The 115343-nt window shown below is 44.4% G+C and carries 116 protein-coding genes and 3 pseudogenes (2 of these 119 only partly in view); 81 read left to right on the top strand and 38 right to left on the bottom strand.

Annotation, left to right across the window (positions count from 1 at the left end):
• The 7 genes and pseudogenes from walK to NSU05_RS20515 form a co-directional block, all read left to right on the top strand.
• Positions 1-650, top strand: the 3' end of a protein-coding gene (gene walK, locus NSU05_RS20545; RefSeq protein ID WP_024572714.1) for a cell wall metabolism sensor histidine kinase WalK. Its footprint begins 1186 nt before the window's first position; the window shows 650 of its 1836 coding nt (coding positions 1187-1836); its start codon lies beyond the left edge, outside the window; it ends in the stop codon at positions 648-650.
• The gene (gene walH / locus NSU05_RS20540) at positions 640-2007 is read left to right on the top strand and encodes a WalRK two-component regulatory system regulator WalH (RefSeq protein WP_003226936.1); all 1368 of its coding nucleotides are present in this window, start codon (positions 640-642) and stop codon (positions 2005-2007) included. The genes walK and walH overlap by 11 nt, the downstream gene beginning before the upstream one ends.
• Positions 1994-2836, top strand: coding sequence for a WalRK two-component regulatory system regulator WalI (gene walI / locus NSU05_RS20535; RefSeq protein ID WP_038429943.1), 843 nt, complete (start codon positions 1994-1996; stop codon positions 2834-2836). Before walH ends, walI begins: the two co-directional genes overlap by 14 nt.
• A 21-nt stretch (positions 2837-2857) precedes the next feature.
• On the top strand, positions 2858-3652 hold the full coding sequence (locus NSU05_RS20530; protein WP_003226939.1) for an MBL fold metallo-hydrolase: 795 nt from the start codon (positions 2858-2860) through the stop codon (positions 3650-3652).
• Between the two features lie 81 nt (positions 3653-3733).
• Positions 3734-4936 (top strand): serine protease HtrC, encoded by a 1203-nt coding sequence (htrC, locus tag NSU05_RS20525; RefSeq protein WP_015250812.1) that lies wholly within the window; start codon positions 3734-3736, stop codon positions 4934-4936.
• Positions 4937-4956: 20 nt separating this feature from the next.
• Positions 4957-5086, top strand: a pseudogene (locus NSU05_RS20520) (hypothetical protein).
• A gap of 27 nt (positions 5087-5113) precedes the next feature.
• Positions 5114-5266: pseudogene (locus tag NSU05_RS20515) on the top strand (ATP-binding protein); the annotation flags it as partial.
• On the opposite strand, the gene rocR reads toward NSU05_RS20515, so the two are convergent.
• Positions 5248-6633 carry an arginine utilization regulatory protein RocR gene (rocR, locus tag NSU05_RS20510; RefSeq protein ID WP_003244510.1) on the bottom strand — a complete coding sequence of 462 codons (1386 nt, stop codon included), beginning with the start codon at positions 6631-6633 and terminating at the stop codon, positions 5248-5250. The pseudogene NSU05_RS20515 and the gene rocR overlap by 19 nt on opposite strands.
• 237 nt (positions 6634-6870) lie before the next feature.
• On the opposite strand from rocR, the gene rocD reads away from it, so the two are divergent.
• The 3 genes from rocD to rocF all read left to right on the top strand — a co-directional run bounded on the left by rocD (position 6871) and on the right by rocF (position 10665).
• The gene (rocD, locus tag NSU05_RS20505) at positions 6871-8076 is read left to right on the top strand and encodes an ornithine aminotransferase (protein ID WP_024571526.1); all 1206 of its coding nucleotides are present in this window, start codon (positions 6871-6873) and stop codon (positions 8074-8076) included.
• A 222-nt stretch (positions 8077-8298) separates the two neighbouring features.
• Positions 8299-9702, top strand: coding sequence for an amino acid permease (locus tag NSU05_RS20500; RefSeq protein WP_003242721.1), 1404 nt, complete (start codon positions 8299-8301; stop codon positions 9700-9702).
• 72 nt (positions 9703-9774) lie between these two features.
• Positions 9775-10665 (top strand): arginase, encoded by an 891-nt coding sequence (rocF, locus tag NSU05_RS20495; protein WP_003226959.1) that lies wholly within the window; start codon positions 9775-9777, stop codon positions 10663-10665.
• A gap of 235 nt (positions 10666-10900) precedes the next feature.
• Here the strand turns inward: rocF and NSU05_RS20490 are convergent, their stop codons facing one another.
• Both NSU05_RS20490 and rapG read right to left on the bottom strand, forming a co-directional pair.
• On the bottom strand, positions 10901-11017 hold the full coding sequence (locus tag NSU05_RS20490) for a Phr family secreted Rap phosphatase inhibitor (RefSeq protein ID WP_003226961.1): 117 nt from the start codon (positions 11015-11017) through the stop codon (positions 10901-10903).
• Positions 11017-12114, bottom strand: a complete 1098-nt coding sequence (rapG, locus tag NSU05_RS20485) for a response regulator aspartate phosphatase RapG (RefSeq protein ID WP_017695778.1) — start codon at positions 12112-12114, stop codon at positions 11017-11019. The genes NSU05_RS20490 and rapG overlap by 1 nt, the downstream gene beginning before the upstream one ends.
• Before the next feature lie 110 nt (positions 12115-12224).
• On the opposite strand from rapG, the gene NSU05_RS20480 reads away from it, so the two are divergent.
• The 6 genes from NSU05_RS20480 (at position 12225) to fdhA (ending at position 16575) form a co-directional block, all read left to right on the top strand.
• Entirely contained in the window at positions 12225-12695 is a 471-nt protein-coding gene (locus NSU05_RS20480; RefSeq protein WP_038429942.1) for a GNAT family N-acetyltransferase, read from the top strand.
• Between the two features lie 141 nt (positions 12696-12836).
• Positions 12837-13574: a YiiX/YebB-like N1pC/P60 family cysteine hydrolase gene (locus NSU05_RS20475; protein WP_038429941.1), complete on the top strand. Its 738-nt coding sequence runs from the start codon at positions 12837-12839 to the stop codon at positions 13572-13574.
• A gap of 10 nt (positions 13575-13584) precedes the next feature.
• Positions 13585-14748: a hypothetical protein gene (locus NSU05_RS20470; RefSeq protein ID WP_038429940.1), complete on the top strand. Its 1164-nt coding sequence runs from the start codon at positions 13585-13587 to the stop codon at positions 14746-14748.
• A gap of 15 nt (positions 14749-14763) precedes the next feature.
• On the top strand, positions 14764-15012 hold the full coding sequence (locus NSU05_RS20465) for a DUF2651 family protein (RefSeq protein WP_014481460.1): 249 nt from the start codon (positions 14764-14766) through the stop codon (positions 15010-15012).
• Positions 15013-15115: 103 nt separating this feature from the next.
• Positions 15116-15286: a hypothetical protein gene (locus tag NSU05_RS20460; RefSeq protein ID WP_014481459.1), complete on the top strand. Its 171-nt coding sequence runs from the start codon at positions 15116-15118 to the stop codon at positions 15284-15286.
• A 62-nt stretch (positions 15287-15348) separates the two neighbouring features.
• Positions 15349-16575 (top strand): formaldehyde dehydrogenase, glutathione-independent, encoded by a 1227-nt coding sequence (fdhA, locus tag NSU05_RS20455; RefSeq protein ID WP_080121227.1) that lies wholly within the window; start codon positions 15349-15351, stop codon positions 16573-16575.
• A gap of 33 nt (positions 16576-16608) precedes the next feature.
• Here fdhA and NSU05_RS20450 read toward each other — a convergent pair whose 3' ends face one another.
• A complete protein-coding gene (locus tag NSU05_RS20450) occupies positions 16609-17022 on the bottom strand; it encodes a hypothetical protein (protein ID WP_038429939.1) in 414 nt (137 codons plus the stop codon).
• A gap of 184 nt (positions 17023-17206) precedes the next feature.
• Here NSU05_RS20450 and NSU05_RS20445 point away from each other — a divergent pair, with 184 nt between their 5' ends.
• From NSU05_RS20445 to NSU05_RS20430, 4 genes are all read left to right on the top strand, one after another.
• The gene (locus NSU05_RS20445; RefSeq protein ID WP_003219122.1) at positions 17207-17377 is read left to right on the top strand and encodes a CxxH/CxxC protein; all 171 of its coding nucleotides are present in this window, start codon (positions 17207-17209) and stop codon (positions 17375-17377) included.
• An 80-nt stretch (positions 17378-17457) separates the two neighbouring features.
• The gene (rlmH, locus tag NSU05_RS20440) at positions 17458-17937 is read left to right on the top strand and encodes a 23S rRNA (pseudouridine(1915)-N(3))-methyltransferase RlmH (RefSeq protein WP_038429938.1); all 480 of its coding nucleotides are present in this window, start codon (positions 17458-17460) and stop codon (positions 17935-17937) included.
• Between the two features lie 66 nt (positions 17938-18003).
• Positions 18004-18840: an FRG domain-containing protein gene (locus NSU05_RS20435; RefSeq protein ID WP_038429937.1), complete on the top strand. Its 837-nt coding sequence runs from the start codon at positions 18004-18006 to the stop codon at positions 18838-18840.
• Positions 18837-20030, top strand: a complete 1194-nt coding sequence (locus NSU05_RS20430) for a DUF262 domain-containing protein (protein ID WP_038429936.1) — start codon at positions 18837-18839, stop codon at positions 20028-20030. Before NSU05_RS20435 ends, NSU05_RS20430 begins: the two co-directional genes overlap by 4 nt.
• 745 nt (positions 20031-20775) lie before the next feature.
• Here the strand turns inward: NSU05_RS20430 and fbp are convergent.
• Positions 20776-22701, bottom strand: coding sequence for a fructose-1,6-bisphosphatase (gene fbp, locus NSU05_RS20425; protein WP_014478521.1), 1926 nt, complete (start codon positions 22699-22701; stop codon positions 20776-20778).
• Between the two features lie 471 nt (positions 22702-23172).
• Here fbp and NSU05_RS20420 point away from each other — a divergent pair, with 471 nt between their 5' ends.
• The 5 genes from NSU05_RS20420 (at position 23173) to NSU05_RS20400 (ending at position 26600) form a co-directional block, all read left to right on the top strand.
• A complete protein-coding gene (locus tag NSU05_RS20420; RefSeq protein ID WP_014478520.1) occupies positions 23173-23322 on the top strand; it encodes an epipeptide YydF family RiPP in 150 nt (49 codons plus the stop codon).
• A gap of 57 nt (positions 23323-23379) precedes the next feature.
• Positions 23380-24339, top strand: a complete 960-nt coding sequence (locus NSU05_RS20415) for a YydG family radical SAM peptide epimerase (protein WP_003242609.1) — start codon at positions 23380-23382, stop codon at positions 24337-24339.
• Positions 24320-25078, top strand: a complete 759-nt coding sequence (gene liaK / locus NSU05_RS20410; protein ID WP_038429934.1) for a zinc metalloprotease LiaK — start codon at positions 24320-24322, stop codon at positions 25076-25078. The genes NSU05_RS20415 and liaK overlap by 20 nt, the downstream gene beginning before the upstream one ends.
• 149 nt (positions 25079-25227) lie before the next feature.
• On the top strand, positions 25228-25857 hold the full coding sequence (locus tag NSU05_RS20405; protein ID WP_038429933.1) for an ATP-binding cassette domain-containing protein: 630 nt from the start codon (positions 25228-25230) through the stop codon (positions 25855-25857).
• 20 nt (positions 25858-25877) lie between these two features.
• Complete coding sequence (locus NSU05_RS20400) at positions 25878-26600, top strand: peptide ABC transporter permease (RefSeq protein ID WP_003226987.1); 723 nt, start codon at positions 25878-25880, stop codon at positions 26598-26600.
• 130 nt (positions 26601-26730) lie between these two features.
• Here NSU05_RS20400 and NSU05_RS20395 read toward each other — a convergent pair whose 3' ends face one another.
• Together NSU05_RS20395 and NSU05_RS20390 are read right to left on the bottom strand one after the other, a co-directional pair.
• The gene (locus NSU05_RS20395) at positions 26731-26889 is read right to left on the bottom strand and encodes a hypothetical protein (protein ID WP_009968424.1); all 159 of its coding nucleotides are present in this window, start codon (positions 26887-26889) and stop codon (positions 26731-26733) included.
• Between the two features lie 28 nt (positions 26890-26917).
• Positions 26918-27628, bottom strand: a complete 711-nt coding sequence (locus tag NSU05_RS20390; protein ID WP_038429932.1) for a GntR family transcriptional regulator — start codon at positions 27626-27628, stop codon at positions 26918-26920.
• A 333-nt stretch (positions 27629-27961) separates the two neighbouring features.
• Here NSU05_RS20390 and NSU05_RS20385 point away from each other — a divergent pair.
• Together NSU05_RS20385 and bglA are read left to right on the top strand one after the other, a co-directional pair.
• Positions 27962-28201, top strand: a pseudogene (locus NSU05_RS20385) (PTS glucose transporter subunit IIA); the annotation flags it as partial.
• Between the two features lie 13 nt (positions 28202-28214).
• Positions 28215-29654 (top strand): 6-phospho-beta-glucosidase BglA, encoded by a 1440-nt coding sequence (gene bglA / locus NSU05_RS20380; protein ID WP_038429930.1) that lies wholly within the window; start codon positions 28215-28217, stop codon positions 29652-29654.
• 102 nt (positions 29655-29756) lie between these two features.
• Here bglA and ahpF read toward each other — a convergent pair whose 3' ends face one another.
• The 6 genes from ahpF to gntR all read right to left on the bottom strand — a co-directional run bounded on the left by ahpF (position 29757) and on the right by gntR (position 37411).
• Positions 29757-31286 (bottom strand): alkyl hydroperoxide reductase subunit F, encoded by a 1530-nt coding sequence (gene ahpF, locus NSU05_RS20375; protein ID WP_003226996.1) that lies wholly within the window; start codon positions 31284-31286, stop codon positions 29757-29759.
• A 13-nt stretch (positions 31287-31299) separates the two neighbouring features.
• The gene (gene ahpC / locus NSU05_RS20370) at positions 31300-31863 is read right to left on the bottom strand and encodes an alkyl hydroperoxide reductase subunit C (RefSeq protein WP_003243686.1); all 564 of its coding nucleotides are present in this window, start codon (positions 31861-31863) and stop codon (positions 31300-31302) included.
• Between the two features lie 478 nt (positions 31864-32341).
• Positions 32342-33748, bottom strand: coding sequence for a decarboxylating NADP(+)-dependent phosphogluconate dehydrogenase (gene gnd, locus NSU05_RS20365; RefSeq protein WP_003243876.1), 1407 nt, complete (start codon positions 33746-33748; stop codon positions 32342-32344).
• A gap of 22 nt (positions 33749-33770) precedes the next feature.
• A complete protein-coding gene (gene gntP, locus NSU05_RS20360) occupies positions 33771-35117 on the bottom strand; it encodes a gluconate permease GntP (protein ID WP_003243139.1) in 1347 nt (448 codons plus the stop codon).
• A gap of 28 nt (positions 35118-35145) precedes the next feature.
• Positions 35146-36687, bottom strand: a complete 1542-nt coding sequence (gene gntK, locus NSU05_RS20355; protein WP_038429929.1) for a gluconokinase — start codon at positions 36685-36687, stop codon at positions 35146-35148.
• Complete coding sequence (gene gntR / locus NSU05_RS20350; RefSeq protein ID WP_003243132.1) at positions 36680-37411, bottom strand: gluconate operon transcriptional repressor GntR; 732 nt, start codon at positions 37409-37411, stop codon at positions 36680-36682. Before gntR ends, gntK begins: the two co-directional genes overlap by 8 nt.
• Before the next feature lie 195 nt (positions 37412-37606).
• Between gntR and NSU05_RS20345 the strand changes: the two genes are divergently transcribed.
• Positions 37607-38755: a glycerate kinase gene (locus NSU05_RS20345; RefSeq protein WP_038429928.1), complete on the top strand. Its 1149-nt coding sequence runs from the start codon at positions 37607-37609 to the stop codon at positions 38753-38755.
• 92 nt (positions 38756-38847) lie between these two features.
• Positions 38848-39879 (top strand): polysaccharide pyruvyl transferase family protein, encoded by a 1032-nt coding sequence (locus tag NSU05_RS20340; protein WP_014481442.1) that lies wholly within the window; start codon positions 38848-38850, stop codon positions 39877-39879.
• A gap of 39 nt (positions 39880-39918) precedes the next feature.
• Here NSU05_RS20340 and NSU05_RS20335 read toward each other — a convergent pair whose 3' ends face one another.
• Both NSU05_RS20335 and NSU05_RS20330 read right to left on the bottom strand, forming a co-directional pair.
• Positions 39919-40611, bottom strand: a complete 693-nt coding sequence (locus NSU05_RS20335) for an LrgB family protein (protein WP_339204314.1) — start codon at positions 40609-40611, stop codon at positions 39919-39921.
• Positions 40581-40985 carry a CidA/LrgA family holin-like protein gene (locus NSU05_RS20330; RefSeq protein WP_009968420.1) on the bottom strand — a complete coding sequence of 135 codons (405 nt, stop codon included), beginning with the start codon at positions 40983-40985 and terminating at the stop codon, positions 40581-40583. The genes NSU05_RS20335 and NSU05_RS20330 overlap by 31 nt, the downstream gene beginning before the upstream one ends.
• 225 nt (positions 40986-41210) lie before the next feature.
• Here NSU05_RS20330 and NSU05_RS20325 point away from each other — a divergent pair, with 225 nt between their 5' ends.
• On the top strand, positions 41211-41642 hold the full coding sequence (locus NSU05_RS20325; protein WP_003243994.1) for a MarR family transcriptional regulator: 432 nt from the start codon (positions 41211-41213) through the stop codon (positions 41640-41642).
• 58 nt (positions 41643-41700) lie between these two features.
• Here NSU05_RS20325 and NSU05_RS20320 read toward each other — a convergent pair whose 3' ends face one another.
• Positions 41701-42771: an SDR family oxidoreductase gene (locus NSU05_RS20320; RefSeq protein WP_038429926.1), complete on the bottom strand. Its 1071-nt coding sequence runs from the start codon at positions 42769-42771 to the stop codon at positions 41701-41703.
• 131 nt (positions 42772-42902) lie between these two features.
• Between NSU05_RS20320 and yxaF the strand changes: the two genes are divergently transcribed.
• The 3 genes from yxaF to NSU05_RS20305 all read left to right on the top strand — a co-directional run bounded on the left by yxaF (position 42903) and on the right by NSU05_RS20305 (position 45901).
• Entirely contained in the window at positions 42903-43478 is a 576-nt protein-coding gene (yxaF, locus tag NSU05_RS20315) for a transcriptional regulator YxaF (RefSeq protein ID WP_029726137.1), read from the top strand.
• A 93-nt stretch (positions 43479-43571) separates the two neighbouring features.
• Positions 43572-44585 (top strand): quercetin 2,3-dioxygenase, encoded by a 1014-nt coding sequence (gene qdoI, locus NSU05_RS20310; protein WP_003227025.1) that lies wholly within the window; start codon positions 43572-43574, stop codon positions 44583-44585.
• A gap of 107 nt (positions 44586-44692) precedes the next feature.
• On the top strand, positions 44693-45901 hold the full coding sequence (locus NSU05_RS20305; protein ID WP_038429924.1) for a DUF418 domain-containing protein: 1209 nt from the start codon (positions 44693-44695) through the stop codon (positions 45899-45901).
• A 29-nt stretch (positions 45902-45930) separates the two neighbouring features.
• On the opposite strand, the gene NSU05_RS20300 is transcribed toward NSU05_RS20305, so the two are convergent.
• Positions 45931-46386 (bottom strand): RDD family protein, encoded by a 456-nt coding sequence (locus NSU05_RS20300; protein WP_015250840.1) that lies wholly within the window; start codon positions 46384-46386, stop codon positions 45931-45933.
• A 255-nt stretch (positions 46387-46641) separates the two neighbouring features.
• On the opposite strand from NSU05_RS20300, the gene NSU05_RS20295 reads away from it, so the two are divergent.
• Together NSU05_RS20295 and NSU05_RS20290 are read left to right on the top strand one after the other, a co-directional pair.
• On the top strand, positions 46642-47067 hold the full coding sequence (locus NSU05_RS20295) for a DUF5391 family protein (RefSeq protein WP_038429923.1): 426 nt from the start codon (positions 46642-46644) through the stop codon (positions 47065-47067).
• 100 nt (positions 47068-47167) lie between these two features.
• Entirely contained in the window at positions 47168-48400 is a 1233-nt protein-coding gene (locus tag NSU05_RS20290; protein ID WP_038429922.1) for a PQQ-binding-like beta-propeller repeat protein, read from the top strand.
• 63 nt (positions 48401-48463) lie between these two features.
• On the opposite strand, the gene NSU05_RS20285 is transcribed toward NSU05_RS20290, so the two are convergent.
• From NSU05_RS20285 to NSU05_RS20265, 5 genes are read right to left on the bottom strand one after another with little or no spacing between them, the layout of a single operon-like run.
• Entirely contained in the window at positions 48464-49663 is a 1200-nt protein-coding gene (locus tag NSU05_RS20285; protein WP_003244232.1) for an MFS transporter, read from the bottom strand.
• A complete protein-coding gene (gene asnB, locus NSU05_RS20280; RefSeq protein WP_029318573.1) occupies positions 49660-51903 on the bottom strand; it encodes an asparagine synthase (glutamine-hydrolyzing) in 2244 nt (747 codons plus the stop codon). The genes NSU05_RS20285 and asnB overlap by 4 nt, the downstream gene beginning before the upstream one ends.
• 20 nt (positions 51904-51923) lie before the next feature.
• Entirely contained in the window at positions 51924-52406 is a 483-nt protein-coding gene (locus tag NSU05_RS20275; protein WP_003243073.1) for a hypothetical protein, read from the bottom strand.
• A gap of 3 nt (positions 52407-52409) precedes the next feature.
• The gene (locus NSU05_RS20270) at positions 52410-52679 is read right to left on the bottom strand and encodes a PqqD family protein (RefSeq protein WP_033882790.1); all 270 of its coding nucleotides are present in this window, start codon (positions 52677-52679) and stop codon (positions 52410-52412) included.
• On the bottom strand, positions 52676-53413 hold the full coding sequence (locus tag NSU05_RS20265) for a class I SAM-dependent methyltransferase (protein WP_038429921.1): 738 nt from the start codon (positions 53411-53413) through the stop codon (positions 52676-52678). Before NSU05_RS20265 ends, NSU05_RS20270 begins: the two co-directional genes overlap by 4 nt.
• A 508-nt stretch (positions 53414-53921) precedes the next feature.
• On the opposite strand from NSU05_RS20265, the gene NSU05_RS20260 reads away from it, so the two are divergent.
• Together NSU05_RS20260 and NSU05_RS20255 are read left to right on the top strand one after the other, a co-directional pair.
• A complete protein-coding gene (locus NSU05_RS20260) occupies positions 53922-54914 on the top strand; it encodes a cupin domain-containing protein (protein ID WP_003243554.1) in 993 nt (330 codons plus the stop codon).
• A 79-nt stretch (positions 54915-54993) separates the two neighbouring features.
• A complete protein-coding gene (locus tag NSU05_RS20255) occupies positions 54994-55473 on the top strand; it encodes a GNAT family N-acetyltransferase (RefSeq protein ID WP_038429920.1) in 480 nt (159 codons plus the stop codon).
• A 38-nt stretch (positions 55474-55511) separates the two neighbouring features.
• Here the strand turns inward: NSU05_RS20255 and NSU05_RS20250 are convergent, their stop codons facing one another.
• Entirely contained in the window at positions 55512-56849 is a 1338-nt protein-coding gene (locus NSU05_RS20250) for an aldehyde dehydrogenase family protein (protein WP_038429919.1), read from the bottom strand.
• Between the two features lie 141 nt (positions 56850-56990).
• Between NSU05_RS20250 and NSU05_RS20245 the strand changes: the two genes are divergently transcribed.
• Positions 56991-58133: a TetR/AcrR family transcriptional regulator gene (locus NSU05_RS20245; RefSeq protein ID WP_173614387.1), complete on the top strand. Its 1143-nt coding sequence runs from the start codon at positions 56991-56993 to the stop codon at positions 58131-58133.
• A 29-nt stretch (positions 58134-58162) separates the two neighbouring features.
• Here NSU05_RS20245 and NSU05_RS20240 read toward each other — a convergent pair whose 3' ends face one another.
• The gene (locus NSU05_RS20240) at positions 58163-58984 is read right to left on the bottom strand and encodes an SDR family oxidoreductase (protein ID WP_015385126.1); all 822 of its coding nucleotides are present in this window, start codon (positions 58982-58984) and stop codon (positions 58163-58165) included.
• Between the two features lie 116 nt (positions 58985-59100).
• On the opposite strand from NSU05_RS20240, the gene NSU05_RS20235 reads away from it, so the two are divergent.
• Entirely contained in the window at positions 59101-59352 is a 252-nt protein-coding gene (locus NSU05_RS20235) for a hypothetical protein (protein WP_014481429.1), read from the top strand.
• A gap of 167 nt (positions 59353-59519) precedes the next feature.
• Positions 59520-61400 (top strand): molecular chaperone HtpG, encoded by a 1881-nt coding sequence (gene htpG, locus NSU05_RS20230; protein ID WP_003243561.1) that lies wholly within the window; start codon positions 59520-59522, stop codon positions 61398-61400.
• Between the two features lie 41 nt (positions 61401-61441).
• On the opposite strand, the gene NSU05_RS20225 is transcribed toward htpG, so the two are convergent.
• The 5 genes from NSU05_RS20225 to iolR all read right to left on the bottom strand — a co-directional run bounded on the left by NSU05_RS20225 (position 61442) and on the right by iolR (position 66030).
• Entirely contained in the window at positions 61442-62827 is a 1386-nt protein-coding gene (locus NSU05_RS20225) for a sugar porter family MFS transporter (RefSeq protein WP_015715023.1), read from the bottom strand.
• A gap of 237 nt (positions 62828-63064) precedes the next feature.
• Positions 63065-63373, bottom strand: coding sequence for a YxcD family protein (locus NSU05_RS20220; RefSeq protein ID WP_003227046.1), 309 nt, complete (start codon positions 63371-63373; stop codon positions 63065-63067).
• 3 nt (positions 63374-63376) lie between these two features.
• The gene (locus NSU05_RS20215) at positions 63377-64027 is read right to left on the bottom strand and encodes a hypothetical protein (RefSeq protein WP_029726144.1); all 651 of its coding nucleotides are present in this window, start codon (positions 64025-64027) and stop codon (positions 63377-63379) included.
• Positions 64028-64288: 261 nt separating this feature from the next.
• Complete coding sequence (locus tag NSU05_RS20210) at positions 64289-65221, bottom strand: aldo/keto reductase (RefSeq protein ID WP_038429917.1); 933 nt, start codon at positions 65219-65221, stop codon at positions 64289-64291.
• 53 nt (positions 65222-65274) lie between these two features.
• Positions 65275-66030 carry a myo-inositol utilization transcriptional regulator IolR gene (iolR, locus tag NSU05_RS20205; RefSeq protein WP_003227050.1) on the bottom strand — a complete coding sequence of 252 codons (756 nt, stop codon included), beginning with the start codon at positions 66028-66030 and terminating at the stop codon, positions 65275-65277.
• Positions 66031-66446: 416 nt separating this feature from the next.
• Here iolR and iolA point away from each other — a divergent pair, with 416 nt between their 5' ends.
• The 15 genes from iolA to NSU05_RS20130 all read left to right on the top strand — a co-directional run bounded on the left by iolA (position 66447) and on the right by NSU05_RS20130 (position 82641).
• Positions 66447-67910: a methylmalonate-semialdehyde dehydrogenase gene (gene iolA / locus NSU05_RS20200; RefSeq protein WP_003243682.1), complete on the top strand. Its 1464-nt coding sequence runs from the start codon at positions 66447-66449 to the stop codon at positions 67908-67910.
• A 74-nt stretch (positions 67911-67984) separates the two neighbouring features.
• Entirely contained in the window at positions 67985-68800 is an 816-nt protein-coding gene (iolB, locus tag NSU05_RS20195; protein ID WP_038429916.1) for a 5-deoxy-glucuronate isomerase, read from the top strand.
• Between the two features lie 23 nt (positions 68801-68823).
• Positions 68824-69801, top strand: coding sequence for a 5-dehydro-2-deoxygluconokinase (gene iolC, locus NSU05_RS20190; protein WP_038429915.1), 978 nt, complete (start codon positions 68824-68826; stop codon positions 69799-69801).
• Positions 69802-69833: 32 nt separating this feature from the next.
• A complete protein-coding gene (gene iolD / locus NSU05_RS20185; RefSeq protein ID WP_003242642.1) occupies positions 69834-71747 on the top strand; it encodes a 3D-(3,5/4)-trihydroxycyclohexane-1,2-dione acylhydrolase (decyclizing) in 1914 nt (637 codons plus the stop codon).
• 16 nt (positions 71748-71763) lie between these two features.
• Positions 71764-72657: a myo-inosose-2 dehydratase gene (iolE, locus tag NSU05_RS20180; protein ID WP_014481416.1), complete on the top strand. Its 894-nt coding sequence runs from the start codon at positions 71764-71766 to the stop codon at positions 72655-72657.
• A gap of 14 nt (positions 72658-72671) precedes the next feature.
• Positions 72672-73988 carry a myo-inositol transporter IolF gene (gene iolF / locus NSU05_RS20175; protein ID WP_032725035.1) on the top strand — a complete coding sequence of 439 codons (1317 nt, stop codon included), beginning with the start codon at positions 72672-72674 and terminating at the stop codon, positions 73986-73988.
• Positions 73989-74010: 22 nt separating this feature from the next.
• On the top strand, positions 74011-75045 hold the full coding sequence (iolG, locus tag NSU05_RS20170; RefSeq protein WP_029726147.1) for a bifunctional inositol 2-dehydrogenase/D-chiro-inositol 1-dehydrogenase: 1035 nt from the start codon (positions 74011-74013) through the stop codon (positions 75043-75045).
• A 19-nt stretch (positions 75046-75064) separates the two neighbouring features.
• Positions 75065-75934: a sugar phosphate isomerase/epimerase gene (locus NSU05_RS20165; RefSeq protein ID WP_015250852.1), complete on the top strand. Its 870-nt coding sequence runs from the start codon at positions 75065-75067 to the stop codon at positions 75932-75934.
• Between the two features lie 85 nt (positions 75935-76019).
• The gene (gene iolI / locus NSU05_RS20160; RefSeq protein WP_015250853.1) at positions 76020-76856 is read left to right on the top strand and encodes a 2-keto-myo-inositol isomerase; all 837 of its coding nucleotides are present in this window, start codon (positions 76020-76022) and stop codon (positions 76854-76856) included.
• Between the two features lie 20 nt (positions 76857-76876).
• Positions 76877-77749: a 6-phospho-5-dehydro-2-deoxy-D-gluconate aldolase gene (gene iolJ, locus NSU05_RS20155; protein WP_038429913.1), complete on the top strand. Its 873-nt coding sequence runs from the start codon at positions 76877-76879 to the stop codon at positions 77747-77749.
• 107 nt (positions 77750-77856) lie between these two features.
• A complete protein-coding gene (gene yxdJ / locus NSU05_RS20150) occupies positions 77857-78546 on the top strand; it encodes a two-component system response regulator YxdJ (protein ID WP_003243527.1) in 690 nt (229 codons plus the stop codon).
• On the top strand, positions 78543-79520 hold the full coding sequence (yxdK, locus tag NSU05_RS20145) for a two-component system sensor histidine kinase YxdK (RefSeq protein WP_029726148.1): 978 nt from the start codon (positions 78543-78545) through the stop codon (positions 79518-79520). The genes yxdJ and yxdK overlap by 4 nt, the downstream gene beginning before the upstream one ends.
• Positions 79521-79663: 143 nt before the next feature.
• Positions 79664-80437 (top strand): ABC transporter ATP-binding protein YxdL, encoded by a 774-nt coding sequence (gene yxdL / locus NSU05_RS20140; protein ID WP_003243557.1) that lies wholly within the window; start codon positions 79664-79666, stop codon positions 80435-80437.
• Complete coding sequence (yxdM, locus tag NSU05_RS20135) at positions 80412-82280, top strand: ABC transporter permease YxdM (protein ID WP_038429911.1); 1869 nt, start codon at positions 80412-80414, stop codon at positions 82278-82280. The genes yxdL and yxdM overlap by 26 nt, the downstream gene beginning before the upstream one ends.
• Before the next feature lie 13 nt (positions 82281-82293).
• Positions 82294-82641, top strand: a complete 348-nt coding sequence (locus tag NSU05_RS20130) for a YxeA family protein (protein ID WP_003227084.1) — start codon at positions 82294-82296, stop codon at positions 82639-82641.
• 40 nt (positions 82642-82681) lie between these two features.
• Here the strand turns inward: NSU05_RS20130 and NSU05_RS20125 are convergent, their stop codons facing one another.
• Positions 82682-83647, bottom strand: a complete 966-nt coding sequence (locus NSU05_RS20125; RefSeq protein WP_015715010.1) for an iron-hydroxamate ABC transporter substrate-binding protein — start codon at positions 83645-83647, stop codon at positions 82682-82684.
• Between the two features lie 177 nt (positions 83648-83824).
• Here NSU05_RS20125 and NSU05_RS20120 point away from each other — a divergent pair, with 177 nt between their 5' ends.
• Complete coding sequence (locus NSU05_RS20120) at positions 83825-84223, top strand: hypothetical protein (RefSeq protein ID WP_003243293.1); 399 nt, start codon at positions 83825-83827, stop codon at positions 84221-84223.
• A 43-nt stretch (positions 84224-84266) separates the two neighbouring features.
• On the opposite strand, the gene NSU05_RS20115 is transcribed toward NSU05_RS20120, so the two are convergent.
• Positions 84267-84620 carry a hypothetical protein gene (locus NSU05_RS20115; RefSeq protein ID WP_003236356.1) on the bottom strand — a complete coding sequence of 118 codons (354 nt, stop codon included), beginning with the start codon at positions 84618-84620 and terminating at the stop codon, positions 84267-84269.
• Between the two features lie 248 nt (positions 84621-84868).
• Positions 84869-85234 (bottom strand): inner spore coat protein CotNE, encoded by a 366-nt coding sequence (gene cotNE / locus NSU05_RS20110; protein ID WP_003227093.1) that lies wholly within the window; start codon positions 85232-85234, stop codon positions 84869-84871.
• A 90-nt stretch (positions 85235-85324) separates the two neighbouring features.
• Between cotNE and NSU05_RS20105 the strand changes: the two genes are divergently transcribed.
• From NSU05_RS20105 to NSU05_RS20025, 17 genes are all read left to right on the top strand, one after another.
• On the top strand, positions 85325-85759 hold the full coding sequence (locus NSU05_RS20105) for a DUF3255 family protein (RefSeq protein ID WP_015715009.1): 435 nt from the start codon (positions 85325-85327) through the stop codon (positions 85757-85759).
• On the top strand, positions 85740-86297 hold the full coding sequence (locus tag NSU05_RS20100) for a hypothetical protein (RefSeq protein ID WP_038429908.1): 558 nt from the start codon (positions 85740-85742) through the stop codon (positions 86295-86297). The genes NSU05_RS20105 and NSU05_RS20100 overlap by 20 nt, the downstream gene beginning before the upstream one ends.
• 39 nt (positions 86298-86336) lie before the next feature.
• Positions 86337-87149, top strand: a complete 813-nt coding sequence (gene yidA / locus NSU05_RS20095; protein ID WP_003243315.1) for a sugar-phosphatase — start codon at positions 86337-86339, stop codon at positions 87147-87149.
• A 154-nt stretch (positions 87150-87303) separates the two neighbouring features.
• Positions 87304-88290 carry a penicillin V amidase gene (gene yxeI / locus NSU05_RS20090; RefSeq protein ID WP_038429907.1) on the top strand — a complete coding sequence of 329 codons (987 nt, stop codon included), beginning with the start codon at positions 87304-87306 and terminating at the stop codon, positions 88288-88290.
• 428 nt (positions 88291-88718) lie between these two features.
• Positions 88719-90044, top strand: a complete 1326-nt coding sequence (locus tag NSU05_RS20085; protein WP_038429906.1) for an LLM class flavin-dependent oxidoreductase — start codon at positions 88719-88721, stop codon at positions 90042-90044.
• A 13-nt stretch (positions 90045-90057) separates the two neighbouring features.
• Positions 90058-90555 carry a sulfur-containing aminoacid acetyltransferase SnaB gene (snaB, locus tag NSU05_RS20080; protein ID WP_014478464.1) on the top strand — a complete coding sequence of 166 codons (498 nt, stop codon included), beginning with the start codon at positions 90058-90060 and terminating at the stop codon, positions 90553-90555.
• Between the two features lie 24 nt (positions 90556-90579).
• Entirely contained in the window at positions 90580-91374 is a 795-nt protein-coding gene (locus NSU05_RS20075) for an amino acid ABC transporter substrate-binding protein (protein ID WP_003227109.1), read from the top strand.
• Between the two features lie 22 nt (positions 91375-91396).
• Positions 91397-92071 (top strand): amino acid ABC transporter permease, encoded by a 675-nt coding sequence (locus tag NSU05_RS20070; RefSeq protein WP_003227111.1) that lies wholly within the window; start codon positions 91397-91399, stop codon positions 92069-92071.
• A 12-nt stretch (positions 92072-92083) separates the two neighbouring features.
• Positions 92084-92833, top strand: coding sequence for an amino acid ABC transporter ATP-binding protein (locus tag NSU05_RS20065; protein ID WP_003243284.1), 750 nt, complete (start codon positions 92084-92086; stop codon positions 92831-92833).
• A gap of 16 nt (positions 92834-92849) precedes the next feature.
• The gene (gene sndB, locus NSU05_RS20060) at positions 92850-93992 is read left to right on the top strand and encodes an N-acetyl-sulfur-metabolite deacetylase SndB (protein WP_003227116.1); all 1143 of its coding nucleotides are present in this window, start codon (positions 92850-92852) and stop codon (positions 93990-93992) included.
• Positions 93989-95326 (top strand): MmgE/PrpD family protein, encoded by a 1338-nt coding sequence (locus NSU05_RS20055; protein ID WP_038429905.1) that lies wholly within the window; start codon positions 93989-93991, stop codon positions 95324-95326. The genes sndB and NSU05_RS20055 overlap by 4 nt, the downstream gene beginning before the upstream one ends.
• A 69-nt stretch (positions 95327-95395) precedes the next feature.
• On the top strand, positions 95396-96508 hold the full coding sequence (eutH, locus tag NSU05_RS20050; RefSeq protein ID WP_038429904.1) for an ethanolamine utilization protein EutH: 1113 nt from the start codon (positions 95396-95398) through the stop codon (positions 96506-96508).
• Between the two features lie 72 nt (positions 96509-96580).
• Complete coding sequence (locus NSU05_RS20045; protein ID WP_038429902.1) at positions 96581-97408, top strand: DUF1206 domain-containing protein; 828 nt, start codon at positions 96581-96583, stop codon at positions 97406-97408.
• 133 nt (positions 97409-97541) lie between these two features.
• Positions 97542-98483: a DNA-binding transcriptional repressor DeoR gene (deoR, locus tag NSU05_RS20040; protein WP_015250869.1), complete on the top strand. Its 942-nt coding sequence runs from the start codon at positions 97542-97544 to the stop codon at positions 98481-98483.
• Between the two features lie 105 nt (positions 98484-98588).
• On the top strand, positions 98589-99260 hold the full coding sequence (gene deoC / locus NSU05_RS20035; RefSeq protein WP_038428061.1) for a deoxyribose-phosphate aldolase: 672 nt from the start codon (positions 98589-98591) through the stop codon (positions 99258-99260).
• 80 nt (positions 99261-99340) lie between these two features.
• A complete protein-coding gene (gene nupC, locus NSU05_RS20030) occupies positions 99341-100522 on the top strand; it encodes a nucleoside permease NupC (RefSeq protein ID WP_038429901.1) in 1182 nt (393 codons plus the stop codon).
• 29 nt (positions 100523-100551) lie between these two features.
• Positions 100552-101853, top strand: coding sequence for a pyrimidine-nucleoside phosphorylase (locus NSU05_RS20025; RefSeq protein ID WP_038429900.1), 1302 nt, complete (start codon positions 100552-100554; stop codon positions 101851-101853).
• 43 nt (positions 101854-101896) lie between these two features.
• On the opposite strand, the gene NSU05_RS20020 is transcribed toward NSU05_RS20025, so the two are convergent.
• The 6 genes from NSU05_RS20020 to hutP all read right to left on the bottom strand — a co-directional run bounded on the left by NSU05_RS20020 (position 101897) and on the right by hutP (position 109369).
• Positions 101897-103324 carry an amino acid permease gene (locus tag NSU05_RS20020; protein ID WP_038429899.1) on the bottom strand — a complete coding sequence of 476 codons (1428 nt, stop codon included), beginning with the start codon at positions 103322-103324 and terminating at the stop codon, positions 101897-101899.
• A gap of 74 nt (positions 103325-103398) precedes the next feature.
• A complete protein-coding gene (gene hutG, locus NSU05_RS20015; protein ID WP_003227136.1) occupies positions 103399-104358 on the bottom strand; it encodes a formimidoylglutamase in 960 nt (319 codons plus the stop codon).
• Entirely contained in the window at positions 104351-105616 is a 1266-nt protein-coding gene (gene hutI / locus NSU05_RS20010; protein WP_038429898.1) for an imidazolonepropionase, read from the bottom strand. The genes hutG and hutI overlap by 8 nt, the downstream gene beginning before the upstream one ends.
• Before the next feature lie 12 nt (positions 105617-105628).
• Positions 105629-107287, bottom strand: a complete 1659-nt coding sequence (gene hutU, locus NSU05_RS20005; RefSeq protein WP_038429896.1) for a urocanate hydratase — start codon at positions 107285-107287, stop codon at positions 105629-105631.
• Positions 107284-108810: a histidine ammonia-lyase gene (gene hutH / locus NSU05_RS20000; RefSeq protein WP_038429895.1), complete on the bottom strand. Its 1527-nt coding sequence runs from the start codon at positions 108808-108810 to the stop codon at positions 107284-107286. Before hutH ends, hutU begins: the two co-directional genes overlap by 4 nt.
• 112 nt (positions 108811-108922) lie before the next feature.
• Entirely contained in the window at positions 108923-109369 is a 447-nt protein-coding gene (hutP, locus tag NSU05_RS19995) for a hut operon transcriptional regulator HutP (RefSeq protein ID WP_003243875.1), read from the bottom strand.
• Positions 109370-109512: 143 nt separating this feature from the next.
• Here hutP and NSU05_RS19990 point away from each other — a divergent pair, with 143 nt between their 5' ends.
• The 8 genes from NSU05_RS19990 to bglP form a co-directional block, all read left to right on the top strand.
• Positions 109513-109674 (top strand): hypothetical protein, encoded by a 162-nt coding sequence (locus tag NSU05_RS19990; RefSeq protein WP_021481008.1) that lies wholly within the window; start codon positions 109513-109515, stop codon positions 109672-109674.
• Positions 109675-109896: 222 nt separating this feature from the next.
• The gene (gene abnB / locus NSU05_RS19985; RefSeq protein ID WP_038429894.1) at positions 109897-111306 is read left to right on the top strand and encodes an arabinan endo-1,5-alpha-L-arabinosidase AbnB; all 1410 of its coding nucleotides are present in this window, start codon (positions 109897-109899) and stop codon (positions 111304-111306) included.
• 305 nt (positions 111307-111611) lie between these two features.
• Positions 111612-111977: a DUF5082 family protein gene (locus tag NSU05_RS19980; protein WP_038429892.1), complete on the top strand. Its 366-nt coding sequence runs from the start codon at positions 111612-111614 to the stop codon at positions 111975-111977.
• An 11-nt stretch (positions 111978-111988) separates the two neighbouring features.
• Entirely contained in the window at positions 111989-112258 is a 270-nt protein-coding gene (locus NSU05_RS19975; protein WP_003218942.1) for a YwqI/YxiC family protein, read from the top strand.
• A gap of 19 nt (positions 112259-112277) precedes the next feature.
• Positions 112278-113987 carry an LXG family T7SS effector ribonuclease toxin YxiD gene (gene yxiD / locus NSU05_RS19970; RefSeq protein WP_038429891.1) on the top strand — a complete coding sequence of 570 codons (1710 nt, stop codon included), beginning with the start codon at positions 112278-112280 and terminating at the stop codon, positions 113985-113987.
• Positions 113984-114427 (top strand): type II toxin-antitoxin system antitoxin YxxD, encoded by a 444-nt coding sequence (gene yxxD, locus NSU05_RS19965; RefSeq protein ID WP_003244256.1) that lies wholly within the window; start codon positions 113984-113986, stop codon positions 114425-114427. Before yxiD ends, yxxD begins: the two co-directional genes overlap by 4 nt.
• A gap of 45 nt (positions 114428-114472) precedes the next feature.
• The gene (locus NSU05_RS19960; protein WP_038429890.1) at positions 114473-114799 is read left to right on the top strand and encodes a contact-dependent growth inhibition system immunity protein; all 327 of its coding nucleotides are present in this window, start codon (positions 114473-114475) and stop codon (positions 114797-114799) included.
• 367 nt (positions 114800-115166) lie between these two features.
• On the top strand, positions 115167-115343 hold the start of the coding sequence (gene bglP, locus NSU05_RS19955) for a PTS beta-glucoside transporter subunit IIABC (RefSeq protein WP_038429889.1). Its footprint extends 1641 nt past the window's final position; only the first 177 of its 1818 coding nucleotides appear in the window; it begins with the start codon at positions 115167-115169; the stop codon falls past the right edge of the window.

Below are 115343 nucleotides of genomic sequence, written 5' to 3'. Positions count from 1 at the left end.
GCAGCTATTTAGAAGCGTTAGCCGAAGGCGCGTGGGAAAATAAAGACATTGCTCCGCGCTTCTTAATGGTGACGCAAAATGAAACAGAGCGTATGATCCGGCTTGTCAATGATCTGCTTCAGCTGTCGAAATTTGACAGTAAGGATTATCAATTTAACCGGGAATGGATTCAGATTGTCCGGTTTATGTCGCTTATTATTGACCGTTTTGAAATGACAAAAGAGCAGCATGTGGAGTTTATCCGCAATCTGCCGGACAGAGATCTGTACGTCGAGATTGACCAGGATAAAATAACGCAGGTGCTCGATAATATTATTTCTAACGCTTTAAAATATTCACCGGAAGGCGGACATGTCACGTTCTCGATTGATGTCAATGAAGGGGAAGAACTTCTCTATATCAGCGTGAAGGATGAAGGGATTGGTATTCCGAAAAAAGATGTCGAAAAAGTCTTTGACCGCTTCTACAGGGTGGATAAAGCGAGAACGAGAAAGCTTGGCGGCACCGGTCTGGGATTGGCGATTGCCAAGGAAATGGTACAGGCGCACGGCGGAGATATTTGGGCGGACAGCATAGAAGGAAAAGGCACGACGATTACATTTACTCTTCCATATAAAGAGGAACAAGAGGATGATTGGGATGAAGCGTGAAAATATAAAAACGATATTACTTACGGTACTCGTCGTCATCAGTCTTGTTTTTACATGGGGGATATGGACGTTCCAGCCAAACTTTTCTGAAGGCTCATCCTCAACAGAGTCTACTGTTCGTGTGAAACATAAAATCGAAAAAACCACCCAAAAGCTGTCTGAAACGGTAAGGCCAAGGGACATGTTTATCCATGATGACGGCGCTCATTACAAAGTGGATGACAATGCCCTCTATGAAGAAATTTGGTCTGACTTGCCGCATTGGGATGTGAAAGGAATTAAAGATATTTCGGATCAGTATGACAAGGCTGGATTCAAAAGCTGGTTTTATGGAATAGGCGGTTCTGAAGCCAAGCTTGACTTGCAATTCAGCGATACGATCCCGATTGATATTTTCCAAACGCTGTTTAAATGGTCTAATCAGTCGTTTGAATACAGTTCGTTTGACCATATTCTGATCCCGTTCAATGAAACAAAAGCGAACAAGAAAATCTATTTGGTGTCATACAGCAAGCAGCTCATTCTTGAAGTGACGGTTGAATCAGCAAACTACCGGAACATTATGAACGACTTGAAAAACAGGCAATCAAATATGCCGGCGTTCAGTTTGTTCTCCATTGGCTCAAAGAAAGAGTTCTTGCTGCCGAACAAACCGCTTACGATGGACAAAAAAGAATTTGTCACAGAATCGATTAAAACAAATACCTTTAAGCAGGCTTTGTTTAGTGATCCGAGCATTGTAAGAGAAGATTCGAATTACAACAACAGAAATGTGCTGACAGATGGGATCAGCCGGTTAGATGTGAATCTAAGCCAGAGACAGGTGCAATTTCAGCAGCGCAATTTGGTGCAGAGCACATCCTATCAAACAGGTGAATTAATCAAAAAGAGCCAAAAATACCTTGAGGATACCGGAAGCTGGACGGATCACTATCAATTTTTCAATATCAATGACAGCCAGCAGTTGAGCTTCTATATCTTTATGGATCAGATCCCGGTCATTAACAGCACCGCCAAACCTTTCGGAGCGACATCGGCGATTACGGTGCAATGGGCGAATGATGATATTCTCAGCTATAAGCGGCCGAATTACAGTCTCGGAACGAATCCGATTAAAACAAGTGAAACAGAGCTCATGAGCGGCAGCGAAGTGAAGATGCTGCTTTCGAAACAAACCGCTTATGATACGGACAAAATTGATCAGATCTTCCTTGCTTATCAATTGGTATCAACATCAACCAACGATGATCCTCTCGTTGAACTGGAACCGGTTTGGGCGATGAAAGTAAATGGAAAAATTGTGCCGATTACAAAGGATTTATTGAGGAAGGAGGGGGCTAACAGTGGAGTGGAATAAGACAAAATCAATCTTCATCGTTGCCTTCCTCATTTTAGATATTTTCTTAGGCTATCAGTTTTTTCAAAAATGGCAGGCTACCGGCAAAGAATATGAAGTCATTAAAAATGATGTCGAGCATGACATGAAGGCCGATCATATCACGTATGAAGGTTTGAATAAGGAAGCGACAGAAGGTTATCGGATCACAGCAAATCAAAAATCCTTCACCAAGGAGGAAATTGAGGCGCTGAAGGATCAAAAGCCTTTGATGGACATGCCTAGTGATGATCATAAAGTAACGAGCCTGAAAATGAAGTTTGCAAATCCCACCGCCCTATCTAAGAAGGATATCGAGGACGATGCCCAGGCACTTGTTTCTTCAAAGATTCAAGATGGCGAAAAATATAAGCTTTGGAAGGTTAATAAATCGAAGAAAGAAATTATTTTCTTCCAAACGTACGAGGGCCATTATATTTACCAAAAGACCGATAATCCCGCTAATATGATCGGGCAAGTGGTATTGCACTTAAACGGTAAAAACGAGGTTGTGTCGTACGACCAGACAACGCTTGAGACCTTCAAGCAAATCCAGAAAGAAAGCTTAATTACTGAAATGGATGCGGTTGAGCTATTGTACTATCAAAATCAATTAAAAGAATACAGCACTGTGAAGAGCTGTAAATTCGGCTATGTAGCACAATATCCGCTGACAAGTACGCAGGTGCTGGCGCCGGTATGGAGAATTACGGTCGAGTACGAGAAAAAAGTGAACGGTGAGAAAAAGACAGTACAAGAGTATTTTACTGTGAATGCTTTGGAGAGTACGATTTTAGATACAGATCAATGAAAATAATGGAGTGAGACAAACATGAGCTTGCAATTTAGCGTACTTGCGAGCGGGAGTACGGGAAATGCGTTTTACCTCGAAACAGAGGATCACGCATTTTTAGTGGACGCCGGTTTGAGCGGGAAAGCCATGGATGGGCTGATGGCGCAGATCGGGCGTAAGCTGGATGATGTAGACGGCATTTTTGTGACGCATGAGCATAGTGACCATATTAAGGGCCTTGGTGTCGTCGCCAGAAAGTACAAGCTTCCGATCTATGCGAACGAGAAGACTTGGAAAGCGATGGAGAATCAAATCGGCAAAATTGACACCGATCAAAAGTTTGTATTTCCGATGGAGACGGTGAAGTCGTTTGGCGGACTTGATGTTGAATCGTTTGGCGTCTCCCACGATGCGGCCGAACCGATGTTTTATGTGTTCCATTATAACGGCCGAAAGCTCGCATTAATGACAGATACGGGATATGTCAGCGACCGAATGAAAGGCATTATCCGTTCAGCGAATGTGTTTGTGTTTGAAAGCAATCACGATGTCGGTATGCTGCAAATGGGGAGATACCCATGGAGCATTAAGCGGCGGATTTTAAGTGACGTCGGGCACGTGTCAAATGAAGATGCTGCCTTGGCGATGACGGATGTCATTGGCGATGAGACGTCTCGTATTTACCTGGCGCATTTGAGCCAGGACAACAACATGAAGGAGCTGGCAAGAATGTCCGTGCAGCAGACATTGGCTTCTAAAGGATTTGTGACGGGTGAGACATTTGACTTATACGACACTGATCCGAAGAAGGCCACTCCGCTTTGCGCTGTATAATTTTTCTATGTAAATCATGACTATTCTAGGAGCTTCTAACCCACAATATAACCATATTAACGTTCTTGGAAAGGATGGAATATGGTGGATTACGAACGTGAGGAAGAACATACTACTCCTGAACAGCCAAAGAGAAGCAAAAAAGGATATTTTCTTTCAAGCCTGATTGGTGTGATTGTCGGTGCCGTATTAATGGCGTTTATCATGCCGTACCTTTCAAATGAAGGGCTAGATACGGGCGCTTTAGATCAGCAGCAGAACAATAACGGCCGGGAATCAATCAGGACGGTGAATGTCAGTGTCAACAATACGGTCACCAAGATTGTCAGCAATGTGTCGCCCGCCGTTGTGGGTGTTGTGAACATCCAAAAATCAGATATACGGGGAGAGAGCGGCGAGGCTGGGAGCGGCTCTGGCGTCATCTATAAGAAAAATGACCATTCCGCTTATGTCGTGACCAACCATCATGTCATCGAAGGCGCTTCCCAAATTGAAATCAGCTTGAAAGACGGCTCACGTGTATCAGCTGATCTTGTCGGCAGCGACCAGCTGATGGACCTTGCCGTTTTACGGGTGAAAAGCGATAAGATTAAAGCAGTCGCCGATTTCGGAAATTCAGATAAAGTGAAGTCTGGGGAGCCGGTTATCGCGATCGGGAACCCGTTAGGCCTTGAGTTTGCAGGCTCTGTCACACAAGGCGTCATCTCAGGTACGGAGAGGGCGATCCCAGTGGATTCAAACGGTGATGGACAGCCTGACTGGAACGCAGAAGTCCTGCAAACAGATGCGGCCATTAACCCTGGGAACAGCGGCGGTGCTTTGTTAAATATGGATGGGAAGGTCATTGGCATCAATTCAATGAAAATTGCCGAGTCGGCGGTTGAAGGGATTGGCCTGTCGATTCCATCTAAGCTCGTGATCCCTGTGATAGAGGATTTAGAGAGATACGGAAAGGTCAAACGCCCGTTCCTTGGCATTGAGATGAAATCCCTAAGCGACATCGCAAGCTATCATTGGGATGAAACATTAAAGCTTCCTAAGAACGTCACCAATGGAGCGGTTGTGATGGGTGTAGACGCCTTTTCACCTGCCGGAAAAGCGGGGCTGAAGGAACTGGATGTCATCACGGAATTTGACGGATACAAAGTAAATGATATTGTTGACCTGCGAAAACGGCTTTATCAGAAAAAAGTCGGTGACCGGGTGAAGGTGAAGTTTTACCGCGGCGGAAAAGAAAAATCTGTAGACATCAAGCTGTCCTCCGCAGACCAATTAGGAAGTTAATCAATACAGTCTGGCATCATTTGCCAGGCTGTTTTGATATGCAAAAAAACTGAACGGGGGTCACGCCCGTTCAGTTGAAAAGGATATATCGAATATGAAGAAAAATACAAGATGGATGTTACACGTGAAACAGCAGCAAATGGCTGTTAACTGCAAATACCTCCATTCTCAGCATTCTCCCGAAAATATGGAGGTTCGGGATTAGGCCTTGCCATAACGAAATCGATTATCGACAATCACAATGGGATGATTGAAGTGAAAAGTGAAATCGGCAGAGGCACTGTTTTTCTGATCAGGCTTCCTGCTCCGGATTATTCGTTAGACGAGTGAGAAAATTTCTTCAGCCGATATTGGAGGCTTTGTCTGCTGATGCCAAGCTCCTGAGCAGCTTTCGAGATGTTATGGCCGTGTTTTCTTAACACGTTCTCTATCACATATTTTTCGAAGCTTTCCATTTTTTCTTTTAAGTCTGCGGCCGGCTGGTGTCTTGGTGTTTCAGGCTCTGGGATGTCAGCCGGCTTGATTTTCATTCGGTATTGATAGGGCAGATGGGAAGCCGTAATCGTTTGCTCGTCCGTCATGAAATTCATTGCGCCTTCGATCATATGCTCAAGCTCGCGAATATTTCCCGGCCAGTCATAAGAAAGGAAAAATTGCTTCACGTCATCGCTGATGTGTTCAACATTCATTTGGAACAGATGGTTGTTTTTCTGGATGAACTCCGACGCGAGAAGCAAAATGTCTTCTTTTCGCTCCCGTAGCGGCGGGATGATCAGTGTGACGACACTCAGCCTGTAATACAAGTCCTTCCGCATTCGTTCGCCTGCAATTGCATCAATTGGGTCTTCATTCATCGTGGCAATAATACGTACGTCAATCGGTGTATCCTTTGTCGAACCGATGCGCCTGATTTTCCGTTCTTGAAGGGCGCGCAGCAGCTTCGCCTGAAGGCTGAGATTCAGCGAGTTGATTTCATCTAACAGCAGCGTCCCGCCGTGGGCTTGTTCAAACAGGCCGGGCTGGTCGACAGCGCCGGTAAACGCGCCTTTTTTCGTCCCAAACAAAATGCTTTCCACAAGGCTGTCTGGCAATGCCGCACAGTTTTGCGAAATAAACGGGCCGCCAGAACGATCGCTTCCATTATGGATACTTTGCGCGAACAGTTCTTTTCCTGTGCCGGTTTCGCCTGCGAGAAGGACAGATGATGACGTACGGGTTGCCCGCTTGGCGTTTTCGATGACGTCTTGAATGGCCGGACTGGTGCCGAGAATACTGTCAAACGTATAGGTTGTGCTGCCTTTTTTGTTCATATTCTCCCTGATCAGCCGTTCAAGCTTTGTCACATCCTTGGCAATTTCAACGGCGCCCCTGATTTTGCCGTCTTGGACGATGGGATATGTATGATTGATCGTCGTAATTTCCTGGCCTTTATTATTGAAATAGCTCTGTTTGACGTTTTTAATCGTCTTGCCTTCCTGAAGAGCCTGTACCAGTGTACTGTCCTGCTGCTTTGAAAACATAAACACATCCATCAGGTTTTTATTCAAGACGTCATGCTTCTCCATATCTTCAATCTGCATCATTTTATTGTTATAAACGATTGTGTTTCCATGCTCGTCTACCACGTGCAGGCCAACATCGATTTCATCTAAAATGCTCTGAAAAACCAATGTGAGGAATTCGCTGTCTTTGACCACTGTATGAACCTCCCTCAGTTTTCTTAATATTGCTTCTATTTTATAAAAAAATGGAGAGGATATGCAAAAGAATTTTGCACTTGCTGGAATTTTTGCTCGAAATATCAGAATGTTTTTGCACCTTGTCCTCGAAAATTGTAGAAAACACACGAATTCTTGATTTGGCACAGAACTTGCATTTATATAAAGGGAAAGCAGGATAACATGTTGAAACAGAAAACAAGGGGGAATTCAAATATGCCAGCTTTATCTAAATCCAAAGAAATTATTGATCAGACGTCTCATTACGGAGCCAACAATTATCATCCGCTCCCGATTGTTATTTCTGAAGCGCTGGGTTCTTGGGTAAAGGACCCGGAAGGCAATGAATATATGGATATGCTGAGTGCTTATTCTGCGGTAAACCAGGGGCACAGACACCCGAAAATCATTCAGGCATTAAAGGATCAGGCTGATAAAATCACGCTCACGTCACGCGCGTTTCATAACGATCAGCTTGGGCCGTTTTACGAAAAAACAGCTAAACTGACAGGCAAAGAGATGATTCTGCCGATGAATACAGGAGCCGAAGCGGTTGAATCCGCGGTGAAAGCGGCGAGACGCTGGGCGTATGAAGTGAAGGGCGTAGCTGACAATCAAGCGGAAATTATCGCATGTGTCGGGAACTTCCACGGCCGCACGATGCTGGCGGTATCTCTCTCTTCTGAAGAGGAATATAAACGAGGATTCGGCCCGATGCTTCCGGGAATCAAACTCATTCCTTACGGCGATGTGGAAGCGCTTCGACAGGCCATTACGCCGAATACAGCGGCATTCTTGTTTGAACCGATTCAAGGCGAAGCGGGCATTGTGATTCCGCCTGAAGGATTTTTACAGGAAGCGGCGGCGATTTGTAAGGAAGAGAATGTCTTGTTTATTGCGGATGAAATTCAAACGGGTCTCGGACGTACAGGCAAGACGTTTGCCTGTGACTGGGACGGCATTGTCCCTGATATGTATATTTTGGGCAAAGCGCTTGGCGGCGGTGTGTTCCCGATCTCATGCATTGCGGCGGACCGCGAGATCCTAGGCGTGTTTAACCCTGGCTCACACGGCTCAACATTTGGCGGAAACCCGCTTGCATGTGCAGTGTCTATCGCTTCATTAGAAGTGCTGGAGGATGAAAAGCTGGCGGATCGTTCTCTTGAGCTTGGCGAATACTTTAAAAGCGAGCTTGAGAGCATTGACAACCCGGTTATTAAAGAAGTCCGCGGCAGAGGGCTGTTTATCGGTGTGGAATTGACGGAAGCCGCACGTCCGTATTGTGAGCGTTTGAAGGAAGAAGGGCTTTTATGCAAGGAAACGCATGATACAGTCATTCGTTTTGCACCGCCATTAATCATTTCCAAAGAGGATTTGGATTGGGCAATAGAGAAAATTAAGCACGTGCTGCAAAACGCATAAATCTGCACCATGGCGGGATATTCACTTCGTTTGTATAAATTTACAACAGAAAAATCAGCACTCCCTATTTGCTCAGCTACAGTATTTTAGTATAATGTATCTTTATGAGAAGAAGTGAATTTTATATTAAATAGATAGAGACTCTTTGGACAGCAAACTGGGATAGCACCATGCAGATGTTCCAGCTTAGATCCAATACAAGTTGCTGAAGGGGTGCAGAATGTGAATACAAACCAAGATAACGGAAATCAGCTCCAGCGGACAATGAAATCGCGCCACTTGTTCATGATTTCATTGGGCGGAGTGATCGGAACCGGTTTCTTCCTTGGAACCGGGTTTACCATTAACCAAGCGGGACCGCTCGGCGCGGTTCTGTCCTATTTAGTGGGCGGCTTTATCATGTTTTTGACGATGCTCTGCTTAGGAGAGCTGGCAGTCGCCTTTCCTGTGTCGGGGTCCTTCCAGACCTATGCGACAAAATTTATCAGCCCGGCCTTCGGATTTGCGTTCGGCTGGCTGTACTGGCTCGGCTGGGCGGTTACATGCGCCATTGAATTTTTATCAGCGGGGCAGCTGATGCAACGCTGGTTTCCGCATATAGACGTGTGGATCTGGTGTCTGGTCTTTGCGGCACTGATGTTTATTTTAAATGCGATCACCACAAAAGCCTTTGCGGAATCTGAATTCTGGTTCTCAGGCATTAAAATTTTGATTATCCTTTTATTTATTATTCTCGGCGGAGCTGCCATGTTTGGCCTGATTGATCTGAAGGGTGGAGAGCAGGCGCCGTTTTTGACACATTTTTATGAAGACGGGTTATTTCCGAACGGCATAAAGGCAATGCTGATTACGATGATTACCGTGAACTTTGCGTTTCAGGGGACTGAGCTGATCGGGGTTGCAGCAGGAGAAAGTGAAGACCCTGAAAAAACGATTCCACGGTCAATCAAACAGACAGTATGGAGAACGCTTGTGTTCTTTGTGCTTTCCATCATTGTCATTGCCGGCATGATTCCGTGGAAACAGGCTGGAGTCGTGGAAAGTCCATTTGTTGCCGTATTTGAGCAAATCGGAATCCCATATGCAGCTGATATCATGAACTTTGTTATTTTAATCGCGCTGTTATCTGTTGCGAATTCAGGTTTATACGCATCGACACGTATTCTGTACGCGATGGCGAATGAAGGACAAGCTTTCAAAGCGCTCGGAAAAACAAATCAGCGCGGTGTGCCGATGTACTCGTTAATCGTAACGATGGCTGTGGCCTGCCTATCACTTCTGACAAAGTTTGCGCAGGCTGAAACCGTATATATGGTACTGTTATCTTTGGCGGGCATGAGCGCGCAGGTCGGCTGGATTACAATTTCGCTTTCCCAAATCATGTTCAGACGCAAATATATCCGTGAGGGCGGGAAGATAGAAGATTTGAAATTTAAAACACCGCTGTACCCGGTGCTTCCGCTGATCGGCCTAACGTTAAATACGGTCGTGCTCATCAGTCTTGCATTTGATCCGGAGCAGCGTATCGCGCTGTATTGCGGCGTACCGTTTATGATCATTTGCTACATCATTTATCATGTCGTCATTAAAAAACGCCAGCAGGCGAATCGTCAGCTAGAGCTTTAAAACGTTGTCCGTAAGTCATCTTTGTTAGAACCCGCATAGGACATTATCTTAAATGTTGAGGTGGAATCACAGATGGATAAAACGATTTCGGTTATTGGAATGCCAATGGATTTAGGACAAGCACGACGCGGAGTGGATATGGGCCCGAGTGCCATCCGGTACGCTCATCTGATCGAGAGGCTGTCAGACATGGGGTATACGGTTGAAGATCTCGGTGACATTCCGATCAATCGCGAAAAAATCAAAAATGACGAGGAACTGAAAAACCTGAATTCCGTTTTGGCGGGAAATGAAAAACTCGCGCAAAAGGTCAACAAAGTCATTGAAGAGAAAAAATTCCCGCTTGTCCTGGGCGGTGACCACAGTATTGCGATCGGCACGCTTGCAGGCACAGCGAAGCATTACGATAATCTCGGCGTCATCTGGTATGACGCGCACGGCGATTTGAATACACTTGAAACTTCACCATCGGGCAATATTCACGGCATGCCGCTCGCGGTCAGCCTCGGCATTGGTCACGAGTCACTGGTTAACCTTGAAGGCTACGCGCCTAAAATCAAACCGGAAAACGTCGTCATCATTGGCGCCCGGTCACTTGATGAAGGGGAGCGCAAGTACATTAAGGAAAGCGGCATGAAGGTGTACACAATGCACGAAATCGACCGTCTTGGCATGACAAAGGTCATTGAAGAAACCCTTGATTATTTATCAGCATGTGATGGCGTCCATCTGAGCCTTGATCTGGACGGACTTGATCCGAACGACGCACCGGGTGTCGGAACCCCTGTCGTCGGCGGCATCAGCTACCGGGAGAGCCATTTGGCTATGGAAATGCTGTATGACGCAGGCATCATTACCTCAGCCGAATTCGTTGAGGTTAACCCGATCCTTGATCACAAAAACAAAACGGGCAAAACAGCAGTAGAGCTCGTAGAATCCCTGTTAGGGAAGAAGCTGCTGTAATAAGAAAACCCCCGCATCCCGCGGGGGTTTCAGCGTGTCGACAAACCCTCGCATTCGTTGTCAGGCCTGCGCTTCGGTGCTCACGAATTCCAAACATTCGCTGCGCTCCAATGCTCGTTCTTCCTAGACTTCAAGGGTTTTCAATCACGCTGAAAAGATGAAAGAATCCTAAAACTACAAACCGTTTTAGGATTCTTTCGTTAAATTGAACCCCCGCACCGCGGGGGTTTTTCATTTATCCAATCATTTTCTCAGCGACTTTCATCTCCTGCGAATGGGTTTGATGGTCCGCAATAAACCAACCTGATAAAATCACCGCTGCGACGCCTGCGCCAATCAGAAATCTTTTCATTATATAACCTCCGTCCGTTTAATCAGTTCTTCAATTTGTAATGCTTCATAAAAAAAGTGGGCAGCTTCTTTGTAAAGCTCAAGTTCCCTATACCGTTCGCCAGCCAAAATGGAAAGTTCTCTTACACTGTCATACTCTTTCTCGGACAACAAATCATCCATATGTTGTTTGCATAAGTGAAACGTTTCCGCATGACCCCCTTCTGCATAAATGGCATATAAAATGTCTATTTTTGCCTCACATATTCTATTCGGCTCAGCAGTCAATTTTTCCTTCACGTCTTGGTAATAAGATAAGGCCTGTTCTTTCTTTTTGATCTTAAACAGCTCTCGTATCAGCAAGTAGGCAGAATGATAATAATAGGCGGAGCGGGCATACTCATCGTTCCGTAGAGCCTCCTCTAATTTCGAAACCGCTTCTTCTGATTTGCCGCTTTGCGCATGAAGAAGGCCGAAGTTATGCAAAAGCTGGGCTTCAAAAAAATGATCCTCTAATTCACTCGTGATCCGAATTGCTTCGTCCAAATAAGCCTCAGCTTCTTCAAACTGGCTCATCTCTGTAAAATTGCCTGACATGGTAATCAGGGCTGAAGCCAGCTTCTTTTTATAATCTGTCTCTTCTCTGAATGTTTTGACTGCTTGCCGTGTATGATTGAGGGATACAATATTTTGTCCCAGCTTATAATAGAGCTTTCCGACCTTCAGGTGAAATTCGGCTTTTTCAATCGGATCGGGAATGTTGTCGAGATATTGCTCTGCATCTTTATACAGCCCAATGGCAATGTCATAATTATTTTTATAGGCCTCATACATGCCTTCAAACAGAAAAAAGTAATATTTCAGCATGTCAGACGTAGCATTCATATGAGAAGGCTCCTCATGCTGAAAGCCCTGTCCTCTCGCCTCGTGAAGCAAAACCTTGTGGCGCAGTTCCAATAAGGAGAAGTAGGCAAGCACCTCCTGATCCTCTTCCATGTCATCCAATAAAGGCTTCACTTCTTCAAATAAACGGGAGGATTCTTCAACTTCATGTTTCTTGATGGCAAGGTACCAATCGTTGAGCATGCTAGCGATTTCTGCGGGTGCGATCTTATTCATGTGAAACTCCTTTCTCTAGTGACTTATCAATCTCAGTTGCTTATTCTGATAGTAACACCTCTTTCTATTTTATGTAAAATCCTCTAGTCAATATATGAAGGAGAGATGATATGACAATCATGCTGACCCCTATGCAGACAGAAGAATTTCGGTCTTATTTCACATACACAACAAAGCATTACGCGAAAGAAAAGGTAAAAGCGGGAACATGGCTGCCTGAAGATGCACAGCTTTTGTCTAAGCAGGCGTTTACTGATCTGCTTCCGAGAGGGCTGGAAACACCCCATCACCATTTGTGGAGCCTCAAGCTGAATGAAAAGGATATCGTTGGCTGGCTCTGGATACATGCTGAACCGGAGCATCCGCAGCAGGAAGCGTTTATTTATGATTTCGGGTTATATGAACCGTATCGGGGAAAGGGCTACGCAAAGCAAGCATTGGCGGCATTAGATCAAACGGCACGCAGCATGGGAATCCGCAAGCTGTCCCTTCATGTCTTTGCCCATAATCAGACGGCGCGAAAGCTATATGAGCAAACCGGATTTCAAGAAACAGACGTAGTGATGAGCAAGAAGATTTAACGAAAAGGGCCTGATAAAGGCCTTTTTCTGCAAACGATTTCTAAAAATTCTGTAAATAACCTAGTTACTTTCCTTATTTTCCTAATATAATGTGGGTGAGGAAATTACCTTTCCTACACTCACAAGAAAAGAGGAGATGTAATGAAGTTGAAGAAACGAGTGTCGATGTTTTTGGTAGCGCTTACAATGTGTGGCGGCCTGTTTGTTTCTCCCGCCAAAGCCGTAAAGACCACAAATTATGCTGAAGAAATCGCCGCACTGCAGCCAGGCACGACACCGGAAGAAATCATGAAATCTGCCAGCCAGATTGCCAAACAGCAGCACGTAAAGCAGGACGTTATCCTAAAACAGTTCTATAAGGAAATCACGGCTGATAAAGCAGAGGGAGACATACTCGCCAAGGAAAACGGCATGTCTATCATGGGCGGCTCGTCCGGCACGAAAAAACTCCCGACAAGCGCGAAAGGCAATATCTATTACACGAACTCCTACACAGCCTACTACAATCATGGCCACGTCGGCATGTACTCCGCCGCTGACAAAATTGTTGAATCTGTCCCGAGCGACGGCGTCAGGCAGATTGCTTATAATGCCAGAGACGTGGAAGACAACTCCATTGTGCAAACCGTCAGCGTATCCTCATCTCAAAAAACAGCTGCTGCCGACTGGGCGGTATCAAAAGTAGGCGACCCATACTCATTTAACTTCGTCAATAACAGAAATACCGGCCATGACGGCGCCAAAAACTGTTCAAAGCTCCTATGGTCTGCCTTTTTGCTGAAAGCAGGGATTGATATAGACAGCAACGGAGGCTTAGGCGTGTATCCGCGCGACATCACAAGTTCTTCGTATACGACAACCATCATGACCATTTACTAAGGAGAAGGATATGAAAAAGTGGATGATTACCATCGCCATGCTGATTCTCGCAGGAATCGCACTATTTGTCTTCATTTCTCCTCTCAAAAACCATAAAACCGTGAGTCAGCAGGATCTCAGAAACCCCGATTTCCTAGATGACAAAGAAGTCATGCTGTATTTCTCATCCTCTGCAGATCAAGATGCATTTGGCGGCGGGAAAAGCTACGCTCTGTTTATCAGCCAGGACGGTACGCTGTCTTCCTTTAAGATGAAGGGCCTTGAGCTGGGCTCAGCCAAGGTTCACGGCGACAGTGTGATGCTGGAGGACAAAAACACGATTTATACGATCAAAAACGGCCTGCGCTCCCATAAAAGAGCCTATCAGCACACAGGCGACAGCGCAGGCTTTCTGCAAAACACGGACGGCTTTTACACCTTATACAACTCCGGCTACGACAAAAAGAAAGACGGATACCGCTCAGAGCTGTACCGGCAGATGGACGGTGAGTGGAAAAAAGACGTCATCCCCTACTACATCCGAGCCTCCGGTTTCCATGACGGCGCCATTTACGCACTTGTCCCGACAGCTGACGAAAAAGGCTATCAGCTCCTTCAGATTCAAGCAGATCAAAGGAAGCTCACTTATCACAAGATAACGGAATGGCAGTACCGGGAAGGAGCCTCAGTCGAATCCCAGCTTGCAGTGGACGACCAAGCTGTTTATGTTATGGTTCGCGGCCAAAAAGCCCGCAATCTCTATCAAATGGTCAAGATCAACAAAAAAAGCGGCAAAGTAGAGCTGCATGACATCGCCGAATACAAAAACGACGAACAAACAATATACAGCTCCATGCCCTTCAGCTTTAAAAACAGCTTTTTCCCTTATGACGGGAACCTGTATTTCATTGACGGCTTCGGAAAGGTACACAAAATCGATGCCAAGACAGGAAAAACAAACATCGCCTTCACCCTTTCCCAGGACAAAATGAAAGCCGATTTCAAAGAAATCACCCAAAAAGGCAGCAGCCTCTATTTCTTCACATACACGTATAACAAGCCTGCCTACATTGAACAGTACAGTTTGAAAACCGGAAAGAAAATGAAAGAAAAAGAGATTAGGAAGGTAAAGGATGTCGTGACGCCGAAGAGTCATTTGAAGCTGTATGATGTTGAGGTAATGAAGAGGTTTTAAGGCAAGGAGGGTAGTATGGGAGCCATCGCCGTTTTATTTATCGTTTTTGGTTTTCCGATCATCGCAGGTGTATTTGGTATAGCGGGTCATTTTTTATTTAAGAGATTTTGGGTGGCACCGCTCATCGTCCTTATCGCGAGCTTGATATTGTTAGTTACGTTAGCTTCGGGCAATAGCTCATTCATGTTTTGGGTTGTTATATATACGGCGATTGCGTTAGTAACCAGTATTGTCACATTATTTCTCAGGAAATTTTTTAATTGATCTCTAATTATAAAGAGACTGGTGTGAAGTCTCTTTTTTTGTTGAACCGAAGTTTGCAGAGATTTTGGGTATGTTTTAGAAACGAATCTAAAGGAGGGATTACATGCGCACCAAACGGGTTATTCTTCTGGCAGTAATGATCAGCCTGGTTTCGGCCATTACTGTGTTCCTGTTAAATGGATGTAAAGTCGACTTCTTAGACATCGGCGGAACCATTATTGGCTGCTTTCTTGGCATATTTGTTGTTATAAGAATACAGAAAAAACAGTCGTGAAAAAGGGAAAGAGTCATGCCGAACCGAAGTCATGTTCAAGGACCAAGAGTCCAAAAACATGAATGGGAGGAATGGCGTTGACAGGAAACAAAGCGGTTGTGTACAAAGGCAAAGGAAACGTGGCGGTGGAGGATATCGGTTATCCGGAGTTAATCTTAAGGGACGGGCCCGGCGTTCCGAAGGCGAATGTGAATCGAAAATGTGAGCATGGGGTTATTCTCAAAGTCATTACAACCAACATTTGCGGAAGCGACCAGCATATGGTCAGAGGCCGCACAACGGCGCCTGAAGGCTTGGTGCTCGGACATGAAATCACCGGAGAAGTCATTGAAACGGGGCGTGATGTCGAATTTATCAAAAAAGGAGATATCGTATCCGTTCCTTTCAATATTGCCTGCGGACGCTGTGTGATGTGCAAAACGCAGAAAACGCATGTGTGCCTGAATGTCAATCCGGACCGTCCGGGATCGGCTTACGGCTACGTCGATATGGGCGGCTGGGTCGGCGGCCAGTCTGAATATGTCATGGTGCCATACGCTGATTTTCAGCTTTTGGTATTCCCTGATAAAGAACAGGCGTTAGAAAAGATTCTCGATTTGACCATGCTGTCCGACATTTTCCCGACCGGCTTCCACGGAGCTTACACAGCGGGCGTGCAAACAGGTTCAACCGTTTATATCGCGGGAGCGGGGCCTGTTGGCTTGGCAGCTGCACACTCCGCTCAGCTCCTAGGCGCCTCCACCGTGATTGTCGGCGATCTGAACGAAGACAGACTGGCACAGGCGAGAAGCTTCGGCTGTGAAACGGTCAACGTACAAAAACACGACCGCCTCGGCGAGCAAATTGAACAAATACTAGGTGAACCAACCGTTGATGCCGCAGTGGACTGTGTCGGCTTTGAAGCATCCGGACACGGCAATCAAGGAGAAGCGCCTGCCGCCGTGCTGAACTCAATCATGGACGTCACCCAGGTCGGAGGCAGCCTTGGCATTCCAGGCTTATACGTGACCGAAGATCCCGGTGCAAAGGATGCGGACGCCAAAACAGGCTCACTAAAAATCCGCTTCGGACTCGGCTGGGCTAAAGCCCACACCTTCGTCACCGGACAAACACCCGCCATGACATACAACCGCAATTTGATGAAAGCGATCCTGAGCGGCAGAGCGCAGATCGCAAAAGCCGTCAACGCCACTGTCATTTCTCTGGACGACGCGCCAAAAGGCTACAGCGACTTCGACAAAGGCGCAGCCAAAAAATTCGTCATCGACCCGCATGGAACACTGAAGTAAAAGAAAAAGCCGGACGTTCTCAGAACGCCGGCTTTATTGCTGGTAATCCGTTTCTTCAAAGCGGTTTCCCTTTTCATCCTGTACAATGAATTCCCCTTCGATTTTGTCCAGTCCAATCAAAATATAAGGGTTTTTTTCATTTGCCGTAGGAGCAGGTTTTCGTTTCACAGTTACAATCGTTTCTTTAGGCGAGAATTTGACGTCTGACACTTCAAGCTTCTTATCTTTCTCGCTGCTTCCGAGAGACACAATAACCATCTTTCTCCCTTCTAAAATGGTGAAGACTTGATATCCTTTTACATCATCATGCATTTGAAGGTAATTAGCGTATATTTCTAAGTCTGGACTGCCTTCACCGATTCGATCCTTCTCCAACACCCAATAAGACGGCCGACACCCAGCAAGCAGCAACATGATCACAAAAAGCCAAACCCATCTAAAGCGCAAATGCAAACCTCCCCACACATCGGTTACATCCAAACTAACACACGAGCGAAATAGAGTCATCAACAGCTTGTTTGTCGAATTGTGGATAAAACTCAGCCCGAAGCACTACTAACATGTGAATAAATAGGTTATATTGAGAAGAGAACATTTGTAAAAATGGAAGAAAACATCGGAGGATTTGAACATGAAACAAGCGTATTATTCCTGTGAAGAACACATCGAAACGGTGCTGGATATGTACATAGACGACCACGAGCTGCCGCCCGAAATCAGAAAAATCGAACATACTAACAGTTTATCCACAGCCTGTGAATTATGTGGAGACCCCGCAGTATATATAGTGGGGAACGAATGATCTTACACAAAATACAGAAAAGATATCCACAATTGTGGACAACATATATGAATAACTTGTTTTTAAAGTGGGGATGACCTGTGAATATCAATATTGTGACAATCGGAAAACTAAAAGAAAAATACCTCAAGCAAGGCATTGAAGAATACACGAAACGACTTTCGGCCTACGCAAAAATCGACATCATCGAACTCCCGGACGAAAAAGCACCGGAAAACCTAAGCGACCAGGACATGAAAATCATAAAAGACAAAGAAGGCGACCGCATCCTATCAAAAATCAGCCCCGACGCCCACGTCATCGCCCTCGCCATCGAAGGAAAAATGAAAACATCCGAAGAACTAGCCGATACAATAGATAATCTGGCTACATATGGAAAAAGCAAAGTCACCTTCGTCATCGGCGGATCACTCGGATTGAGCGACGCAGTGATGAAGCGAGCGGATGACAAGCTGTCGTTCTCGAAAATGACGTTTCCTCATCAGTTAATGCGGTTGATTTTGGTGGAGCAGATTTATCGGGCTTTTCGGATTAATCGTGGGGAGCCTTATCATAAGTGAGACCATTCATTTTGTAATTTAGTTAAAAAATGGTATGATAATTCAAAAACTGATTAGGAGATTTTTATGGAAGATACAATGGAATTATTAGAGGCTGCGGAACAAAGTACTTTCCCTGTAATAAAGAAATTGAGTGAATATATGTCGTACGTTGAAAGATTACCTGATACATTTAACTTATCGAGGGGGCAAACAGAGGATTTTTTATTATTACCAGGGGCTTTAAGGAAAGATGAGAAGGGAAATAGAAAATACTCACGTCAGTCAGTATCACATTTTATAAATCAGTTTAAGTTAAATAGCCATTTTTATATGGACACTCCCTGGGATATAAAGAATGATTATGAATGGATGATTCATGCTCAGCATTATGGTATCCCAACTAGACTATTAGACTTTTCTAGATCACATATTGTAGCTTTAATGTTTGCTGTGGAAAGAGCATTTGAAGAAGATCCTAAAAACCCGAAGGATGGTGTAGTTTGGTTTTTAAACCCAACGGCACTTAATAGTTTACATAGTACAAGAACAGATATTTTTGTATTATCTGAACTGCATTCTAAGTTAGATGATTGTAACGGACCTGTTGTAGTACAGGGGAGAAAATCTAATACTAGAGTAAATGCTCAAAATGGTGTGTTTTTATATTTTCAAGATTCTGATAGAGATTTAGTTGAAATAATAAATAAAAATGTGTTAGGTACTAATTCTTTTGAAAATATTATGAAGAAGATCGTAATTGATGGTAAATCAAAAAAAGATATTTTAGTAGCTCTATTCTCCATGGGCTTTGGTTTCGCTCAGATATACCCAGAACTATCATCAGTTAGTAAGGATATATTATTACTAGAAAAAATAAATGAGTATAAAAGATACCAGGCTGGAATGGAGGATGAAGAATGAATTATTACAAAATAAATCCTGAAAACGAAAATTTGTCAATTAAAGTTATTCTTGAAAGAATTGATAGAGGCTATGAACTTCAAGATATAAATAGAGAGCTAACTGAAGATGAAATGTTAAAATATAATGGTGCGATTATTCTAACACCAGATTATCAACGAGAATATAGATTTACTTTAGATGATGAAGTAAAACTAATTGAATCAGTATTAATTGGTATACCAGTTCCTCCAATATTTTTAGCAACCGATAAATTTAATGAAGCACGGGTAACAAATGTTGTCGATGGACAACATAGATTAAGAGCGTTACATAGGTTTTACAATAATCAATTTTCATTGAATAAATTAACTCTTTTAGATGGCTTTGACGGAAGAACATTTAAAGAATTAGATATTGATATAAAATCAGAGTTTATTGAGCAAACATTATTAATAACTATATTCAAAGACTTCCCAGGAAAAGAATTCGAGTTAGAGATTTTCAATAGATATAATAAAGGAACCAAGCCTCTTTCTCCTCAAGAAATTAGGCATGCGGTTTATAATTCTGAATTCAATAGATTCATCAATTCATTCACAGTTGATATATATAAGAACAGGGAGAAAGATCCACAAAAGGAAAAATTAAAAATTGCATATAATGTTAGTAAGGATCGTATTCAGAAAAAGAAAGTTCAAGAAGGACTATTTGTTATTTTTAGTATTCTAGAAAGAGGAATTAACACCAATTATCAAAAATCTTTTGTGTATGCAGAGAATTACATGAAGGAAAAGGCTGAGCTTGAAGTAAATAATAATCATGAATTATTAAATAATTTTAATAGTGTTAAACAGATCTTTATGAATTTTAATAATTTTATCCTAGATATACAAAACAAATGTGAATATCCATTTTCTAAAGAGATATATGGTATCTCAAGTAGAAACTATAAGTTTCAAATATCAATAGCTATGATATTGGCAGGAGTATTTAATAAATTAATCCAGAATGAAGAGATTTATAAGAAAATGTCTCTAGAAAAAGAAAAAGGGGATACGTTTTTAAACATTTTAAAGAATAATCTTACTGATTCGTTTTTAGAAGATCCAAATTATAATGCATCTTCAACTAACTCAAAAGAAATATATAAGTTAGTTGAAAAGATAAATAGCGATATTGTAAACCAGTTGAAAATTTATACTCGTTAATTATGAAAACCTCTTAAAAGTTTCATTATTTTTAGAATAATATAACGAATTTATAAATTGTTTAAATGAAAGATCAAGGAATTATTATTGATATTATTCTCTCTTAGTAGTTGTGTAAAAAGCCCACTTTTCACAAGTGGCTTTTACACTATACTTTGAAGGGGATGTTTTATCGCGTGAAAAGGACAATACTCTAAGCATCATCCCAATGATTTCAATTTGAAAGCTGACAGAATGTATGGAGAAGGAAATAAAAATACAGAACTACTTTTTTTAAGTCAATTTCATCAATGTAATAAATTTATAAGTCAAAATATAGGTTGTTTATAAGATGTTTTATTAGCCGTCATAATAAATTGTGATTCCCTATAAGAAAAGAAATCCCGAGTAATCAAATAGCAACCCGTTATTTGGTTGGAAATACTCTCGTTTAAAGTTCTGGTAATCCAGCCTGCAGCTTCAATTATTCCGCTTCTTCCTAATTAAGTCTGCCTTACCTAAAGAAACAAATCTAAAAAAACAATTCTACTTGTAAGTAAACTATTGTTTTTTTCTTTCGCCATCTTCATAAAGAGAAAGAAGATAATGAATACGATAAATTAATTTATTGATTCTTATAGATACAATTCTCTAGCGAAGTCTCTAATTTTCCAGTTATGAAAAGAACTCCCCTAAGGCAAACAGATTTTTATTCCATCTGTTTACCTTTAAGGAGAGCATATCATATCCCTGAACCCCACATCCCTCACTTCATATACCGATACTCCCGCAAACTCTCCAAAATCGCAACTTCCTGCAACAGTTCCTCACCCACATTCGTTTCCTTCACTTTCTTCCGCTCGAGCTCTTTGTCCACTAATCGTTTGACCGTTAAGACGTCGGTTCCGGTGCTTAGGACTTCTGCCTTGGAGTTGAAGTGTTTATGGGCGACTAGCTGCATGCCGTAGGAGTTGTATAGCAGCGTGTAGCCGGCGATGCCTGTTGTGGATTGGTAAGCCTTGGAGAAGCCGCCGTCGATGACGATCATTTTTCCGTTTGCTTTGATTGGGTCTTCTCCTTCGATTTCTTTTACAGGTGTATGGCCGTTAATGATATGGCCATGATCTGGATTGAGGCCGAATTCTGCCAGGATGTTTCGGCAGGTTGCCTCGTCTTCGCGTAAATAATAATACGGGTTTTTCTTTTCTTTATGCGTTTCCTTCTCTTTAATGAAATAGCGCTCAAATGTTGTCATGGCGCGTTTTCCGAAGAGAGAGGAATATTCGCCTGTCCATAAATACCAGGCCATATCTGTCGCCAGGTCATCGGTTTCTTCCGGGTGGGCAAAGGCTTCCCGTAAGAATCGTTCAAATACATCGAGCAGCTCACGGCCCGCATACGGTTTATCCTCAATCATCATCGTTTCCATATTGCCGTTTTCATCGACAGGAATACAGCCATGAATTAACAGGTTGCCGTTATATTTTAAATAAAGGCTGCCTTTTTTCATCATGAAATTCATATGGCGGCCCAGCTTTTCGGAATGCTGGACAGAGAATAGCAGCTTGTCTATGACCTCTGCTTCTTCTTCTAATAGCTGGTCTGGCTGCTCCGGATTTATCGTCGCAAAGCAGGTGTTTTCCAGTTGATATGTTTTTCCGTTTAGCGTGATTTCGTTTTTGTCGTAATCTATTTTCTCTAATAACAGCCGCTCTTCCATATTAAAGTTCGGCCGTCTCTTGATAATCGGGCTCTCAAGCTTGAATTGAATCATCGCAATGGCTTGATGGATTTTTGTGATTTGTTTAATCTCATCCTCTGGCCTGTTGTCGTCTGCTTTTGGACGGAACGCTGGATTATCATCGTAATATTTTTCGGCCAGGTTCAGCAGCGGTCTCAGGTTGATGCCGTACACGTCTTCAATAATATCCAGGTTGTCGTAGCGGGCACAGATGCGGATAATATTGGCCAGGCACACTTTGGAACCGGCATAGGCGCCGATCCAAAGGACATCGTGATTTCCCCACTGAATATCGACAGAATGATAGTTGATCAGTTCTTCCATAATCCTATCCGGCTGCGGGCCGCGGTCATAAATATCGCCGACCACATGCAGATGGTCGACCACCAATCGCTGAACGCTGTAAGCAAGGCCGGTGATCAGCTTATCGGCTTGGCCAAGCTCAATGATCTGATCAATGATTTCGGAGTAATATTGCTCCTTGTTGCCAGCTTGTTCTGTTTTGTATAACAGCTCCTCCGTAATATAAGCAAATTGGGCAGGCAGTGCTTTGCGCAATTTGGAGCGGGTATACTTGGAGGAGCAATATGAAACGAGCTTAATCATTCGATGAATCGTTTCTTTATACCACTCGTTTAACGCTTCTTTCGCATCAAAGTCATGTTTGATTAACTTCAGTTTGTCTTCCGGATAGTAGACCAATGCTGCTAATTCATCGATTTCTCTATCGTAAATGACACCGCTGAAAATGTCGCGTATCTTCTCTTTGACTCGTCCTGAACCATTGCGCAGCACGTGCTGGAATGCCTGATACTCTCCGTGCAGATCACTGACAAAATGCTCGGTGCCCTTTGGCAGGTTCAATATCGCTTTCAAATTGATGATTTCTGTTACCACTTTTTCTTCACAATCGTATTTTTGTGCGAGTAGATCTAGGTACTTGCTTTCCAAAACCGTCCATCCCCTTTTTAGAATAAACCCCTATTTATGAGCATGTGCATGATAAGGTGAATTTAAAAGTATGACATTGTTTTTCATCATTGGACCTTTATATGATAGTACCGCATAACTGCTTTTAGAGACAATTAAAACGAGAGAAAGAGGTGCCAAATGGGGGAAGCAAGAGCTTAAAACAGCTTTTCAGTACAGGTTGGTTTAGGGTAAGATTGTTTGCCTCATTTCTTCCACTTAAAATCTTTATATCCCTTAACTAGTGTAGTCAATATTGATGTTTTACTTTTCATTACGAAGCTTTAAATCAAACTATGGCCTTTCATTCGGTATAGCTTAGAGGGGCTAGAGGACTATAGGCTTTATATACCAAGAATAGTGACATTTTTCAGATTTTTTAGGTACAATATATTGACATGTATTGAATCATATAGAATAATTGGTTTATATTAGAAAAGAAGGAGGGATAATATGAAAAAGGAAAACACTAACAATGAGACTGTGAAAAACTTAGAATTTAAGGGTCTATTAGATGAATCACAAAAGCTAGCAAAAGTGAATGATCTTTGGTATTTTGTAAAATCAAAAGAAAATCGCTGGATTCTTGGAAGTGGTCATTAATTAGAGGGGTACAAAGGAGAGTCTAACTCTCCTTTACCATTTGTTGGGGGATATTTCATGTATAATAAAACAGTATCAATCAATTTAGATTCAAGGTGTAATGCATCCTGTGACCATTGTTGTTTTTCTAGTTCACCAACTTCAACAACCAGGATGGAAAAAGAATACATAAGAGAGTTAGTAACTGAATTTGCAAAAAACAAAACCATTCAAGTGATTTCTTTTACAGGTGGGGAAGTTTTTTTAGATTATAAATTTTTAAAAGAACTAATGGAAATCATTAAACCATATGAAAAACAAATAACGTTGATCTCTAATGGATTTTGGGGTTTGAGCAAGAAAAAGGTCCAGGAGTACTTTCATGATATGAATTCTTTAAATGTGATAGCACTGACTATAAGTTATGATGAGTACCATGCTCCATTTGTCAAGTCTTCCAGTATTAAAAACATATTAGAACATAGCAGGAAATACCCTGATATCGATATTTCTCTTAATATGGCAGTTACCAAAGACAAAATGTCCAACCATATTTTAGAGGAATTGGGGGATTCAATCTTAGGTGTAAAGATAACAAAATTTCCAATGATATCAGTTGGCGCTGCTAAAACTAGAATTAAGCAAGAAAACATACATAAATTTTACAGTCTTGAAGATGAAGATTCCTTACATTGTCCCGGATATGACATTGTATATCATCATGATGGAGAAATTTATCCATGTTGTTCCCCTGCTATTTTTGAAACGAAAATAACCCTAAGGGAAGAATATAACCAAAGTTTCGAAAGAACCGTGGAAAAGTTAAATTCCAATTTGCTATTATTTATTCTTAGAAAAGAAGGATTCAAATGGTTTTTGAATATTTTAAAAGAGAATAACAAGATAGAGGAATTTGACATTCCTTATGAATTTTCCTCTATTTGTGGAGTTTGTGGTTCCTTATTCAACTCTGCAGAAAAAATAAACTACTTCTATCCTTATATGGAAAAATACTATAATGAAAATTTTAAAGTATGAAGATGAAAAATATGAAGTGCTTGTGCAAAACAACGTATTTATAAAAGACAAAAAAAGCGGAGAATACTATAAAAATAGTTTAAGTTCTCTGTCAGATGAACAATTATTACGTTTTAAAATGTATAAAGAGAAAGTATCACCAAAGTTTTTTTATCTGTTCTTATCCTTTACGGCTCTCATGTTCATATTAAATTATATTCATTTAATAAAATTGCAAAATGGATTGTCCTCAGTATTTTACGGCTGGAAAATGTGGATAATTATAGTTATTTACTTTATAATGAATATAGTGCTTCATGAACTGGGACATATTTATTCCTTAAAATTTTTCGGGAAAAACTTTGATAAAGTGGGATTCAAACTGAATTTTTATGTATTTCCTGCTTTTTATGTCCAATTGAATGAAACCTACATGCTATCAAGAAATGAAAAGATAATCGTTCATTTATTTGGCTTGTTTATCAATTATTTTTTAATAAACACATTAGAATTAATAAATCAATTTACATTTTCTAGTGAAGCATTAACTATGGCATTTATGCTTTTCTCGTCTACTTTATTGTGGAACTTAATTCCAATACTGAATTCTGATGGTTACAAAATTCTTTTAGCTTTTCTGAGCTTAGATGAATATAGCCGTTTTAAGACAAATCATTGGTTAGTTCTTACGATTCAAATTATAGGGATTGGCCTTGCAGTGAATTCAGTTGTACATTGGATATTATATATTGTAAACTAGAGTAAAAGATCTCCAAATTAGCCATCTAAAAACATTTCTTTCGCTTCCGGATCGGAAACGAAAGAGGTACCTCAAAAGCTTAGACATTAGTAACAAATCACAAGGCAGAACATTTTATTATTATGCAAATATTTCCTAGGAGTATGTATATGAATATAGCAAATTACACTTTAAAAGTGAAAGGCAAAACGTTACTTCAGGACACCGACTTGCATTTTTCGAGCGGGAAAATTAATCACGTTGTCGGAAAAAATGGAGTCGGTAAATCACAGCTTGCTAAAGACTTTTTGTTGAATAATAGCAAAAGAATCGGCAGAGATATTCGTCAAAATGTTTCTTTAATATCCAGCTCGTCGAATATACCTAATGATGTTTCTAAGGACTTTTTATTACACTTTTTGAGTAAAAAATTTGATGCAAAAATGATAGATAAAATCGCACATTTACTTAATCTGGATAATATTGATGGAAAAGTTCTGATCAAAAATTTGAGTGATGGACAAAAGCAAAAATTAAAATTGCTCAGTTTCTTATTAGAGGATAAAAATATTATTGTTTTAGATGAAATAACGAATTCATTAGACAAAAAAACGGTTATAGAGATTCATGGCTTCTTAAACAAGTATATTCAGGAGAACCCCGAGAAGATTATCATCAACATTACACATGATTTGTCTGATTTAAAGGCGATAGAAGGGGATTATTATATATTTAATCACCAAGAAATTCAACAATATCATTCAGTGGATAAATTAATTGAAGTGTATATAAATGAGTAATAAAACAGTGGGGGCTTGAGATGAAATTAGAGTTTAAAAAGAGTATTAGCAACAAAGTTATCATTATTTTAGGAGCAATGTTTGTATTTTTATTTTTGCTGGGTTATTTTTTACTTGTTGGAATCGATAAAGTCAGTAATGTTACACCTGAAATGTTTTTCTTTAGCTCCTATACTGTTGCGACCCAGTTTGGTTTGATGTTATTTTCATTTGTTATAGCTTTCTTTATTAATAGAGAGTATTCAAACAAAAATATTCTCTTTTACAAGTTAATTGGAGAGAACATCTATACTTTCTTTTATAAAAAGATAGCTGTTTTATTTTTAGAATGTTTTGCATTTATAGCGCTAGGCCTGCTAATCATATCGTTGATGTACCATGATTTTTCGCATTTTGCATTATTACTTTTTTTATTTTCTGCAGTTATACTGCAGTATATTCTAATTATCGGAACTATAAGCATGTTATGTCCTAATATATTAATTAGTATAGGTGTCAGTATCGTTTATTGGATGACTTCTGTTATCTTAGTAGCTATAAGCAATAAAACGTTTGGTTTCATTGCTCCTTTTGAGGCAGGTAACACTATGTATCCCCGAATAGAAAGAGTGCTGCAATCTGATAACATGACACTTGGGAGTAATGATGTTTTATTTATTATTTTGTATTTAGTTTCAATTATTATCATAAATGCGATTATCCTTCGCTTTTCTAAAACTAGATGGATCAAAATGGGCATTTAATAAAGGAAGCTACTTCACAATGAAGTAGCTTTTTATGTGCACCTATATATCATTAACATCAAGATTAATGCATGTGACTGGCTGAGTTTGTTAAGGGAAGGATGTTTTTCTGTTTGCATCGCCCAAACTATTATTGTTTTTCTTTCACCATCTTTACAAAGAGGAAAAAGATAATGAATACGATAAAGTAGTTCATCGGATTCTTAACGATACTCATCTCTAGTGAAATTTGTAAGAGTATCCAGAGCGCAAAGATGGCTAGTATGGCAGGAATGATAATTTTGTACATGTCGATCACCTTCCATAGTGAAGCAGCCCTATAATAAAAAACTATTAGCCTGCACCACAAACTGCGACTGCTTATAATTATACGAAATCTTCGAGTAATCAAACGGCTGCCCATTTGTCAGGTGAAAAATACTTTCTATATACAGCTTCGGCAGTCCAGCCTCTAATCCCAAATATTCCGCTTCTTTCTCATTAAGCTGGCCCACGTGCAGAAACAAATCAGAAAAACCAATCTTCAACCCCAGTCCTTCCCGGATGTAATGGAAGATGGAGTGGGAGACGATTTCGTTGTTTAAATACGTCACGATCGATTTGTTGTAGTAAGACTCTTCGTAGCAAAGGGTCTGGCCGTTGATGTAGCGGACCCTTTTGACATAGTAGATGTCTTCGTTTATTTCGATGTTCAGATTTTCCGCCGCTTCCGGTGTTGGCTTTCTCACGTCCAGTTCGATGACTTTTGAGGTGACGTTGAAATCCTCGAGGTCTTTTTTAAATCCCTGATTCGACAGAAGGCTGATATAGCCTTTTCGTTTATGTTTTCTGACGAAAATGCCGCTTCCTCTGACCTGAAAGATCGCGCCTTTTTGCTCTAATAGCTCCAGGGACTTTGTGATGGTGCTTTTGCTGACTTCAAACTGGGCCATGAGGGTTTCTAGGACTGGCAGTTTGTCTCCCTGCTGAAGCTGGTGTTCTTCTATATATGTTTCAATTTCCGCTGCGATTTGCTGGTATTTTAACATACTCATTCCTCATTTATTCGTTTAGTTTCACTGCCAAAATTATAGCATAAACCGCTTACAATGATAGTTAGTGCGTAAATATTTGTTTCGGTATTGATAAGTTATACCGGTACAATTATAATGAAAGCGCAACCAAAATAAAGGGATGGGTGAAAATGTCGGGGAAAGTGCGAGATTATACGAGACTAGCAAAAGACATTTTGGAGGCCGTAGGCGGGGAAGAGAATGTGATTGGGGCTTCTCGCTGCGCTACCAGACTTCGATTGGTGCTGATGCGGTCTACCCCTAAAGCGAAGGATATCGTGAAATCGATGCTACCATCCCGGCGTCATTACGGTTGTCATGGTTGCGCCTACAAAGCATGCGATTGGCCTGCGTTCAGCGTCCGGCGTCGAATTGCTTGCGCACATCGGGCTGGATACGGTGACATTAGGCGGCACTCCTTTTTCCTTGAAGGTAAAAGAAGGCGATACCGTCAAAAAAGGCGAAGTGCTTGTTGAGTTTGATAAAGCTTTCATTGAAGAGATTGAGGAAAGTGCATTACATCAAAAAATATTTACAGTCGTAAGCTGAGGAGGAATTAAACATGGGAAACATGCCAAAGGATTTTTTATGGGGCGGTGCTTTAGCTGCCCACCAATTTGAAGGCGGATGGAATCAAGGCGGTAAAGGGCCGAGTGTCGTCGATGTGATGACAGCGGGTGCGCACGGCGTGCCGAGAAAAATCACGGACACGATTGAAGAAAACGAATTTTATCCAAACCATGAAGCCATTGATTTCTATCACAGATACAAGGAAGATATCGCTTTGTTTGCGGAAATGGGATTAAAATGTCTGCGGACGTCCATCGGCTGGAGCCGGATTTTTCCGAAAGGCGATGAGACTGAACCGAACGAAGCGGGTTTGCAGTTTTATGATGATGTGTTTGATGAATTGCTGAAGCATGGGATCGAGCCAGTCATTACCCTGTCTCACTTTGAAATGCCGCTGCACCTGGCAAGAGAATATGGCGGCTTCAGAAACCGGAAAGTCGTGGACTTCTTCGTCAACTTTGCAGATGCTTGCTTTACCCGTTACAAAGAGAAAGTGAAGTACTGGATGACATTTAACGAGATCAACAACCAAATGGATGTGAACAATCCGTTGTTCCTATGGACGAATTCAGGTGTTGTGGTTGGCGAAAACGAAAACGCCAAGGAAGTCATGTATCAAACGGCGCACCACGAATTAGTGGCGAGCGCATTAGCAGTGGCAAAAGGAAAAGACATCAATCCAGAGTTCCAGATCGGGGCCATGGTATCACACGTGCCGATTTATCCTTTCTCCTCCAATCCTGAAGATGTGATGCTGGCTGAAGAAGAAATGAGGCAGCGCTATTTCTTCCCTGATGTGCAGGTGCGCGGTTATTATCCAAGCTACGCGTTGAAGGAATTTGAACGCGAAGGCTACAACATCACATTCGAAGACGGCGATGATGAGATTTTAAGAAACGGAACCGTCGATTACTTAGGCTTCAGCTATTACATGTCAACAACTGTGAAAAGCGATGTGAAAAATGATAACACTGGCGATATTGTCAATGGCGGCTTGCCGAATGGTGTCGAAAATCCGTACATCACTTCGAGTGACTGGGGATGGGCGATTGATCCAACCGGGCTGAGATATACGTTAAATCGTTTTTATGACCGATACCAAATCCCGTTATTCATCGTTGAAAATGGCTTTGGCGCAGTGGATACGCTGGAGGAGGACGGCAAGGTTCATGATCCGGAACGCATTCAATATTTAAAATCGCATATTGAAGCATTGAAAAAAGCGGTCACGTACGATGGTGTTGATTTAATTGGCTACACGCCGTGGGGCATTATTGATATTGTCTCCTTCACAACTGGCGAAATGAAAAAACGCTACGGCATGATCTATGTTGATCGTGACAATGAAGGAAACGGATCCATGAAGCGGTATAAGAAAGATTCCTTTGAGTGGTACAAAAATGTCATTCAAACGAACGGCGAGGAACTATAAGAAGCTGGCCCGAATTTACCGTAGTGCCTGGTTCGGGTTTTTTCTGTAGAAAAAGAAAAATCCGCTATCCTGCCAATCTGGCAATATAGCGGATTTCTTATATTAGTTACGGATTAGGTAATCAAACGCGCCGAGGGCGGCAGTTGCACCTGATCCCATAGAAATAATAATTTGGTTGTACGCACTGTCTGTGCAGTCGCCGGCAGCAAATAAGCCTGGTACGCTTGTTGCGCCGTGTTTGTCGACAATGATTTCGCCCATGCGGTTGCGTTCAACCGTTCCTTCTAACCATTCTGTGTTTGGCACGAGACCGATTTGGACGAATACACCTTGAAGTTCAACGTGTTTTTCTTCGCCTGTTTCGCGGTCTACATATGTGATGCCGTTAACGCTCTGATCACCTGTGATTTCTTTTGTTTGTGCGTTTTTCACGACAGTAACGTTAGGCAGGCTGTAGAGACGTTTTTGCAGGACTTCGTCTGCTTTCAGTTCCGGCGCGAACTCTAGCACAGTAACATGATTCACAATACCTGCTAGATCAATCGCTGCTTCGATACCAGAGTTTCCGCCGCCGATTACCGCAACGTCTTTGCCTTCAAACAATGGCCCATCACAGTGCGGGCAGTATGCGACACCTTTGTTTTTGAACTCTTGTTCACCGGGTACGTTGACATTGCGCCAGCGTGCACCTGTTGAAAGGATCACTGTTTTACTTTTCAGAACAGCGCCGTTTTCGAGTTCAAGTTCGAACAGATCTTTCTTCTCAAGGCGTTTCGCACGCTGAAGGTTCATAACATCAATATCATATTCCTTCACATGCTCTTCAAGACTTGCCGCAAGCTTCGGTCCTTCCGTCGCTTTGACGCTGATGAAGTTTTCGATGCTCATGGTGTCGAGAACCTGTCCGCCGAAGCGTTCAGCGACAACCCCAGTGCGGATGCCTTTACGTGCAGTGTAGATCGCTGCACTTGCACCAGCAGGTCCGCCTCCGACCACAAGAACGTCAAACGGCTCTTTGTCAGCAAACTCAGATGCATCTGCGCCGCTGCCCATTTTCGCAAGGATTTCTTCAAGCGTCATACGGCCGCTTCCGAAGGATTCGCCATTCAGGTAAACGGTCGGCACTGCCATGATGTTTTTGCTCTCAACTTCTGCTTTGTATGCTGCGCCGTCAATCATTGTGTGCGTAATGTTCGGGTTCAGCACGCTCATCATGTTTAAAGCTTGTACAACATCAGGACAGTTGTGGCATGTCAGGCTGATATAAGATTCGAAGTGGTATTCACCGCTGATCTTCTTCACCTGATCAATGACTTTTTGGTCCACCTTAGGCGGTCTGCCGCTCACTTGGAGCAACGCCAACACTAATGATGTAAATTCGTGGCCCAGAGGGATACCGGCGAAAGTCACGCCAGTGTCTTCTCCGACGCGATTGACACTGAAGCTTGGCGTTCTGTTTAATTCAGCTTTTTCAACTGAAATTTTCGATGACATGGAAGCCAGCTCATCAACGAGAGCCAGCATGTCCTTAGAAGTGTCATCTTCGCCTGCGCTAACTTTGAGAACAATATCATTCTCAATTAGCTGCATATATTGATTTAATTGTGCTTTGATGTTTGCATCAAGTACCAATTGAATGCACTCCTTAGATTTTACCTACTAGATCAAGGCTAGGTGTAAGAGTTTCGCCGCCTTCTTCCCATTTAGCCGGGCAAACTTCACCTGGGTTTTGACGAACGTATTGAGCTGCTTTTACTTTGTTTACAAGGTTGCTTGCGTCACGACCGATACCGCCTGCATTGATTTCAACAGTTTGGATAACGCCGTCTGGATCGATGATGAATGTTCCGCGGTCAGCAAGGCCAGTTTCTTCGTCAAGAACATCGAAGTTGCGAGAAATTGTTTGAGATGGGTCACCGATCATTGCGTAAGTGATTTTGCTGATTTTTTCAGAGCTGTCATGCCAGCCTTTGTGTACGAAGTGAGTATCTGTAGAAACAGAGTAGACTTCAACACCTAATTCTTTAAGAGCAGCATATTGTTCTTGAAGATCTTCAAGCTCAGTTGGGCATACGAAAGAGAAATCTGCTGGGTAGAAGCAGAATACGCTCCATTGGCCTTTCAAATCTTCGTTTGTTACATCGATGAATTCACCGTTTTTGAATGCTTTTGCTTCGAATGGAAGTACTTCTTTACCGATTAAAGACATAATGTATATTCCTCCTAAAAATGTATTAGAAAGCATATTCGCTTTCAATAATAATTCTAATTATATATGAATTATTAATTAATATATATTTTTTGTCAAGCCATAACCTACTTTTTTTCATCTTACTAAAGGTGTGACAGGTAGGATTTATGCATTTCTTTTATAACAAATGAGAGGCTGATTCTCAATTAGACAAGGTTTTCAGGAACTTTTGTAAATCAGAATGACAGGCCGTTTTGGCATTTGAACATTTTATGACACCATGGGCAAGGGGCAAAGGACAATGACAAAAAGCAGAATAGAACGGAACAGCAAGCTGCTGTCACATGATGATCTTGGGGATTGTTTCTAGCTATTATTGTATCACTGTTTATGATATTTAAAACATAACTTATGTCTTCTGTTGTTTGAGATAGAAGAAATCATAGAAGAAAAAAACACGGTTCAGTTGAAAACTGACCGTGTTTTTGATGACAGGTTATTCAGACCAATTCGTATGGAAAACGCCGTCCATATCAGTCCGTTCGTACGTGTGAGCGCCAAAGTAATCGCGCTGCGCCTGCAAGAGGTTCGCATTGGAACGCCCTGTGCGGTAGCCGTCGTAATAAGAGAGCGCGGTAGTTAAGCATGGGAAAGAGATTCCGGTGCTGATACCCTCGCAAACGACTTTTCGCAGGCCTGTTTGATAGGCATGGAGCTTATCTGTGAAATAAGGCGCGATCAGCAGGTTAGCCAGATTTGGCTGCTCACTGAATGCTTCGCTGATCACGTTTAGGAAATCAGCGCGGATGATGCAGCCGCCTCGGAAAATCAAGGCGATGTCTTTGAGCGGCAGATTCCAGCCGTAAAGCTCAGATGACATCTTATATTGGGCAAAGCCTTGTGCATAGGCGCATACTTTCCCCATGTAAAGAGCCTGTCTGACGTATTCAATCCAGGTGTCTTTATCCAAGTGTTTTTCTTCGGCTTCCGGGCCTGCTAATACGTCTTGAGCTGCCATCCGTTCTTCTTTTAAGGATGACAAGTAGCGGGCGAACAAGGACTCTGTGATGATCGTGGACGGGATGCCGTTATCAATCGCCTGCATGCTCGTCCATTTTCCAGTGCCTTTTTGTCCGGTTTTATCAAGGATGACATCGATCAGAGGCTGCCCTGTTTTTTCGTCTTTTTTGCGTAAAATCTCAGCTGTAATCTCTATTAAATAGCTTTTCAGCTCACCTTGATTCCATGTTTCAAAAATAGATGCAATTTCATCGAGCGGCAGACGAAGCGTTTCTCTTAGAAACGTATACGCTTCTGCAATCAGCTGCATGTCTGCATATTCAATGCCGTTGTGCACCATCTTTGTAAAGTGCCCTGCCCCTTTTGGTCCGATATAGACACAACAAGGGTCATCTCCGACTTGAGCTGCGATTTTCGTCAGGATAGGAGCGGCTTTCTCATAGACGTCGCGATCTCCGCCCGGCATGATGGAAGGCCCTGTTAATGCACCGACTTCACCGCCGGAAATGCCGACTCCCAGGTAGCCGATCCCTTTTTCCTTCAGCTCGTCATATCTTCTTTCTGTGTCTTCATAGTGGGAGTTTCCTCCGTCCATGATGACGTCGCCTTCTTCAAGCAAAGGCTTTAATGATTGGATGACGGAATCTACGGGTTTTCCCGCTGTGACCATCAAAAAGATTTTTCTTGGTTTTTCTAACGATTGAACAAAGTCCTCAAGCTCGTAATACGGGCTGAGAGATTGTCCATCCAGCTTTTGGATAAGCTGGTCCGTTAAATCTCTGGTGTAATTATAGACAGCGACGTTTTCACCTTTATTTGCCATGTTTAAGGCGATGTTGCTTCCCATTACGCCTAAGCCTATGACACCAATCGAATTGAACATGTGTTACAGCTCCTTCTTAATTTCATACAACTAAACTTAACAATAAAATGAATCCCAGTCCAGCAACGGAAATAATGGTTTCCAGCAATGTCCATGTGGCGAATGTTTCTTTCATGCTTAATCCGAAGTATTCCTTGAACATCCAGAAGCCGGCGTCATTGACGTGTGAAGCGATGACACTTCCGGCGCCTGTTGCGAGTACGACTAACGCCAGGTTAACATCAGAATGGCCCAATAACGGAATGACCAGACCTGTTGTGCTTAGTGCGGCAACAGTCGCTGAGCCTAGAGAAATGCGCAGGATCGCCGCGATGAGCCATGCCAGAATGATTGGCGATAATGCCGTTCCTTTGAATAAGTCTGCTACGTAATCGCCGACACCGCCGTTGATCAGCACTTGTTTGAAGGCGCCGCCTCCTCCGATGATCAAAAGCATCATGCCGATTTGTGAAATGGCAGTTGAACAAGAATCCATCACGGTTTTGACTGGAATGTTGCGCTTGATGCCCATTGTATAGACTGCGACCAATAACGAAATAATCATAGCAGTCGATGCGTTTCCAATCAATCTGATAAAAGCCAAAACTCCGTTATCTGCAAACCCGATTGTTTCTTGAAGCAGGTCGATAATGGTCGCGACCGACATGATAATAATCGGGAGCATTGCGGTAAAGACACTGATTCCAAAGCCGGGTGTTTCTTCAAGGTTAAACGTTTTTTGCGTGCCGAGTGATGCAATATTGCCGTTTTTCGCAAATGATGCAGGAACGATTTTTTTCGCGAACTTTGTAAATAACGGCCCTGCGATGAGCACTGTCGGAACAGCAACAATAAAGCCGTACAGCAGCACTTCTCCAATGTTTGCGCCATACTCACCGGCGATCGCCGTAGGTCCCGGGTGCGGCGGCAGGAAACCGTGTGTGACGGATAGTGCCGCGACCATCGGGATTCCGAGAAATAAAATAGAAATCTTCAATTCTCTTGAAATCGCAAAGACAATCGGAATTAATAGAACCAGTCCTACTTCAAAAAATAACGCAATCCCAATAATGAATGAGGCAATGACAACGGCCCATTGAATATTTTTCTCGCCGAATTTGTTGACGAGCGTCATCGCAATGCGCTGTGCGCCTCCTGAATCCGCGATCAGCTTGCCCAGCATCGCACCGAGTCCGAAGATGAGCGCGATGTGGCCAAGAGTCCCCCCTATCCCTGCTTCGATGGAGCTGACAACCTTATCGAACGGCATCCCGAGTGCCAGTGCCACGCCGAACGATACGACCAGCAGGGAAATAAATGTGTTTAATTTTAAGCCCATAATCAGAAATAGTAATGCTAAGATCCCAAGTGCAACGATGATTAACGGCATGGTAATGCCCTCCCCTTCATGTCATGTACTATTTGTGTGTGATTAAGCCCCTCTGATAATCTGCAATTTGTGTATATTGATTTTCTAATAATCTTGATAGATTGATGAAAATCGGCATTAATGTTCTGTATTCCTTGGCTGAGTCTTCGATCGGCGTATGTCTGTATGTGCTGCCGATCATGTCGGACACGGCGTCGAAAGAGTCAATTTTTCCTGTTGCATACAGGCCTAAAATGCAGGCGCCGAGACATGAGCTTTCGTAGCTTTCCGGAACGACAACCTCTGATTCGAAGATATCAGACATCATTTGGCGCCAAACCTCCGACCTTGCAAATCCCCCTGTCGCTTGGATGCGGGTTACCGGGCCATCCATGCATTCAGTTAACGCCAAGAACACCGTGTACAGGTTGTAAATGACGCCTTCCAATGCCGCGCGTATCATATGCTCTTTCTTATGCGACATGGTCAGGCCGAAAAATGAGCCCCGTACATCCGGATTCCACAACGGAGCGCGTTCTCCGGCGAGATATGGGTGGAACAGCAGACCGTCAGAACCGGGTCTGACGCGTTGGGCAATTTTCGTCAGCACGTCATATGGATCAATGCCCAGCCGTGTCGCTGTTTCGATTTCGGAGGAGGCAAACTCGTCTCTGATCCAGCGAAGGACGATGCCCCCATTGTTCACAGGCCCCCCAATAACCCAATGCTTGTCCGTCAAGGCATAGCAAAAAATTCTCCCTTTTTCATCGGTTTGCGGCTTGTCAATAATCGTCCGGATGGCACCGCTTGTACCGATGGTGACGGCGATTTCTCCCTTTTTAATGGCGTTGACGCCGAGGTTGGACAGCACGCCGTCGCTGGCCCCGATGACAAAAGGCGTTTCCGGATCGATTCCCATTTGGATCGCTATTTCCGGGCTGCAGTGCTGAAAGATCTCGGTTGTCGGCACGAGTTTGGATAAGTGATCCGGCGTGATGCCTGCGATGCGCAGTGCCTCTTCGTCCCAAGCCAAGCTTTTCAGGTTCATCATGCCTGTCGCTGATGCCAATGAGTAATCGATGACATACTCATTGAACAGCTGTTTAAAAATGTATTCTTTGATGCCGATATATTTTTTTGCCTTGGAAGCGATTTCTTTCCTTTCATTCGTGATCCAGGCAATTTTACTTAACGGTGCCATCGGATGAATCGGTGTTCCCGTCCGTTTGTACACCTCATGTCCGTTCAATTCCTTCTTGATCTTATGCGCCCAGCCTTCACTTCTGTTGTCGGCCCATGTGATGCATGGCGTCAGCGGCTTGTCATTTTCGTCGATTGCAATGACGCTGTGCATGGCGCTGCTGAACGAAATGAAAGAGATCCGTTTTTCGGGATGCTGTTTTGTAATTCTCGCTGTTGTATGGATGACTGCCTGAAAAATCTCTTCCGGATTTTGTTCTGCTGTTGAGATGTCCGGTGTATAGAGCGGGTAGCCGATGCTTTCTTTCTGTACCACATCTCCGTTTTCACTGAACAGCACAGCTTTTGTGCTTGTCGTGCCGATATCGATTCCTAACATATAACTAGTCATTGTTGTATTCAGCTCCTTTTGCCAGCATTTGTTGTGAGAGCCATAGGTCTTCTACCTTATCCTGCACATCATCAAAGTTTTGGTGAAGAGACTGAATCATCAGCGCCCTATCCTTTGTTTTGATGGCTTGAATATAAAGCTCGTGGTTATCTAAGATCCTTGTGAAGTCTTCATACTTTTCCTTTAACCGTACCCGCATCGATAAAAGAATAAAGCTTTCCATGACGGGTTTTAGATTGTTCCAGATCATCTGAATGTATGAATGATCAATCGCTCGGATAATGGTTTCATGGAACAGCACATCTTGAAATGAAAATTCGTCAGCGTCCTCATATTTGATTGAGACTTTCATCATTTCAAGAATTTTGCTGAGATCCTTAACTAAAGGCTCAATGTCTATTTTGACAAGCCGTTCAAAGACAAATGTTTCTAATAGTAACCGCACATCATAAATTTCCGCGATTTTCTTCTCAGTTAAACCAATTACGACCGCTCCCATTCGTTCTAAGCGGATGATTTTTTCGGATGCGAGTATTTTTAGCGCTTCGCGAACCGGCGAACGGCTTACTGAAAACTCGGCGGCGATTGTATTTTCTGATAAAATGGTACCGCTTTCAATCAGGCCTGAAACGATCCGCATTCTCAGCTCGTATGCGACACGAACTCCGGTTGACGCTTTTGAGAGCCATTTTGCGGGATACAACAGGTCTTTGGAGTCTAGCATACACTCACCTTCCTCACTCAAGAAGTATACTTGTATACAAGTATGATAACGTGAATATTTCTTTTATGCAAACACTTTCATTTCTAATTTTTAATAAAATTTTTCCCAATCATTATGGTATTTATTTCTAAATGGAATATGGTACATTGGAGATAACTAGCGTAAGTGAATCATGTTTTGAAAGAGGCGATTTGGATGAAAATCATCATTGCACCTGATTCTTTTAAGGAAAGCTTATCAGCTCTGGAGGCAGCCGAAGCGATAGAAAGAGGTTTCAAATCGGTCTTTCCGGGTGCTGATTACAGAAAATTGCCGGTGGCGGACGGCGGTGAGGGAACCGTTCAATCTCTAGTCGATGCGACCAATGGAAGGATCATAGAGCAAGTTGTCACAGGGCCGCTGGGGGAACCGGTGAGAGCTTTCTTTGGCATGATGGGAGATGGGAGAACAGCTGTGATTGAAATGGCTGCTGCTTCAGGGCTGCATCTGGTGCCTGTAGATAAGCGAAATCCGCTCATCACTACAACAAGGGGAACGGGAGAATTAATCGGAGCAGCTCTTGATGCGGGAGCGGAGCGATTGATCATCGGAATCGGCGGAAGCGCCACGAACGACGGGGGAGCCGGGATGATTCAGGCATTGGGCGGAAGGCTTCTTGATAACTCAGGCCGCGAGATTGGCCCGGGGGGCGGCGCGTTATCTCAGCTTGCATCAATAGATGTTGGCGGGCTTGATTCCAGATTGCGGAATGTCAAACTGGAAGTTGCCTGTGACGTGGACAATCCGTTAACAGGACCAAAGGGCGCTACGGCTGTTTTCGGGCCGCAAAAAGGCGCGACGGCCGACATGCTGGATGTACTAGACCAGAACGTAAGCCATTTCGCTGATATGACAGAAAAAGAGCTCGGATCAACCTTCCGAGATACAGAGGGCGCCGGTGCAGCGGGCGGTCTTGGATGGAGCCTGCTGACTTATCTTCAGGCTGACCTGAAAAGAGGCATTGATATTGTCCTTGAAGCGGTTGATTTTGAAAATATCGTTCAGGATGCAGATCTTGTGATTACCGGCGAGGGAAGGATCGACAGCCAAACGGTTCATGGAAAAACGCCGATCGGCGTAGCCAAGGCGGCTAAATCATATGATGTGCCCGTCATCGGTATTGCGGGATCAGTATCACGAGACAGTGATGCCGTCTATCAACACGGAATCGATGCGCTTTTCAGCATCGTTCCCGGAGCCGTGCCGCTAGAAGATGCGTTTGAACATGCCGCGGAATATATGGAAAGAACGGCGCGGGACATTGCAGCGACTATCAAATTGGCGAAAACGATGTTTCTGATATAGCCGATGCACACGCCAATGCATAGCCATCCTTCTTTTTGGGTAGAGACAGTTAACACACAATGAGGAATTCATCCCAGAAGGAGGACGCAGATATGACTGTACAAGAAATCAAAGGCAAAAAACTAGTAAAAGGCATTGCGCCAAATGTGGAGCCGGAAGCTCTGTTAAATGATAAACGAAAAGTATTTTTGTTTGGTTCCCCTAGTTACACAAACATTGGAGACCAAGCGATTGCGTATGCGGAAGAGAAATTTATCAAAAATCATTTTCCGTATTATGAATACATTGAGATTATGGATTATGCGACGGATGAGGGCATTGAACTGGTGAAGGAGATCATTCGTGAAGACGATATTGTCTGCTTTACAGGCGGAGGGAACTTAGGAAACCTTTATCTCGATATTGAGGAAGACAGAAGAAAGGTCTTTTCGGCGTTTAAAGACTACAAATCAATTTCTCTGCCACAATCCGTTTATTTTGAGGATACAGAGGAAGGACAGAAGGAAAAGAAAAAAACACAGGATGCGTACCATCAAAATACAAACTTAACGATTGCTGCGCGTGAGACGCAAACACTGGATGTTGTGAAAGAGACCTTCAACTCCAATGTGATCTTTACACCGGACATGGTGCTTTCCTTGGATATTGTGCCGCGAGAGCTCGAGCGGGACGGCGTTCTCTTTATTTTAAGAGCGGATAAGGAGAAAGTGACTGACGAAGATTTTATTTCACAGATGAAGAAATGGGCAGAAAAAACAACTTACACAGAGCGTACCGATACGGTGCTGGATACGGTCGACACCATCGATTACGCTGATCGTGAAAAGCATTTTATGGAGATGCTGGACCGCATCGGCTCCAGTAAATTGGTGATTACCGACCGCCTTCACGCGATGATTTTCTCGATTATCACCAAAACACCTTGCCTTGTCTTTGGAAACAGCTATGGCAAAGCCAAACATTCATACCGGGATTGGCTTGAAAGCTTAAACTTCATTGAGTATACGGATAAGAATGATGTTGAGGAGCTGGAGCGTATGATTGACCGCCTGCTTCAAGCAGAACCGAATGACGTTGATTTATCTAAGGACTTTCAGCCGCTGATTGATTTTTTTGCTTCTTAAACGAAAAAGACTGCCCTCCCCCGGGGCAGTCTTTCTTTGTTAAATATGAAACAGCCAGACGACGAGCGGGCCGAAGAATGAGCCGAGCACCGCACAAAGCGTCATGGAGACGGAACTCATGGATACGGCCAATTCCCCATATTCCAATGCTTTGGAGGTGCCCAGTGCATGGGAGGCGCTGCCTAATGCAATGCCTTGTCCTAGGGAACTGCGTATGCGAAGCCATTTTAGGAAAAGCGGCCCGAGGATGACGCCTGAAAAGCCCGCAATCATGACAAATACGACTGTCATAGAAGGGACGCCGCCAAGACCGGCGGCGATCTGAATAGCGACAGGGGTTGTGATCGACTTTGGCAGAATGGATAATAAGAGATCATGATCAATCCCGAATGCTTCTGCGAAGATCAGCCCGCTGATCATTCCCATGCATAATCCGACCAGGACGCCGCCTAGAATGGGAACACAATGTTTGACAATGATATGCCATTGTTTATAAAGCGAATAGGCCAGTGCCACGACAGCCGGCCCAAGCAAAGAATTGATCCATTTCCCCCCGATCATATAGCCTTCATAGGAAACATGGAACATCATCAAAACCGCTACAATCAAAATGGTCGTTGTCAGAACGGGGATCAGAAATGGAAGCGGGAATCGCTTATAGAGTTTGACCATCGCTAAATAAGCGGCAACTGTTAAAAGAATTATAATGATCGCGATACATGCTTGCTGCATTTCTCTTTCTCCTCCCGTTTTTTTGCTTTTTTCTCTAATAGCTGGCTGGCGAATCCAGCCGCAATGATCGTGACGATGGTGCTGAGAACGACTGTAATCAGCAGCATCAGGCCATTGAATGAAATGAGAGACGGGTAGTTTATCACTCCTGTCATTGCCGGGATGAACAACAATGGAAGGAAGGATAATAAAAACCCTGCTCCGTCTTCAATGATGGAGACGGGAACAATACGGAGGCCCAAGCAGATCAGAAGCAATACCAATCCAACGATGCTTCCTGACACGGGTAAATGAAACAGATGCTGAATGGCTTCCCCGATCATAAAAAATACATATAATATCAACACTTGCAAGATAATTCGTATGACTTTCACATCAAGGCTGCTCTCCAATCAGAACAGCTTCCTCCTTTCTGGTGCTTGCTTCTAGGATGGTTCTGAGGAATCGCTTTACTTTCTTTTTATATGATTGTACTATACAAGTATAATAATTGATTTAGTCATATAACGACTTGTATTTATTCAGTTAATGTACATTTGTATTATACAAGTATATATGATGTTGTCAATGCCGGAGATTGTAATAGGGAGCGAGAGCGATTGCAAAATCAAAATCCAGTTGAATTAATTGAATATGAGCTGACGACTTTTATCAGGAGAGCTGTTTATCTGGATCAATCAGAGAAAAGAACAGGGAATTTGGAGAGATCTTCGTACTTATTACTGAGACAATTGGATGAGTTTGGGCCTGCTCGTGTTAAGGAATTGGCAGAATCGTTTAAGCTTGATATTTCTACTCTTTCAAGACAAGCAGCTGCATTAGAGGCAAAGGAGCTCATCTATCGTTTCTCAGACCCATCTGATGGGAGAGTCAGCCTGTTTACCATTACAAAACTCGGCAAACAACTATTAAAAGCCGATCAGCAAAAGCGCCTTGAACGTTATGAACAGATGCTGAAAGAATGGTCAACACAGGAAAAAGAGATGTTTGGCGAGCTGCTGCAGCGTATGAACAAGGCTTTTATCGATTAACAGCTGAAAAACCCATGGTTCGCTGGAACAGCATGGGTTTTTCTATCATGGTCAGAGATTATCTGCATCGTTTGGCGGCAGCCCAAGCCACTAGTCCGGCAACAACAGCCGCCGATACAATGGGGCGCTTCGTCGCTTTTGTGTAGTAGCTTCTTGACCTCATCCATCCTTTATTTGTGCCTCTGTCATGCATACCGCAGCCCGCATCATAAAGAGCACTTTCTTCTCGCGGTTTGGACGGTCTTTCGGCATGCTGGCTGTGATACATGATTTTTTCCATCAGTCTGTCGGTCAGACGAGGGAAAAGCGCGCCCAGCATGGCGATGGCTTTGGCCTGTGAGCCGATGTACATGTCGCGCTTAGGGTGTTCGGCGGCAAACAGGATAGCTTCAGCGACCGCTTCCGGCGGATAGATCATGGAGCGGTAATGAGCCGGCTGTTTGTCGAGGTAGCTGTGCGCGTGCTCGTTATAAGGTGTGTCAATTCTGCCCGGGTGGATGAGCGTTACCGAGACGGGCGCCTGTTCCTTTTCGAGCTCCATTCGGATGCTTTCCGTCCAGCCGTGAAGCGCAAATTTGGCAGATGCATATGTGGATTGAATGACCGTTCCCCTGTCTCCGAACAGGCTTCCTACATTAATGAGTGCGCCCGGCACACCTCTGCCAGTGTAGTGTTTGACAGCCGCTCTTGTTCCGTAAACAGGTCCCCAGAAATTTGTGTCGAACATGCGCTTCATGTCTTCAACGGTGACGTCCATAGCATGTCCGAAAGTCGAGACGGCCGCATTGTTGACCCATGTGTCAAAGCGGCCGAATGTGCTGATCGCGGTTTCTGCGATGCGGTTGACGTCCTCTTCTTTTCCGACATCCGCCTTTACCCATAAGGCGTCGTGCCCTTTTTCCTTAAGTTCATCAGTGAGCTCCTTCAGCGCCTCTTCATTTCGCGCTGCTGCCACGACCTTTGCGCCTTTTTCAGCTGCCATTCTCGCCGTGACAAGTCCGATACCGCTTGAAGCGCCGGTAATGACGATCACCTGATCCTTGAGTTTTTTCAGTTTGATCTTCGTTTTCATGCCGGGGTTCTGTTGTTCAAGCTGCTCTGTATTCGTGACTGAATGATCGATTGTCATTGAGAGATCCCTCCTAGACGCTGTTTTTGTACATTTACCCCATCCGGGAGGGTCTTACCCCTTTTGACAATCACAGGGTTCTTTTTTATATTATATAAGTCGCTCTACCATACCTAGGAGGGAATGTTTTAATGACTAGCAGAGGAGATTCACGTGAAAAAATCCTTCACACGGCGTCACGTCTGTTCCAGCTGCAAGGATATCACGCGACAGGTTTGAACCAGATTGTAAAAGAAAGCGGTGCTCCAAAAGGATCGCTTTATCACTTTTTTCCGAATGGCAAAGAAGAACTAGCAATTGAAGCGGTTACATATACAGGTAAGATCGTTGAACATCTGATACAGAAAAGCATGGATGAATCCTCTGATCCTGTTGAAGCGATTCAGCTTTTTATCAAAAAAACAGCCAGCCAATTTGATAACACAGAAAGCATTAAAGGTATTCCAGTCGGTTTGCTGGCGAGTGAGACAGCGTTAATCAGTGAACCGCTGCGGACGGTTTGCATGAAGGTGTTTAAAAGCTGGGAAGCGGTTTTTGCCAGAAAATTAATGGAAAACGGATTTGCAGAGGAAGAAGCAAATCAGCTTGGAACGCTGATTAATTCGATGATTGAGGGCGGCATCATGCTTTCGTTAACGAATAAAGACAAAACGCCCCTTCTTCTTATTGCCGAACAAATACCAGTGCTGGTGAGAAAAAAAGGGTAGCATTTTGTTATCCTTTCTCCTACAATTATATAGAACGGTCTAGTAAAAAAAGTTATAGTATATAGACTGGTCTAAATTGGAGGAAGCGATAATATGAAAACATTATGTACACATTCATTGCCTAAAGAAAAAATGCCTTATTTGCTCCGGAGCGGAGAAGGCGAGCGCTATCTGTTCGGCAGACAGGTTGCCACGGTGATGGCGAATGGGAGGAGCACAGGTGATTTGTTTGAGATCGTGCTTCTTTCCGGGGGAAAAGGAGATGCCTTTCCGCTTCACGTCCACAAGGACACACATGAAGGAATTCTCGTTTTGGACGGGAAACTGGAACTGACACTTGATGGTGAACGCTATTTATTAATATCAGGTGATTATGCCAACATTCCGGCGGGAACACCGCACAGCTACCGGATGCAGAGCCACAGAACAAGACTGGTGTCTTACACGATGAAAGGAAACGTAGCGCACTTGTATTCCGTTATTGGGAATCCGTATGATCACGCTGAACATCCGCCGTACGCAAGCGAAGAAGTCTCAAACGAGCGGTTTGCAGAAGCAGCCGCTGTAGCGGACATTGTATTTCTAGATGAAGAAAAGCCTGCATGTTCGGCCAAATTAGCGGAACTTACAGAGCTCCCAGATGGAGCCGTTCCATACGTTCTTGAATCTGGAGAAGGAGATCGCCTGTTGACGGGAGATCAGCTTCACCGCATTGTGGCTGCACAAAAAAATACAGATGGCCAGTTTATCGTCGTATCCTCTGAAGGCCCTAAAGGTGACCGAATCGTTGATCACTACCATGAACATCATACAGAAACATTTTATTGCCTTGAAGGCCAGATGACGATGTGGGCAGATGGCCAGGAAATTCAGCTGAATCCGGGAGATTTCCTGCATGTCCCTGCAAATACCGTTCACTCCTATCGCCTTGATTCTCACTATACTAAGATGGTGGGCGTATTGGTTCCTGGTTTATTTGAACCGTTTTTCCGGACGTTGGGCGACCCGTATGAAGGCCACATCTTCCCATGTGAGCCTCAGGCTTTGCGTTTTGATCGCGTTTTGCAGAATATCGAAGCATTAGATTTAAAGGTGATGAAACCATAAAGATGACAAGATTGTAAGGTTTTCATGCCGGCCTGACACCTAAATCGATGTTTCCGCGCTTCATTTTTTCATACCCTTAAGGTACAGAAAAAAGGAGCGTGATGGCTATGTCTTCATTACAGCCGACTTTAACAAATGAGCGGATCGGTGTGCTTGATGTGCTGAGAGGAATGGCGATTTTCGGCATCTTATTTGTCAATCTGGCACATTTCAGTTATCCGGATATGTATTTGTCTATGCTTGGAAAAGAGAATTTTTTCATGGATAAGTGGTCTGAAGCTGATTTTGCCGCCGCAGATATACTGAAATTCTTCATTCAAACAAAATGTATTTTATTGTTTTCCTTTTTATTTGGATTTGGCATGGTTGTCATGATGGAGAGAGCAGAAAACAAAGGGAAACGGTTTGTTCCGTTATATGTGAGAAGGTTAATGGCGCTTCTCTTGTTTGGAACGATTCATGCCTTTTTGATATGGGACGGGGATATTTTAACAGAATATGCCCTGCTCGGATTTGTCCTGCTCTTGTTTCGAAAAGCAAAGCCGAAAACACTGCTGATATGGGCGGTCTCTTTGTATCTTCTGTTTTCCATTCCGTTCATGTTGACAAGTTTTGATCAATCAAACGGACAGGAATGGGTACAAGCGGTAACACAGCAGGCAAAACAAGCGATTCATGTTTATGGAAGCGGCAGCCTGAAGGATATTGCAGAACAGCGGATCCACGACCGTCTTGTTTACATGTCTTCGAATGGCATGCTTACGTATAATCCGCTCAACTTCTTCTTTGCATCCATTCCTTATTTCAGCATGTTTTTGCTGGGAGCTGCGGCAGCAAAATCACGGTATTTGCATGAACCGGAAAAGCATCGCAAAGGATTAAAACGATTATGGATGGCTGGGCTTGTCATCGGCATCGGCGCCCATGTGCTGTACAGTGTAACGGAAAAGGAACTATTTCTGCTGATTGGCGCGCCTTTCCTCATGTTTTTCTATGTTACAACGGTTGTCTATCTTTATCATAAAACAAGAGTGAGAACAGTGCTGCAATCATTCTCCGCTGTTGGGAGGATGGCATTTACCAATTATTTGATGCAGTCTATTGTGTGTACTTGGATTTTTTATCATTACGGCTTGGGCCTGTATGGAAAAGTGTACCCTGCTGCCGGTGTGCTCATTACAATTACGGTTTGTGCCGTTCAAATGGTCTTCAGCCACCTTTGGCTTCGTGTCTTTCGGATGGGGCCGTTTGAGTGGCTGTGGAGAAGCGCTACGTATCTGTCGTGGCAGCCTATTGTAAAGAAAACAAAAGTCTAGATGCCTATTGGCGTCTAGACTTTTTTCTATTATTTATACACGACACGTGTTTTGCAAATGATGTCATGCAGGCCTTTTTTCTCTCCAAAGGCGATCATGATAAACCCGATATAAAAGATGATTCCAGATAAGATATAGGCAAAGTAACGGCCAATTCCCTGTCCGACAGAAACCCGTTCACCTTGTTCATTGACCACTTTCAGGCCAAGAATTTTTTTGCCAAGTGTGCCTTGCATTTTAGAAGCTGTGAGCAGCCCGTAATATAACACACTGATGACGATCATGATCAGCATAGTAGGCAAAAATGCAAGCGTCATGTATTTCACTAAATACTCTTCTTCCGTCATGTAAGGGTTTGTTGCCACAGCCCCAGCTACAAAAACAGAATTGATCACAAATAGAATAATATAACTAGGAACAGATACAATAATGCCATCAATAAAATAAGCTAAAAAACGAATCCAAAATCCTGCTGGTTTTTCCATGTATTTTTCTCTCTCCTCTGAATTAATCTGGAATAGTATACTTTGAAAAACAAGTACATGCAATATGGTATGGTGATAAAATCCTGATATTACAGAAAAATGAGTCTTTTATCCTTTGTTTTTTACTATATAAATATACTAGAAAGAATCATATCATTTTTGTACGATCTGGATTTTTTTAAAAAATATAATGAATATAACATTCAACTTACTTATAATGAAAAAGGTTAATATTTCTATTAAAGGAGGAGTTTGATGTCTAAAAAAAATAGCGTGGCGATCATGACAACCATTTCTGCGTTTCTTTTTTGCGCCGTGATAGTGGCGGCTTCACTTACGCCGCTGGCCGGAACGGGAGCGGCGGCCAATCAGTTTAATTCAGCTGGCATGTGGTCAGCTGTCGGTATGATCCTTGTATTGTATTTCATTCCATTTCTCGTTTATATGCTCGGAGTCGATGCAATGAGGTATGTCATGGCGGTGCTTTGCGGCTTCGGGCTTTTGATTCATTTGTCTTCGGCCGGTTTTATCTTGATGTTTAGTTTCTTTAGTGACCATCTGCTTTCTGAGGTGATCTTTGTTTTCGGAATTAGTCTCGCTGCGGCTGCTGTCAACGTCATTTGGTTTGTGGCTGCATTTCGGCCGGGTGCTGAAAAAACGTCCGTGAATACTCTTACATAGTTTTCTAGTTTGTGATGTTTTTGTGAAATAGATTTATAAAATGGATGAATATGTTATGATGGTCACAAATTAGAAGTTACATATAATGGGGGTCTCAATGATGGTCAAGTCATTTCGTATGAAAGCTTTGATTGCGGGAGCTGCGGTGGCGGCGGCTGTTTCGGCCGGCGCTGTTTCTGATGTGCCCGCTGCCAAAGTGCTTCAGCCGACAGCTGCTTATGCGGCGGAAACGGTGTTTTCTCAAAATAATGGAGCATCTGGCTTTTTGCCAGGAAGATATGATGTACAAGCGATGGCGCCTGCCATGTTTAACTGGTCACGCGAAAGCCGGTTCGCCGGAAATACAGATGGGACGCTGAAATGGCAAAACGACATCAGAACGACTCCGCAAAATGGAGCGGGGGCTGTGATTGACGGAGACGGCACAGTATATCTTCATTCCAGAGACGGGGAAATGAAAGCCTTTAATCCAGACGGCTCAGTCAAATGGGTGACGGGCAATCTTGGAAAAACATATACGCAATCTCCTGTACTTGGGACCAACGGCGTTATCTATTTGGCATCCTATGACAAAAAGATTTATTTTATTGACAAAGAAACGGGAGAAATTTTAACAACGGTTCCGTTAAGCGGCGGGCCAAGCTCTGAAACGGTGATCGGTTCAGACGGGACGTTGTATTTCTCAACACTTGATAATTATGTTCACGCGATCAAACCGACGTCAAAATCAACCTGGACAGAGCGCTGGAAGTTGAAAACAAATGGTGTCGTCAGCTCTGTGCCGGTGCTTGCCAAAAACGGCACCGTGTATGTCGGCACATATAATTACGTGTTTTATGCGATCAACTCCGGAACCGGACAGGTGAAATGGTCCAGAACGACGTCAAATGCGTTTAAAGGATATCCGGTGATTGATAAGGACGGAAACATTTATGCCGGCAACCAAGATGGACAGCTGTATGCTTATACATCAACAGGCAGTTTGAAATGGACATTCCCGTTAAAAGGGTTCTCCAGCTCATCTCCTGCGATTGATCATAATGGCAATATCTACATCGGCTCAGGAAGCGGCGAGCTGTTTTCCATCAGCAAAAACGGAGATATGAACTGGTCATTCTATACAGACGGCCCTGTCAGAACGGCGCCGCTGATTGACGCGAAGGGAACGGTGTATTTCGGGTCAGATGATATGAAGGTTTATGCGGCAGACGCAAACGGCAATGAATTATGGAGCTATCAAACCGACAGCAACGTCGTGTCATCTCCTCAGCTCGCTGAGGACGGAACGCTTTATATTGGAAGTTATACGAAGCTGATGGCTTTTGGGAAATAACTGAATAGAATAGCAGAAGACCTTCTTTTAATAAGAAGGTCTTCTTACTGTGATACAAAACATTTACACTTGCTGGGATTTTTCAATCTGAACTTTCATATCATTGTCTTTAATCTTAGGCACTATCGTATAAAGGATAATAGGGATTAATAGAAATACAGCTACAACAACAAACATGGCAGAGAGCCCAAAGGCTGCGGAAATGATGCCGAAAATGACACCGGAAAGAATTTCTCCAATTGCTCCTACCCCTGAGTTTAACGAGAAAAGTGTGTTCTTGTATGAATCGGGGAAAAACTTATTTAAGTAACTTGTTACGATCGGATGATGAATATCTTCAATTGCAAGCAAAAACGCTGTACATGGAATGCCCAGCGGCCTGAATGCTCTAGACAATAGAAAAGTCATGACCATGCCCATGGAATCCAATGAGGTTAAAGCGAGATATGGATTTTTTTCGATCTTCTTTTCGAACCTGATGGTTAATGTCAAAAGAACGAGAGCGGTAAACCCTCCTAGGGCAAAAATATATCCCAGTGACTTTTCTGAAAAGCCTAAATCACTCAAAAAAGGCTGCCAGTAACGGGAAATTGTGTCATAGGCTGTGGCTGTAAAGAAACCGGCTATGACGATTAAAAGAACCCTTTTTTTGTTAAAGATAATTTTTAAACTTTCTTTGATAATCTTTATCGAATCATGTTGGTTCTGATCCCCATGATTTGTTTCGGAAACAGAAGGGACTTTAATAAATACAGACATCCAAATAAATAGTAATAAGTAGATCACCATAACGAGCAGGAAAGGAAAATAGATATTTAATGAATACAAATACCCGCTGGCAATACTTCCAATAATTAAAAAAGTGATTAGCAATTGTGTGTTTTTCATCATTTCTTTGCCGAATCGATCTTCCCCTGCGACACGGCTCATCCAAGTTTCAAAAGAACCGGAAATTAAGGAATCTGATAAAGCCCATATGATCATAGCCAGTATGCAAATAGCAGCTGAATCGATAAAAGGGAAGAAGGCCCATGTAAGGATGGAGAAAAAGAATGAACTGGCAATTGAAATTTTAATTCCATAACGATCAGCAAAAACGCCGGAAGGAACTTCAAATATAAGCTTAGCAATTTCAAGTACCGCTCCCATTAATCCAATCTGAAGGAAATCATAATCTTTAGATATCAGATAAAGAATCCAAATAGGCGAAAAAATCCCCATTGCTAATCCCCTAAGTGCGGAAAACGAATAAAAGATGCTCATCTATATGCTCCTTCTGGCAGATTTTTTTGTTTGATCAAAATGATATTGTGTTCGATGGCTTCTTGAATATATTTGGCCACTTCTTCAAGGCTGACACCATGTCTGTCTAAAATCGTATGAAGTGTGTCTTTTCCATTAATATCGCAGAGAATATGCAGCCAAGCTCCGACGTCTTCCTCCGAAACAATAAACTGAATAAATCCTTCTTCCGCAATGTAGATGCAATGCTCACTATCGCTTTCCGGCCTTAACAGAGTGACGCCAGGGTTTAGCGCCAAAATATCTTGTCCTTCACACTTATTGGCTGAGATATTTAAACGACTGGCAATATCACCTTCCTGTGAGTGCCAGTCTTTTATTGTTATCGATTCTAAATGGCTGGTTATGTCTAATTGAACAGAAGGGGTTTCTTTAGTCATTTTTGATAAAAGTCCCATGTTCACCAGTCTTAATAAAAATTCAAAATTTGTAAACTCAGGATCATCCTCCAAATATGTCATGATGGCATGAATGTGTTCAACCTGTATTATGCTGGAGGCATCGCTGTGAGAGAAGGCCTCCTCTATAAGCTGATAATTGTTTTTCTTCAGAAGATGAAACATCATTTTATGTGTATATCTCACGTCCTTACCATAGAAAAAAGGAACCTTTGGCCGGTGGGTATAGCTTGTATGCAGCTCATTTGTTAATGATTTTCGCAATACCGACTTATCCCATAACAAGTCTTTACGGAGTCCATCAGGTATTCCGCAAACCCATTCAACAAGCCGATGGTCCAAGAACGGTACACGGTTTTCGATATGATTAGCCGCGGCGATCCGATCTTCATGCCAGCAATTATACATTTGCAGATCACGGTATTTTGTCAGGACATACGATTGCCAAGGATCTGCTTGGCTGGAATCATTGCTCTTTAAATAAGAAAGGTTTATAGGAGAAAGTCCAAAATGCTCCTCCCACACTCTAAAGATATTTCCCTGCAGCCGATGCAGCCGGTTCATCTCCATCGTATTGACCGATTCAATAAATCCTTCCCAACTTGGGTTCTCGGCTGGTGAAAGTGTCGTGCTGTAACCGCCGTTAAATTCGTCGCTGCCCTGGCCGGTCAGCATGACTTTCAGGTTTGGCCTTATCGCTTTGGCATACTTATGTAAATGAAACTTATATAATTGTTCCGGTCCGCAAAACGGTGTTTCACAGATCCATAACAAATGTTTATATGACTCTGGTTGTAATAACTCATCGTTCCCTAATTGATAGAGAACCTGATGATTTGGAAGGTGTAAATCTTTAGCCAGCCAATGGGCATATTTTGCATCTTCATTTGTAAATGTACTTTGGCTTAATACTGTAAACGTATGGAGATCCTGTTTTTCTGCAGCAAAATGTGCGACTGCAGCTGAATCAATGCCACCGCTAAGAAACAACCCGACTTCAACGTCGCTTTGTAAACATCTATGGACTGAATCTGCCAGCAGTTCTCTATATCCTTCAATCAGGTCATCGGGATGGAGATTCTCATGATAGCCTTGCCTGAGCAAAATATCCTGTAAAGACCAATAGCTTGCTGTTTTTCGTTCATTTGTTGTCAAATTAATTTCGAGATAATGGCCAGCATCGAGATTTTGGATGTTTACAAAAAAGGAAGTGGTTTCTTTATGATTACTGGCTGCTTCCCCGCTTAGCCAAATGTCTGAGAGTGCTTCTTTCCAATTAAATTGGCGGGGACAGTGAGGATGAGAAAATAGGGATTTTATTTCAGAGGCAAATATAAGCTCGTGTTTTAGCTCTGTGTAAAAAAGCGGTTTAATCCCAAAGCGGTCACGAACTAAAAATACTTTGTTTTTATTTTTGTCCCAAATGGCTATTGAAAACATTCCGATGATGTCGTCTACAAATCCAATCCCTTTTTCTTCATATAAATGAACAATTACTTCACAATCAGATGTCGTTTTAAACATATGATTGTGTAAAGAAGCCTTCAGTTCTTTATAGTTATAAATTTCTCCATTTACCATAACGACGATTGATCCATCCTCATTTAAAAAGGGCTGCTGTCCATTTACAAGGTCAAGAATGGACAATCGCCGAAATGCAAAGCCGACTTTGGAATCAATATGATATTGTTCATCATCCGGTCCCCTATAGCTGATGGCATCTGCCATGCCTTTCAATATATGAAAGGTACATTCCTGAGAACGGGGAGCAGCCAGATTTATAATACCCGCGAGCCCGCACATATGTCTCCCTCCCAATAGCGTTATTGATGTTTATAGATATAAGCTGTCTCTACATCTGTTTCTTTTACAATATCGATTTTAATTCCGAGACGTTTTGCGTTTTCGATTGCGAGAATGGAAGCGTACGCAGAAAATTCTTCGGGATCAATTTCAAAATAAAAAAAGGCCTCACTAGGTTCTTTTTCATACCAAGTGTGGGTATTTACGACATATTTATCTTCTGTTTCAAACAATTCAATTTTGTCATAAAGTAAACGTCTTCCTTTTATAAAGAGTTCCACAAATGATCCAACTGGTTGTTGGCTGTTAATGTGTCTCCACTCATCATAATATCCTCTTTCCTCATATTGCTCGTGAATCCAGCTTACAATATCTTGATGAGTCAATCCTTGTTTTTTGGCAAAGGCAAGCAGAGTGATGATGTAATTTACGATTGATTTAGAACGGTGTGTACTCAGCTCATGTACATCGTCTGGTAAAGCAAGCACTTTTTGTTTTTCCAATTCTCATGCCCCCTGCTTAACTTTGATTGCTTCATGTTCAATAAGCAACTCAAACAGCTCCATACAATCTTCTAAGCAGGTTTGATAATCAACATCATATTCATTGACGATTTTTGAGCAAATATCATGTATGCTGACCTTGCCGTCGATATGGTTATAAATATCTGATGCCATTTCATTTAAAGTGATGCCCGGCTCTATAATAATGCTTTTCAAATATTTTCTTGATGGCATTTCTGGATTTTTGGATAAAACAGTTGATTCATTGATCATTTCAATGCACCTTCCTTTTCTTTTTCTATCGTTAACATCCATGTGACAGACTCAATTTCATGATCAGCACTTTGATCATTTTGTTCCCACAGGGGAGCATCCTCCAGCTCATCTAAGCTTTCTATAAAATCCTCCGGTAAAAAGTGAAAGGTTTCTAATGAATAATTGGGAATGCCGGCATCCTGAACAAACTGGTGAATGTCTTCAAAGGAATAACTTTCTTCAAATGCCTCTCTTACAAACCTGAAGTATTCCGGTTCTTTGATTTGTTTTCGCATAATCTCTAAATGGCTTCCTTGGGGATTAAATGTATCCAAAATGACAATTTTTCCGCTCGGAGCCAGAACTCTATAGCACTCTTTAAGTCCTTTAACAACGTCTTCCCAATGATGCAGGCAAGAGTAGGAGACGATGAAGTCAGCATATTGGTCAGCGTAAGATAAATGGTGGACATCTTCCAAATCAAATGAAATCAGGCTGCTTACTCCGCTTTTTTTAGCTTCTTCTTGAGCGATTTCATGCATGGCCGGGTTAATATCGACAGCATGCACGTGCGCATTTGTTCTTTTAGCCAACTGAATGCTTAAATAACCTGGACCTGTGCCCATATCGATAATGACTTTGTTTTTGGGGGAATACATCCGGGACAGTCTGGCGCCAAGCAAGGGGTAAAGATAGGATTGGTAAAGATCAACAAATTCTTTGTACGTTCTGCATTCTTCAGCCGTAATCATCTTCAGCATCCTCCTTATCAAGTTGGCGTGATAGCCTCAAACGTTAATCGTTTTGGATAAGATTAATGACCGCCAGCTGCTACAGCGCGGCGCAATTCAAAAAGGCGAGGTTTCTTATAAGCTTTTTTCATTGAGCATCCCTCCTAAAATAGAGTACTAGATGTCAAATGCTATATGAGATTAATGGCCGCCAGCTGCTACAGCACGGCGCAGTTCAAAAAGGCGAGGTTTCTTATAAGCTTTTTTCATTGAGCATCCCTCCTAAAATAGAGTACTAGATGTCAAATGCTATATGAGATTAATGGCCGCCAGCTGCTACAGCACGGCGCAGTTCAAAAAGACGAGGTTTCTTATAAGCCTTTTTCATCCTTTTCTCTCCTTCCTTGTAAAAAAATAGGCTATCACGCACAACTAAATATTATAATCCTCTGATAATTCTGTCAATATTTACTTTTAGAAAAAAATGTTATATCTTTGTGATGAAGTTACTTTTTTTGGGAGGGATAATATGAGTGCTGTAACTGAATCGGTTTTGGAGTCTATCATCAGTCCTGTAACGATGAGTGAGTTTTTAGAAGAATATTGGCCTGTAAAACCTTTGGTAGCCAGAGGAGAAGTGGAGAGATTTACAAGCATACCGGGGTTTGAAAAGGTTAGAACGCTAGAAAACGTATTGGCTATCTACAATAATCCAGTCATGGTCGTTGGTGATGCTGTGATTGAAGAATCTGAAGGGATCACAGACAGATTTCTTGTGTCACCTGCAGAGGCTTTAGAGTGGTATGAAAAAGGGGCTGCATTAGAGTTTGATTTCACCGACCTATTTATTCCCCAAGTCAGAAGGTGGATAGAAAAACTCAAAGCGGAATTAAGACTGCCTGCGGGTACTTCTTCCAAAGCCATTGTTTACGCGGCGAAAAATGGCGGGGGATTCAAAGCCCATTTTGACGCCTACACCAACTTGATTTTTCAAATTCAAGGTGAGAAAACATGGAAGCTTGCCAAGAATGAAAATGTGAGCAATCCAATGCAGCACTATGATTTATCAGAGGCTCCTTACTATCCTGATGATTTACAGTCATATTGGAAAGGAGATCCGCCAAAAGAGGATCTGCCAGATGCAGAAATCGTTAATTTAACACCGGGAACCATGCTGTATTTGCCAAGAGGTTTATGGCACTCCACCAAATCTGATCAAGCAACGTTAGCTTTAAATATTACATTTGGCCAGCCTGCATGGCTTGACTTGATGCTAGCAGCTCTTCGAAAAAAATTAATCAGTGATAACAGATTTAGAGAACTCGCTGTAAATCATCAATCCCTACATGAATCGTCCAAATCAGAGTTAAATGGATATTTGGAAAGTCTGATTCAAACGTTATCAGAGAACGCAGAGACATTGACCCCAGAGCAAATCTTCCAATCTCAGGATTCAGATTTTGATCCTTATCAATCCACGCAATTGGTATTCAGACAGCTTTTGACAAGTTATAAGTTCTAGTAAATACTAGATAAGGGGATTAATGACATAAAATAGGTTGTTAATTCTCTTATTTTTGTTCAGCTAAAAGGAGGAAAATATGAATATTATTCCGACATGCCAGATACCTAAAGATCTTGTTTCCGCGTTTTTTCAAAAACACTGGGGCAGTCCGCAAATGGTTATTTCTAGCGGTATTTATAACTGCGATGAATTAGATGGTTATGGAATGCTCAACGATGATAACCAGATTGTTGGCCTTATTACATACATATTTGAAGAAGATGCCTGTGAAATCATTTCGCTGGATAGTGTCATTGAGAATAAAGGGAACGGAACAGCTCTGCTAGAGAAAGCCGAGGAAGCATGCAGAGAGAGAAATATCAAACAAATAAAACTGATCACAACCAATGATAATATTCATGCATTAGTGTTTTATCAGAAGAGAGGGTACCGGTTGGATCGACTATTTGTGAATGCAGTCGAGACGGCCAGAAAGATGAAGCCCGAAATTCCTTTACTGGCAGATAATAAAATACCTATCCGTGATGAATTGCTTTTGGTCAAGGAGTTACAATAAAAGGCGCTCCTCTAAGGAAGCGCCTTTTGATCATGCGATTATTCAGCGGCCTGAATAAATACACCCTTCTCATGAGAAAACTCTTTGAATCCGTATACCCCATGATAGGAGCCGATTCCGCTTGTGTTGACGCCGCCGAATGGCAGGTTGACGTCACTGAAATGGACGACGACATCATTGATGGCCGCATTTCCTGATGTCGTGTGCTGAAGGACGTTGTCAATCAGGTCTTGGTTTCCGCTGAACACATAAAGTGCAAGCGGTTTATCGCGGTCATTTACGTAATCGATGACCTCGTCGATGTCTTCATAGTTCATCATTGGCAGGATCGGTGCGAAGATTTCCTCCTGCATGATTTTCATATCAGGCGTGACGTTTTTCAAAACGGTTGGCGAGATCGTGCGGTCGCTGGCATCAAATACGCCGCCGAACACCACTTCCGCCCCTTTTTCGATGGCATCGTCGAACAGATCTTTGACGCGGTTGAAGTTGCGGTCATTGACGATCTGCGTAAATTTGCTGCGGTCTGGGGTATGATCATCCTCCATAAATCCAGCGTTGACGACTGTTTGTAAAATCCCCGCGAACCTGTCCTGAACGTCTTTTTTAATGAACAGGTAATCAGGTGCGATGCAGGTTTGGCCGGCGTTTACGAATTTCCCGACGGCGATCTTTTTCGCTGCGTCCATCAGATCGTATTCACTGTCAATGATCGTCGGGCTCTTGCCGCCAAGTTCAAGTGTGACAGATGCCAAGTGTTTGGCAGCCGCTGTCATGACAATTTTCCCGACATTTGTGCTTCCAGTGAAGAAAATATGGTCGAACGGCTGATCAAGTAGTTCGGTTGCCACCTCAACCTCTCCTTCAAAAATCGCGACTTCTTTTTCATCAAAAGCGTCTCTTATCACTTTAGCGGCAATGTTGCTCGTGTTCATCGTGAAATCGGACAGCTTCACAATCGCGCTGTTTCCGGCTGCGAGAGAAGCGGCAAGCGGCGCCATCGTCAGCATAAACGGATAGTTCCACGGGCCGAGGATGAGTGTGACGCCTTTAGGCTCGTACATAAGAATTCCGTTTGCGTCAGGGCTTAACGATGAACCGACTTCTTTAGGCGCCATCCATTGTTCCAGGTTATTCATATTATCTCTGATCGCTTTTTTTGTTCCTTCGATTTCCGCTTTTTTGACTTCGTGATATGGTTTGCGGACGTCTTTACGGATCGCTTCGATGATTTCTTCTTCATGGGCGATGACGGAATCTAAAAAGCGCTGAAGCTTTTCTCTCCGCTGTTCCGCTGTTGAAGCGCGCAAGGCTTTTTGCTGTTTTTTCTGAAGCTGAAAGACACGCTGGATGTCGTCCTTTACTTGCTGTTCCATTGTAAATCCCCCTCATTTGCTTTCTTCTTATCTCGGACCTATTATAAAGTGGTACCTTTTCTGTAAGAAAGACAACGGTGAACCATCTATACGTTACCGTACATATATTGACCATCTGTCTAATGATTGGAGGTGTCTTTTGTGCCGGAATCTGCCGAAGCTCAAGTGAAAGAGGCGCTGCTGGCTTTATTGAAAGAAAGAGATATTCAACACATCACAATGAAAGAAATCGCTGAGAAGGCCAAAGTGAGCCGCGGATCGCTCTACCTTTATTATGAGGATAAGTTTTCAATCATTGAGGATGTGATCGAAGATATGAAGGAAGGACTGGGCAAAGCGCTTTTTGATGCCTTCAGTCATATGGATACCCTCCATTTGAACAAAAAACGGCAAACGGTGCATCCGACGCTGTCCTTTGTTCATGAGCATCGATCCTTTTTTTCTGTGATGATGAACAGAGGGCATTTCCATCGTTTTTTTAAGGGTGTGTTTCAGCAGGATGTTCTGCTGACTCCGGTCCATGTGAATTTGACGCCGATCGAACGGGAAATTTACGGACATTACCGGGCCTTGTACACGTACGCGATTATCCTGTATTGGCTGAATGAGGATGCGGCCGCGACTCCGGAAGCTATCAGCCAAAAGGTATGGGAGCTTGTTTCTCAAAAGAGATTTTATTGGCTGTTTGGACAAGCTGTGCCAGGAGAGCGAGAGAAGGACAAGCAAATCGACAGGCGTGTGGTTCGAACGAGAGAGGCGCTCCAGAAGGCATTTCTGGACGTGCTGGCGGAGAAAAAAGACTACGCAGCCATCACAATTTCGGATATTACCCGGAAAAGCAATATCCGCCGTGCAACCTTTTATGATCACTATGCCAATAAGGAGGAATTGCTCCGAACCATGATACAGCGATCATGTGCGGAGATCATTGATCACCTGACGATTGCCTCCAGCCTGAATGAATTTTCCTTAAAGGAAGCGGAGAAGGCGCTCGCCAGTCTGCTTTCTGCTTTGTCAAATATGCCCATTGTCCATTTTCTCAATCGGGAATGGGGTGTTCCTCATGTGATACCTGATATGTTCAAAGCGCTGGAATCGTTTTATCTGCATCAGCAAACTGATATTCACGCAGAGAAAAAGCTTTATGCCCATTATGTATCCGCAATGATTATCGGGTTGCTTTTGTATCGGCTGGATGAAGGAAAGGCGCATCCGCCTGAAGTGCTGGCGAGGGAATTTTTGCAGTTTTTGGATGTGAAAAAGTATAAGGTTGTATTGCTTTGAAAGACAAAAAGAGAGGGACATCCCCTCTCTTATTTCGTTTCTTTCTTCCATTTCTCATCAATCAGCATTTTCCCTGGCCATGTGTATGCCATGATGCCGCCGTCTGCGGTGATGTCCTCTCCTGTGACGTATGAGCTGTCGTCTGACGCGAGGAACAGGGCCACTGTCGCCATTTCCTTCGGCTGGCCGAGACGGCCGAGCGGCGTGACCCATTTGTTGGCTTCGCGGAATTTTTCACCCATTTCTTGTTCTTTGGTGCCTGCTAATTTGTCAATCAGCGGGGTTTCGATCGTACCCGGTGAAATGGAATTGACGCGGATGCCGTTTCGTGCGTAGTCGATCGCCATCGCTTTTGTCAGGTTGGTGATGCCGCCTTTTGCTGCGTTGTAGCCGGAGCGGTCAAGGTCCGCGGCACGGCCTGACATGGAGGAGGTGTTGATGATGGAGCCTCCATTTTCGAGCATGAGCGGAATCAGATATTTGCTGCAAAGGAACGTGCCGCGCAGGTCGACGGCGATAATGCGGTCAAACAGGTCAACCGGATATTCGTGCACCTTTCCGCCTTCCTGATCAACGCCGGCATTATTAAACAGAATATCAATCGTTCCGCATGCATCCTTGATTTGATCAGCAAATGCTTTCACACTGTTTTCATCTGACACATCGAGGTGAAAGGATTCGGCCTGTCCTCCGTTTTTTCTGATTGCGTCAACTGTTTCTTCCATTTGATCTTTATTGATATCTCCGATGATCACACGCGCGCCTTCATTGGCAAAAACCTCTGCCGTCGCTTGCCCAATGCCTGTCGCGGCGCCTGTGATCACTGCTGTTTTGTTTTCAAGTCTTCCCATGATACGAGACCTCCTTTTTCTATTTGTCTTCCCGCTATGTGCAGTGATAAACATGCGAGAAAAGAAAGGCCAGCATATGTTAAGATGAATTAGAAATTGTTGGGAGGTTTGTATGTTTGAAGGTACAGCATAAGAAGGAGCTCAAGTTTTATTGCTTCATTACCATTCCATCTGCATTTGTTGTGCTGACTGTCATCTCTTTTTTATTGCAAGAGATTACGTTTCCGGTGACTGCAAGCGCATTTCTGAATGCTTCATGGCATAATCTTTTGTTTTTGATACCGTTCGGTTTGTTTTTCTACCCGGTGCATATATGGATGAAGCGGGAGTTTGGCCGCTGGAATGACACAGAAAAAAAGAGAGGATGATGAAGCCTCTCTTTTTTATGAGAATGAGTGAGAAAAAGAGTGAAAACAAATCCAACTAATGTTAAATTTACATATATATGCATCTATCAATCTAATTGACAATTGTCATCTTATGTGATAAATAGATGCTGAAAAGGGTTTACATAATGGTAAAGGAGCGATCAAGAGTGGCGAAAAAAGAGTTTAAAGCAGAGTCTAAACGCTTGCTGGATATGATGATTAACTCCATTTATACCCAAAAAGAAATTTTCCTGCGCGAGTTAATCTCCAATTCGAGTGATGCGATTGACAAAATCTATTACAAAGCGCTTACGGACGATGCGCTTACGTTTGATAAAGACAGTTACTACATAAAGGTCGCAGCTGACAAAGATGCGAGAACATTAACCATCTCTGATACGGGGATCGGAATGACAAAGGATGAGCTTGAACAGCATCTTGGAACAATTGCAAAAAGCGGTTCCCTCGCGTTTAAAAAGGAAAACGAGTTGAAAGACGGACATGACATTATCGGGCAGTTCGGTGTCGGTTTTTACGCGGCATTTATGGTTGCCGATGTCGTGACAGTCATCAGTAAAGCGCTGGGCAGCGAAGAGGCTTATAAATGGGAGTCTGCGGGTGCAGACGGCTATACGATTGAACCGTGTGAAAAGGATTCTGTCGGTACAGACATTATCCTGAAAATCAAAGAGAACACAGAAGATGACAGCTATGACGAGTTTTTAGAGGAATATCGTTTAAAAGCGATCATCAAGAAGTACTCCGACTTCATTCGCTACCCGATCAAAATGGATACAACCATTAATAAGCCGAAGGAAGGCAGCGAAAATGAATTTGAAGAGGTGCAGGAAGAGCAAACGGTCAACAGCATGGTGCCGATCTGGAGAAAAAACAAAAGCGAGCTGACAGATGAGGATTATGAAAAATTCTATGCTGAAAAGCATTACGGGTTTGATAAACCGCTCACACACGTTCATATCAGTGTGGATGGAGCCGTTCGCTACAATGCGATTCTATTCGTCCCTGAAAACATGCCGTTCGACTACTATTCCAAGGAATATGAGAAAGGCTTGGAGCTGTATTCCAATGGCGTGCTGATCATGAATAAGTGCGCAGATCTGCTTCCGGACCACTTCAGCTTTGTGAAGGGCATGGTCGATTCTGAGGATCTGTCGCTGAATATTTCCAGAGAAATGCTGCAGCATGACCGCCAGCTGAAGCTGATCGCGAAAAACATCAGCAAGAAAATCAAAAGCGAGCTGCAAAGCCTGTTGAAAAAAGACCGCGAGAAATACGAGACGTTCTACAAGTCGTTCGGCAGACAGCTGAAATTCGGCGTGTACAATGATTTTGGCGCGAATAAGGATCAATTGAAGGATCTCCTCTTATTCTACTCTTCAAAAGAGAAAAAACTGGTCAGCTTAGACGAGTATGTTTCCAGAATGCCAGAGGAGCAGAAATTCATTTATTACGCGACCGGTGATTCTTACGACCGCATTGAGAAACTGCCGCAAACGGAAATGGTGGCGGACAAAGGCTATGAAATCCTCTACTTTACTGAGGACATCGATGAGTTTGCAATTAAAATGCTGGCTTCTTATCAGGAAAAAGAATTCAAGTCCGTATCAAGCGGAGACCTTGGCATAGACACGGATGAGGATCAAAAGCAGTCCGAGGAAGAGGAAAGCAAGTATAAGGATCTGTTTGAGGAAATGAAAAACATTCTGTCAGACAAAGTGAAAAACGTCAGAATCTCAAAACGGCTTAAATCACATCCAGTCTGCCTTGCTGCTGACGGCGAAGTGACAATTGAGATGGAAAAAATCTTAAATGCGATGCCTGACAGCCAAAATGTGAAGGCGGAAAAAGTGCTGGAAATCAACCCAAATCACGAGGTATTCCAAACACTGCAGGACGCGTTTGAACAAGATAAAGAGAAGCTGAGCCTGTACACAAACCTTCTGTACAATCAGGCGCTCCTCATCGAAGGCCTGCCGATTCAGGACCCTGTGGAATTTACGAACAATATTTGCAAGGTCATGGTGTAAACAGAAAAAGGAATCGTCTCGTAAGGAGACGATTCCTTTTTTTATAATGTACGCTCATTCAGCACTTGGTTTTGGGTGCTTTTCTTCTTTTTAAACCGTTTTTTCAGGCTTGCTTCAATTTCCTCCAAGCTTTTCCCTTTGGTTTCCGGTACCATGTAGAACGCGAAGAAAAATGAGAGAAGACAAATGACTGAGAAAACCATAAAGACCCATGCGATGCCCATCGCGCTTAGCATCAGCGGGAAGACAAGCGACACGATCAGGTTAGCTGCCGATAACACCAAAGTCGTGAACCCTGTCGCGGCTCCGCGTGCTTTGGACGGGAAGAGCTCAGGCATGAGCACCCACACTACCGGACCCCATGTCGCCTGGTAAAAGACGATATAGACACCGAGAAAGACTACTGTCATCCACGCTGTTGATGCGGAAAGCCCCAGTGTCAGGAGCACGCCTGATAAAGCAGCAAGGCTCAGTGTGATGCCGACACTTCCCCAGATCAGAAGTTTTTTGCGTCCGACACGGTCAATTAAAATCATGGCAGTGATACACATGATGACGTTAAGGACGCCGATTCCCATTGTGCCGAGTGCGGAAGCTGACGTGCCAAGACCGGCCTTCGTAAAAATGGTCGGCGCGTAGTAGATGACCGTGTTAATGCCGACAGCCTGCTGAAAAATGGCAAGACCGACGCCAATCAGAAGCATAGGGCGAATCCATTTGGCTTTTAGGACGCTGAGTGTTGTTTCTTTTTTCTCTGCTTCTCCTTGCTTCATCTCTGCCAATTCCATTTCGATGTCTTTGGGATCATGAGTGATGTTCATGATTCGTCTCGCTTCTTCTTCACGGCCGCGCTTCACGAGCCATCTTGGCGATTCCGGCATGAATGCGATGCCGATTAATAAAAGCACGGCAGGCACCGCGGCCAGACCGACCATCCAGCGCCACGCTTCAAACGGTGTGAACAGGTAGTTCACGATATAGGCGAGCAAAATTCCTGTGACGATCATTAAGTTGTTCATTGTGCCGAGTGTACCGCGAATTTTTGTCGGTGCCATTTCTGAAAGATATACGGGCACAAGCGCCGTTGAACCGCCGACGGCCAATCCGAGAATCACCCTAGATGCAATCAGCATGCCGATTGTTTGAGAAAATGCGCAAGCGAGCGCTCCGATAATGAAAATGATGGAAAGGACAAATACAACCTTTCTCCTGCCCCAGCGGTCTGAGCATGTACCGCTCAAGGCCGAACCGAAAATCGCGCCAAGGAGCAACATGCTGACAACCAATCCTTCTGTCAATGTCGTTAAAGGAATATCGTTATTGATAAACAGGAGTGCCCCGGAGATAACGCCTGTATCGTAACCGTAAAGCAGTCCCCCTAAAGCGCCGAAAAAGTAGATCATATATTTCCTTGTGTCTTTCTTCACAAATGTCTCCTCCTCAGTTGTTGAGCCAATGAGTATCTAAAATGTATAACAAAGTTAATAGATTAGTACCCATTTCCTATCTCATTTGAAACATTTGTTTTGAACAAACGGAAACGTTAAAGCCAAAAGAGATGATCACAGATCCGCTGAGTTTAGGAAAAACGAAATAACTTTATGCTCAGAGAAACCATTAAAAAAACCTTACCCGCGCGGAGTAAGGTTTTGATTAAGACATTTTTATTCTTCTGCTTCGTTGACGAAAACCAAGGCGGAGAAGCCTTTTTTCTTATCAAATTGCAATTCAACGACGGTAACGTCCGGATTGAAGTTGTGGTATTCCTCTAAGAACTGAATAATGCCTTCTGAAATGTCATCTGACATAAGCTGCTTGTGGTGCAGGCCAAATGTAGCTTCAGCGAAGAACCCTGTACGCTTGTTATAAGATAGCTCCTTTACTTCAACGTCTTCAGGGTAGATATCTTCTTCATTGGAAATATACACGCAAATTCCGTCTACAATTTCTTGCTCATTTAATATTAATCTCATCGCCTAAAATCTCCTTCTGTACGTCTTCGGTGCTTTAAATGCGCGAATCAATGCGATGACAATGATTAAAATAATGATCAAAGCGATGATATCAACGATCCAGGCAATGGGTGAAGCGCCATAAGAAACATAGCCTGGTCCTCCGACTGGATGATAGGTGTAACCCCATGGGTGCATCATGCTGATCATGAACATACCCATTGTAAATCCGCTATAATATCCAAACCATCCTGATGGTGCGAAACCTGCGTGATAGTAATGATTCACTGAAACATAACGTCCGCCAACATAAGCTTTAGACGTTTTTCCGCTGTATGTCTTTCCGCTTACTTTTGATGTAGCGCCGGAAAAGGTCCCTGACGATTTTTTAGAGCTTGATGAGCTTGCCTTTTCCGAAGGCTTCTTTTTAAGCGAAATCGATGATGATGAATCGTCAGGCGTCTTGGATTTTTTGCTAGAAGAGCCTGATCCTGAGCTGTAGCTTGATTTCGGGCTTGATTTATAGCTTCCGCTGTATGACGAGCTTGAACTCCGGCTGCTATAACTAGATGATGAGCGGCCGCTAAAGCTCTTTGCATGAGAAATCGTTGATGGCAGCAGTACACCTAAAGCAACGGTTACTGCAACTAAGGCTTTTACATATTTAAGTTTCATTCTGTTTCCTCCATAGACCATCGAAACGGCCCGCTATTCTGACCAGCAAATAAAAGAAGCTGGGTCAGCTTTATTTCATATGAACTGGATGATATGAACGTTTCATACTTTTGCTTTCTCAATCACTTTCTTTCTGAGATAAACTACCTTTATTTTATCGGATTTATGGCTCATTTTGTAAGGTTTTGCTTCAAAATCAGTTATTTAGGAATTTATCGCACAAAAAAACAGCCTTCTCCAATGGAGAAGGCTGTTTTCTTCTTATGCGAACAGCTTATCAATAAATGAAATATCCTCTTGAGAAAGCGTCACGTCGGCTGTTTTGATGTTATCAATCAGCTGATCGGCACGTTTTGCTCCCGGGATTAAAATATCAATTTCCGGTCTTGCTAAATACCAGGCCAATACGATGTGAGGGATATCCACGTTGTGTTTTTCGGCAATCGGCGCAAGCTTGTTGACCTTTCTGATATTTTCTTTGAAACGCTCGCCCTTGAAGTGTTCCTGTTCGTTTCGCAGGTCGCCTTCTGGGAACGTTGTATCTTCTGTATACTTTCCTGCCAATAAACCTGATACGAGCGGGAAGTAAGGGATAAATGAAATATTATGCTCCTTCGTATACGGGAAGAATGTTTTTTCCGCTTCACGGTTTAACAGGTTGTATTCGCCTTGCAATACATCTACCAAACCGTCTTTGTTTGCTTCTTTCAATTGCTCTAAAGAGAAGTTGGATACACCGATGGAGCGGATTTTTCCGGCTTTCTTCATCTCATTCAGCGCGTTAACGGCTTCATCCTTAGGCGTATGTTCGTCAGGGAAGTGAATGTAGAACAAATCGATATAATCGGTATTCAAGCGCTTCAGGCTTTCATCAACTGATTTTTTAAGAAATTCTGGTGAATTATCAAAGACAAAGTCATTGCCTTGTTTTCTGTGAGCGGCTTTTGTCGCGATGATAACATCTTCACGGTTGAATTCACGCAGCACTTCACCAATTAATTCTTCGGAACGGCCGATCCCGTAAATGTAAGCGGTGTCTAACATTGTCACGCCATTACGGATCGCCTCGCGCACCAATTCTTTTCCGGTTTCTTCATTTAGGTTCGGGTAGAGGTTATGTCCTCCGACAGCATTTGTTCCTAATCCGATAGGGAATACCTTCAAGTCTGATTTTCCGAGCTTCGCTTTTTTCATGATCTGCCTCCTAGAATAAAATGGATGATAGACTCTCAACACTATTGTAAACGTTAGGCCAGATGAATGCCGATTTGATGCTCATTGCAGTACTGCGTGTACTCGTCGTCTAATGGCTGAGAGGTCACAATGCAATGCAGCCTGTCAAACGGCGCATATGTCAGAAGCGTTGATTTTCCGAATTTAGAATGGTCAGCCAATAGATACACTTCTTTTGCTTTTTCCGAAATCCTCTTTTTAATTTCATACTCCAGCAGATCCGAGTTGGTCAATCCATGTGTCAGCGTCGTTCCGGTAGCAGACATAAAGGCTTTGTTGATATTGTACTTATCAAGCATAGCCGGGTCGTCCATGCCGACAAAGGAGCGGGTTTTTCTCTTATAGTTGTTTCCGATAATGATTAAGTTGATATTCTTCAAAGCTGACGCCGCATTGATAATGTCTAAACTGTTGGTTAAGATGGTGACATTTTTGGCTGGATCAAGCGTATCAAGAATAGACTTTGTCGTCGTTCCTGAATCAATGAAGACCAAATCGTGATCTTCAATAAATCGGGAAGCATAATGGGCGATTTTTGTTTTTTCATCCTGGTGCTGAATGGTGCGATTTTCAAAAGGAACTAATGCGGTTTTTTCAATAGATGTTACGCCGCCGTATACTTTTTCAATCGCACCCTTTTCTGTTAGCTTGTTGATATCACGTCTGACTGTGTTTTTGGAGACATTGAACACCTGGCATAGCTCATCTAAGGAAACAGTGCCATGCGATAAAATGTACTCTTCCATTTCCTGAATCCGCATCAGTTTCATATAAAAAACTCCTTCTTGAATCTTTACGTAACATAAATATATAATAAAAACCAAAAGTTAATCAATAGTTGCTTAAAAAATGATAACATCGGTGTATATCTTTTGCAAGATTGGACGGCCTTCTCTTACCTCTCTTACTTGATTAAAAGATTAATATAATAAAAATAATGAAAAAATTTAGTGTTTATGATTGACTTATGGGTATTATGCGATTAGAATATAACCAAGAAATGACCAAAAAGTAACCTGTTGTGCATGAAATGGTTGCTTGTATGTAAATATGCATCCGCCATTTATTTTTTTGGTTTTTTTGAAAGCGTTTAATTCTTGGCTTACTGAAAAGTGGATATTGATATGAATCTATCCTGAACCATCCATACAAGTGTATGTGTTTACTAATGAAGGAGGCAATAAGAATGGCAGAAATCAGAAAATTAAAAAACTACATCAACGGTGAATGGGTTGAAAGCAAAACAGATCAATATGAAGATGTCGTCAATCCGGCGACGAAAGAAGTACTATGCCAAGTGCCGATTTCTACAAAAGAGGATATTGATTACGCAGCGCAAACGGCTGCTGAAGCATTTAAAACATGGTCAAAGGTGGCGGTTCCGCGCCGTGCCAGAATTCTATTTAACTTCCAGCAGCTGCTGTCCCAGCATAAAGAAGAACTGGCTCATCTGATTACCATTGAAAACGGAAAAAACACAAAAGAAGCTTTAGGTGAAGTGGGACGCGGGATTGAAAACGTAGAGTTCGCCGCTGGAGCTCCTTCCCTGATGATGGGTGACTCACTTGCTTCCATCGCAACGGACGTTGAAGCGGCGAACTACCGTTACCCAATCGGAGTTGTCGGCGGAATCGCGCCATTCAACTTCCCGATGATGGTTCCTTGCTGGATGTTCCCGATGGCGATCGCGCTCGGCAACACATTTATTTTAAAACCATCTGAGCGAACTCCGCTGTTAACAGAGAAATTGGTTGAGCTTTTTGAAAAAGCGGGCCTTCCGAAAGGGGTATTCAACGTCGTATACGGTGCGCATGACGTTGTAAACGGGATTCTCGAGCATCCCGAAATTAAAGCGATTTCATTTGTAGGCTCCAAGCCAGTCGGCGAATACGTCTACAAAAAAGGAAGCGAAAACTTAAAACGCGTTCAATCTCTGACTGGTGCGAAAAACCATACGATTGTCTTGAACGATGCGAATCTTGAAGACACGGTCACAAACATCGTCGGAGCTGCCTTCGGTTCTGCCGGTGAACGCTGCATGGCTTGTGCGGTTGTGACGGTTGAAGAAGGAATCGCCGATGAATTTATGGCGAAGCTGCAGGAAAAAGTGGCGGACATTAAAATCGGTAACGGCCTTGATGACGGCGTGTTCTTAGGACCGGTGATTCGCGAAGACAACAAGAAGCGCACGCTCAGCTATATCGAAAAAGGTCTTGAAGAAGGTGCCAGACTCGTATGTGACGGACGTGAAAATGTGTCTGACGACGGCTACTTTGTCGGCCCGACGATCTTTGACAATGTCACAACAGAAATGACGATCTGGAAAGATGAAATTTTCGCTCCGGTCTTATCTGTCATTCGTGTGAAAAACCTGAAAGAAGCGATTGAAATCGCCAATAAGTCTGAGTTTGCGAACGGCGCCTGCTTGTTCACATCCAACTCAAACGCAATCCGCTACTTCCGTGAAAACATTGATGCGGGAATGCTAGGCATCAACCTTGGTGTGCCGGCTCCAATGGCGTTCTTCCCATTCTCAGGCTGGAAATCTTCATTCTTTGGAACGCTGCATGCGAACGGAAAAGACAGCGTCGACTTCTATACACGTAAAAAAGTGGTGACGGCAAGATATCCGGCACCTGATTTCAACTAAACGACGAACAGCCGAACGGCGTCCATGTGCGCTGTTCGGACTCATTCTGCCAATAGAAAGAGGAGGGCTTCACTATGAGTTATTTGTTGCGTAAGCCGCAATCGCATGAGGTATCTAATGGGGTCAAACTCGTGCACGAAGTAACGACATCCAACTCTGATCTCACTTATGTAGAGTTTAAAGTGTTAGATCTTGCTCCAGGTTCAAGCTATACAGAAGAATTGAAAAAACAAGAAATTTGTATTGTGGCGGTAACGGGGAAAATTACAGTGACAGATCATGAGTCGACTTTTGAGAATATCGGCACGCGTGAAAGCGTATTTGAACGAAAACCGACAGACAGCGTCTATATATCAAATGACCGTGCATTTGAGATCACAGCGGTCAGCAACGCAAGAGTGGCGCTTTGCTATTCTCCATCGGAAAAGCAGCTTCCGACAAAGCTGATCAAAGCGGAAGACAACGGAATTGAGCATCGCGGGCAATTTTCAAACAAACGTACTGTTCATAACATTCTTCCGGATTCAGACCCTTCAGCTAACAGTCTATTAGTAGTTGAAGTCTATACAGACAGCGGCAACTGGTCCAGCTACCCGCCTCACAAACATGACCAAGACAACTTGCCGGAAGAATCTTTCTTAGAAGAAACGTACTACCATGAGTTAGACCCGGGACAGGGCTTTGTGTTTCAGCGCGTATACACAGATGACCGTTCTATTGACGAGACAATGACTGTAGAAAATGAAAACGTTGTCATCGTTCCTGCGGGATACCACCCGGTAGGCGTTCCGGACGGATATACATCCTACTATTTAAATGTCATGGCAGGGCCGACGCGAAAATGGAAGTTTCATAACGACCCGGCGCATGAGTGGATTTTAGAACGCTAACAAGTGAGGAGTGGCTGTTTACGATGAAGTATACATTCAATGAAGAGAAGGCTTTTGACATTGTTGCCATCGGCCGGGCATGTATTGATCTGAACGCAGTCGAATACAACCGCCCAATGGAAGAAACGATGACATTTTCGAAATATGTCGGCGGTTCACCTGCGAATATCGCGATCGGCAGCGCGAAGCTTGGCTTAAAAGCGGGCTTCATCGGCAAAATTCCGGATGACCAGCATGGAAGATTCATAGAGTCCTATATGAGAAAGACCGGCGTTGATACAACACAGATGGTTGTTGATCAAGATGGACACAAAGCAGGCCTTGCATTTACAGAAATCCTCAGCCCTGAAGAATGCAGCATTTTAATGTATCGCGATGATGTGGCGGATCTTTATCTTGCGCCTTCAGAGGTAAGCGAGGACTACATCGCAAATGCGAAAATGCTGCTTGTTTCCGGGACAGCGCTCGCCAAAAGCCCGTCACGGGAAGCGGTATTAAAAGCTGTTCAATACGCGAAGAAGCATCAAGTCAAAGTGGTGTTCGAACTGGATTACCGCCCGTATACGTGGCAGTCATCAGATGAAACAGCCGTTTATTATTCTTTGGTTGCCGAGCAGTCTGATATCGTCATCGGCACACGCGATGAATTTGATGTGATGGAAAACCGCACAGGCGGAAGCAATGAAGAATCCGTCAATCATTTATTTGGCCATTCAGCCGACCTCGTTGTCATCAAACACGGCGTCGAAGGCTCTTACGCATACAGCAAATCCGGCGAGGTATTCCGCGCTCAAGCGTACAAGACAAAAGTGCTGAAAACCTTTGGGGCCGGTGACTCCTATGCGTCAGCCTTTATCTATGGCCTTGTCAGCGGAAAAGACATTGAAACGGCATTGAAATACGGCAGTGCTTCAGCCTCCATTGTGGTGAGCAAGCACAGTTCGTCAGAAGCGATGCCGACTGCGGAAGAAATCGTACAGCTTATTGAAGCACAGTCATAATTGAAAAAGATCGAGTAAAGGTGGGATCGTTTGTGGGCAAGAAAATTCGCTTAACAACAGCACAGGCGCTGATTAAATTCTTAAACCAGCAGTACATCCATGTTGATGGAAAGGAAGAGCCTTTTGTCGAAGGTATTTTCACAATTTTCGGCCATGGAAACGTATTAGGGATCGGGCAAGCGCTTGAGCAGGATGCAGGCCATTTGAAAGTCTATCAAGGGAAAAATGAACAAGGAATGGCGCATGCGGCCATGGCGTACAGCAAGCAAATGCTGAGAAGAAAAATATATGCGGTGTCTACATCCGTCGGACCGGGAGCGGCTAACTTGGTGGCGGCAGCCGGCACTGCATTGGCAAACAATATCCCAGTTCTCTTGATTCCGGCAGACACATTTGCGACAAGACAGCCAGACCCTGTACTGCAGCAAATGGAGCAAGAATACAGTGCGGCGATTACGACAAACGATGCATTGAAACCTGTATCGAGATACTGGGACCGCATTACGCGCCCTGAGCAGCTGATGAGCAGTTTGCTGCGCGCGTTTGAAGTCATGACTGATCCGGCAAAAGCAGGTCCGGCAACGATTTGTATTTCTCAGGATGTTGAAGGGGAAGCATACGATTTTGATGAAAGTTTCTTCGTCAAACGGGTTCACTATATTGATCGCATGCAGCCGAGCGAGCGCGAGCTTCAAGGTGCGGCGGAGCTGATTAAATCCAGCAAAAAACCTGTGATTCTCGTCGGCGGAGGCGCAAAATATTCCGGTGCGCGCGATGAATTGGTTGCCATTTCTGAAGCCTATAACATTCCGTTAGTTGAAACGCAGGCAGGAAAGTCTACCGTTGAGGCAGATTTTGCAAACAACCTTGGCGGAATGGGCATCACAGGTACACTTGCGGCAAACAAAGCGGCCCGCCAAGCTGATTTGATTATCGGCATCGGCACAAGGTATACAGATTTTGCGACATCCTCTAAGACCGCTTTTGATTTTGATAAAGCGAAGTTTTTGAACATTAACGTCAGCCGAATGCAGGCGTATAAACTTGATGCATTCCAAGTGGTGGCGGATGCGAAAGTGACGCTTGGCAAACTGCATGGCTTGCTTGAAGGCTATGAGAGCGAGTTCGGCACAACGATCCGGGAGCTGAAGGACGAATGGCTAGCTGAACGCGAGCGTCTCAGCAAAGTGACGTTTAAGCGGGAAGCATTTGATCCGGAAATCAAAAATCACTTTTCTCAAGAGGTCCTGAATGAATATGCTGACGCGTTGAATACGGAGCTTCCGCAAACAACGGCATTGCTGACAATCAACGAGACGATTCCTGAAGACAGCGTCATCATCTGTTCAGCAGGCTCACTCCCAGGAGATTTGCAGCGTCTGTGGCATTCTAATGTTCCGAATACGTATCACCTGGAGTATGGGTATTCTTGCATGGGCTATGAAGTGTCCGGGACACTCGGTCTTAAACTGGCCCACCCTGACAGAGAAGTGTATTCAATCGTTGGAGACGGCAGCTTCCTGATGCTTCATTCTGAACTGATCACGGCGATTCAGTACAACAAGAAAATCAATGTGCTGCTCTTTGACAACTCAGGATTCGGATGCATCAACAACCTGCAAATGGATCACGGCAGCGGCAGCTACTATTGCGAGTTCCGCACAGATGACAACCAAATCCTGAATGTCGATTACGCGAAAGTCGCTGAGGGATACGGCGCGAAAACCTACCGTGCAAACACAGTAGAAGAATTAAAAGCGGCGTTAGAGGATGCGAAGAAACAGGATGTATCAACATTAATTGAAATGAAGGTTCTGCCTAAAACAATGACGGACGGCTATGACAGCTGGTGGCACGTCGGGGTGGCAGAGGTATCTGAACAAGAAAGCGTTCAGAAAGCATACGAAGCAAAAGAGAAAAAGCTGGAATCTGCGAAGCAGTATTAGAGGGGAGGCACCATAGATGGGCAAAAATGAAATCCTGTGGGGAATCGCTCCCATTGGGTGGCGGAATGATGACATGCCTGAAATTGGAGCGGGAAATACACTTCAGCATTTGTTAAGTGATATCGTTGTCGCGCGTTTTCAAGGCACGGAGGTCGGGGGCTTTTTCCCCGAACCTGCCATCCTGAACAAAGAGCTGAAGCTTCGGAACTTACGCATTGCAGGAAAGTGGTTCAGCAGTTTTATTTTGCGTGACGGACTTGGTGAAGCGGCAAAGACATTTACCCTGCATTGTGAGTATTTGCAGCAAGTAAACGCGGATGTCGCAGTTGTCTCTGAACAAACGTACAGCGTGCAAGGCTTGGAGAAAAATGTGTTCACAGAGAAGCCGCACTTTACGGATGATGAATGGGAGCGGCTTTGCGAAGGGCTGAATCACCTTGGCGAAATTGCCGCTCAGCATGGCTTGAAGCTTGTCTATCATCATCATCTCGGCACTGGTGTCCAAACAGCGGAAGAAGTGGACCGCCTGATGGCAGGAACAGACCCTGCGCATGTACACCTCCTCTATGATACAGGCCATGCGTATATTTCTGACGGCGATTACATGGGGATGCTTGAGAAGCATATCGGGCGCATTAAGCATGTGCACTTTAAGGATGCCCGCCTGAATGTCATGGAACAATGCAGGCTCGAAGGACAATCGTTCCGGCAATCATTTTTAAAAGGCATGTTTACGGTTCCCGGTGACGGCTGCATTGACTTTAGAGAAGTATATCAGCTGCTGTTGAAGCACAGTTATTCCGGATGGATTGTCATTGAAGCTGAACAGGACCCCGATGTTGCAAACCCGCTGGAGTATGCATTGATTGCGAGAAACTATATTGATCAGCAGTTGTTGGATCTGGCTTAATGGGGAATGAACATATGGGCAATACCAATGGAGATTCAGCCTTCAATAAACGGACAATCGCGGCAGCATTGGCCAACTATATTGATGCCGGTTCAATTGTGGCAGGCTCCGCCGGTTTATCATTATGGGTCAGTTACCTTAAGCTATCCGATACGCAAATCGGGCTGCTTGGCGCACTGAGCGCAAATGCGATTTCTGCCGCTGTCGGCGCGCTGCTTGGCGGGTTTCTGGCTGATAAAGTCGGACGGAAGGCTGTTTATACCAATAGTATGCTGGTTTATGCACTAGGGATTTGTTTGGTTTTGTTCGGGGTTAATTTCCCCATGTTGTTAAGCGGTTACATCATTATCGGTTTATCAGTAGGAGCTGACATAACTGCGTCATGGACCATTATTGCGGAAAATGCGCCAAAGAAGAATCGGGCCAGACATTGCGGCGTAGCACAAGTCGCTTGGGCCGCGGGCGCTGTCGTTGTACTGCTCCTCTCCGTACTGGCCGGTGACTTGGGACTCTTGGGGAATAAAATCGTATTTGCCCATCTGCTTGTGATTGCGCTGATTACGTACATCCTGAGAATCAGGCTTCCGGAATCAGACGCCTGGCAGACAAAAAATCAGCCGGAGGATGCTCAGGCAGAGAAGCCGGCTGTACTGAATAAGACATCGTATTTTGATTTGCTCAAGCCTATGTATCTCAAAAGCATACTGTTTTTGATGGGTGTGTACTTGGTTTGGAACTTAGCCGCCGGAGTCATGGGCTTCTTTATGCCATACATTTATCAGCAGGTCGGCGGTGTATCTGCCAACATGGCCAACCTTTTGCAAATGGGGCTGTTTATCTTCACAGGATTGGGGGTCGCCTTGATCTTCATGCCCTTTGCCGACAAATATAGAAAAACCGTATTTGGAATCGCCGCTTTCATGGCGGTGATCGGGTGGACACTGTTTCTGCTGCCAGTTGAAGGCCTGCCGATTCTGCTCCTGTTTATTGTCGTGATCGGCATCAATAACGGAGCAGGGCAGCAAGCGAACTATCAGTTATGGGCCAGTGAAATCTTTCCTACGCAATATCGTGCTTCCGCACAAGGGCTGATGTTTTTCCTTGTCCGTATTTCAATAGGGATTTGGAGTCTGTTTGTCCCAATGATTATCACCAATTTCGGCATTGGAACGATGGCTGCAATTCTTCTCGGATGTGTGACGGCCAGTATGATCATCGGGCTGCTCTTTGCGCCGAATACGTCTGGCAAGTCGCTTGAACAAATTCAAGAGGAACTCTACGGGTCTCCTCAGAGCCAAGTAAAGCAAGGAACAGAAAGCAAAATCATGTAACCAACAGAAGGAGTGGCTGTCAATGAGTTTACGTATTGGCGTAATTGGAACTGGAGCAATCGGAAAAGAACATATTAACCGCATCACGAACAAGCTGTCAGGCGCGGAAATCGTAGCCGTAACGGATGTTAATCAAGAAGCTGCACAAAAGGTCGTTGAGCAATACCAATTAAACGCGACGGTTTATCCGAATGATGACAGCCTGCTTGCAGACGAAAATGTAGATGCTGTTTTAGTGACAAGCTGGGGGCCTGCGCATGAGTCAAGCGTGCTGAAAGCCATCAAAGCCCAGAAATATGTGTTCTGTGAAAAACCGCTCGCGACAACGGCTGAAGGATGCATGCGCATCGTCGAAGAAGAAATCAAAGTGGGCAAACGCCTTGTTCAAGTCGGCTTCATGCGCCGTTATGACAGCGGTTACGTACAGCTGAAGGAAGCACTCGATAACCATGTGATTGGCGAACCGCTTATGATTCACTGCGCGCACCGCAACCCGACTGTGGGAGATAACTATACAACGGATATGGCTGTAGTCGACACGCTTGTTCATGAAATTGACGTGCTGCACTGGCTCGTCAACGATGACTACGAGTCCGTTCAAGTCATCTACCCGAAAAAAACGAAAAACGCGCTGCCGCATTTAAAAGATCCGCAAATCGTCGTGATTGAAACAAAGGGCGGTATCGTCATCAATGCTGAAATCTATGTGAACTGTAAATACGGCTATGACATTCAATGTGAAATCGTCGGAGAAGACGGCATCATCAAGCTTCCCGAGCCATCAAGCATCAGCTTGAGAAAAGAAGGCAGATTCAGCACAGATATTTTGATGGATTGGCAGAGACGCTTTGTTGCTGCGTACGATGTGGAAATCCAAGACTTTATTGATTCGATTCAAAAGAAAGGCGAGGTCAGCGGACCGACGGCATGGGACGGCTATATTGCTGCTGTCACGACTGACGCGTGTGTAAAAGCCCAGGAATCTGGACAAAAAGAAAAGGTTGAATTGAAGGAAAAACCGGAATTCTATCAATCTTTTACAACAGTTCAAAATTAAAAAACAGAGGAGTGAAAATATGAAGTTAGCATTGGATCCATCCATGTATCGTGATGATTTAACTTTAGAGGAAACGGTCTATAAAACGGCGGAGCTTGGCTATGAATATATCGAATTGTCTCCGCGCGAGGATTTTTGCCCGTTTTATAAATATCCGAAAGTCGATTCAGCAAAGATCAAACAATTAAAGCGCCTTTTAAGAGATACAGGTGTTAAGCTTTCATCGCTTCTTCCTCTTTACCACTGGGCGGGACCCGATGAAGACCGCCGCCAGGCAGCAGTGCGCAATTGGAAACGGGCAATCGAAATTGCCGTTGAACTTGAAGTGGATTTGATGAACAGCGAATTCAGCGGTTCAAAATATGATCCTTTAACAAGTGAAGAAAAATTTATCAAATCCATGGATGAGCTTCTGCCAGTCTTTGAAAAAGAAGGTATTAAACTCAATCTTCAAGCCCACCCATACGATTTTATCGAAACGCACAAAGGTGCGATGGATATGATCCGCGCGCTTGACAAGGATTGGATCAATCTTGTCTACTCGACTGCGCATACGTTCTTCTATGATGACGGCAAAGGCGACATCGAGACCATGTTTGACGAAGCCGGCGACCGCCTCACACATGTTTTATTTGCAGATACCTATAATCATAAAGCGGCTCATGGCCTTCGCTACATCGTCAATCCGCCTGACGCGAAAGTAACGGTTCACCAGCATTTGGACATTGGCCAAGGCGAGGTTGATTTTGATACGATTTTCAGAAAACTGAGAGAGATGAAGTTCGACGGAATTGCGACGAATGCCGTATTTGCTTGGGTCGATGAAAGAGCGGATGAATCAAGCCGATTTATGCTTAAGAAAATGAAAGAAGAATTAGGTCTGGCATAAGCTGAGCATGGAGTTCGGCGGGATATGGCGACAGCCTTCCTGCCGAACTCCCTTCATATCTAAAACGCAGATGGGGGAGTCTGGCATGAAACTTTGTTTTAATGAAGCGACAACATTGGAAAACTCAAACCTTAAACAGGATTTAGAACTATGCGAAAAGCACGGCTATGATTATATTGAAATCCGCACAATGGATAAGCTGCCGGAGTACTTAAAAGATCATTCATTGGATGACCTTGCGGAATATTTTCAAACCCACCACATCAAACCGCTTGCCTTAAACGCACTCGTTTTCTTCAACAACCGTGATGAAAAGGGCCACAACGAGATCATCACTGAATTTAAAGGCATGATGGAAACATGCAAAACCCTCGGTGTGAAATATGTGGTGGCCGTTCCGCTTGTGACAGAGCAGAAGATTGTAAAAGAAGAGATCAAAAAGAGCAGTGTAGACGTGCTGACTGAGCTGTCAGATATCGCGGAGCCGTACGGAGTAAAAATCGCGCTTGAATTTGTCGGCCATCCGCAATGTACGGTCAATACGTTTGAACAGGCGTATGAGATCGTAAACACAGTTAACCGTGACAATGTCGGGCTTGTCCTTGACAGTTTTCACTTCCATGCAATGGGTTCAAATATTGAGAGCTTAAAGCAGGCGGACGGAAAGAAAATCTTCATCTATCATATTGATGATACAGAAGATTTCCCAATCGGCTTTTTAACAGATGAGGATCGTGTATGGCCGGGACAAGGGGCAATTGACTTAGATGCCCACTTATCTGCACTGAAGGAAATTGGCTTCTCTGATGTTGTATCAGTTGAGCTCTTCCGGCCTGAATACTATAAGCTGACTGCTGAGGAAGCCATTCAAACAGCGAAAAAAACAACAGTGGACGTCGTATCAAAATACTTCAACATGTAATGGATAAAGGAGGGGTGGACATGGCTTTTGTATCGATGAAAGAGCTTCTTGAAGATGCAAAGCGGGAGCAATATGCAATTGGCCAGTTTAATATCAACGGCCTGCAATGGACGAAGGCGATTTTGCAGGCGGCGCAAAAGGAGCAATCACCGGTCATCGCCGCGGCTTCCGATCGCCTGGTCGACTATTTAGGCGGATTTAAAACGATTGCCGCCATGGTAGGGGCGTTAATGGAGGACATGGCGATTACCGTTCCGGTCGTGCTTCATCTCGATCACGGCAGCAGTGCGGAACGCTGCAAACAGGCCATTGATGCTGGATTCAGCTCAGTGATGATTGACGGCTCCCATCAGCCGATTGACGAGAATATCGCGATGACAAAAGAAGTCACCGATTATGCCGCAAAACACGGCGTGTCAGTAGAAGCCGAAGTCGGCACGGTCGGCGGAATGGAAGATGGACTGGTCGGCGGGGTCCGCTATGCCGATATCATGGAATGTGAGCGGATCGTTAAAGAAACCAATATCGACGCGCTGGCCGCCGCCCTCGGCTCTGTACACGGCAAATATCAGGGTGAGCCGAATCTCGGATTTAAGGAAATGGAGGCTATCTCCCGCATGACTGATATTCCCCTCGTTCTTCATGGGGCATCCGGGATTCCGCAGGATCAGATCAAAAAAGCCATCACACTCGGCCATGCGAAGATCAATATCAATACGGAATGTATGGTAGCGTGGACAGACGAAACACGCCGCATGTTTCAGGAAAACAGCGATCTGTACGAACCGCGCGGCTATTTGACACCCGGCATTGAAGCCGTGGAAGAGACAGTGCGAAGCAAAATGAGAGAGTTCGGATCAGCCGGTAAAGCAGCTAAGCAGCAGGTCGGCTAAAGAGACCAAAAACCGCCGAGATGGCGGTTTTTTTGTGCGGTGTTGCGTCCATACGCCCAAAACGATTATGATGATGGCAGCAGTGTAAGAAACGGGAGTGGTTCAGTTTGAATAAAATCATGATTGTGGAAGACAGTGAAGACATTCGCGGACTATTGCAGAATTACCTTGAAAAATACGGATATCAAACAGTGGTCGCCGCGGATTTTACAGCTGTTCTTGATGTCTTTTTGCGGGAAAAGCCCGATGTGGTGCTGCTTGATATCAATTTGCCGGCATATGACGGATATTATTGGTGCCGGCAGATCCGCCAGCACTCCACAAGCCCGATCATCTTTATTTCTGCCAGAAGCGGGGAAATGGATCAGGTGATGGCGATTGAAAATGGGGGAGACGATTATATCGAAAAACCGTTTTCTTATGATATTGTGCTTGCGAAAATCAAAAGCCAGATCCGGAGGGCGTACGGGGAGTACGCCGCAAAGCAGGGAGAGAAAGTGGTTGAATATGCCGGCGTTCAGCTCTTTGTGGAACGGTTTGAACTGCGTTTTCAGGATGAAAAAAGCGAGCTTTCTAAAAAAGAAAGCAAGCTTTTGGAAGTGCTACTTGAGCGGGGAGAAAAGGTGACGAGTCGGGACCGTCTCATGGAAAAGACGTGGGACACCGATATATTCATCGATGATAATACACTTAACGTGTATATCACGCGGCTTAGAAAAAAACTGCGGGAGCTGAATGCGCCTGTTTCTATTGAAGCGGTGCGGGGCGAAGGCTACCAGCTGAGGGCGCAGTCATGAAGCTGTTTCTCCGGTCTCATGCAGTGCTGATTCTGCTTTTTCTCCTTCAAGGGCTGTTTGTCTTCTTTTATTACTGGTTTGCGGGTCTTCATTCTTTTTCTCACTTATTTTACATATTGGGCGTGCAGCTTCTTATTTTGGCGGGTTATCTTGCCTATCGCTGGTACAAAGACCGCGGCGTGTATCATTGGCTCAGCTCGGGGCAGGAAGGGGCGGATATCCCGTATCTCGGTTCTTCAGTGTTCTGTTCAGAGCTGTATGAAAAGCAGATGGAGCTGATCCGCCTGCAGCACCAGAAGCTCCATGAGACCGAAGCCAAGCTGGACGCGCGGGTGACGTATATGAATCAATGGGTGCACCAAGTAAAGACGCCGCTGTCGGTCATTAATTTAATCATTCAAGAAGAGGATGAGCCCGTTTTTGAACAAATCAAAAAAGAAGTCCGGCAGATTGAATTCGGGCTGGAGACGCTTCTTTATTCTTCAAGGCTCGACCTGTTTGAAAGGGATTTTAAAATCGAAGCGGTTTCCCTGTCCGAGCTTCTCCAATCAGTCATTCAAAGCTATAAACGATTTTTTATTCAATATCGCGTTTATCCGAAAATGAACGTTTGCGATGATCATCAGATTTACACCGATGCCAAATGGCTCAAATTTGCGATCGGCCAAGTGGTCACAAATGCGGTCAAGTATTCAGCGGGCAAGAGTGACAGACTTGAGCTGAATGTCTTCCGCGATGAAGACAGGACGGTGCTTGAAGTCAAAGATTACGGTGTCGGGATTCCCTCGCAAGACATCAAGCGGGTGTTTGACCCTTATTACACCGGTGAAAACGGGCGGCGTTTCCAAGAATCTACGGGAATCGGCCTCCATCTCGTCAAAGAAATTACAGATAAGCTCAATCATACGGTGGACATCAGCTCGTCTCCCGGTGAAGGGACATCAGTTCGATTTTCATTTCTTACAAAAATGTAAGGCTGCGTTAAGAAAACAACATAGCCCGCTTTGTTTCCCCTTGATAACATGGATTTATGTCAAGGGGATTTTTATGTTGAACGTCCCGGCACTACATGAAAGCAGCCCAGATCAACAAGAATAAAACCATAAGGAGGATTTTCATGGCGAATATGCTTGAAGTCAAACATATAAATAAAACCTATAAAGGACAAGTGTCCTATCAGGCCTTAAAGCAAATTTCATTTTCAATAGAAGAAGGCGAGTTCACGGCGGTGATGGGGCCGTCCGGGTCCGGAAAAACAACGCTTTTGAATATCATTTCAACGATTGACCGTCCAGATTCAGGCGATATCCTGATTAACGGAGAAAACCCGCATCGCCTGAAGCGGACAAAGCTCGCTCATTTCCGCCGCAAGCAGCTCGGATTTGTGTTTCAGGATTTCAACCTTCTAGACACGCTGACGATCGGTGAAAATATCATGCTGCCGTTAACGCTTGAAAAAGAAGCGCCGTCTGTCATGGAAGAAAAACTGCACGGCATCGCGGCAAAGCTCGGTATCGAAAACCTGCTTAACAAGCGGACGTTTGAAGTATCCGGAGGCCAGCGCCAGCGGGCCGCCATCGCAAGAGCGGTCATTCATAAGCCGTCACTCATTCTGGCCGATGAACCAACTGGAAACCTTGATTCCAAAGCGACAAAAGACGTCATGGAAACGTTGCAGAGCCTGAATCGGGATGATCATGTCACGGCTTTGATGGTGACCCACGATCCGGTTTCGGCAAGCTACTGCCGCCGCGTCATCTTTATAAAAGACGGCGAATTGTTTAATGAGATTTACCGCGGGGAAAACCGCCAAGTCTTTTATGAACAAATTCTTGATGTGCTGTCTATGCTGGGGGGAAACGCAAATGACCTTTCTTCAGTTCGCTTATAAAAACGTCACGAGAAACAAAAGGGCTTATCTTGCATTCTTTTTAAGCAGCGCCTTTTCCGTTTTGATTTTCTTTACCTTTGCGATGTTCCTGTTTCATCCGGCATTAAAGGAAGGCTACCTGAATAACATCGCCAAAAAAGGCTTAACCGCCGCGGAATGGATGATCTTTGTTTTTTCTTTCTTATTTGTTCTGTATTCGGTTAATGCATTTTTGAAATCGAGAAATAAAGAATTCGGCATTCTGCTCATGCAGGGCATCACGCCGGGGCAGCTGAGAAAGCTCATTACTGCGGAAAATATGATCATCGGCGTCATGTCAATTGCAGCCGGTATTATCGGAGGATTCATTTTTTCAAAGACGTTCTTTACGGTCGGCGCTTATATTTTAGAAATGGACGCGCTGCCTTTGTATATGCCTTGGAAAGCGCTCGGTATTACGGCCTGCGGATTTCTGCTCTTATTTTTCTTTTTATCGCAGTTTACGATCCTTTTTGTCAGATCAAATACGGTTATCAAATTAATAAAGGGCACTGACAAGGTTAAACCGGAGCCTAAGCCGTCCGTGCTTCTGTCCTTATTCGGCATCGCCTGTCTGTGCGGCGGGTACGGCATGGTTCTTAAAGGCAATGTCCACGGGGCCGAACCGTTTATCATTTTACTGCTCACCGTCATCGGAACATATTTCTTTTTCAGCCAAAGCAGCATATGGATTCTGCGCGCGCTGAAGAAGTGGAAAACCTTTTATCTGCGCGGGAAAAACATCATTTGGGTTTCTGACCTTGTCTATCGTTTAAAAGACAACGCCCGCCTGTTCTTTATTGTCAGCATTATTTCCGCGGTTGCGTTTACTGCGACAGGCGTGCTCGCGATGTACAAATCGACCGTCGGAGCGGAAGAGTCCGCTTATGAAATGGAGTATTTATCTTACAGCAACAATCCAAAAGAACAGACTCATTTGAAAGATATTGACCATGAACTGAAAACACACGGCTTTACGTATAAGAAAGACAAAATAGATGTTTCCTATGTTCGCTATCAGGAAGGAGAAACTGTTCCCCCTGTTTACATGATCAGCAAATCGGATGTATCAAAATACTTCCATGTTAAGCTGAGCGGCCTGAAAAATGATGAGGCTGTCTATTTCCCGGGAACGTATGACCGCAATTTCAAAAACGAAGCGCCGGATCAGCTGAAGCTGCTGAACCAAAAAGGGGAGCTGTCTGATCAAAAACTGTCGGTAAAAGAAGTCAAAAAACCGCTGATCTCATTGAATGCTATCATCGCGGTGAATGATCAAACCTTTGATCAGCTGAAATCACTCGGTGATAAAGCGTCATTATACGGCTACAGCTATGATCATTGGAAAGACAGTCTTGAGATCAGCCAATCCTTGCAAAATGAGATTTACGGCAATTATATCGACGTGCATTCTGATTTTGCTTCAAAAGCGGGGACTTACTATGATACGGTGCAGCTGCCGAGCCTGAGTTTATTTATCGGCCTGTTTATCGCAATTGTATTCTTTGTCGCGGCAGCAAGTTTTCTATATTTCAGGCTGTTCACTGATTTAGATGAAGACCGGGAGCGCTACCGTTCACTGGCCAAAATCGGCCTGAGTGAGCGAGAAATGGCACAAAGCGTGACAATACAATTGGCCATTCTTTTCTTCTTTCCATTTGTCATTGCCGTCATGCATACACTGTTTGCCTTGAGAACATTGGCTGTGGAAGGCTATTCCGATGTAGCGGGGCCGCTCAGTCTCACCATCGGAGGGTTTTTCATTTTTCAGCTTCTATTCTTCCTCGCGGTGCGGTCAAGCTATTTGAAAAAAATGAACAAGTAAGGGGAGTGCAAAGATGAAAAAAGCAATGGCAATCCTGGCCGTCTTGGCGGCTGCTGCCGTAATATGCGGGCTTCTCTTTTTTCATAACGATGTTACAGACAGATTTAATCCGTTTATTCACCAGCAAGATGTCTATGTTCAGATTGATCGAGATGGCAGACATCTTAGTCCGGGCGGTACTGAATATACATTAGACGGATATAATGCATCCGGGAAAAAAGAAGAAGTGACCTTTTTCGCCGGCAAAGAGCTTCGGAAGAACGCGTATTTGAAGGTGAAGGCGAAAGGAAAGTATGTCGAGACTTGGGAAGAAGTCAAGTTTGAAGATATGCCGGACTCCGTACAGTCAAAATTAAAGTGAATCATAAAAAACGGCACAGCGTCATGGCTGTGCCGTTTTTTTATTTTTTATTTTCTTCGGCCCGTTTGATCAGCATGTCGGTGATGATATCCACCTGTTTGCTGACAGAAATCGGGTCGTACGGGTAGAACGTGTCAAAGTCATTGATAAACACGCGATTATGTTTAACAGCGTCAAGGTTTTTCCAAATAGAGGAATTCTCCAGCTTGTCGAGTGTTTTGCTTTCGCCTTTCGGGTTGTAATCCGTAATGAACATATAATCTGCGGCATACTCAGGAATAACCTCTTGAGAGAGCTGTTTCATCTCTCCTTTTTTGATGACATCTTGCTCAATTTTTTCAGGGGCTTTTAACCCAAGTGCATTGTATACAGCTTGGCCGCCGCGTCCTCCATTGTCATTGAACACCCAGAATTCGCCCTTGTCTGTGTTTTCATAAATGCCGAAGGTCGCATCTTTGTCGATGACGCCGGCAATTTTCTTTTTAGCTGCTTCCGCTTTTTTGTTAAAATCAGCCATAAAGGATTTTGCTTTGTCTTTCGCTCCGGCGATATCTCCGAACATGCTGACTGTGTCTTCTACGTTTTTCGCTGTGTTATAAGGTATGACAACAGTCGGAGCGATTTTCTTTAATTTATCAACATTCTCTTCATTCATGACAACAATTAAGTCAGGCTGAAGCTCCATCACTTTTTCAACGCTGATTGGATCACCAACATCCTTCACATTTTTCAGCTTTGATTTTAAAAACGGATTATCAAATGACCATGAGCCTGAGCCGACCACATTGGCCCCGACAGACAGCAATTCACCGGCATAAAAATCAGTGACGATGCGTTTCGGATGTGCAGGAATGTTGACATTCCCTTTTGGTGATTTGTATGTTCTCATTTCTGTTTTTTCGGAAGCAGAATCGCTTGAGCTCCCTTTAGAAGCCGTGCCGCTGCAAGCGCTGACAAACATGAGAAGCAGCACAAGCATGCCCACGAGCAATATGTTCTTTTTCATCAAGAACCCTCCCACTATGTATCTCAATAGATTAGTAATGATTATCATTATCAATTAATAATATAGCAAGAAACCTGTTCTCCGTCTATCACTATTTTTAAGGGAGAAAGTTTTTCCCGTTTATGGGTGACGCGGTATGCCTAATCGATTATTATAGGTAAATAGGAGGAGAAAAATATGGGAATTACAAAAAGAGGTGCCGCTTGGGAATGGCTGCATAGCTGGTGGATGCTGTTTATTTTCATGCCTTTTGCCATTACCAGTTTTTTTGCCTTTTTATTTATTGGCATCAAGGTTAGAAATAGAAAGTGGATCATGTACGGCATCATTTATTTTTTCATTTTTGCGTTTGGTTTTGTTTTGCCCGATCTGCCCGGTGTTTTTATTGTGGTCCCGTTATGGGCGGTGACCATTATTCATGGATTTAAAGTGCGCCCGCTGTATTTGATTCAGCTGGATGTCTACAAAGATCATGTGGAGGCGCGGGCTTTTGCCGAGGCAAGAAGTGAAGCCGAGAGCAGATTTCATGCACCGAAACAGTCTATTCAGGATATACATATTCGCAAAGAACAGTAAGAAAAAAAGCTCAACACTCGCATTGTGTTGAGCTTTTTATATGTTACTGCTGGTAGGATTGCTGCTGAAATGGCGTGTTTTGGCCGAATGGAAGTGTAGACACATTCGTATTCATGACGCTGGATTGTCCAGTAAGTTCCTGTTGCATTTGGTTGCACATGTTGACAACCTGCTGGCACTTTTGAATCGCCATATCATGCCCGTGCAGTGCTTGCTGAATGGTATGTGCAGCTTGTTGTTCGTGGTTTAGAATCTGCTGCAGCATTTGGATGTTTTGCTGTTCCTGATGAAGCATTTGGCGATATTGCTGGCTGCTTTGCTGTGTTTGCTGAATGAGCTGCTGAGCAGTTTGGCGGCATTGGTTCAGCTGCTGCAAGCCGTGTTGTGTATTATGCATGAATGATCCCTCCATGTGATCGATTGACGTGAGTCGGTATTATCATGCAACTTGAATGAAAAGAAATTCTGTCAAAGAGGAACTACAATTATTTTCCTCAGCCCCTCTATCTTTGAATGAAAACGGTAAAGATTGTATACTGGGTACAAACCCTTTTTATGTAAATGTTCCGTTTTAACATATAAGAATTGCGGAAAACGAAACCCTGAGATGGGAGAATCGTATTCCGCTTTTTTTCTTTGTTTCGCTCAGAAACCGCCTTCCCCTGCAGTAAATGGGATATTCAGCCGGTTTTCTACTGTACGTAGGCGCTGATTGAGCCGGTTTAAGCGGCGTGTATGGCGTTCAACAGCCTGGCTTAGCTGATTGACCTGTTCGGCAATCCGCGCAATTTCCCGATTTTGACGGCGGTCTTCGTTTGTCAGACGGGTTAATTCTCTTGACTGCTGTTCATTTTGCCGTTCAAGTGCTGCGATTCTTCTTTCCAATGCCGGCTGTCTATCCATTTGGTATGGATCGTATACATCCTGCTGCGGATAAGGATTGTACTCATAGTGGCTATAGTAAGGTTCCTGCTGAGGCAGCTGAGGGCTGTAATATTGATAAGGGTTCATTATGATCAATCTCCTTGTGGGTGAATTCCTTATAACTTATGTAGTCATTGGCACAGTGGCACGGCATTCGCCCAAAAAAAGGAGGAAAGGATGGTGATCCCCTTGAGAAACAAATATGGCATTTTGTTTTTAATTGCTGTATGCATCATGGTATCGGGCTGCCAGCAGCAAAAAGAAGAGACGCCGTTTTATTACGGAACGTGGGATGAGGGGCTTGCCCCCGGGCCAACGGACGGCGTGAAATCAGCAACAGTCACATTTACCGAAGACGAGGTTGTGGAAACGGAAGTGATGGAAGGAAGAGGAGAGGTACAGCTGCCTTTTATGGCATACAAGGTGATTTCCCAAAGCACTGACGGGTCTATCGAGATTCAGTACCTCGGCCCCTATTATCCGCTCAAAAGCACGCTGAAAAGAGGAGAAAACGGGACATTGATATGGGAGCAAAATGGCCAGACAAAAACGATGACAAGAATCGAATCAAAGACCGGCAGGGAGGAGAAAGATGAGAAATCAAAAAGCTGAAAGACTGGTGGCAGCGGGGCTTGTTTTACATATTATTCAGTGGATATTTATATTATGGGCTTTTCTCAAAGTCAAACATTTATTTAGTGACTATACGATCTATAACCCTAATGTCATCAGCGGCTCCATGCAGTCCTTATCGTTTATACAAATGATGCGCGCTATGATGTACTCAGGGGCAATCGTGAATTATGTATTGTTTTTTGCCCTTGTATTGCTGATTTATGGCATAGTGCTTCATGCCATCCTGATTGTTCTGGAAATGGCGGCTTACGTCATGATCAGACGGAATCCATCATCTTCATGGGGGTTCTTTTTCATCGCGGCGGGTGTGAAGCTTGCCATCTTGAATATAACCGGCATTCCTTTTCTAGCTGCCGGCTTTCTGCTGATGAAACAGAAAAAAGCAGAAAACGGCGTCAAGGCAGAAAGAAAGCGGAAACCGCGCTTGCGTATCCGAAGACAAGGGCAGCGTCTAAACAGAATCCGGAGAAAACCATCTCTTCCGGTTGAATATCAAAAAGAAAAAACGATATGATGGGACTATAGCCTGAAAACGACATGAAGGAGATGCAGGATGTACAAACTAATTGCAATTGATATGGATGGAACACTTTTAAATGATCATCATGAAGTAACAGAGGAGGTCCGCGACGCCCTTCACGCGGCAAAAGCGGAAGGTGTCAAAATTGTGCTTTGCACCGGCCGGCCTATCGGGGGTGTGCAGAGATATTTAGATGAACTGAATTTAATTGAAGAAGGCGACTATGTTATTGCGTATAATGGAGCACTTGTTCAAAATACGCATACAAATGAAGTGGTCTCAGAGCTGTCTCTCGGTTATGATGATTTGACTTCATTATATGACCTGAGCTTAGAGCTGAAGACGCCGATGCATTTCTTTGACTCATCTAATTTGTATACGCCTAACCGGGACATTAGCGAATTTACCGTATACGAATCCTATGTGACACAGGTGCCGCTTCATTTCCGCAAAATTGACGAGGTGCCAAAAGATATCCTCATCCCGAAAGTGATGTTTATTGATAAACCGGAGAACTTAAGCCGCGTCATTACATCGATTCCGAAAGACGTGAGAGAAAAATATACAATGGTCAGAAGCGCGCCTTTCTTTTATGAAATTCTGCACTCGGAAGCCAGCAAAGGAAATGCTGTACGCCAGCTGGCTCAGCTGCTTGGAATTGAACAGGCGGAAGTCATGTGCATAGGCGACAACGGGAACGACCTGACAATGATCGAATGGGCGGGCTGCGGGGTTGCCATGGCAAACGCCATCCCAGAAGTATTGGAAGCAGCAAACTTTCAAACACGCTCCAATAATGAACATGGCGTTGCACATGCGATTCACGAGCTTGTTTTGGCTAAATAATAAAAAATCCAGCCTTCTAAAGGCTGGATTTTTTCGTTTTATTTGATGTAATGTCAATTCTTTGACGAATCGATTTGACTTTCGTTATGCTGATAAAACCAATTCGTTCACAATATGTATGATATTAATCTGAATTGAAAAGGGGACTGATCAAATGTGCACAAGTCTTACATTGGAAACTGCTGACCGTAAACATGTATTAGCAAGAACAATGGATTTTGCATTTCAGCTGGGGACAGAGGTGATTCTCTATCCGCGCCGTTACAGCTGGAACAGTGAAGCTGACGGAAGGGCCCATCAGACACAGTACGCGTTTATCGGTATGGGGAGAAAACTTGGAAATATATTATTTGCCGACGGCGTTAATGAAAGCGGTTTATCTTGTGCGGCGCTTTATTTTCCGGGCTATGCGGAGTACGAAAAAACGATACGGGAAGATACCGTTCACATTGTCCCGCATGAGTTTGTGACATGGGTGCTGTCAGTCTGTCAGTCTTTGGAAGACGTAAAAGAAAAGATTCGATCTTTAACGATTGTAGAGAAAAAATTAGATCTATTGGATACAGTTTTACCGCTTCACTGGATATTGTCAGACCGGACGGGCCGAAGCCTGACGATAGAACCAAGAGCAGACGGCCTCAAAGTCTATGATAATCAACCTGGTGTCATGACGAACAGCCCCGACTTTATATGGCATGTAACCAATCTGCAGCAATATACAGGAATCAGACCGAAGCAATTAGAGAGCAAAGAGATGGGCGGATTAGCCCTTTCCGCTTTTGGCCAAGGCTTAGGAACTGTTGGTCTGCCGGGGGATTATACACCGCCTTCCCGGTTTGTCAGAGCTGTTTATTTGAAAGAACATCTAGAGCCGGCGGCCGATGAAACGAAAGGTGTAACAGCCGCTTTTCAAATTTTGGCAAATATGACGATACCAAAGGGCGCAGTGATAACGGAAGAAGACGAAATTCATTATACGCAATATACTTCCGTGATGTGCAACGAAACTGGAAACTACTATTTCCACCACTATGACAATCGGCAAATCCAAAAAGTAAATTTATTTCATGAAGACCTAGACCGCCTTGAGCCTAAAGTGTTTTCTGCTAAAGCAGAAGAAAGTATTCTAGAACTTAATTAAGATTCAATTAGCTGATTTCGGTATGAATCCGGGATCAGCTTATTTTTTTATGTGATGTCTCAGCTTCTGAATGAGTGGGAAAATGGACCGTTCTACGACGGCGACCACGCGCGTTTATTAGCAAAGAGCAAAAGTGGCGGCAAAATGCGTATGGTCGGAAGTAGAGATAAGGTGCAAGCTACATTTATATAAAACTTTGGATCAAAACGAGTCTCAGCATCAGACTGGTTTTGCCAGTATACAGGTTGCACAAATGCCGCCCCATGATCCCGCGAGTTTTCAGCTTAAAAAGAAAAATTTAATCTTAACTCATTGACAAACGTCCAAGACAAAGGTACATTTTGATTTATTCATATTAAACGACTAGGAATATAGGAGTTTATTTTTCGGATTATTCAGCCTAAAAACATGATAAAAGGAGTATCGTCATGACAAGCAAAAAGAAACAAATCAAATTAGGGGTATTTTTAGCAGGTACAGGCCATCACGTCGCGTCTTGGCGGCACCCGGACGCGCCGTCAGATGCGAGCATGAATTTGGATTATTTTAAAGAGCTTGCGAAAACAGCGGAGCGAGGCAAGCTTGATATGCTGTTTTTAGCGGACAGCCTTTCGATTGACAGCAAATCACACCCAAATGTATTAACAAGGTTTGAGCCATTCACCCTGCTCTCTGCTTTGGCGCAGGTCACATCAAAAATCGGACTGACAGCAACAGCCTCCACTACATACAGCGAGCCATTCCATATTGCCAGACAGTTTGCGTCATTGGATCATTTGTCCAACGGCCGTGCCGGATGGAACGTCGTCACTTCATCTATTGAATCAACAGCGCTGAATTTCAGCGGTGAAAAGCACCTCGAACACCATTTGCGCTATCAGCGGGCAGAGGAATTTGTCGAGGTTGTAAAGGGGCTTTGGGATTCATGGGAAGAGGACGCCTTTATCCGTAATAAAGAAACGGGTGAATTCTTTGAAAAAGAAAAAATGCACGAGCTGAACCACAAAGGAGAATATTTCTCGGTTCGCGGACCTCTAAACGTTTCAAGAACGCCGCAGGGCCAGCCGGTCATTATCCAGGCAGGATCATCAGGAGACGGAAAAGCGCTGGCTGCCAAAACAGCAGAAGTGATCTTCACAGCACAAAACCACCTGGAATCAGCTCAAGAATTTTATCACTCCATTAAAGAACAGGCTGCGGAATTCGGACGTGATCCGGAAAAAATTGCCATCATGCCGGGTATTTTCCCGATCATTGCTGATACAGAAGAAGCGGCGCAAGCCAAATACAAGGAGCTTCAAGATCTGATTATCCCATCTGTCGGTCTGCAAATTCTCCAAAATTACTTAGGCGGAATTGATTTGTCGGCATATCCGCTTGATGGGCCGCTGCCGAAGCTTGACGCAGAAGCTTCCAATGCGGTGAAGAGCCGCTTTAAGCTTGTTCAGGAAATGGCTGAACGGGACAATATGACGATACGAGAGCTTTACAAATACGTTGCAGGCTCCAGAGGCCACCATATCTTCGTCGGCACGCCGGAGCAGCTCGCCGACAAAATGCAGGAATGGGTGGATACGAAAGCGTGTGACGGGTTTAACATCATGCCTCCGCTTCTTCCAGAAGGAATTGAAGTGTTTGTTGATCAAGTGGTTCCGATTTTACAGGAGCGCGGCGTGTTCAGAAAAGAATATGAAGGCACAACATTACGAGAGCACTTCGGTTTGGAAAAGCCGGTAAACCGCTATGCAAAGTAAGGAGGAACGCTAGATGAAGCCACAATATCGCCTTGCAGTTGAACGTGATGCCGAACAGCTTCTCGCGCTGACATTGCGGGCTTATGAACCGATTCGAAAGCTCGGCATTCGTTTTGCCGCCGCTCATGCGGATTTAGATTTGGTGCTGCAAAATATTCGAAAAAACGCTTGCTACGTCATGGAAGAAGACGGGCGGATCATCGCGACCATCACCTTGAGAATGCCTTGGGGAAAACAGCCGGGACCGTATGGCGTTCCGCATATCTGGTGGTTTGCTGTGGACCCCGACACCGGAAAAAAAGGAATCGGAACAAAGCTGCTTCAATGGCTGGAGGAAACAATCCTTCGCGATACGTTAAAGGTTCCGTTTGTCTCACTCGGAACAGCGGATAAGCATCCGTGGCTGATTGAGATGTACGAACGAAAAGGATATGTCCGCTCAGGTGAACAAGACCTTGGAAAAGGGCATATCACAGTCTATATGAAAAAACAATTGCGACATGATCTATAAAAATAGAAAAGGCGGGAAAATCAAATGAAGATGAAAAAATGGACAGTGCTGGTCGTTGCTGCATTATTAGCGGTGCTCTCAGCTTGCGGCAATGGAAATAGCAGCAGTAAAGAGGATGACAATGTGCTTCATGTCGGTGCGACAGGACAAAGTTACCCATTTGCTTATAAAGAAAACGGAAAGCTGACAGGCTTTGACGTTGAAGTGATGGAAGCAGTCGCTAAGAAAATTGACATGAAACTGGACTGGAAGCTGCTTGAATTCAGCGGGCTGATGGGAGAGCTTCAAACAGGCAAGCTTGACACCATTTCCAACCAGGTAGCTGTGACAGACGAACGTAAGGAAACGTATAACTTTACGAAACCATACGCTTATGCGGGAACACAGATTGTCGTCAAAAAAGACAATACAGACATCAAATCAGTAGACGATTTAAAAGGCAAGACAGTAGCAGCCGTTCTCGGTTCAAACCACGCGAAAAACCTTGAAAGCAAAGATCCTGATAAAAAAATCAATATCAAAACGTATGAAACACAAGAGGGTACGCTGAAGGATGTTGCGTACGGCCGGGTAGACGCTTATGTCAACAGCCGAACTGTATTGATCGCGCAAATCAAGAAGACCGGTTTGCCATTAAAGCTTGCAGGAGATCCGATTGTTTACGAACAGGTTGCATTCCCATTTGCCAAGGACGATGCGCACGACAAGCTCCGCAAAAAAGTCAATAAGGCGCTAGATGAATTGCGTAAAGACGGAACACTGAAAAAACTCTCTGAAAAATACTTTAATGAAGATATCACAGTAGAACAGAAGCATTAAGAAACGGCGGTGACTCACCAGAATGAACACGATTGATTGGGAATTCATGATATCAGCGTTCCCGACTTTAATTCAGGCCCTTCCGATCACGTTGTTTATGGCCATAGCGGCTATGATTTTTGCCATTATCGGAGGACTTATTCTCGCACTCATTACAAAGAACAAAATTCCAGTGCTTCATCAGCTGTCAAAGCTGTATATATCCTTTTTCCGAGGCGTGCCGACACTGGTGCAGCTGTTCTTAATCTATTACGGGCTGCCGCAGCTGTTTCCAGAGATGAGCAAAATGACAGCTCTCACAGCCGCTATCATCGGGTTAAGCTTAAAAAATGCAGCATATTTGGCAGAAATCTTCCGGGCTGCCCTCAATTCTGTTGATGACGGGCAACTGGAGGCGTGCCTGTCTGTCGGAATGACAAAATTTCAGGCATACAGACGGATTATTTTGCCGCAAGCGATCCGAAATGCGATTCCGGCAACGGGCAATACATTTATCGGGCTCCTGAAAGAAACGTCACTGGCCTTTACATTAGGGGTCATGGAGATGTTCGCCCAAGGGAAGATGTACGCTTCAGGAAACCTCAAATATTTTGAGACGTACTTGGCGGTTGCGATCGTCTATTGGGTTCTTACCATGATCTACAGCATGTTGCAGGACTTGTTTGAACGTGCCATGAGCAAGCCATACCGGACTTAGAGGTGAAATCAGTTGATAACAGTAAAAAATATTCGCAAAGCGTTTAAAGATCTCGTCGTGCTCGACGGAATCGATCTAGAAGTGAAACGCGGAGAAGTGGTGGCAATCATCGGTCCGTCCGGTTCCGGAAAGTCAACGCTTCTCCGGTGCTTAAATTTATTAGAGCGTCCGGATCAAGGACTTATTGAAATAGGAGAAGCCAAACTGAACGCGGAAAAGTTTACACGCAAGGAAGCACATCGGCTTCGCCAGCAAACGGCCATGGTCTTTCAAAACTACAATCTGTTTAAAAATAAAACGGCTCTGCAAAACATTACAGAAGCTTTAATCGTGGCTCAACATAAACCACGCGACGAAGCGAAACGCATTGGAATGGAGATTCTGAAACAAGTCGGTCTGGAGCATAAGGCTGACAGCTATCCGATCACAATGTCCGGCGGCCAGCAGCAGCGAATCGGCATCGCCCGGGCGCTTGCGGTCAATCCGCATGCGATTTTGCTGGATGAACCAACTTCAGCGCTTGACCCTGAGCTCGTCACAGGGGTGCTTCAGGTCATCAAATCCATTGCGGAAAAGCAAACAACGATGATCATTGTTACACACGAAATGGCGTTTGCAAAAGAGGTTGCTGATCAAGTGATTTTTATGGCAGACGGCCATATTATCGAGCAGGGAACGCCAGAGGAACTGTTTGACCATCCGAAAAACGAACGGACGAAACGATTTATCAAGCAGGTGGGAGAGCCTGCAGAGCTTATATAAGAAGGGGAGAAGAACAATGGCCGACAAAGCGTTTTATACCCGTTTAATCAATATGCGGCGTGATCTTCATGAACATCCTGAACTGTCATTTCAAGAGGTTGAAACGACGAAAAAAATCCGCCGCTGGCTTGAGGAGGAGCAAATCGAAATACTTGATGTTCCTCAATTGGAGACTGGTGTGATTGCAGAAATCAAAGGACGGGAAGACGGCCCCGTGATAGCAATACGAGCGGACATTGACGCTCTCCCGATCCAAGAACAGACGAATCTCCCGTTTGCATCTAAGGTTGATGGCACAATGCATGCGTGCGGACACGATTTTCATACTGCTTCTATTATCGGCACAGCGATTTTGCTGAATCAAAGAAAGGCCGAGCTGAAAGGCACAGTCCGCTTTATCTTTCAGCCGGCCGAAGAAATTGCCGCAGGAGCAAGAAAGGTTCTAGAAGCTGGCGTACTTAATGACGTTTCCGCGATTTTCGGCATGCACAATAAGCCGGATCTGCCTGTCGGAACCATTGGTGTAAAGGAAGGTCCGCTTATGGCAAGTGTTGACCGGTTTGAGATCGTCATCAAAGGGAAAGGCGGACACGCCGGCATCCCGAATAACAGTATTGATCCAATCGCTGCAGCCGGACAAATCATCAGCGGGCTGCAATCTGTGGTCAGCCGCAATATCAGCTCACTGCAAAACGCAGTCGTCAGTATCACAAGAGTACAGGCGGGCACGTCGTGGAACGTGATTCCAGACCAAGCTGAAATGGAGGGGACGGTTCGAACCTTTCAAAAAGAAGCGAGGCAGGCTGTTCCCGAGCATATGAGACGAGTGGCTGAAGGAATTGCAGCGGGCTATGGGGCACAAGCAGAATTCAAGTGGTTTCCTTATTTGCCTTCCGTTCAGAATGACGGCACATTTTTGAATGCGGCATCCGAAGCTGCGGCACGGCTTGGCTATCAAACCGTTCACGCTGAGCAGTCTCCGGGCGGAGAAGACTTCGCTCTGTATCAAGAGAAGATTCCGGGATTTTTTGTCTGGATGGGAACGAACGGGACGGAGGAGTGGCATCATCCGGCCTTTACACTGGATGAAGAAGCCCTTACGGTTGCCTCTCAGTACTTTGCGGAGCTGGCGGTTATTGTATTGGAGACCATCAAATGAGCAAACAAGGGCTGACAGCAGGTCTTGCAGCGGCTGTGAGAACGTCACAACCTGAGCATTCAGTTGACGCGATTCACGAAGCAAAAAAGGGATTACTTGATTTTACTGCCGCTTCATTCGCAGGAAGAGAAGATAAAGGAATTCAAAAGCTGCTCCGGCTGATAGAGGATGAAGGAGGCCTGCCTCTTGTTCCTATTATCGGACAGGGCAAAAAGGCCGCGCCATTACAATCCGCGATGCTCAATGGATTTATCGCTCATGCATTGGATTTTGATGATGTCCACTCCGATGTAAGAGGACACCCCAGTGCAGTCATCGTGCCGGCCCTTATTGCATCTGCCGCTCGCGGACATGACGAGCGGCTTCTTGGCGCTTATATTGTTGGTGTTGAAGTGATGGCACGGCTGGGCGAATCAATTGGCAGCAGCCACTATGAAAAGGGCTGGCATAATACAGGTACGCTTGGTGCAATCGCTGCTGCCTGCGCCGTAGGTTATGCTGAGGAGCTGACTCAGGAAGAGCAGGAAAAAGCAATTGGTTTTGCGGCTACGCAATCTGCTGGGATGAGGGTGCAATTTGGAACAGAAATGAAACCGCTGCACGCCGGTCTGGCGGCTCAGGCTGGCTTGCTGGCCGTTAAGCTGGCCCAATCAGAATTTGGCGGGTCCCGCACGGCACTTGATGGAGAAACTGGTTTCTTCAGTCTGTACGGTGACGTTGAAAAAGCACAACACACTTTGCTAAACGATTGGGGGGCACCGTGGAGAATTGTGCAGCCGGGTCTATGGTTTAAAATCTATCCATTTTGTTCCGCGGCACACCATGCTGCAGATGCGGTACGACAGCTTATCTCCGAAGAAACCATTTCTGCTGCCAATACCGAACGTATTGAAGTGATATTTCCGCCAGGCGGAGATGCTGCATTGACGGAAAGATCTCCAAAAACTGGAGAGGAAGGCCGTTTCAGCGTTGAATATGTGATTGCTCTTGCTTTGCATGGACACGGCCTGACCGTTGAACATTTCAGCAGCCAGCCGATCCCAAGCGGGGTTCAAACGACAATGGGGCGAATTCAGCGCGTATATGACAATGCTATTCAGCCGGCTCCTCATGCCGTTCCAAAAGGCCGTTTCACGATTGTCCGGGCCTATTTATCAGACGGCCGGATTTGCGAAGCGCGTGTGGACTGCCCAAAAGGGGCGCCAGGAAATGAGCTGTCTGAAGAGGACATAAAAGAAAAATTGACATTAACGGTCCCGCAAGAAAAAGCGCGGAGAATCATAACAGCCGTTGAAAAAGCCGATATAACAGAATTTTTAGCTCATATTGAATAAGATCAACTCTATTCGGTGATTTCAGATGATATGATAAAACCAATCATACGTTTGAAAAAGGAGAAAACCATGACGGTGAATGACGCGGTTGTATTCATTTTGGCTGCCTTTTTACTATGGGGAGCGGCGGATTATTGTTTGGGAAACAGATGGGGGCTAGGCGAGCGGTTTGCGGACGGCTTTAAGGCTATGGGGCCGCTGGCGCTGTCCATGATCGGAATTGTGTCGCTGGCGCCCGTGCTGGCAGCAATCCTGATTCCCATTGTTGCTCCGTTTTACACAGCGATTGGCGCGGATCCTTCTTCCTTTGCGAACACCATTTTGGCGATTGATATGGGAGGATATGCGCTGGCTGGAGAAATGGCGAAAGATCCGCAGGCCGGGCTGTTTTCATGGGTGTTTTTAGGAACAATGATGGGGCCGGCAATCGTCTTCACGATTCCCGTCGCTCTTGGCATCATCGAAAAAGAGGATCATCCGTATTTTGCGAAAGGCATATTAATCGGGCTGTGCACAGTGCCAATCGGTTGCTTAATCGGCGGATTATGCGCAGGCTTTGACATCGGCATGATAGGTAAAAATCTTCTGATCCCGAGTCTGTTATCTGCTGTGATCGCTTTTGGGTTATGGCGATACACCGACAATATGATTCAGTTGTTTCATCTCTTTGGGAAAGCGGTCAGTGTGGTTGCGATTATCGGGCTTGCAGCTGTTTCTGTCGAAGCGATGACCGGCATTGTGCTGATTCCGGGAATGGAGAATGTCGAGACAGGGATACAAACGACAGGGACCATCGCCATTGCCTTGGCAGGGGCGTTTCCAATGACGGCTTTTATTACAAAAACCTTTAAAAAACCGCTTCAGGCCCTGGGGAAACACCTTCATTTAGATGAGACAGCAACAGCAGGCTTAGTGACCTCTTTGGCGCATCATATCCCAATGTTGGCTTCATTAAAGGATATGACGCCGAGAGGAAAGGTCATCAATGTCGCGTTTGCGGTCAGCGGCGCCTTTGTACTCGGCAGCCATCTCGGTTTTGTAGCTGGAATGAAAAAAGAAATGGCGGCGGCCATGATCATTGGGAAATTAGCAGGCGGAGTCACAGCTGCCGCAGCGGCTGCTTGGATGACACCTGCACAATCAGCTAAACAGCAAAAACGTATCTCAGCCAGCCATAGCTGAGGCAGAAGCTGTTTCAACTTTGTCCAATCGGGAATGTTACAGTAAAGATTTCTGTGAAAGAGGGTTGGACACATGGCGGTGAAAGACCGGTACATGTCAAAAATAAAACAGGAAACCAAGCCTTGGATCAAGCGATTCGGGAGGCTTGGTTATTTTACATTCGGCGGCGTTTTTATTCTGCTTGGGGTTTTGGCCTTTATGACGGCTGCCGGGGCAGGCCGCGCGAAAGATTCGAGCGGAGCGCTCCAAACGCTATCACGCATGCCGTATGGGTCACTATTGCTTTTTTTAATAGGTATTGGCCTTATCGGCTATGTGATCTGGATGGTGTTAAGCGCGATCAAGGACACGGAGGGGCACGGAAATAGCAGGCGAGGCTTGTCACGGAGAATAGGAAACTTTTTCAGTGCCGCCGTTTACACATCCATCGCTTGGAATGCCTTGCGATTTGTGTTTGGCCAAGGGGACGGCGGCACTTCAGAACAGACGTGGTCCGCTTATGTATTGGCGCAGCCATTCGGCCAATGGCTCACAGGGCTTACGGGTGCGGGTTTTATCGTATTTGCGATTGTTCAATTTATGAAAGGTGTTCGGGCTGCTTTTATGAAAGAATTTGATACGTCAAAAATGAACAAACAAATGATATGCATCACGAAAAACACCGGACGCGCAGGCAATATCGCCCGGGCCATTATTTTCTCTGCTATCGGCTATTTTCTCATCAAGGCAGCCATGACCGCTGATCCCGACGACACAAGAGGCTTTGACGGTGCGCTCGCCGAACTCGCGCAGCAGCCGCATGGCAAATTGATTCTGTCTATATTGGCATTAGGCCTGATCCTATATGGAATGTACGCCATTATGAAAGGCATTTATCAGCATATGACCTGGGAGAAGTAAGCTCTGGGCAGGTCCGCGCCCAGAGCGTTTTTCAGTTTCTTAGAAATCAGGTGGATGAAAGCCGGCGCCAGCCTGTATAATAAAAGCAAATCAAAAGCAGTTTTATCAGGACTGATCCACAGGGAGGTGCAGAATGGATCGGGAAAAACAGCAATTAAGCATAGAAGCGGCAAGGCTTTACTATCAGTCTGACTACAGTCAGCAGCAAATTGCTGAGCAGCTCAACATTTCAAGGCCAACCGTTTCCCGGCTGCTGCAATATGCAAAGGAAAAAGGGTATGTCCAGATTCGCGTCATGGACCCTTTTGAGGATTTGGATGCGCTCGGTTCCATACTTGAAGAGAAATACGGGCTCCTTGAGGCGCATGTTGTGTTTTCCCCGACACCCGATTATGCAGGAATTACACATGACCTAAGCCGCTATGGTGCAGAATATATGCATGAAACGGTAAAAGACGGCGACATTGTCGGCGTCAGCTGGGGAACCACCATGTATCAAATCGCGCAAAACATGCAGCCGAAGCAGGTAAAAGGCGTCGAGGTCGTCCAGCTGAAAGGCGGCATCAGCCATTCCCGGGTAAACACGTATTCGGCTGAAACGATTCAGCTGTTTGCAGAGGCTTTTCAAACGATGCCGCGCTATCTCCCGCTTCCCGTCGTGTTTGATAATGCGGATGTGAAGCGAATGGTGGAGGAAGACCGTCATATTGAGCGGATCATCGAGATGGGAAAGCAGGCGAATATCGCTCTCTTCACGGTGGGGACTGTCCGTGACGAAGCGCTGTTGTTCCGGCTCGGATATTTTAACGAAGAAGAGAAAGCCCTGCTGAAAAAACAGGCCGTAGGGGATATTTGTTCACGCTTTTTTGATGCGAAAGGGAATATTTGCAGCAGCGCCATCAATGACCGGACCATCGGTGTTGAGCTTGAAGACCTCAGGCTGAAGGAACGCTCCATTTTAGTTGCCGGCGGAAGCAGAAAAGTATCTTCCATTCACGGAGCATTAACCGGAAAATATGCCAACGTTTTAATCATTGACCAGCATACCGCGAGGGCGCTTGTTAATGATTTGTGACACGTTCAAACCTTTCGTTGAACAAAATTTCAATTACCAATTTACATATGTTCAAAAGTCGGTTATGCTAAAAAATATCTTAACAAAAAAGGAAGTGTGCGAAGGATGTCATTAGCCAACATAATTGATCATACAGCTTTGAAACCGCATACACAAAAAGCGGACATTCTAAAACTAATTGAAGAAGCGAAAACATACAAATTTGCTTCAGTATGTGTCAATCCGACATGGGTGGAGCTTGCTGCAAAAGAGCTTAAGGGAACTGGAGTCGACGTTTGTACGGTCATCGGCTTCCCGCTCGGTGCCAATACAACTGAAACAAAAGCGTTCGAGACAAAAGACGCGATTTCAAAAGGCGCCACTGAAGTGGATATGGTCATTAATATTGCCGCTTTAAAAGACAAGGAAGACGATGTGGTGGAAGCTGATATCCGCGGTGTAGTGGAAGCTGCAGCCGGAAAAGCGCTTGTCAAAGTCATTATCGAAACGTGCCTTCTGACTGATGAAGAAAAAGAACGTGCATGCCGTTTAGCGGTGTCTGCGGGAGCGGATTTCGTAAAAACATCAACAGGCTTTTCTACAGGCGGCGCAACGAAGGAAGATATCGCCTTAATGCGCAAAACAGTAGGACCTGATATCGGCGTGAAAGCATCTGGCGGCGTCAGAACGAAAGAAGATGTAGACACAATGGTTGAGGCTGGAGCAAGCCGAATTGGCGCCAGCGCAGGCGTTTCTATCGTAAAAGGAGAAAATGCATCAGACGGAGACAACTATTAAGAGCTGACGGAAGGCAGACTGCTTTCCGTTTTCTGAGGAAACAGTGATTGTAAGCGAATACAAATAAAGGAGAAACACATATGAAGTATTTGATTGGGATTATCGGTTTAATCGTGTTTTTAGGCCTCGCGTGGATCGCGAGCAGCGGCAAAAAAAGAATTAAGATCCGCCCAATTGTTGTTATGCTCATTTTGCAATTTATTCTTGGCTACATTCTCCTCAATACCGGGATAGGGAATTTCCTCGTAGGAGGATTTGCAAAAGGTTTCGGTTACCTGCTTGAATACGCGGCAGAGGGAATTAACTTTGTGTTTGGCGGCTTGGTGAATGCGGACCAAACGACATTCTTTATGAATGTTCTCTTGCCGATCGTGTTTATTTCTGCTCTGATCGGGATTCTGCAAAAGTGGAAAGTCCTCCCGTTTATCATTAGATATATCGGCCTTGCCCTCAGCAAGGTAAACGGTATGGGAAGATTGGAATCGTATAACGCAGTGGCTTCTGCGATTTTAGGGCAGTCAGAAGTATTTATCTCCTTGAAGAAAGAACTCGGTCTTTTAAATCAGCAGCGCTTGTACACGCTTTGCGCATCTGCGATGTCAACTGTATCAATGTCGATTGTCGGCGCGTATATGACAATGCTGAAACCGGAATATGTTGTAACAGCGCTGGTCTTGAACTTATTTGGCGGTTTCATAATTGCTTCTATTATTAATCCGTACGAGGTTGCAAAAGAAGAGGATATGCTTCGTGTTGAGGAAGAAGAAAAACAATCCTTCTTCGAAGTGCTCGGAGAATACATCCTTGACGGTTTCAAAGTAGCGGTTGTCGTCGCTGCGATGCTGCTTGGATTTGTCGCGATTATTGCCTTGATCAATGGCATTTTTAATGCAGTATTCGGTATTTCGTTCCAAGGCATTCTTGGATATGTGTTTGCTCCATTCGCTTTTCTTGTCGGTATCCCATGGAATGAAGCTGTTAATGCGGGAAGCATTATGGCAACAAAAATGGTATCGAATGAATTTGTCGCCATGACGTCGCTTACGCAAAACGGTTTCCATTTCAGCGGCCGTACAACAGCGATCGTATCGGTATTCCTTGTGTCATTTGCGAACTTCTCCTCAATCGGAATCATTGCCGGTGCCGTAAAAGGACTGAATGAAAAGCAAGGAAATGTCGTCGCTCGTTTCGGCTTGAAATTATTATACGGTGCTACGCTTGTCAGCTTTTTATCAGCAGCAATTGTGGGCTTGATTTACTGAACTTAATCGAAAAGGATCGGTGACCAAACATGAGAATGGTAGATATCATCATCAAAAAACAAAACGGAAAAGAACTCACCACTGAAGAAATTCAATTTTTCGTGAACGGCTATACAGACGGAAGCATTCCTGATTATCAGGCAAGCGCGCTTGCTATGGCGATTTTCTTCCAGGATATGAGTGACCGTGAACGCGCGGACTTGACGATGGCTATGGTGAACTCCGGTGAAACGATTGATCTTTCTGCCATTGAAGGAATTAAAGTGGATAAACACTCCACCGGCGGCGTCGGCGACACGACAACACTCGTTCTCGCTCCGCTTGTTGCGGCTCTTGACGTACCGGTTGCCAAAATGTCCGGCCGCGGCCTCGGCCATACGGGCGGCACGATTGATAAGTTAGAGGCAATCGACGGCTTCCACGTGGAACTGACGAAGGATGAATTTATTAAACTTGTGAACCGCGACAAGGTTGCGGTCATCGGCCAAAGCGGCAATTTAACGCCGGCTGATAAAAAACTGTACGCGCTTCGTGATGTAACGGGAACGGTCAATTCCATTCCGCTCATTGCAAGCTCGATTATGAGCAAAAAAATCGCTGCCGGGGCGGACGCCATCGTGCTTGACGTAAAAACGGGAGCGGGCGCCTTCATGAAAACAGAAGAAGACGCAGCTGAACTTGCCAAAGCGATGGTACGCATCGGAAATAACGTCGGCCGTCAAACAATGGCTGTCATTTCAGACATGTCCCAGCCGCTCGGCTTTGCGATCGGAAATGCGCTTGAAGTCAAAGAAGCGATCGACACGCTCAAAGGCGAGGGACCCGAGGATCTTCATGAGCTTGTCTTAACGCTCGGCAGCCAGATGGTTGTGCTTGCGAAAAAAGCCGATACATTGGACGAAGCGAGAGCGAAGCTGGAAGAAGTCATGAAAAACGGCAAAGCACTTGAGAAATTCAAGGATTTCCTGAAAAACCAAGGCGGCGACAGCTCAATTGTTGACGATCCGTCTAAGCTTCCGCAAGCCGCATATCAAATTGATGTGCCTGCCAAAGAAGCGGGTGTCGTCTCTGAAATCGTTGCGGACGAAATCGGCGTCGCGGCGATGCTGTTAGGTGCCGGTCGCGCCACAAAAGAAGATGAGATCGATTTAGCCGTCGGCATCATGCTCCACAAAAAGGTCGGCGACAAAGTAGAAAAAGGCGAACCGCTCGTGACGCTTTACGCCAACCGCGAAAACGTCGATGAAGTCATCGCAAAAGTCTATGACAACATCCGCCTCGCCGCGGAAGCGAAGGCGCCGAAGCTGATTCATACGTTGATTACTGAATAAAAAATAAAGCACATCCCATCCTGAGCGGGGTGTGCTTTTTTAATTACAGGATGTGATCGGCCGGATATTCCTCTTGGCTGATTTTTTTCGCTTTTGAAACATTTCTTTTGAAATGGTAGATCAGATAGCAAAGGATGATACAAGGAACTCCACAGAAAAGTGCGATTCTTTGATTGGGATCAAAAGCAAGACCAATACAAGAAGCTGAGCATAATAAAAGAGCGGCTATAGGCATAAGAGGGTAAAGCGGCGTGCGAAATGTCAGATCTTTTACATTCCCCCCTTTTTTCAGAAATCTCTTTCGAAACAAGAGTTGGGACAAGGCAATGCTCATCCAGACCACGACTCCTGCAAATCCAGCAATTGCGACCATCACCACATAGACAGTTCCAGGGGCCACGATACTGGAAACGAGAGATAAACAAGATACAGCCATACTGATCATTAAGGCATTTAAAGGAATGCCTTTAGAGGTCACTTTCTTAAAACGGGAGCTGATCATGTTTTCATTTGCTAACGACCACATCATACGGGTCGAAGCATATAAGCCTGAGTTGGCGACAGACAGCAAGGCTGTTAATATCACGAAATTCATAATATCAGCAGCGTAAGGGATTCCGATCTCCGCAAATACGGCTACAAAAGGGCTTTCAATCACGCCTGCGTCCTTCCACGAAATCAATCCGGATAATATGAAGACAGCGCCAATGAAAAAAATCACGGTTCTCCATGCGACATTACGGATGGATCGCGGTATATCCTTTTGAGGATTTGCTGATTCTCCTGCTGTAACGCCGATTAACTCTGTACCGGAAAAGGCGAAGCTCACAGATATCATCGCGATAAAAACGGCAAGAAAGCCATTCGGAAACAGCCCGCCATGGTCCGTGAAGTTTGACAACATAGGAGCATCCGCCGTTCCGTTTAAAGAGATCAGGCCAAACATGGCGGCTCCTCCTAGAATGATAAATAAAATAATGGTGACAATCTTTACGCTGGAAAACCAAAATTCAGTTTCCGCAAATAACTTAACTGAAAATGCGTTGCATATAAAAAGAAGGGCTGCAAAAATCGCACTCCACATCCATACACTGCTGTCAGGGAACCAGCGCTGCATGAGAATACCGGATGCGGTAAACTCAGAGCCTACCGTCACCACCCAATTGATCCAGTACATGATGCCGACCATAAAACCGGTAGATGGACCGATAAATGTTGTAGCATATTTTTGAAAAGAGCCGGTCACCGGCATGGCAACCGACAATTCGCCGAGACATTGCATGACGAGGTACATCATCAACCCGCCGATTACATAAGCGAGTATCGTACCGCCGGGTCCGGCTTGATGTAGCGTATAGCCTGTACTGAGGAAAAGTCCTGTGCCTATGACGCCTCCCAATGAGATCATAAATAGGTGCCTGCTTTTCATTGTGCGTTTTAGCTGTTGGCTGCTGTTCTCCTGAAGATTCACTATCTCGCCCTCCTTTTAGCTGCCATTCCTTAGGCAGATGAGTTCTTATACCCAAAATACAACCTGCCAGAAGATCACTTGAATGGGGAGAGTTTCATTCCTTTTAATGCGTGTAACAGAACATGAGCTGCAGCTCTGCTTGTCATATCTCGAAAATCGAGGGTAGGATCGACTTCAACAATTTCAATCCCGGCAATATTGGGCTGTTGTGCGATGTACTTGACTGCTTCAAGCAATTCGTCTGTATAGAGGCCGCCCGGGCCAATCGCTGGACAGCCGGGTGCATGGGACTGGTCTAAGACATCCATGTCAACAGATATAAAAATGAAATCTGTTCTATCTTGAACAACAGGCAAAATCTCTTTTATCGTTGGGATTAGTCCTTTTTCGCGGATCATGTCCATCGTGTGAATGTTCACGCTATGTTTTTTTGCATATGCTTCATAGGCCTGGCTGTTGCTGAATTCTCTGATACCCAGCTGGATCAAATGTTGACCTTCAATGATCTCTTCATCCAAAAGGCGGCGGAAGGGGGTACCGTTTGTCGGCCCCCCGTCCTCCGTATTGCGAACATCGTGATGGGCATCAAATTGAATCACTGCTGTCGTTCCTTTTGTTTGTGCTATCGCTTTTATTGTGGAGTAGCTGATAGAGTTATCTCCCCCAAGTATGAGCGGCACCCAATCCGGATGGTCCGAAAGCAGAGCGTGCATGGTTTGGAAAATGTGATGATGTGACTTTACGATATCAGTGACATGAATATCGATATCCCCCAGATCATATAGAAGCTCTGATACGACATGCTCTCCAAGCTCAGCAGAATAGGCTGATGAATGTTTCAGAGCCTGGCGTATTGTTCCGGGTGCAAAGGAAGCGCCTGAATGACTGATGGAGGATTTTGATAGGGGGACACCTATCAACGCCGGTCCCTTAATGTCCTGGCCGTCCCATGTTGCGATCAGGTCGCTCATTTTTGTGACATCCCGGTCTTTAAACGAAGATCCGGCCTCTCTGAGAAAAGGGTACTTATCCAAGAATGGCTCCCTCCCTGTTGACAACAATTGTTCCGTTTTTCATGACTTGATGTACATGATTGACCCCGTAGTGATACGGAATATACATATAGTTCGAGGCTTGCCAAATGACTAGATCAGCTGAGCGGCCGACTTTGAGCTGACCGGCTTCCTCTCCTTTCCCTATGGCGTATGCGGCATTGACTGTGACCGCATGCCAAATTTCTTCTGCAGTCATTTTCAGATGAAGCGCGGCAATGGACATGATCAGCTGGATATTTTCAGTCGGCGAGCTGCCAGGATTAAAATCCGTTGCCAAGCTGACACCTACACCTTCATCAATCATAGCTCTAGCCTTGGCGTATGTGCTTTTGCCAAGATAAAATGTCGTGCCCGGCAAGAGGACGGCGATCGTTCCTGCCTCAGCCAATTTCTTTATGCCTTCGTCCGATGCACCTACCAAATGGTCGGCTGAGACGGCCTTTAGCTCACCTGCTAATTCAGCGCCTCCAAGCGGATCGATTTCATCTGCGTGTATTTTTAATCCGAAGCCTGCCTCAGCTGCTTTTTGTAAATAACGGCGGGATTGGCTGACTGTAAAAACGCCTGTTTCTGTAAAAATATCAGCAAAGCTGGCGAGCTCCTGCTCTTTGATTTCCGGCAAAAGGGAAAGCATTTGATCCAGAAATTCATCTGGATCGTTTTGATATTCGGGAGGAATCGCATGGGCTCCCATAAATGTGGAAACAAGGTCAACAGGCTGGCTTTCATGCAGTTTCTTTGCGACACGCAACTGTTTGAGCTCTGTCTCTTTTTCCAAGCCGTAGCCGCTTTTCACTTCTGCTGTGGTTGAGCCGTAGGACAGCATTCTTTGCAGATGAAAATGGGCTTTTTGCAGCAGCTCTTCTTCTGAAGCCGCCCTGGTATCCTTGACTGTAGACAGAATCCCGCCGCCCTGCGCCAGAATATCCAAATATGAAATGCCCTGAAGCTTAAGGTTCATCTCCTTTTCACGAGATCCGCCAAATACAAGATGGGTGTGCGGATCAACGAGGCCGGGCGTTACAAGGCGTCCCGAACAGTCAATGATTTCGTCTGCCTCGTAACCGGCTTCAGCCCCTTTTTGTCCGGCGAACACAATTTTCTGTTCATGGATGCCGACAACAGCGTCTTCGATCACATGAAGATCCTGCATGCTTTTGCCTGCCCGCGGACCGCTGCTTTCCATCGTCAAAAGCTGACCGATGTTGATGAGAATCGTATCAATTTGCTTTGGCATGTCATCACTCCTTTATTTTTGCATCGGCACGATAATGTCCTGTTCCTTCGCTACTTCAACGGCACGTTCATAACCCGCATCCGCATGACGGATAATGCCCATTCCTGGGTCGCTCGTTAAGACCCGCGCGAGCCGCTCGTCAGCCAGCTCACTTCCATCGGCCACTGCAACCATGCCGGCATGCAGGGAATAGCCCATTCCGACGCCGCCGCCATGGTGGAAAGAAACCCAGCTTGCACCCGCCGCCGTGTTGACAAGCGCATTTAGCACAGCCCAGTCACCAACAGCGTCACTTCCGTCCTTCATCGCTTCTGTCTCCCGGTTTGGAGAGGCGACAGACCCGCAGTCCAAATGATCTCTCCCAATAACGACAGGCGCTTTTAGCTCCCCGCTTCTAACCAGCTCGTTAATGGCGAGGCCCATCTTTTTTCGTTCTCCATATCCAAGCCAGCAAATACGGGACGGCAAGCCTTGGAAGGTGACTTTTTCCTGTGCCATATCAATCCAGCGGTGAAGGGCTTTATTTGTCGGGAACAGCTCTTTTAATAACGCATCCGTACGGTAAATATCTGCCGGATCTCCGGAAAGCGCCGCCCAACGGAACGGCCCTTTTCCTTCACAGAATAAAGGGCGGATGTAGGCAGGGACAAACCCCGGAAAATCGAAGGCATTCTCCAGCCCTTCATCCTTTGCGACTTGCCGGATATTGTTGCCGTAGTCAAATACAATAGAGCCCTTTTGCTGAAAGGCCAGCATGGCTTCGACATGTTTTTTCATGCTTTGCTTCGCAAGGCGCACGTAAAGCTCTGGATTGTCTTGACGCAAACGGTCAGCTTCATCAAGGGAATAGCCCTCGGGAACATAACCGATTAAAGGGTCATGGGCAGATGTCTGATCTGTCACAATATCAATTTTGACGCCTCGGTTCAAAATTGTGTGATGCATCTCAGCTGCGTTTCCGAGAAGTGCAATGGACAAAGGTTTTCCTGCCAGCTTTGCCTCTTCAGCCCAAGCTAAGGCTTCCTCAATCGATGCTGTTTTTCGATCGCAGTATTTTGTTTCGATCCGCTTGTCGATGCGTTTCTCGTCAACCTCGACAGCAATGACGACGCCTTCATTCATCGTGACAGACAGCGGCTGTGCGCCTCCCATTCCGCCGAGACCCGCTGTCAGCGTCAACGTTCCTTTTAAGCTGCCTCCGAAGTGCTGTCGCGCCAACTCAGCGAAGGTTTCATAGGTTCCTTGCAATATGCCTTGTGAGCCAATGTAAATCCAGCTTCCAGCCGTCATCTGTCCGTACATCATTAACCCTTTTTTCTCAAGTTCGTGGAAATGCTCCCAGTCTGCCCACTTCGGAACAAGAACAGAATTTGCTAGGAGCACGCGCGGGGCCTGCGGGTGTGTACGGAACATGCCAACGGGCTTTCCGGATTGCACGAGCAATGTTTCATCATTTTTTAATGTTTTCAAGGAATGCTCAATGGCGTGAAAAGCGTCCCAATCCCGTGCGGCTTTGCCAATCCCGCCATATACGATGAGGTCCTCCGGCTTCTCGGCGACTTCTGGATCAAGGTTGTTTCGAAGCATCCGAAGCACTGCCTCTTGCTCCCATCCTAAGCATTCAAGCTCTGTTCCTCTGTTGGCACGGATTGATTTTTTTACATCAGTCATATGTTCATCCCCCTTAGTTCTTTATTCTGATGGTCAGGTATTAAAGATTCTTTCTTCAGCCAGTCAGTCAAGCGTTCAATGTCATAGGAAAAAACACGATCCTGCTGAATGGACGGCACGACTTTTCTCATTTCTTGAAAAAGCTGTTTCGTATAGGACGCTGCATGTTCTATGCCTCTGTATTCAACAGCCTGCAATGCGCAAATCGCTTCGATCGCAATGACTCTCCTTGTATTTGCGATCACATGATAAGCATGCCGAGCGGCGATGGTTCCCATGCTGACATGGTCCTCTTGGTTGGCGGATGACGGAATGGAATCCACACTTGCAGGATGGGCCAGTGTTTTATTTTCAGAAACGAGTGAGGCCGCGGCGTACTGCATGATCATTGCACCGGATTGCAGACCGGGATGAGGGCTCAGGAACGGCGGCAGGTCATTCAGCTGCGGATTCACAAGTCGCTCGATCCGGCGCTCTGCGATATTCGCAAGCTCTGAAATTGCGATTTTCAGAAAATCCATGGCAAAGGCGATCGGCTGTCCATGAAAGTTTCCGCCGGAAATCACTTTGTCACCATCATTGAAAATGAGTGGATTGTCTGTAGCTGCGTTCATTTCAATCTCTAATTTTTCTTTGACATAGCCTAGTGTCTGCCAAGTCGCACCGTGTACTTGCGGAATACAGCGCAATGAATAGGCATCCTGAACCCGCAGTTCTCCCTGGGAGGTTGTCAGGCCGCTGTCAGATAGATAAAAGCGAATTCGTTCTGCGACATCGATCTGCTCCTGATAGCCGCGGGCTGAGTGAATATCCTCGTCAAATGCATCTATAATTCCCCGCAAACCCTCAATCGTTAAGCTGGCAATGCGTTCTGTTTGATAGGCTAGTTTCTCAGCTTCGATGTAGGCGACCGCCCCCATTGCAGTCATGGCCTGAGTCCCGTTAATCAAGGCAAGCCCTTCCTTGGATGTCAGCGTTACCGGTTGAATACCTGCTTTTTTCAATCCTGCCATTGCCGGCATTCTTTCCCCCTCAAAAAAGACTTCTCCTTGTCCGATCAGCGCAAGCGCCAGGTGGGAAAGCGGCGCCAGATCTCCGCTTGCGCCAAGTGATCCTTGCTGAGGGATGACAGGATGGACGCGTTTATTTAAAAAAGCAAGCAACTGCTCGATCAGCTCAGCGCGTACACCGGAAAAGCCTTTTAACAGCGCATTGGCGCGCAAAAGCAGCATTGCCCTGGAAACACACTCAGGAAAAGGGTCGCCGACTCCGCAGGCATGAGAAAGGATTAAATTCAGCTGCAGCGCCGCCGAGTCTTCTTTCTGAATCAGGACATCGCTGAATTTGCCAAATCCGGTGTTGATGCCGTAGATTGTCTTTTCGTCGCGTACAATCCGTTCCACTGCTGCTCTGCTTTTTTTCACGCGCTCCATACTTTCCTCAGAAGCCGCTGCCTCCTCAAAATCAAACAGCACACGAGCGACGTCGGCTGTTGTCAATGAAGAACCGTCTAAAGTCACCATAAGCCCAACTCCTTTTTCTTTACTTTGGTAAAGCGCCCATACAAAAAGGAGCTATGCTGTGAACTTCTGTTTTCACGCATAGCCCCCTATCGTCTAAGATCTATGGGCTGTTTCATATGTGATTAATTCCAACACCGAATGTCTCGTGCTCAAGACCTTTAATCGGCGCCCCGATTGTTCCGTAAAGCGAGACAGCAATCCAATCGCCTTCCGCTTCACTTTCATAAGGATTTCCCCTCAAAACGGCAAACCTCAAGCCCACCGTCCTAAGCAGCGATCCCAGCAGCATTTCACCTCTGGTCACGCCATGCAAAGCTTCCATCGTCGCATGATAAAGCGCATGTGACTCCCGATAACCCTCAGATTGAATGACACCGCTCTTTTTGGAAGCGGTTTCAATTGCGGCTACTACTTTATGCGCGTCCATTGATCCTACCTTGCCAAGACAGACCTTCCATCCGTCTCGCTCCAGCTCCTCAACCTGCGTACTTTCTTCCGCCTCATTCAGCAGCAGGAGAACAGACAGCCGGCCGATCCGACGCTCTTTGTGCAGTGTCATATGAATCACTCAATTCCTAAAAATTCTGATAACTATTAACTGAGTATTATATTAATTGGTTCAGCAGCAGAAGTCAAAAGGTTTTTTACAGTCTTTAACAAGTTAGATTGCTATTGTAATAGCGTGACACAGAAAGCAGCACATTGCACACGAATACCCAGACAGAAGTGCAAGCGGCCGCTGTCATATTGCTGACAATGAGAGGTAAAATGCCAAAAAGAGGCGAAGTTGCCGGAGAAAAGTCGACGACTTTACAAGACCGGACAAAGCGTTCATTACGTACGCAAATGAAGAAACAGAAGTAATTGAAGAAGGAGAAACGGCAAAAGGGTTGAACTATGAAAAGAGGATATGCAAGCAGCAGTTCTGTGCCAAACAGACATCAGTCTGACAATGTAAGAGAACAGTGAGAAATCACCTATCTGTTTGAATATGAAAACATTCGGCTGTTTTAATAGGCCGGTGTTTCTTCATAGAGAAATGTAAGCGCTTAAAAATTTAATAAAAAAGAGAGGCGAATTGTTTAGATGTTCAACCGATTGTTTCATGTATGTTTTCTTGCAGCTCTTATCATGGTCTTCACCCTGCCAAACTCCGCCAATGCACAAAAACCCGTATTTAAAGAAGTCAGCGTTCATGATCCTTCCATCATTGAAACAAATGGCACCTTTTATGTTTTTGGATCTCATCTCGCTTCAGCAAAAACAAATGACCTCATGCAATGGCAGCAGCTGACCACCAGCGTAAGCAACGACAACCCACTTATCCCGAATGTCTATAAAGAATTAAAAGAAACCTTCGAATGGGCGCAATCCGATACTCTTTGGGCGGCTGACGTCACGCAGCTGGCGGACGGCAAATACTACATGTACTACAACGCCTGCCGCGGCGACTCACCAAGATCCGTCATGGGTGTTGCCGTTGCTGACAACATCGAAGGCCCATACAAAAACAAAGGCATCTTTTTGAAATCAGGAATGGAAGGCACAAGCAGCGATGGAACACCGTATGACGCAACCAAACACCCGAATGTCGTCGACCCGCATACCTTCTTTGATAAAGACGGCAAGCTGTGGATGGTGTACGGATCATACTCAGGCGGTATTTTCATACTTGAAATGAATCCGAAAACGGGCTTCCCGCTTCCTGGACAGGGATACGGGAAAAAACTGCTCGGCGGCAACCACAGCAGAATCGAAGGCCCGTATGTTCTCTACAATCCAGACACCCAATACTACTACTTATACCTATCATATGGCGGTCTCGATGCAACAGGCGGCTACAACATCCGTGTGGCCCGCTCCAAGAAACCGGACGGCCCTTACTATGATGCAGAAGGCAATCCAATGCTCGACGTCCGCGGCAAGGAAGGCACATTCTTCGACGACCGTTCCATCGAACCATACGGCGTCAAACTCATGGGCAGCTACACTTTTGAAACAGAAAATGAAAAAGGCACCGGGTACGTCTCACCAGGCCACAACTCCGCATACTATGATGAAAAAACCGGGCGTTCCTATTTAATCTTCCACACCCGCTTCCCGGGCAGGGGTGAAGAACACGAAGTCAGAGTCCACCAATTGTTCATGAACAAAGACGGCTGGCCGGTAGCAGCACCATATCGTTACGCAGGCGAAAAATTGAAAGAAGTAAAACAAAAAGACATCACAGGAACATACAAACTTATCCAGCACGGAAAAGACATCTCAGCCGACATCAAACAAACCATCAACATCCAGCTCAACAAAAACCACACCATTTCCGGGGAAATGACCGGAACATGGAAGAAAACCGGAAAAAATAAAGCTGACATCACGTTAGCGGGCAAGAAGTATAACGGGGTATTTTTACGCCAGTGGGATTCGGTGAGAGAGAAGAACGTCATGACGTTTAGTGTGTTGAATGGCAGCGGTGAGGCTGTTTGGGGATCTAAATAAGATGGAGAAGCGCCTTCTAGGGAAGGCGTTTTTTTATGATTATTATTGACTAAAAGTAACAGTTAAGCACGAGGGTGAATGTAAATGATAGTGAGATTGAAGACCTGAATTAAAAGTCCCTGTTGTGATTATTCACCCTCTTGCGAAATTGTAAAAAACGTATTTTTAGCAAATTAGAACTGGTATAACTCCCCTCAAGACAATCCTTTTTACCTATTTATCCAATATGACCCATCATGTAATATGAAAATAGTCTGTATTGTAAAGAATTGACACAGTTTGATAGAAACACGAGGTGTTGCGGCATGCATAGTGAAATGTTGTTACATTCGGTAAAAGCCGACTTACATGAAAAGCAGGAACAGATCCATCAATTAAAACGAGTGCTGCACGAAATCAGGCAAATCAAACACGAATTCTCCGAGGCCCAGCATCTCATTCACCGGCCTCATCTTAACCGGGAGGCATGGAGAGGAACACATGCTCAGCGGTTTGAAGATATTCGTGAAGGAATGAACAAAGCATATCAGCAAATCAAAAGCGATCAAGTCAGCGGAATCATCGAAAGCATTCAAGGCAAAATCCACTCATTAGAGAGCGATGTGTATTCCATCAGGCACCAGATCACGAAGATAGAGCATGAAATAGAGAAGGAAAAACATAAAAAGTGAGGTGAGCACAAATGGCACAGGAAATTAAAATGGTGTATGGCACAGTGAAGCAAGGGCTTTCTCAGCTCAAGAATTCAGCTGAACTCAAGTCCTCCTTACCCGGCCATCTCTCAGGCAGAAACCATTTGAATGTTGTGAAGTCCATCGAGCAATTAAATAAGGACATCAAAGAGCTCACTGAAGCATATGCGTCTGTTCTGGCCAAGCATATCGCACAAACGGAAAGCGCGGTAAACGCCATGAAGGAAACGGACGAAAACATATCATCTTCCATGAAATAAAGCGCGGGAGGACAAGGGATTGAAAACATTAGATGTCCACGCTCTTCACGAGGGCATTCAGCATACGATTGAGAAACTGGACAAGCAAAAACAACAGCTGGAGAAGCTGGAAAAAAGCGTTGAGCATCTGGCAGGCATGAAGGATGCGCTGAAAGGAAAAGGCGGAGATGCCATCCGGACCTTTTACGAGGAGTGCCACAAGCCTTTTCTCCTTTTCTTTGGCATGTTTATCGACGAATACAAAAAAGTGCTGAAACAAACACAGCATGCGATTTCCTCTGTAGAATCTGACTCCCACGGCATGATCGCAGAGGCTTTTCTCTCACACGATGCGAGACATGGGGTCAAGCATGCACGAGAAGTGACAGAGCAGCTCACTGACGCAGTCAATCGCCAAACATCAGCCATCGATCACATCGTCAGCCTGCCGACAGTCAATGATTCCTTTTTTCGGATGGAAACAGAACAGGCTGAGCGGCTGATTTCAGACACCCTGAATAAGCTCTTTCAATTTGACGGCCAGCAAACCCAAGCACTAGAAGCCGCAAAATCAGATTTTCAAACGATGAAAAAATACATTGATCAGCTCGAAACCATGTACACCGGCCCGAAAATTGAAATCACAGGCTACAAAAGCGGCTCCATCCTGAAATCACAGGAAGAAGAAAACATCAACCAAACCTTCGGCGCGATTAACCCGCAAATGAAGCAGGCGGATGATTCACCGATGGAGATGATGCTGAAGAAATTAGCCGAGAATGAAAAGTCTAAAGTGGATTCAGTTGTCAAAACGGGTGATTCTAAAAAGGTAAGTAAAAATATCATCGTTATCAATGGTAAAGTGTATAATACGAGTGAACATAGAGAACATATAAAAACTGATTTCTCAAATGCAGAGGTTAAGCAAGTCGTTTATAATGATACACTTTACAATGTATACATATCTGGTAATGACATGAAGCTTGAACCTGTCGTCTCGCTTTCGGACATTAAAGTGGATGAGAATGGATATGTGAAAATTTTAGAGACGGCTGTAGAACTTACCGGCGTGTATGATCTATTTAAAGCAGCCACGGGCAGAGATCCGGTATCAGGCGAAAAAGTCACAGGGAAGGACCGTGTTGTTGCCTCCATAAACTCAGTACCATTTGCCAAAATAGCTAAGTTAGAAAAGTTAATAGATATTAATAAACTTATTAATAATGGGAAAAAGGCTAAGAAGGCTTCGGAAGTTAAAAACGTTGCTAAGGATAAAGGGAAAATTGCGAATGATGTAAGTGGATCTGCTAATAAAATTAATTCTGATTTAATAAAAAAGTATGCTAGAGATATAGAACAACGCACAGGTAGAGAATTACCTAAAAATCAAATAGATAAATTAAAGGAAGCATTAAGAAATAAAGAATATAAAAAAATGTCACCAATAGAGACTGCAAAACACAGGACTAAATTTGATAAAGTAAAAAATAAAGTTATAAAAGAATGGGAAGAAAACACTGGACAAAAATGGCCTGTTTATAAGGAAAATGTTGTATCTGAAAAAACAGGTAAAATTATTAGAAAAAAAGGGGATAAGTATGATGCTCACCATATAATTGAAAATACTTTTGGCGGAGAACATGAATGGTGGAATATGCATCCAGCAAAATTTCCTAACGAGCATCAAGCTGGGATTCATGGTACAGGCTCACCAGCAAATGAATTATTTAAAGGAGGCAAAAAAAAATGAGTTATAATTTTATAAAATCAAACAAAGAAAATGATTTTTATCCAGTGAATCAAAGTGAGATTGAAGAGGTTGAAAAAAATTTAAACTTAAAATTACCTAGTGAATTAGTGAATTTTTATTTAGAAGTTGGCTATGGGTTTATTAAAGGATCAGAGTTTAATACTAATCGCATTTTGGATCCATATTCTGTAAGAGACTTTCGATTGAGGATAAATGACTTTGAATTTTATCCTGACATAGAAATATATGATGAGTTTGAGAATGATAAATTAATATTTTTTGAAGGTAGTGAATCGGCATTAATGTCAATTGAATTAAATGATAATAATAAAAATCCGATTTACTATTATGATATTCAAATTGCAACTTCTCTTACCGAGTTCTTAAGAAAAATAGAAGAGAATGATCAGTATTATCTTGATTTATTAGATGATGAATGATTTTAACATTATCCCGTTACCTCTCCCTTAAAGGAGCAAGATGACATGTTATTGATCAATAAACAGAAGGACCCTGTTTTTCAATTTTTGGCTGGAACATTCCATCAAGATATTGAAACTCCTGATGACGCTATACAAGAGTTATTAACAGAGGAAAGTAAGGAATATTTGGAGAATGCTATTGTCTTTTTAACGGATTTTATTGAAAGTGAGCATTCAGACAATAAGAAAAACGATTACATTCAATCTTGCGCAGATGGCGTGTATTTTCCTGCGTTTAATTTAGAACCAATAGATTGGCTAAAGAATGTAATAGTACAGATAAAGAAGTCTTTAAAAAAAAATTTAAACGGTAACGATTTAAAACCTTGATTGGAAAAAAATCCTTTCAAGGTTTTTAATTACAATAATTTTTTATTGAAGTTAATATTAAGTTCAAATCTTTATGATTACTTTTGTTCTAGAAATGATAGTCAACACCAAAAATGAAAGCGTTGACATCCGATAAATCTAGTGCTAAAGTATACCTACAAACAAATAAAACGACCCGTCAGGATTGTTACTGTGAAAGCAGGCAAAACCTAAATGGTGCAGGTGCAGGAGGAGACTCTCGCAATCTGTGTCATTTAGGTTTTTTTTATTCTCTTTTAGGAGGTGATGCAGCATTTGATACAAAAAAAGCTGGTGAAAGGCGGCCACCTTTCTTCCAGCAGTCCCCCCATAAAAAGGAGGTATACACATGGATTATGATAAATTATCGAAGGACATATTACAACTCGTAGGCGGTGAAGACAACGTTCAGCGCGTGATTCACTGCATGACGAGGCTGCGTTTTAATCTTCATGACAATTCGAAGGCGGATCGCAGTCAGCTGGAGCAGCTGCCTGGGGTGATGGGCACCAATATTAGCGGCGAG

The organism is Bacillus sp. EU52, from assembly GCF_037964975.1.
Classification (GTDB): domain Bacteria; phylum Bacillota; class Bacilli; order Bacillales; family Bacillaceae; genus Bacillus; species Bacillus subtilis.
This window is presented reverse-complemented; position numbering and strand designations above follow the sequence as displayed.

Bases quoted from the DNA above. Each gene is read 5' to 3' on its own strand.
- walH (WP_003226936.1), top strand. From the start codon at position 640: ATGAAGCGTGAAAATATAAAAACGATATTACTTACGGTACTCGTCGTC.
- NSU05_RS20530 (WP_003226939.1), top strand. From the start codon at position 2,858: ATGAGCTTGCAATTTAGCGTACTTGCGAGCGGGAGTACGGGAAATGCG.
- htrC (WP_015250812.1), top strand. From the start codon at position 3,734: ATGGTGGATTACGAACGTGAGGAAGAACATACTACTCCTGAACAGCCA.
- rocD (WP_024571526.1), top strand. From the start codon at position 6,871: ATGCCAGCTTTATCTAAATCCAAAGAAATTATTGATCAGACGTCTCAT.
- rocF (WP_003226959.1), top strand. From the start codon at position 9,775: ATGGATAAAACGATTTCGGTTATTGGAATGCCAATGGATTTAGGACAA.
- NSU05_RS20490 (WP_003226961.1), bottom strand. From the start codon at position 11,017: ATGAAAAGATTTCTGATTGGCGCAGGCGTCGCAGCGGTGATTTTATCA.
- rapG (WP_017695778.1), bottom strand. From the start codon at position 12,114: ATGAATAAGATCGCACCCGCAGAAATCGCTAGCATGCTCAACGATTGG.
- NSU05_RS20480 (WP_038429942.1), top strand. From the start codon at position 12,225: ATGACAATCATGCTGACCCCTATGCAGACAGAAGAATTTCGGTCTTAT.
- NSU05_RS20475 (WP_038429941.1), top strand. From the start codon at position 12,837: ATGAAGTTGAAGAAACGAGTGTCGATGTTTTTGGTAGCGCTTACAATG.
- NSU05_RS20470 (WP_038429940.1), top strand. From the start codon at position 13,585: ATGAAAAAGTGGATGATTACCATCGCCATGCTGATTCTCGCAGGAATC.
- NSU05_RS20465 (WP_014481460.1), top strand. From the start codon at position 14,764: ATGGGAGCCATCGCCGTTTTATTTATCGTTTTTGGTTTTCCGATCATC.
- NSU05_RS20460 (WP_014481459.1), top strand. From the start codon at position 15,116: ATGCGCACCAAACGGGTTATTCTTCTGGCAGTAATGATCAGCCTGGTT.
- fdhA (WP_080121227.1), top strand. From the start codon at position 15,349: ATGGGAGGAATGGCGTTGACAGGAAACAAAGCGGTTGTGTACAAAGGC.
- NSU05_RS20445 (WP_003219122.1), top strand. From the start codon at position 17,207: ATGAAACAAGCGTATTATTCCTGTGAAGAACACATCGAAACGGTGCTG.
- NSU05_RS20435 (WP_038429937.1), top strand. From the start codon at position 18,004: ATGGAAGATACAATGGAATTATTAGAGGCTGCGGAACAAAGTACTTTC.
- NSU05_RS20430 (WP_038429936.1), top strand. From the start codon at position 18,837: ATGAATTATTACAAAATAAATCCTGAAAACGAAAATTTGTCAATTAAA.
- NSU05_RS20420 (WP_014478520.1), top strand. From the start codon at position 23,173: ATGAAAAAGGAAAACACTAACAATGAGACTGTGAAAAACTTAGAATTT.
- NSU05_RS20415 (WP_003242609.1), top strand. From the start codon at position 23,380: ATGTATAATAAAACAGTATCAATCAATTTAGATTCAAGGTGTAATGCA.
- liaK (WP_038429934.1), top strand. From the start codon at position 24,320: ATGAAAATTTTAAAGTATGAAGATGAAAAATATGAAGTGCTTGTGCAA.
- NSU05_RS20405 (WP_038429933.1), top strand. From the start codon at position 25,228: ATGAATATAGCAAATTACACTTTAAAAGTGAAAGGCAAAACGTTACTT.
- NSU05_RS20400 (WP_003226987.1), top strand. From the start codon at position 25,878: ATGAAATTAGAGTTTAAAAAGAGTATTAGCAACAAAGTTATCATTATT.
- NSU05_RS20395 (WP_009968424.1), bottom strand. From the start codon at position 26,889: ATGTACAAAATTATCATTCCTGCCATACTAGCCATCTTTGCGCTCTGG.
- NSU05_RS20390 (WP_038429932.1), bottom strand. From the start codon at position 27,628: ATGTTAAAATACCAGCAAATCGCAGCGGAAATTGAAACATATATAGAA.
- bglA (WP_038429930.1), top strand. From the start codon at position 28,215: ATGGGAAACATGCCAAAGGATTTTTTATGGGGCGGTGCTTTAGCTGCC.
- ahpC (WP_003243686.1), bottom strand. From the start codon at position 31,863: ATGTCTTTAATCGGTAAAGAAGTACTTCCATTCGAAGCAAAAGCATTC.
- gnd (WP_003243876.1), bottom strand. From the start codon at position 33,748: ATGTTCAATTCGATTGGTGTCATAGGCTTAGGCGTAATGGGAAGCAAC.
- gntP (WP_003243139.1), bottom strand. From the start codon at position 35,117: ATGCCGTTAATCATCGTTGCACTTGGGATCTTAGCATTACTATTTCTG.
- gntK (WP_038429929.1), bottom strand. From the start codon at position 36,687: ATGACTAGTTATATGTTAGGAATCGATATCGGCACGACAAGCACAAAA.
- gntR (WP_003243132.1), bottom strand. From the start codon at position 37,411: ATGCTAGACTCCAAAGACCTGTTGTATCCCGCAAAATGGCTCTCAAAA.
- NSU05_RS20345 (WP_038429928.1), top strand. From the start codon at position 37,607: ATGAAAATCATCATTGCACCTGATTCTTTTAAGGAAAGCTTATCAGCT.
- NSU05_RS20340 (WP_014481442.1), top strand. From the start codon at position 38,848: ATGACTGTACAAGAAATCAAAGGCAAAAAACTAGTAAAAGGCATTGCG.
- NSU05_RS20335 (WP_339204314.1), bottom strand. From the start codon at position 40,611: ATGCAGCAAGCATGTATCGCGATCATTATAATTCTTTTAACAGTTGCC.
- NSU05_RS20320 (WP_038429926.1), bottom strand. From the start codon at position 42,771: ATGACAATCGATCATTCAGTCACGAATACAGAGCAGCTTGAACAACAG.
- yxaF (WP_029726137.1), top strand. From the start codon at position 42,903: ATGACTAGCAGAGGAGATTCACGTGAAAAAATCCTTCACACGGCGTCA.
- qdoI (WP_003227025.1), top strand. From the start codon at position 43,572: ATGAAAACATTATGTACACATTCATTGCCTAAAGAAAAAATGCCTTAT.
- NSU05_RS20305 (WP_038429924.1), top strand. From the start codon at position 44,693: ATGTCTTCATTACAGCCGACTTTAACAAATGAGCGGATCGGTGTGCTT.
- NSU05_RS20300 (WP_015250840.1), bottom strand. From the start codon at position 46,386: ATGGAAAAACCAGCAGGATTTTGGATTCGTTTTTTAGCTTATTTTATT.
- NSU05_RS20295 (WP_038429923.1), top strand. From the start codon at position 46,642: ATGTCTAAAAAAAATAGCGTGGCGATCATGACAACCATTTCTGCGTTT.
- NSU05_RS20290 (WP_038429922.1), top strand. From the start codon at position 47,168: ATGGTCAAGTCATTTCGTATGAAAGCTTTGATTGCGGGAGCTGCGGTG.
- NSU05_RS20285 (WP_003244232.1), bottom strand. From the start codon at position 49,663: ATGAGCATCTTTTATTCGTTTTCCGCACTTAGGGGATTAGCAATGGGG.
- asnB (WP_029318573.1), bottom strand. From the start codon at position 51,903: ATGTGCGGGCTCGCGGGTATTATAAATCTGGCTGCTCCCCGTTCTCAG.
- NSU05_RS20270 (WP_033882790.1), bottom strand. From the start codon at position 52,679: ATGATCAATGAATCAACTGTTTTATCCAAAAATCCAGAAATGCCATCA.
- NSU05_RS20265 (WP_038429921.1), bottom strand. From the start codon at position 53,413: ATGATTACGGCTGAAGAATGCAGAACGTACAAAGAATTTGTTGATCTT.
- NSU05_RS20260 (WP_003243554.1), top strand. From the start codon at position 53,922: ATGAGTGCTGTAACTGAATCGGTTTTGGAGTCTATCATCAGTCCTGTA.
- NSU05_RS20255 (WP_038429920.1), top strand. From the start codon at position 54,994: ATGAATATTATTCCGACATGCCAGATACCTAAAGATCTTGTTTCCGCG.
- NSU05_RS20250 (WP_038429919.1), bottom strand. From the start codon at position 56,849: ATGGAACAGCAAGTAAAGGACGACATCCAGCGTGTCTTTCAGCTTCAG.
- NSU05_RS20240 (WP_015385126.1), bottom strand. From the start codon at position 58,984: ATGGGAAGACTTGAAAACAAAACAGCAGTGATCACAGGCGCCGCGACA.
- NSU05_RS20220 (WP_003227046.1), bottom strand. From the start codon at position 63,373: ATGAGATTAATATTAAATGAGCAAGAAATTGTAGACGGAATTTGCGTG.
- NSU05_RS20215 (WP_029726144.1), bottom strand. From the start codon at position 64,027: ATGAAACTTAAATATGTAAAAGCCTTAGTTGCAGTAACCGTTGCTTTA.
- NSU05_RS20210 (WP_038429917.1), bottom strand. From the start codon at position 65,221: ATGAAAAAAGCGAAGCTCGGAAAATCAGACTTGAAGGTATTCCCTATC.
- iolR (WP_003227050.1), bottom strand. From the start codon at position 66,030: ATGAAACTGATGCGGATTCAGGAAATGGAAGAGTACATTTTATCGCAT.
- iolA (WP_003243682.1), top strand. From the start codon at position 66,447: ATGGCAGAAATCAGAAAATTAAAAAACTACATCAACGGTGAATGGGTT.
- iolB (WP_038429916.1), top strand. From the start codon at position 67,985: ATGAGTTATTTGTTGCGTAAGCCGCAATCGCATGAGGTATCTAATGGG.
- iolC (WP_038429915.1), top strand. From the start codon at position 68,824: ATGAAGTATACATTCAATGAAGAGAAGGCTTTTGACATTGTTGCCATC.
- iolE (WP_014481416.1), top strand. From the start codon at position 71,764: ATGGGCAAAAATGAAATCCTGTGGGGAATCGCTCCCATTGGGTGGCGG.
- iolF (WP_032725035.1), top strand. From the start codon at position 72,672: ATGGGCAATACCAATGGAGATTCAGCCTTCAATAAACGGACAATCGCG.
- iolG (WP_029726147.1), top strand. From the start codon at position 74,011: ATGAGTTTACGTATTGGCGTAATTGGAACTGGAGCAATCGGAAAAGAA.
- NSU05_RS20165 (WP_015250852.1), top strand. From the start codon at position 75,065: ATGAAGTTAGCATTGGATCCATCCATGTATCGTGATGATTTAACTTTA.
- iolI (WP_015250853.1), top strand. From the start codon at position 76,020: ATGAAACTTTGTTTTAATGAAGCGACAACATTGGAAAACTCAAACCTT.
- iolJ (WP_038429913.1), top strand. From the start codon at position 76,877: ATGGCTTTTGTATCGATGAAAGAGCTTCTTGAAGATGCAAAGCGGGAG.
- yxdK (WP_029726148.1), top strand. From the start codon at position 78,543: ATGAAGCTGTTTCTCCGGTCTCATGCAGTGCTGATTCTGCTTTTTCTC.
- yxdL (WP_003243557.1), top strand. From the start codon at position 79,664: ATGGCGAATATGCTTGAAGTCAAACATATAAATAAAACCTATAAAGGA.
- yxdM (WP_038429911.1), top strand. From the start codon at position 80,412: ATGACCTTTCTTCAGTTCGCTTATAAAAACGTCACGAGAAACAAAAGG.
- NSU05_RS20130 (WP_003227084.1), top strand. From the start codon at position 82,294: ATGAAAAAAGCAATGGCAATCCTGGCCGTCTTGGCGGCTGCTGCCGTA.
- NSU05_RS20125 (WP_015715010.1), bottom strand. From the start codon at position 83,647: ATGAAAAAGAACATATTGCTCGTGGGCATGCTTGTGCTGCTTCTCATG.
- NSU05_RS20120 (WP_003243293.1), top strand. From the start codon at position 83,825: ATGGGAATTACAAAAAGAGGTGCCGCTTGGGAATGGCTGCATAGCTGG.
- NSU05_RS20115 (WP_003236356.1), bottom strand. From the start codon at position 84,620: ATGCATAATACACAACACGGCTTGCAGCAGCTGAACCAATGCCGCCAA.
- cotNE (WP_003227093.1), bottom strand. From the start codon at position 85,234: ATGAACCCTTATCAATATTACAGCCCTCAGCTGCCTCAGCAGGAACCT.
- NSU05_RS20105 (WP_015715009.1), top strand. From the start codon at position 85,325: ATGGTGATCCCCTTGAGAAACAAATATGGCATTTTGTTTTTAATTGCT.
- NSU05_RS20100 (WP_038429908.1), top strand. From the start codon at position 85,740: ATGAGAAATCAAAAAGCTGAAAGACTGGTGGCAGCGGGGCTTGTTTTA.
- yidA (WP_003243315.1), top strand. From the start codon at position 86,337: ATGTACAAACTAATTGCAATTGATATGGATGGAACACTTTTAAATGAT.
- yxeI (WP_038429907.1), top strand. From the start codon at position 87,304: ATGTGCACAAGTCTTACATTGGAAACTGCTGACCGTAAACATGTATTA.
- NSU05_RS20085 (WP_038429906.1), top strand. From the start codon at position 88,719: ATGACAAGCAAAAAGAAACAAATCAAATTAGGGGTATTTTTAGCAGGT.
- snaB (WP_014478464.1), top strand. From the start codon at position 90,058: ATGAAGCCACAATATCGCCTTGCAGTTGAACGTGATGCCGAACAGCTT.
- NSU05_RS20075 (WP_003227109.1), top strand. From the start codon at position 90,580: ATGAAGATGAAAAAATGGACAGTGCTGGTCGTTGCTGCATTATTAGCG.
- NSU05_RS20070 (WP_003227111.1), top strand. From the start codon at position 91,397: ATGAACACGATTGATTGGGAATTCATGATATCAGCGTTCCCGACTTTA.
- sndB (WP_003227116.1), top strand. From the start codon at position 92,850: ATGGCCGACAAAGCGTTTTATACCCGTTTAATCAATATGCGGCGTGAT.
- NSU05_RS20055 (WP_038429905.1), top strand. From the start codon at position 93,989: ATGAGCAAACAAGGGCTGACAGCAGGTCTTGCAGCGGCTGTGAGAACG.
- eutH (WP_038429904.1), top strand. From the start codon at position 95,396: ATGACGGTGAATGACGCGGTTGTATTCATTTTGGCTGCCTTTTTACTA.
- NSU05_RS20045 (WP_038429902.1), top strand. From the start codon at position 96,581: ATGGCGGTGAAAGACCGGTACATGTCAAAAATAAAACAGGAAACCAAG.
- deoR (WP_015250869.1), top strand. From the start codon at position 97,542: ATGGATCGGGAAAAACAGCAATTAAGCATAGAAGCGGCAAGGCTTTAC.
- deoC (WP_038428061.1), top strand. From the start codon at position 98,589: ATGTCATTAGCCAACATAATTGATCATACAGCTTTGAAACCGCATACA.
- nupC (WP_038429901.1), top strand. From the start codon at position 99,341: ATGAAGTATTTGATTGGGATTATCGGTTTAATCGTGTTTTTAGGCCTC.
- NSU05_RS20025 (WP_038429900.1), top strand. From the start codon at position 100,552: ATGAGAATGGTAGATATCATCATCAAAAAACAAAACGGAAAAGAACTC.
- hutI (WP_038429898.1), bottom strand. From the start codon at position 105,616: ATGCCAAAGCAAATTGATACGATTCTCATCAACATCGGTCAGCTTTTG.
- hutU (WP_038429896.1), bottom strand. From the start codon at position 107,287: ATGACTGATGTAAAAAAATCAATCCGTGCCAACAGAGGAACAGAGCTT.
- hutH (WP_038429895.1), bottom strand. From the start codon at position 108,810: ATGGTGACTTTAGACGGTTCTTCATTGACAACAGCCGACGTCGCTCGT.
- hutP (WP_003243875.1), bottom strand. From the start codon at position 109,369: ATGACACTGCACAAAGAGCGTCGGATCGGCCGGCTGTCTGTTCTCCTG.
- abnB (WP_038429894.1), top strand. From the start codon at position 109,897: ATGTTCAACCGATTGTTTCATGTATGTTTTCTTGCAGCTCTTATCATG.
- NSU05_RS19980 (WP_038429892.1), top strand. From the start codon at position 111,612: ATGCATAGTGAAATGTTGTTACATTCGGTAAAAGCCGACTTACATGAA.
- NSU05_RS19975 (WP_003218942.1), top strand. From the start codon at position 111,989: ATGGCACAGGAAATTAAAATGGTGTATGGCACAGTGAAGCAAGGGCTT.
- yxxD (WP_003244256.1), top strand. From the start codon at position 113,984: ATGAGTTATAATTTTATAAAATCAAACAAAGAAAATGATTTTTATCCA.
- NSU05_RS19960 (WP_038429890.1), top strand. From the start codon at position 114,473: ATGTTATTGATCAATAAACAGAAGGACCCTGTTTTTCAATTTTTGGCT.